The sequence below is a fragment of the Methanococcoides sp. NM1 genome (genome assembly GCF_900774285.1).
GTDB lineage: Archaea > Halobacteriota > Methanosarcinia > Methanosarcinales > Methanosarcinaceae > Methanococcoides > Methanococcoides vulcani.
In genome coordinates this window covers 288,134-382,087 of record NZ_CAAGTW010000001.1, presented here as the reverse complement: position 1 = coordinate 382,087, position 93,954 = coordinate 288,134, and the positions used below count along the sequence as shown (strand labels likewise).

The following is a 93,954-nucleotide window of genomic DNA, read 5'->3' as shown; positions in this document are numbered from 1 at the left end:
ACTAATCCAAAAACAATAACTGTTGCCTGTAAAGGTTAAGAGATGCTTGAGCTGTATGAGGTAAAAGTCTCATGTACAGTTCTTAGGCGAGAAAGAGGGAGTAATCCCTCTGACTTAGCCGACAGATAGGATTCTCTAAGAAGGGTACGTTGCATTATATAAAACGGAATGCTATGAGTGATAACCCGTTTACTCTCAATGCTTATGTGAGGGAGATGTGGGAAGGATAAGGGAAAAGATACTGTATTATATCTCAGATCATAGACTTAGCGAAAATTCTCTACCAGTTTCTTACCAGCTTCAAATGCTTTCTTTAGAACTTCGTCATCTTTTGAAACTGCTCCCCGTTCGAAGTAACCAGTAACAGGGATTTTTTCAATCACCTCATAACCTAGGGCTTCAAGAGGCATTTCCAAAGCTTCAAGTGCAAACCCTATTTCTTCGATTTCTAATTGTTCACATATAGAAAAGACAATTGCCTTGCGACCTTGGTCTGCAAGTTTGCTTGAATACTGTCTAGGGTGATCATTTGTGAAATTATAGTAAGGGTATAACCTATCGATGAAAGATTTCATAGGCGATGTTATGTTGTAGTTGTAGGTGGGAGATCCCAGGATGAGACCTTTTGAAGCTTCAATCTCAGAATAAAGAAGATCCATGCCATCATTAAACTGCGTACAGGTCCCAGCTTTTCTACAGGCTTCACAACCAATGCAGAATTCAATAGAATAATTCCTCAACAAGATTTTTTTAGTATCAGCTCCTGCCGATTCTGCCCCTTTTAAAATATTATCAAGCAGGATGTCGGTATTCCCATTTTTCCGAGGACTTCCTCCAATCCCAAGAATTTTTACTTTGCTCACCTTATAGCCTCATATTTTTTTCAATTTGGTCTTAATTGCAAATCATGAAATAATGAATATGAAGGTTTCAAACTTATATGTGTATTATATTATTTATTGTTCATTCATCAAATTTAATGCTACGCTTGTAATTTTTAGATGGATGCACGGTTGATAAATTTGCCATATCCATCCGTTTAAAGCTCTGGAGTTTACATCACAAATATAATCTTGTTCTAGCAAACTACAAATTTAAATTCGAAAATGTCAGTGTTCAATTATTACAAAAGCACTGCACAATTTGGAAAATTACTATTGCCAAATGATTATGCGTGGCATATTTGAAGATATTCTCAAAGCCATAAAATATATAACATATAGTTTCGTTGGATAGTAACGAAGCTATTACCCATACATTTTAACTAACATTGGAAAAGCTTCCAATAATTTGGAGATTTTAATATCAAGAAGCCAAAAAAGAAAATTGAAGTACGAAATCTAACTAAAATTTTTGGGAAAAAGCCGAAAATGGCTCTTTCTCTCATCGAAAGCGGATCATCAAAACGCGAAATCTTTGAAAAAACTGGTCAGAACGTTGGACTCTACAACGTCAATTTTGATATCTACGAAGGCGAGATCTTTGTGATAATGGGCCTTTCAGGCTCAGGAAAATCTACTCTTTTGCGATGTATTAACCGCCTGATAGAGCCAACTGATGGGCATGTTCTTCTTGATGGTGATGATGTGGCCACTGCAACCTCTGAAGAACTGCGAGAAATGCGCAGGAAAAAGATGGGAATGGTCTTCCAGAATTTTGCACTTATTCCTCACAGATTAGTTCTGGACAACGTTGCATATGGTCTTGAGATACAAGGAATATCAAAGGAAGAACGGTATGCTAAGGCGAAAGAAGCTATCGAGACCGTTGGCCTTAAAGGTTATGAGGAAAGCAAAACCTCCCAGCTTAGCGGAGGAATGCAGCAAAGGGTCGGACTTGCACGAGCAATTGCAACTGACCCCGACATACTTCTGATGGATGAAGCTTTCAGTGCTCTTGACCCTCTTATAAGAAGCGAGATGGAGGATGAATTGCTTGCACTGGAGGACAAGATGCAGAAAACGATCGTTTTCGTATCTCATGATCTTGATGAAGCACTGAAACTGGGTGACCGTATCATGATAATGAATGATGGAAAGATCGCACAGATAGGCACTGCTGAAGATATCCTTACAGAACCTGCAGATGATTATGTCTCTAAGTTCGTAGCAGGTGTTGACAGGACCAAGATATTCACTGCAGAAGCGGTAATGAAACGTGCTGAACCTGTAGTATCAATTAACTCCGGTCCGAAAGTGGCTTTGCAATTGATGAGGGAACATGGTATATCTTCTATTTTTGTCGTTAACAGGGAAAAGCACGTCGAAGGCATCATTACAGTAGACGATGCATTGAAAGGCTCAAAAGAAGGAAAGAGCCTGAGGGACATTATGTCCGATGATGTTACCACCATTCATCCTGACACGCCCTTGAACGAACTGATTCCAGTAATAGAAAACAGTTCTCCACTTGCAGTTACAAGAGATGATGGAAAACTGACTGGAATAATTGTGAGGGGAAGTGTACTTGGTGCACTTGCAATCGAGGAGGTGTGATCCATGACTATAACTAAAATACCGATAGGTGAAGGTGTGGAAACACTGGTCAACTGGATCGAAGGCAATTTTGGATTCGTGCTGGACGTTTTCAGTGATATAACCGATTACATGATATCAGGACTTAACGATGCTCTCCTTTTATTTCCGCCGATACTGTTCACATTAATCATTGCAATTGCTGCATATTTTGTCGGCAATAAGGATAAAAGGCTTGCAATTGGAACCGCTGTTGGTCTGCTCCTGCTCGACAATCTGGGTCTCTGGGAATTGTCAATGGAAACAATAGCACTTGTACTCGCATCAGCTTTCCTTGCATTGGTTATTGCAATACCATTAGGAATTATTTCAGCAAAGAATGAATGGGCATTTCATGTTATCAAGCCTATGCTTGACTTGATGCAGACAATGCCTTCATTTGTGTACTTAATTCCTGCAGTCATATTCTTCGGACTTGGAAATGTCCCTGGACTTGTTGCGACCATTGTATTCGCAATGCCTCCTGCCATCAGGCTTACAAATCTTGGTATAAGACAGGTCCCCAAAGAACTGACCGAGGTAGCCGATGCATTCGGATCTACCCCATGGCAGAAACTTGTCAAGGTGGAGCTGCCAACTGCATTGCCAAGCATAATGGCAGGTGTCAATCAGTGTATCATGCTCTCACTTTCAATGGTAGTGATAGCTGCCATGATTGGTGCAAGAGGACTCGGGTATCAGGTTCTAATAGGTATCCAGAGGGTCGATATTGGCCAGGGGTTCGAAGCAGGACTTGGTATTGTGATCATTGCGATCATACTTGACAGATTCACACAGCATCTTACACCTAAGTAAGATGCTTATTTTTCATAGCGACAAAAAGTCGTATGATGTCTATAAAAATGAATTGGAGAATATTATAAGTTTGTGATACTTTGAATAGGAAAATGAAATCAGTAATATTGATATTAGTATTGATGATGACCCTTGCTGCAGCTGGTTGCGTGCAGCAGGAAGAAGAAACTCCATCTGAAGAAGCAGAACCTGTTATTATTGGTTATCCGCCATGGGATGATGCAAGGGCAAATACCTTTGTGCTAAAGCAGGTACTTGAATCTGAAGGATATGAAGTTGAAACTGTAAACGCTGACCTTGGAGCTGTTTTCCAGGGTGTTGCCCAGGGAGATATCGATATCTACGCCAGTGCATGGTTACCGACAACCCAGGGATTGTACTGGGATAGATATGGAAATGATCTTGATTATGTCAATAACATAAGCACTGGTGCAAAGATAGGTCTAGTTGTTCCAACTTATGTTACTATTGACTCCATAAACGAACTTAATGAAAATAAGGACAAGTTCGAAGGAGTTGTACAGGGAATTGAACCTGGTGCAGGAATAATGGCAACTACTGAAGTTGCAATGGAAGAATACAACCTTGATTATGTACTAAGTGCAAGCAGTACCGTTGGAATGGCAACTGAGTTGCAGGATTCCATCGATAATGAGGAATGGATGGTTGTAACACTTTGGCAGCCACATTGGGCATTTGCACGTATGGACCTGAAATTCCTAGAAGACCCGAAGAATGTCTATGGAGAAGGTGACAATCTTGTTCTCGTGGCAAGAAAAGATCTGTCTGAGGACAGGCCAGATGTCTATGAAATAATTTCAAGATATGAAATGGATATCTCTGATGTAGGATCTATTATGCTAGATCTTGACCAAGGATTGTCTCCTGAAGAGGCAGCTGCAAAATGGATAGAGAACAATCCAGAAAAGGTAAACGAGTGGCTGGGAGAATAATAAAGATTATTTCTCCCTTTTTATTTTTTGGTCTGCAAAAAGTAATCGACTATAAATTTCTAATGACAACGTTACATCTTTTTTATAGTTTAGAATTTCTACAGTTTCTTTTATCAAATATTTGAATTCTAATGCAATTATTAATCGAGATGTAAGTTACGGTACCAAATATTCATGCTTTAATATTACCAGATATGTTGGTATTATTTACAAGCCTGCCACAATATTCATAATTGCATTTTGCAAACACAATGTTCATTCCATAAGAGCTTGCTCTTGCAATTGTAAATGCGGTACTTATACCCATTGCTTTCATCTCTTCTTCCATTTTCATGAGTAAATGTGAAGAAAGACCTTTTCCGCGGAATTCAGGTAATGTTGCAAAATCGGTCATTTCCACAGCGGAATGGTCGTAGTCTATCTCAGCAGAAGAAAGTGCAACTGCTTTTTCATCCTTGAACACACCGAAATATACCACATTGTCTTCCATTGTCTTTAACAGATAATTGGGATCATGTATAGGAAAAGGATATGTCTCAAATGTCTCTTGATACACGTCAGCCATCTGTTTAATGTCCTGCTTATCGCATTTCCTTATAGAATATTCAAATGGAAGGGCAGAACCCAGACCTTTTTCTTTTGAAAAGGCTGTCTTTATTACATCCTCATGCACTTCAGCCAAGTAGTTAGTGCTTCTTTTATCATCAAGGAATTTGCTCATGATAACCGCAGCTTCTTTCCCATCATAAAATCGTGGGATTGATGCTTCACAAAGATAGTTATGATTACAAAGGAGTTCTTTGAAAGATTCTGGGACCTTTGTGAAGATCTTGGAATAATTTTCTTTTTCTGCAAGAGCATCCATTTCATCCAGAAGTGAAGGCATATCTGCTGAATCCAGCTTCATAAGATAGATCCGATCGTTATACCTTCCGTGCTGGATAATGGAGTTGCCTATTTTTTCAATAGAATCCATTAAGCCCTTCTCTCCATTCTCGCATTATCTTCAGGAACAAGACTGGTAGTATCATCATGATCCGCAAGCAGTTTAGCAATACCAATTCCCTTGTATTCTGTAGCATCTTCAAGTTTAAGCTGAAGACAGCAATCATCGCATTTACGGTCACAATATACCTGATTATATGATTCGGGCTCCTTATAGGTGGTAATAACACCTTCATAATTACGAAGGATAACACGATTCGTTGACCATGAGATGATGTAATTTGGCATTACAGGTATCTTTCCCCCTCCATGAGGGGCATCAATGACATAGGTCGGAACCGCAAACCCACTTGTATGACCGATAAGGTTCTCCATGATCTCTATTCCTTTTCCAATTGGAGTCCTGAAATGTGAAAGTCCTTCGGAAAGGTCACATTGATATAAATAGTACGGACGAACGCGGTTCTGAACCAGCTTATGGACCAACTTTTTTATGATCCTCTGGCAGTCATTCACGCCTGCAAGTAGTACCGTCTGGTTTCCAAGAGGGACTCCTGCATCTGCAAGCTTTTGAAGTGCTTTCCTAGAAGATGCTGTGATCTCCCGCGGGTGATTGAAATGTGTGTTTAACCAGACAGGATGATGCTTTTTCAAAACATCCACAAGTTCATCTGTTATACGATATGGAAGTACGACAGGCATTCTGCTGCCAATACGAATCACTTCTACATGAGGAATACTCCTTATTTCAGAAAGGATCCAATCAAGGTACTCATCAGATAGCATCAAAGGATCGCCACCTGAAAGCAACACGTCCCTTATTTGTGGGGTATTCCTGATATATTCGATACCTTTGAGGATTTTCTCCTTTCCTGGTATGCAATCAATGTCTCCAACCTTTCTTTTACGTGTGCAATGGCGGCAATACATCGAACAGACAGGAAGACCATTCAACAGAAATTGTTACTTTGAATTATCAGGATTCTTTACCCCAATAAGGAGCAAATCCATATTGTGAATAAGATCAGTAAGACACTTGCGCTCATTAGTTAGTGGCCAATTGTCTTTATCAAATCCTTCTACTTCTTCAATTAATTCCTTATTGTTTTGATGATTGTTAAAAATTTCGGTATCGATTATATTCTCAAAATTAAGAACAAGATTGATGATTGCCGCTTGGTAAATTATCTAAAACTATATCATCTCTAAATACAAAGATTAGTTTAGATCTCTGGAGGGTATTGATATGGGATCATTTCGTGAACTTGTAAATTTATATGAACAACTGGAAGAAGCCACCTCCCATGAAAGAATAATCGAATTGTTGGCAAACTTTTTCCGACATCTTGGTCCTGAAGATGTGAAAATGACAGCATATCTTGCCATTGGAACCATCGGCCCTAAATTTGAGGATATAGATCTCGGTATAGGTGATCGGAATGCTATAAAAGCGATTGCCCGGGCCTATGAAGTTCCAGAAAAAAAAGTTGAATCAAAATTCGCGGAAATGGGTGATCTTGGAGATGCAGCTTCTTCTTTTAATCAAAGAAAGAGAAGTTCGATTACAATAAGAGATGTTTTTCAGGATCTTACAGAAATAAGGGAAGCTTCCGGAAAAGGAAGTAAGAAACAAAAAATAGATCTGCTTTCAAAAATGCTTTCAATATCTAGGCCATTAGAATCAAAATATATAATTAGAATTGCATGTGGTCGCTTGAGGCTCGGATTTGGTGAAAAGTTCCTGTTGGAAGGATTATCCCTTGCATTTATCGGAAATCGTGATAATATAGACAAAGTGGAAGATACCTATGACATTTGTACCGACATTGGTCAACTTGCGGAGTCGATGGCAAAATACGGCATTAATTCGCTTGGGAAGTTCTCCATCAAACTTGGCAGACCTGTTCAAACGATGCTGGCCAAAAGAGTGCATTCAATAGAAGAACTGAACGAAAAGTTCCCCGGAAAAATAGCAGCTGAGGAAAAGTATGACGGTGAAAGGGTTCAAGTCCATGTGAACGGAAGCAATATCCAGGCATTTTCACGGCGTTTGACTGACATTTCCGAACAGTTCCCGGATATTATTGAGGCCGTCAGGGAAAGTGCACAGGCAGATAAAATGGTGCTTGATGGTGAAATTGTTGCATATAATAACGGAGAATTTCTTCCATTCCAGAAACTTATGCAACGGAGGCGTAAATACCAGGTTGAAGAATATATAGAAAAAATTCCTGTAGCTGTTTTTTTCTTTGATATTATCTATCTGAACGGAACGTCGCTGATGAACAGACCCTACCCAAAAAGAAGAAAAATTCTAGAGGAAAATCTAAAAGAAACGGATCGATCAAAGCTGGCAAATCGTATTGTAAGTGAGGATTTTTCGAAAACCATGGCTTTTTTTGATTCTTGCATAAAAAGGGGTATGGAAGGTATCATCATAAAATCAGTTAAGAAAAAATCCACATATAAACCGGGTATCAGAGGCTGGTTGTGGGTAAAGTGGAAAAAAGAGTATATCAAGGATGTAAGAGAAACCTTTGATCTGGTGATCGTTGGAAGTTATCACGGCAGAGGAAAACGAAAGGGTTCTTTTGGAGCGTTGTTATGTGCCGTTCTGAATAAAGACAAAAATCAATACGAAACCCTCACGAAAGTTGGTACCGGATTCGAAGAAAAGGATTTTGAAGAACTTGAAAAGTTATTGAAAAATAATTCTGTTAAAGAGCAACCCGTTAATGTATCAATTAAGAAAAATATGGAACCTGATAGATACATTGAGCCTTCTGTAGTTATTGAAGTACTTGGTTCTGAAATAACATCAAGTCCGAGTCATACGGCAGGAACAGGGGATTCTAAAAAGGGTTTTGCATTGCGATTCCCCCGTTTTTTTAGGATACGATACGACAAAGCCCCTTCGGACGCCACAACTGTTGAAGAAGTGGAGGAACTTAAATGATCAACCGGGAAATAGTTAAACTCCTATACGAAGTAGCCGATATATTTGAACTTAAGGAAGTTGAGTGGAAACCCCGTGCTTACAGGAAAGCAGCCAGAAAGATAGAGGAAATGAAAGAAGACATTTCAGAAGTATATGCAAAAGAAGGAAAAGGGGGTCTGGAAGATCTTCCGGGTGTTGGTACTAAAATTGCAGATCATATCATTGAATATATTGAGACCGGAAAAGTAGAGAAATTTGAAAAACTTAAAAAAGATGCACCTGCAGGTATAAGTGAACTTATAAATATCAGAGGTTTGGGTCCCAGAAAATCGAAACAATTGGTAGAAGGACTTAATATACAATCGATCTCCGACCTTAAAAAGGGCCTGGCAGAACACGAAGTATGTGAGCTTAAAGGATTCGGGAAAAGAACCGAAGACAATTTGGAAAAAGCCATCCTGCAATATGAAAAAAGCTATGAACGTATGCTTCTTGGAAAAGCAATGAACCTTGCTGAAGAAATAATATCTTACCTGAAAGAAAGCACTGATCTGAAGATGATCGATTATGCCGGTTCATTGCGAAGGATGAAAGAGACGATCGGCGATATTGATGTACTTGTTGTATCAGGTGATTCAAAAATGGTTATGGATAAATTTGTGAAGTTTAAAGATGTCAGGCGAGTTGAATCAAGAGGTAAAACACGATGTACCGTCATTCTTGAAGAAGGAGTTCACATCGATCTGAGGGTGGTTCCTGAAAATAGCTATGGTTCAGCCCTGCAATATTTCACAGGTTCAAAGGATCACAATGTTGCATTGAGGAATATTGCCCTTTCAAAAGGTTACAAACTATCAGAATACGGCCTGTTTGAGAAAAAATCCGAAAAGAAAGTAGAAGGTAAAAAGGAAGAACGTATCTACAAAAGACTTGGATTGAGCTTCATACCACCTGAGTTAAGAGAAAATCGGGGCGAACTGGAAGCGGCTAAAAAAGATGAACTTCCTGAATTGGTAGAGCTCAAGGACATTAAAGGGGATCTGCATATTCATACTACATACAGTGACGGACCTGATGATCTGGAAACGATTGTCCAACGGGCCAAAGACCTGAATTACAAATACATAGCCATAACTGACCACTCCAGATCCCAGAAGATCTCTGGTGGTCTGGAGATCGAAGAAATAAAAGAGCAATGGGATGAAATTACTTCCATTTGTCATAAATGTGGAATAAAAGTTTTAAAGGGAGCTGAAGTTAATATCCTCCCGGATGGAAGTCTGGATTATCCCGAAGAAGTACTCAAAGAACTGGACCTTGTCATTGGAGCCATACATTCCAATTTTGAATCTCCAAAAAAGGAAATGACAGAAAGAATAGTCACCGCTCTTGAAAACAAATATATGCATGTTCTGGGACATCCAACCGGCCGTCAGATCGGTATAAGGGAAGCATATAATGTAGATCTCGATACCATATTCAAAAAAGCAGCAACAAACAACAAAATGCTTGAAATAAACTGCCAGCCAACTAGACTTGATCTGAATGACACTTTGATCATGCAAGCAAAAGAATATGATGTTAAGTTCTGCATCAACACTGACAGCCATTCCAGTGATCAAATGGAATATATGAAGTATGGTGTGGGTCAGGCACGTAGAGGATGGTTAAAAAAGAAAGATGTTGCAAATACGTATTCTTTAAAAAAATTCCAAAAATTGGCTTTGTAGAAATCCTCAACTAAACTAAATACAGAATCTTGACATACCTGTCAAGGTTGTGCATTAAGAGCTTGAACTTCACATCTTTTACTTGGTTTCTATACTTCCTTGCACAAAGACTCTCTCCATATTTCCTTTTCAGAACTGAAAACATCGTTTCAACCAGATTACGTCGATGATATATTTCTTCATCAAATTCGTGTCTCATCTTCCTTCGATATCTTCCCTTGATCCTTATTGATATCAAATATCAATCTGTTCGAATGTCAAGATACCAGATATTCATGCTTTCGATGTTACCTGAAATGTTGGTATTGTTCACAAGTCTCCCACAAAACTCATATCCGCATTTTGCAAACACAATGTTCATTCCATAAGAGCTGGCCCTTGCAATGGTATATGCAGTCCTGATCCCGCTTGCTTTCATCTCTTTGTCCATTTTTCTAAGCAAGTGAGACGATAAACCTTTTCCACGGAATTCAGGTAATGTTGCAAAATCGGTCATTTCTACACTTGAGTGATCATAGTCTATTTCAGCAGAAGAAAGTGCAACCACATTATCATCTTTGAAAACGCCGAAATATACCACATTGTCTTCTATTGTCTTTAACAGATAATCGGGATCATGTATGGGAAAAGGATAGGTATCGAACGTCTTCTGGTATACGTCAGCCATCTGTTCAATATCCCGCTTCTCGCATTTCCTTATGGTAAATTCAGATGGAAGGGTGGAATGCAGACCTTTTTCTTTTGACAGGGCTGTCTTTATGACATCCTCATGCATTTCATTCAGGGAGTTAATGCTTCTCTTGTCATCAAGGAATTTGCTCATGATGACCGCAGCTTCTTTCCCATCATAATATAGTGGGATTGATGCTTCACAAAGATAGTTATGATTACAAAGGAGTTCTTTGAAAGATTCTGGGACCTTTGTGAAGATCTTGGAATATTTTTCCTTTTCTGCAAGAGCATCCATTTCATCCAGAAGTGAAGGCATATCTGCGGGATCCAGCTTCATAAGATAGATCCGATCGTTATACCTTCCGTGCTGGATAATGGAGTTGCCTATTTTCTCAATGGAATCCATTAAGCCCTTCTCTCCATTCTCGCATTATCTTCAGGAACAAGACTTGTGGTATCATCATGATCCGCAAGCAGTTTAGCAATACCAATTCCCTTGTATTCTGTAGCATCGTCAAGTTTAAGCTGAAGACAGCAGTCATCGCATTTACGGTCACAATATACCTGATTATATGATTCAGGCTCCTTGTAGGTGGTAATAACACCTTCATAATTACGAAGGATAACACGGTTCGTTGACCATGAGATGATGTAATTTGGCATTACAGGTATCTTTCCCCCTCCGTGAGGGGCATCAATGACATAGGTCGGAACCGCAAACCCACTTGTATGACCGATAAGGTTCTCCATGATCTCTATTCCTTTCCCAATTGGAGTCCTGAAATGTGAAAGTCCTTCGGAAAGGTCACATTGATATAAATAGTACGGACGAACGCGGTTCTGAACCAGCTTATGGACCAACTTTTTTATGATCCTCTGGCAGTCATTCACGCCTGCAAGTAGTACCGTCTGGTTTCCAAGAGGGACTCCTGCATCTGCAAGCTTTTGAAGTGCTTTCCTAGAAGATGCTGTGATCTCCCGCGGGTGATTGAAATGTGTGTTTAACCAGACAGGATGATGCTTTTTCAAAACATCCACAAGTTCATCTGTTATACGATATGGAAGTACGACAGGCATTCTGCTGCCAATACGAATCACTTCTACATGAGGAATACTCCTTATTTCAGAAAGGATCCAATCAAGGTACTCATCAGATAGCATCAAAGGATCGCCACCTGAAAGCAACACGTCCCTTATTTGTGGGGTATTCCTGATATATTCGATACCTTTGAGGATCTTCTCCTTTCCTGGTATGCAATCAATGTCTCCAACCTTTCTTTTACGTGTGCAATGGCGGCAATACATCGAACAGACATTACTTATGTGGAAAAGTACTCTGTCAGGATATCTGTGAGTTATGCCTTCAACAGGACTATCTGTATCTTCCGAAAGAGGATCTTCAAGTTCCTCATCTGATACAGTTAGTTCTTCGGGTGAAGGAAACGCTTGGAGATAAATAGGATCGTTCCTGAAATCATCGGAATCTATCAGCGATAAATAGTAGGGTGTGATAGACAATGGGAATTTTTCCAGCGTTTCTTCGAGCTTCTCTTTTTCAGATGGATCAAAACTTATTCCGAGTAGTTTCTCGAAAGTTTCAATATCATGAATTGAATGTTTTAACTGCCAATTCCAATCTTTCCACTTATCCAGAAAGTCTTCAGAATCAATCATTGTTGCTATTTCTTTTTGTTGCTTACTGTATTTTTCCATCAAAATACCACGGCTAAGGTTTCGGCTTAAAAACAGTATCTATAATTTGACATCCAAAATTGGCACAAAAAAGCATATTGGACCTTAAATAACAGATACTTTTAGTCAGTTATCTTTGACTGTAGCCTATAAAATAAAATACACCTACACTATATGGTTGTACAGTTCATAACTTGAAGTTAACCTCTAATATATCTTTCCCCACTTTAACTTATACTATTATAGTACAATGGCTACAAGGTTTTTACAAATAAATCGAATTATTTAGAAAAATTTTGAACTGCAGAAGGCATCATTAAAACCGTGGAAGGGTTTTCAACCAGCAAAGTAAAACATCGGAGTTCCATCACTAAAAGCATTAAACAACTGAATCACAACGATTAATGTGAACCCAAATAGAGTTTGTTAAACAATAGGATTAACAATCTAAACAATGGTTCAATTGTTCAATTGTGCAAAAAAGAGTAAAACAAGCCTCGAGCGTGATTTGAACACGCGACCTAGTGATTACAAATCACTCGCTCTGCCGGGCTGAGCCATCGAGGCGCTATTGAAACGTACCCTAACAATGCATAATAACAAATAAATGTTATGGTTGAGTTTAGCATAGTAGAAACATCATGTGGCAGGAAATGGCAAAATACGGGAAAAAGCTGGTCGACCACGGGTTGGTCGAGTCCAATTTTGGGAACATCAGCGTGCGTATCGCGAACAAAATGATAATAACACGAAGTGGGGCAGCACTCGATGAGATCACCGATAACAGTGTAGTGGAAGTTCCGATCGAGGGAACATCGGAACTTGACCTTATTGCATCCACAGAGACCATCGTGCACCGTGCCATTTACAGGAACACGCCTGCGCTTGCTATCCTGCATGCACACTGTCCATATTCAGTGACCCAGACACTTATTGCGGATTCGGACAGCATTGTCCCTATTGACAGTGAAGGTATGCACTTCCTTCATGAGATACCCATTTTCAAGGGAATGATGGGGTCCGCCGAACTGGCAGAAGGGGCGGCAAAAGCATTATCCGACCACATGGGAGCGATCGCATACAGCCATGGCACCTTTGCGGTGGGCAAGACACTTGCTGATGCTTATGTGATCACAACGCAGATAGAACATTCCTGCAGGATCAAATATCTGGTCGATCTTGCAAAGAAGTGAAGAGCAAGGAAAAACCATAACAACTAATAAGAAAGAGCCTAATAAAGGAAAGTCCATGACCATTGATGCATTAAGACCAGCTGCCACAAGGATATTGAACCCGGTAGCCATAGCACTCGCAAACAGGAGAATATCACCAAATTCCCTGTCACTCGCTTCCCTTGGATTCGCAGTACTGGCAGGCATCTGCTTCTACTTCTCGGTCGAAAGGCCATTCTTTGCACTTGTAGCCATCCTTTTTGTCGGCCTCAATTCTTCCTTTGATGCACTGGACGGTGCAGTTGCAAGGTATCTCCGCACAGATAGCAAGAGAGGTGACTTCCTTGACCATGTCATCGACCGTTATTCCGATATATTCATCATCTGCGGAATGTTCTTCGGCGGGCATGTCCAGTGGCAGATCGGCACCATAACCATCATTCTGGTCTTGCTTGTAAGCTATCTCGGAACACAGGCACAAGCACTTGGAATTGGAAGATTCTACGGTGGTATCATGGGCAGGGCTGACAGACTTGTACTTATACTGCTTGCTTCAATAGCCTATTACATCTATAGCGAACCGGTCCTGGGATACACAATGATAGGCTGGTGTATTATCGTCATTGGACTTGGAAGCCATATAACAACGATACAAAGAATGGGCAGCATATGGAAGCGCCTCTAATTGTTTTGACCTTCTGACCCCGATTATTTTTGGAATAGTTTAAAGTAGAGCAAAGACCATTTTAAAAATATGCAGTTTCCTGACCTGAAATACGAATATCTTGAACACACGGCGGATGCAAAGTTCAAGGCCTATGGGAAAACAATGGAAGAGGCTTTTGAGAACGCAGCTGTTGCCATGTTCAACGTAATGATAAATACGTCAAAGGTTGACTGCAAACACACAGAGAATATAAAACTTACAGCGCCTGATATAGACGATCTCCTGGTGGACTGGCTCTCAGAACTTCTGTTCATCTTCGAAGTGGATTTCATAGCCTTCGGGGAGTTCGAAGTGGAGAGCATTACACAGGAAGATGGCGAATACACAATATCAGCATGCGCAAGCGGTGAAGAGATCGATCTTGAAAAACACGAGATCGATACCGAAGTCAAAGCTGTGACCTACAATGACCTGAAGGCAGAGGAAATTCCGGAAGGTTTCATGGTACAGGTAACGGTTGACACATGATCAAATCAGGGACCGTAATAGTTCAACATTACAGTGGGAGGGACACGCATGGAAGATGCAGGCAACATAAAGGAATCACTCAAAAGGATAGACGATAATATATGGGAGATCCCGATCGGATCAAAACCAGGAATGAACGTCCCTGGAAGGATATACCTCTCAGACAAGCTGATCCACAACCTCGAACCGGAAGCACTCGACCAGGTTGCAAACGTGGCAATGCTCCCCGGAATACAGAAATATTCCATGGCGATGCCGGATGTACACCTTGGGTACGGCTTCCCCATAGGAGGCGTTGCCGCCTTTGACGAGGAAGAAGGAGTTATCAGCCCTGGAGGAGTGGGGTTTGATATCAACTGCGGAGTGCGCCTTATTCGGTCTAACCTCACTGTTGAAGACGTCCGCCCGGTGATGAAAGAGCTCACCGAGAAACTTTTCCAGGCCGTGCCTGCAGGCGTAGGTTCCAAGAGCCGCATAAGGGCTTCTGAGAGTGAGCTGGATGATATTTTCCTGCATGGTTCCCGCTGGGCTGTTGAGAATGGATATGGTGTGGAGGCAGATCTCGAACACTGTGAAGGTGGCGGATGCATAAAAGGCGGGGATACAAGGCACATCAGCGCTAAGGCCCGCAAAAGAGGACGACCGCAGGCAGGAACCTTAGGCAGCGGCAATCACTTCCTTGAGGCACAGTATATCGATAAGATATACGACCGGGAAGTTGCTGACAGGTTCGGTCTGGAAGAAGGACAGGTAACCTTCATGATCCACTGCGGTTCACGAGGCACCGGCCACCAGATCTGCACCGATCACCTGCGCACCATCTCACAGGCTGCAAAGAAGTACAAGATCGCACTTCCTGACAAACAACTTGCATGTGCTCCGGCACAGTCCGATGAAGCACAGAACTACTTCAAGTCCATGATATGTGCTGCCAACTATGCATGGAACAACAGGCAGATCATCACCCACTGGACTAGGGAGATCATTTCAGAAGTATTCAGGTCCGACATCGATGAGCTCGGGCTCGACCTTGTCTATGACGTTGCACATAATGTGGCAAAACTGGAAGAACATAACGTGGATGGTAAGAAAAAGAACGTCTACGTCCACAGGAAAGGAGCTACAAGAGCATTCCCACCGGGACATAAGGACGTTCCACAGGCATACCGCGATGTCGGCCAGCCGGTATTGATACCGGGAAGTATGGGAACAGCTTCGTTCGTACTTCACGGAGCGGAAGCTTCAATGGACATATCTTTTGGAAGTGCATGCCATGGAGCGGGCAGGGTAATGAGCCGTGCCCATGCAAAGAAGGAATTCTACGGAGAAGATATCAAGAGCGATCTTGAGAAAAGCGGGATCATAGTCAGGGCTGCACATCCATCCATGATCGCAGAGGAAGCACCTGATGTTTACAAGTCCAGCAGTGATGTCGTCAACGTTGTACATGATCTTGGCATCGCAAGAAAGGTTGCCAGAATGATGCCCCTTGGCGTTGTTAAAGGCTGATCGGAGAGAATATTTATTAAGAATTGATCTGGCAGGATATTAGAACGACATAGCTTTGCTTAGAGTTGTCTAATGTTAAGAGAATTTAAGAGTACATTAAAGAAATGATCAGTAGAATTAAGAGAAGATTAACAGAAAGATATTAAGAAATAGTTATAAGAAAAACTACAAGAGAGTGAGGAAACGGCTTTGTTTGAGGGGATGAATGGTTTGCTTGATTACAGTCATTTACAACACAAACGTTTGCAAGCAATCTGTCCGCTTCCTCAAATAATAGATTGGCATAATAATATTTAAAGATGTTCGATATCATTTAAATATAAAAGAGGTTATGGCGATTTTATTGCACCGCCTTTTTCAATATCCAACCGTCAACCATTTTAAGTTCTATCCTTAATCTTGCGCCCATGGATAAAAAGGCGAAGATGATCAAAAAAGTTCGTATTATGGCTGACTACCAGTTCGGCAGGGGATGCGGAAACATTCTTTTTTCTGATGACGTGACCTTCCAGCTCTCAAGGACAAAACGTATCAGGCAGATCATGATCGATGGAAAGCGTATTGCAACAGCAAGAGCGAGGGATGGAATGCTCACACTTAGCATGGAAGCGGCTACAGCGATCCATGCACATGTCCCTGCACCAGCCTTAAGGGTGGCAGTATGCGATGATGCAGTACCTTTTGTTTCAAAGGGAAAGACCACATTCGCAAAACATGTGACATCCATAGACCCAGGTCTTCGAAGCGGTGATGAGGTCATCATTGTTGATGAGAACGATAAGGCCATTGCTACCGGACAGCTCCTGCTTTCACCCGATGAGGTAGAAGCACTTGATACAGGTGCTGCAGTAGATGTACGTTGCGGATGTGAGCAGTAAATCCTGCAGGTATCCAAAGGATCCTGTGGTAAGTACCTAACGTCAAAATATACATATAGCAACAGGTTAAATAAGCTGTGAACTTATATATCGCCTCAAATTCATCTCGTCGGAGAGTGAAATCATCGCAGAAGAGGAACTCTTTAAAACGTTTGTCATTCCGGACAATACAAAAATGGAAGAGCACAATATCGTGCTGGATGGAGACATCATAGTAGGGAACCATTCAGATGTACGATATGGCCTGATAGCTGATTCTGCGATCCTCGGAGAAAGGGTTGAGGTTTCCGGCGATATCAATGCCAGATCAGACATCAGGATCGACATCTGGTCCCACATTGGCGGAACTGTCAAAACCAAAGAGAACGCCTACATCGGAGAGTTCGTCTCCATTGACGGGAAACTTGTGGTAAAAGGTGACCTTGATATCGGCAACAATGTAAAGATCAGTGACGGATTCGAGGCAAAGGGATGGATCGTTGTAAGGAATCCGGTCCCTGTAATAGCATATCTTTTCCTGTACCTGACCGAACTTTTACGCATGGGCAAGGATGAAGAGGTTGAAAAGGCATTAAGTGAGATGTTCGACGAAGAAGTTGAGACCATCGGCACTGCTGCCATGATCATACCAAACGGCTCCAAGATATCCATCGATTCAATAAGAGTTCCTTCAAATGCTGTTATCGGAAGTGATTGCCGCCTTGTGGGAAATATTCGCGCCACTTCACTTGATCTGGCAAATGGCACTACGCTTTACGGAAGTATACGTACCATGAACACAGTGAACCTTGGTGAGAACAACACCATACACGGTAACATCGTTTCACGTGGAAATGTACACATCAATAAAGGTACACACGTCCTTGGAGAGATCAATGCCAATTCCATAAGGATACATGAAAGCGCACGTGTGGACGGTGTCATGAGAGCATCAGGCGGGATTATCTTCGAGCGTGAAAAAGAGGACGTCCTCAATGAGAAAGAACTGATGACACTCGATATTTGACGAACATAACTAATTCTGAGGTATTCTATGACCAAAGAGACTATCCTATCAAAAGATTACGAATCAATTGTAGAACAGGATGAAAAGTACGTAATGCAGACATACACACGCCAGCCCATCGCACTTGAGAGCGGGAAAGGCTCAGTTGTCCGCGACATCAACGGTAATGAGTTCATCGATTGTGTGGCAGGAATTGCCGTGAACAATGTGGGACACTGCCACCCTCGCGTCGTAGAGGCGATCAGTAAACAGGCGGAGAAGCTCATACACGTATCAAATCTTTATTATACCGATGTGCAGGCAAACCTTGCCGAGGAACTTGTCAGTATTACCGGCATGGGCCGTGCATTCTTCTGTAACTCCGGTACCGAAGCCGTTGAGGCTGCAATGAAACTGGCAAGGGTCACAACAGGAAAGACCGAGTTCATCGCAGCGGAACACTCATTCCACGGCCGAACCATGGGCTCCCTCACAGTAACACACAAATCCATTTACCGGACACCATTTGAACCTCTTATACAGGGGGAAAAGTTCGTTGCCTACAATGATGCACAGGCGATCAGGGATGCAATAACAGAAGACACTGCAGCACTCATTGTCGAACCCATACAAGGAGAAGGTGGTATCAATGTCCCATCTGATGAGTACCTCAAAGAGGTACGTGAGATCTGTGATGAAAACGACATGCTCCTGATATTCGACGAGGTCCAGACCGGTTTTGGCAGGACGGGAAAGTGGTTCTGTAAAGACCATTCAAAGGTAGTTCCTGACATTATGACCATGGCAAAGGCAATAGGTGGAGGATTCCCAATGGGTGCTATTGTGGCACGTGATGGCGTATCCTTTGGAAAGAGCCAGCACGCTGCAACCTTCGGAGGCGGACCACTGGCATGTGCTGCATCTCTTGCATCCATCAATGTGATCAGGGACGAAGGTCTTGTAGAACGCTCGGCACAGATGGGGGAGTACTTCATGAACAAACTCAGGTCACTTGAACTCGACAACATCATGGAAGTTCGCGGACGCGGTCTAATGATCGGCGTGGAGATCAACAAGCCCTGTACAGACATCGTGGATCTCGCAAGGGAAAATGGAGTGCTCCTTAACTGCACATCCGAGAAAGTCATCCGTATCGCACCTCCTCTTGTGATCACCAAAGAACAGATCGACATGGTGGTGGATGTGCTTGCCCAGATATGAACTGATAAAAGAAGAGATTGCATCAATTGCAAAATATGTCCCCGGCAAATCAATTGATGATATTGTAAAAGCATACGGACTGGACCCTGCGTCAATCATCAAACTCGGTTCGAACGAGAACCCACTGGGACCGTCACCAAAAGCAGTGGAAGCACTCGTAAAAGATGCACAGGGGATCAGCGTTTATCCTTCAGCCGATGCACGTGAGCTCGTGGAAGCGATATCCGAATACACCGGCATACCTGCAGATCATATTGTGGCTTCAGGTCCCGGTATGGACGGACTTCTGGACGGACTCACAAGACTTGTCATAAGCCGTGGAGATGAGGTCATTCTTACAACACCGACGTTCTCCTACTACGAGATATCCGCACGTGCAAACGGAGCAGTTCCTGTTTACGTACAGCGTGAAGAGGATTTCTCAGTGGACGTTGAAAAAGTACTCGATGCTATCACACCACGGACAAAGATCATCTTCCTGTGTTCACCCAACAACCCTTCAGGTAATGTAGTACCGGAAGAGGATATACTACGAATCGCAGAAGCCACTGAAGCCCTTGTATTCGTTGATGAAGCATACGTGGAATTTTCTGACAAGAATATCGCACACCTTGTTCCAAAATATGACAACATCATTGTCGGAAGGACATTTTCAAAAGCATTTGGCCTTGCCGGCATGAGGATCGGATACGGCATGCTTCCAATATGGCTCAAGGAAGAATACATGAAGATAGCAACTCCATTCAATGTAAGCTCCGCAGCAGTCGCTGCAGGGGTTGCTGCACTTTCAGATACCGACCACCTCAACAAAAGCATTGAGCTGGCACGTACGGGCAAGAAATATCTTCAGGATAACATCTCGTTCAAAGTATATGACACCCAGGCAAACTTTGTCCTTGTTGACGTAGCTCCGCACAAGGCACGTGATGTTACCACAGAATTGCTCAAAAAAGGGATCATTGTGCGTGACTGTACTTCCTTTGCCAATGCAGGAGATTCACTTATACGTATTACCATTGGAACAGAAGAGCAGAACAAAAAGGTCGTGGAAGGTTTCGCTTCCATCTGACCCCTTTCCCATTAGACTGACTAAAAAAGCGGTCAGTAGACCTTATCTATTTTCATTAACGGGTAATCCAGCTCTTTATTGAACTCCATTGAGACATGAGCTCTTACGGACCCGTATTTTACATCGATCTGGACATTGAGCATACGACCTTCCAATTCACAGTAACCGAACTCATCATTAAGCTTTGAACGTACCATATCCCTGTCGATAGAAACGGTGATCTGCTCCACACAAGGCTGCACGGAGATACTCTGTGCAATAGCAGTCTCAAGACTTTCCACCGTCTTCAGGCTCACAGGAGAGCCGGTGAACTGATGATACAAAGCTCCAAGTTTGATTCCAGCTTCAAAAAATACGTTATCCCTTTCGGTTATTGTGTTTTCGGCCATATGTTACCTACCATGATCATTACTGCAACGAAATTGACCTGAAAATATAAAGCCAATACGGTTACCTGAAACCCATGAAAGCAATAGTTATCCTCAGGCCTTCTTTACAGTCACCCAGAAAACACTTCCTTTTCCTTTAGGGTTGTCCTCAACTCCCACTTCGCCACCATGAAGGTCAATTATCCTTTTGACAATAGCAAGACCCAGACCTGTACCTTTCACAGCAGCCTTAGTAGCACGTTTGAACCTCTCGAACACGAAAGGCTTGTCCTCATCAGCAACTCCTTCTCCAAAATCAGTTACCGTTATCTTCCACTCATCGCCATTATCCAGGATGTCAATAATGACCCTGCTTTCCTCAGGACTGTATTTTATCGCATTTGAAAGCAGGTTCACAAAAACCTCTTCCAACACCGGACTTATCTTTGCATTGTATTTTCCGGCTGCATTGTTCTCAAGAATGATATGTTTACTAGCAAACTGACTATTGAGAACCTGTATTGCAAGCCTCAGAACAGCAGCAACATTCAGTTCTTTGAATTCCAGCTCACTGATAGATTCCAGTCTTGAAAGCTTGGAAGCCGATTCGATCATATCAATAAGCTTTCCATTATTTCTTTTAATGGTACGGAGCTTTTCAGTGGTATCCGGATCGAACTCCCTTTTAAGCAAGATCTCCACAAATCCTTTAACCAGACCTGCAGGATTCAGCAGGTCATGACGTATAATGTCAGTGAAGAGATCTTTAAGCTCATTTGAATGTTCCAGTTCCCGTGCATATTCCTGAAGATTCGATTCTGCCTTCTTTCTAATCGTTATGTCCCGGTAACTGCAGACATGTCCCTTGACTTCACCATCAGTAATAACAGGAAAAAGATGGTACTCAAAGATGCGACCGTCCCTGAAATAAAGGACATCGGAATCATATTCCATCAAAGTCGAAAATCTGCGGACCTTTGAAAGGATATGATCAGCATTTTCCAGTTGAGGTACACCATATTTTACAAATGCATCAACATAGTTCTTCCCAGTGTCTGCATCATCAGGAATATTCCAGATCTCTCTGAATTTGTTGTTCACTACCCGGATAGTCCCGTCGTTATCAAAAAAGGAGATACCATCATCAGTAGATTCCAAGACGTTCCTTAGAAGGGTCTCATTCTCTTTGATCAGGTCCTCTGTACCATGGTGCCCGGCTATTTCTTCCTTGCACCTTTCTTTAAGACAAGATCCCAGCGAATCTACACCAAGCTCATCTTTCACATCAGATTCACCATTTACAGTAATAGAAGGCCTCCCTGAAACCCAATATGAACAATTGTACCCCACAATAATTCAATAGATAATATATAAGCAGGCAATATATAAGGCTACCTAAGGATAAACCAGACAATCGGAGATTATCAAATTAGCTCATAAATCCTCCCATTCTAATTTGATGAGATTTACCTCACACATAATTTGCAAATGAGTTAGTTTCTTTAACCTCATTTTGCAAATTTGTAGCTACAAGCAATTGATATGCAACGAAATTCATAATTGAATACAGTTTCTTACTGCTATTTTTCATTCCTCTGATGTCGAACTTTACAGTCCACTTAATATGATTGTGTACTCGTTCACATTCACTCCTATGCGAATAATCTTCATCGAATCCATCATCTTCGATGTTCTTGTTTCGCAAGTGTATCCCTACCTGTTTTTCTCTTCCATTTTCATAGAGGAAATGAAGTTTTCCTTCATATTTCATATGAATGGATCCACCAAGTTCCCACATTTTATTAACCCAGTGATTAATTCGTTCCATCGTCCCCTCATATTGAACTTTAGAATCAGAAGAGTATGCAATCACTGGTTTTGCATTCAACTTATACCAGATATCTGCATGATTCCTGAATGAATCATAACCTCCATCCAATGCATAAGTGTCAATATCAGCCCTCATTTCTACCAATGCATCAATATGTTTCTTCAATTCAGGAGAATCATGAGAAACTCCTTTTGTATGTGTCATGTAGATTGGAAGTGTTCCAATCATGGTGATGTGAGCTTTGTCCATCTTACAATTATAATACGGATTGTAATCCGCATACTTGTCATATCTTGATGCTTCAAGTGGAGTTGAATCTGTTTTTGCATCTCTTATCTTTGTATTTTTGGAGATATTCTTTCCAATTTTGAACATTACTTCATCGAGTCCAGCTTCTCCAAGCCTGTATTTTACGAAATGATGAAGTGTTGCAGGGGATGGGAGATTCATAATGCCGTTATTGTCTTCAAAAGACAGAAGCTGCGCTTCTTCTTTTGTTAAGGTAGATATTGTTTTCTCAAATGAGAGGTTCCTAAAACATTTCACAACGATGAGCTTTATCATTGACGAAATCTTATACCTAAAGTGCCAGTCCTTATCGGCATAATAGCTACTTTCAACATAAGAAGCAATGTCATCAATATCTAAGAAATACAAAAATTGGCATATTGATACGTTATCTGTGTTCAAATAGTTAGCAATTGAATCTTTGGTACAGATTCCGCCCGAAACATCGCAATAATATTTCATGGGCTGGCACATTTTCTGCCATATAAATGTAATGCATAAGCTATGCTCAGAGTGGTGCCAGTAGTCTTGAAAAAAGAGTTACGCTTTTAAAGCGAAAAGCTAATTTGATGATCTCAATCGAAAATCAAGAAGAAGCTCATCTGCTCCTCAGACCAACCTCATCATCGATCTCTTCTGCGATCTTTTCCAGCTCATCGAATATTCTTTCAGAATCTTTTCTCATTTCACAGACAGCAGTTTTAAGGCTCCCGCCACGAAGATATAGCATTTTTTTCCTTCGATAGACAAGACCCGAACCCATAAGGTTGCGAAGGTGATGATTTACCCTGGATAAACTTATATCCAAGGATCTTGCAAGCATTTCAGAAGTAACTCCTTCATCACGAGCCAGATTTGAAAGCAGGTCCATGACAATCTTTTTGGAAATATCTTCGACATCCCTACCTGAGGAAAGCCCAAAACTATCACAAAACCAATGAATGTCTTTCTCGAGGTCCTTTTCTACAGGTTTTTCGATATTGATAAGGATGATCTGACGAGCCATCAAAAATACATTGTTTTCAAAACATATATACCTTTTTACTTTTGTACATATCATGTCGATAAAATGAATATGAAAACTATAAAATATAGTTTAATTTGCAATTTGTACACAACGTTTAAATACCAAGATAGATAATTTGAAGTGTTAAATCATGCAGTTCACAAATATGACCGGTTGTGACCTGAAAGTACAATTATGCCATCAAGTAAGTAAGGGGGTATGCTTCAAGATGCAATTGGGTCATTGTTGAGTACGCGCATGTAATCCATATATTGATCACATGAAGTAGAACAAACCATTACATGACCATAACATAAGGAGGTTCAAATGGATCTAAACCGTTTTACACAGAAAGCACAGGAAGCCGTCCAGAGATCATTCACTATTTCTGCAAGGTACTACAACCAGCAGACAGATAGTGAGCATCTGTTCCTTGCATTAATGGAACAGGATGACGGCCTTGTTCCTACACTTCTTAATAACATGGGTTCTGACACACAGGCAATTGTCCGAAAGCTCGAGGAGCATTTATCCGGACTACCACAGGTAACAGGCCCGGGAAGCGAGCAGGCTTACGTAAGCCAGTCATACAACAGGATACTCGATACTACTGACAAGGAAGCTCGCTCCATGAACGATGAATATGTCAGTGTTGAGCACCTGCTCATTGCATTACTAAAAGAGAAAGGAAGCCCCAGCTATCGTATACTTGAAGAGGTAGGGGTCACACTTGAAGCTGCTTTACAGGCAATAAAAGAACTAAGGGGGAACCGTCGCATTACAAGTGAAAATCCCGAAGACACCATGGAACCGCTCAAGAAATACGGTATTGACTTTACCGAACTTGCTGCACAGGGAAAACTTGACCCTGTGATCGGAAGGGACCAGGAGATAAGACACACTATCGAGATCCTTTCCAGACGCAGGAAGAACAACCCGGTCCTCATCGGAGAAGCCGGGGTCGGAAAGACCGCAATTGTTGAAGGTCTTGCACTACGTATTGCAAAACGGGATGTTCCCGATGCCATGAAGGATAAGAAGATCATCGCACTGGACATGGGTTCGCTGATCGCAGGAGCAAAGTTCAGGGGAGAGTTCGAGGAACGTCTCAAGGCGGTCCTAAAGGAAGTTGCGGACTCAGAAGGACAGATAATCCTCTTTATCGATGAGCTGCACACCATCGTAGGTGCAGGCGCCACTGAAGGCGCCATGGATGCAGGCAACCTGCTAAAACCGATGCTTGCGAGAGGGGAACTGCACTGTATCGGTGCCACGACCCTTGATGAGTATCGCAAGTACATTGAGAAGGATGCGGCTCTTGAGAGGCGTTTCCTGCCCGTGCGGGTCGACCAGCCGGATGTTGAGAATACGATATCCATCCTTAGAGGATTGAAAGAAAGATATGAGGTCCACCACGGAGTCAGGCTTAAGGATACTGCCCTTGTGGCAGCAGCAGTTCTCAGCGACCGTTACATCTCAGACAGGTTCCTGCCGGACAAGGCTATCGATCTTGTGGATGAAGCCGCTGCAAAGGTCAGGACATCCATAGACAGCAAACCGCCGGAACTGGACGAAGCCGACAGGAAGATCCTGCAACTGGAGATCGAGCGCGAAGCACTCAAAAAAGAGAAGGATGCGGCTTCAAAGGAAAGGCTTGCAGACCTTGAGAAAGAGCTTGCGGACATTCGTGCCGAATCCGATGCCATGCGTGCAAAATGGCAGGGAGAAAAGGACATCATCGCAAACCTGAGTTCCTTGAAGCAGCAGATCGAAGAGATCAAGATCCAGCTTGAGCTGGCAGAGAACAACGGAGACTTCGAACAGGCATCTAAGCTGAAATACGGCACCCTGGCACCTCTTGAACACCAGTATAATGAGGAAGAGGCAAAGCTTCAGGAGCAACAGGAAGATATGCTTCTGAAAGAAGAGGTTGGCGAAGAGGATATCGCACAGGTGGTCAGCCAGTGGACGAACATCCCGATCACGAAGCTCATGGAAGGAGAACGTGAGAAGCTCACCCACCTGGAAGACAAGCTCCATGAGAGGTTGATAGGACAGGATGAAACAGTAAAGGCAGTTTCTGACGCGGTCATCCGCGCCTATGCAGGCATCAAGGACCCCAAGAGACCTATTGGAAGCTTCATCTTCCTCGGACCTACCGGCGTGGGTAAGACAGAGCTTGCCAAGGCACTTGCAACTGAGCTCTTCGATGATGAGAACAACATGATACGCATCGACATGTCCGAGTACATGGAAAAGCACACCGTTTCAAGGCTGATCGGTGCACCACCTGGCTACATCGGTCACGAGGAAGGCGGGCAGCTTACCGAAGCAGTACGCAGGAGACCATATTCCGTAGTCCTGTTCGATGAGATCGAAAAGGCCCACCATGATGTGCTCAATGTCATGCTCCAGATACTCGATGACGGACGCCTGACAGATTCACACGGAAGGACGGTGAACTTCAAGAACACGTTGATCATCATGACATCGAACATCTGCGTGGACTACGCCATCTCAAAGCTTGAGAAGGGTGAAGACTACGCCAGTATGCAGGAGATGGCACAGAACGAGCTGACCAAACACTTCAGACCGGAGTTCATCAACCGTATCGATGAGCTGGCGATCTTCAGGCCACTGACAAAGGACCAGCTTATACAGATCGTGGATATCAAAGTAGCAGACCTTGTACACAGGCTTAAGGACAAGAGGATCGACCTTGAGATCACCGATGGTGCAAAGCATTATCTTGGAGATGCAGGATACAGTGAGTCTTTCGGAGCACGTCCGCTAAAGCGTGTCATTCAGAACGAGGTCGAGACAGCAGTTGCAAAACTGATCGTTGAAGGCAAAGCTCCCGAAGGATGTACGATCATTGTGGATGCGAACGAACGCGGTATAACTGTTGAAGTAGCCATTCAGGCTGAAGAATCAGACATTTAAGGGGGCTGACAACCCCATTTCGATTTTAGCTTCCCACTTAAGCCCCATCAGTCCTCATAATACTTCCTTGGAATCCTCATTATCGGAGATTCAAGATAAAGTAGTAGAAGCAGGAACATTGCTGTTGAGAATATTGGAAGATATGCAGGCAATACAATGTAAGATGCTATGGGTAAAATGAATACGATGGCTACAAAAGCCATTGATTTTGGACCCCTCAACTTAGGATAAGGATACTCACTTACCATAAGGAAAGAGAGCAACAGCATAATTGCAATAACTCCGTAGAACTGGACATACCTGTCTGCCATGAGCAGATAGGAAGCGATCACTACAGCAGATGCGGTTATAGGCAGACCTTCAAAATCAGGGATGGTTTTCTGTTTTGTGTTGAACCTTGCAAGGCGGATTATTCCACAGAACAGATAGAAGCATGCTCCAATGGCCATTATATAAGGATGAGAATACCCATAGATAAAATATAAGGCTGCAGCAGGTGCAACGCCAAAGGAGATAGCATCTGCAAGGGAATCCAGATACTCACCGATAGCACTGTTAGGAAGCCTGCGTGCCAGGAAACCATCCATGCCATCAGCAATAGCTGCGAAAAGAATGAATATAAAAGCAAGGTCAGTATGCCCGGAGCATGCACTGAAGATCGCCATCATGCCGAAAAGAGCATTTCCAAGTGTCACAAGATCCGGGACCCGGAGGGTTTTGAACATCATTGTTATTTCCTCTTGAATCCTTTTTCTTTTGCAATTATGGTTACCCCTGCATACACACGATCACCGACCTTGCATGATATCTCAAAATCAGAAGGAATGGTCACATCGACACGGGAACCGAAGCGTATCATCCCGATCTTTTGTCCGCTAGCCACCTTGTCCCCCACCTGCAAATATGACACAATTCTGCGCACCAGGACACCAGCGATCTGGGTCACTTTCACATCCCCGTGGCTGCTTTCAATAACTGTGATCGTACGCTCGTTCCTTTCGGAATCCTTATTGAAAGCTGGTATATGCCCTCCTTTTTTATGGGTTATGCTACGAATGGTTCCGGAGATAGGGGCACGGTTGACATGAACATTGTGAACGTTCATGAAAACGCAGACCTTGCCATTGCTCACATCTATAACCTTACCATCAGCGGCAGAGAACAGACAATGGTCACATATCTTTGTTGTCCTTTCAGGGTCCCTGAAGAACCAGATCATAAAGACAAATAGAGCAAGACCAAGATATGACAGGTAACGAAGTAATGCGAGACCTGTAAGATAGGATGCTATTGTGCTTGCCAGAGCAAAAAAGCCCAGAACGGCGATCCATGAGGTAGAATCTTTAGCTAACATTTCAGAGGTCCTTAGCTTTTCCGTACTATTTCCCTGATCTGCTTAGTTGTCATTTGCCACAATCCATCGATCATGTCAAGAAGTTCAGGCAATATTCGCATCACAACGTAAGCGATCACAAAGAGTGCAATGGCTGAACCGATCTTTGCGATCACATGATGGGCGATCTCAAAACTTTCAGCACCGAACCACTGGTCACCATAGGCCACTATCACAAAGGCATCCCTTACGATGTTCAGCATATATATTACAGGCACAGAGACCATGAAAGCTGACATGAGCCTTTTGAAAGGCGCATTGATGGAGATGATCAATCCCGTGAATAGGGCAATGCTTTCGATTGCAGTACATGCAAGTATGATCTGTACAGTATAACCGTTATAGGTGATCTTATGCCATGTTGACTCTACATTATAACCCAGGAAGCCAAGCAAACCGGCTGTAGCATTGGTCACATTAGATATGAGCCACTGGTTCAGAGAAGGAATGTTCGCGAAAGGGAAGTAGAACAACGAACCTATTGCCGTTGCGCTCGTAACCATAAGAATAACATTCGTATTCTGGCTCAGTCCGGATGTTGAAGGTTCCCTGTACTCCCGAATCATATTATGTGCCATGAAAAGGCAGAAGGCAGCAATTGCCAGGGTCAGTACTACATTGAAATAGTCATGGATCTCAATATAATGGAGCGGCTGGTATGCCCAATGGAGAGAAAAGAATATCCACCCCACCCCGCCTGAGAGGAACTTTATGCCTCTTGTTGCAGGTATGACCGAGGATAATACCATCAGGGCAACTGCGATCCATATTACGTTTTCTATCATTATCAAACACCTTTATCACAGGTATCATATATAGTATCTTGCTAATTGTATTAAGGTTTTGTTCAAATGACAGTTCCCACCACTCCCCTGCTCACAGTTGATGCCGTAATCATCTTAAATGGTAAGATTATACTGATAAAGAGGAAGAATCCCCCTTTCAAAAACAGATTTGCACTACCAGGTGGTTTCGTGGAGATAGGCGAGACGACCGAAGCTGCGGCAATTCGGGAAGCATATGAAGAGACCGGACTATTTATCGATCTTGTCAAATTGATAGGAGTATATTCAGAGCCTTCGCGCGATCCGAGAGGACATACCGTATCTGTATGTTACCTTGCGATCGGCCACGGCAAACCAAAAGCCGCCACTGACGCAGCTGAAGTAGCCCCGTTCGACCTGAAGGAGCTACCGGACATAGCTTTCGACCACCGAAAAATGATTGACGACGCAGGAGATGATATTAATGGAATTCTGTCCAAAATGTAAGAGCATGATGACCCCTATGGAAGGCTCATTGAAATGTAAAAAATGCGGGTACGTAAAAGAGAAGGAAACAAAACCTGAACTTGTATCAAGATCGAACCGTGAAGAAAGAGAAGTTACGGTACTTGAAGGCGATATTGATGAAGGACTCCCGACAACTACAGCAAGATGCTCTGAATGTGGGAACAACATAGCATACTGGTGGCTAAGACAGCTAAGGTCTGCTGATGAATCCGAGACCAGGTTCTTCAAGTGTACCAAATGCAGCTTCACATGGCGTGAATACGACTGAAGATATGTGCGCGAAGAACAGTGAAAGCATATATACTGTAAATGATATAAAGAAGTTGAAATCGAAACTATTTGGCGGAGAAACAACATGTTCAAGGCGACAATTGATGCATATCTTCTAAAAGATTCAATCGAAACACTATCTGTACTCGTGGATGAAGCAAGATTCAGGATATCACCGGAAGGAATCGCGGTTCGGGCAGTAGACCCTGCAAACGTTGCAATGGTCAGCTTTGACCTGACAACAGATGCATTTGAGGATTTCAGTGGAGACGACTGCGAATTGGGATTGGACCTCTCAAGAGTAACTGACATACTTGCAGTTGCAGACAGGGATGACAAGGTCCACATGGAACTTGATGAAGATGCAAAGAAACTGATGATCCAGATCGGTGGTTTCTCATACACCCTTTCATTACTGGACCCGTCAACTATCCGTGCAGAACCAAGGATCCCACAGCTCGAGCTTCCAGCTGAAATCGTCCTCAACGGCAAGGACCTACAGAAGGCTGTCAAAGCTGCAGAGAAGATAAGTGACCACATGCTACTTGGCGTTGAGGGAGAGAACTTCTTCATGGAAGCCGAAGGCGATACTGACCGTGTGAAACTCACAATGTCACGCGACCAGTTAATCGATATCAAGGCAAATGATACACGTTCACTGTTCTCACTGGACTACCTGTCAGATATAATCAAACCTGCCTCAAAATCCAATGAAGTTACATTACACATTGGAAAAGACTTCCCGATAAAGATCAACTTCTCCATTGCTAACGGAGCCGGTACTATCGGATATCTCCTGGCACCAAGGATCGAATCTGACTAAAATGGACAGTAGATATCTCGCCTTATATCCTTTTGTATCCGAGGCATCCGAATATGTCGGCGGCCTCGGTTTTTCACCAGAGAAACTCCTATTCTCCCGTGCACTTGACTCTGCCCGCCAGAGGGGAAAGGAACGTGTAATACAGTCGCTGACAGGAGAGATCGAAAAGCCGTCACCTTCAGGTTCGGAAGAAGGAAAGATCCTCACCGAACTTTTGTCCTACCCTTTTGCAAGGATACTGGTATCCTGTATCGACGACCAGTTCCTGACAAGAAAATATGCACTTGCAGAAGCAAAAGCTGCATACAGGCTTCTTAAGACGCAGCAACCGGAATTCCTGCAGGAACTTGGTCTTGATTTCCAGATCAATGCCGAGACCTACGAAAATATGGAATCCCACGATATCCTTTTTGACCTTCATTTTACGGATTACATCAAACTTGCAACTACCTTAAAGGACCTGAACTGGAAACTGGTCAACAGGAAAATGAAAGCAGGCCATGTGAGGATCAGCAAGGAAGAGTTCGCCCGCTTGCTGCAGGAAGCCATACGTTCACGCATACAGAATGCCCTTCCACTTTCAGTCCCTGAAGAGATCAGCGAAGCATGCACACCATACCTTGCAGAGATCAATGAGACCCTTGAGGAGAAAAAATCCGATTTTGGCGTTGGAGAGTTCCAGAAAGTGGAAAGTGAACTGTTCCCCCCATGTATCGTGCAGGCTATTGCAAATGTAAGGGCAGGAGTGAACCTTGCCCATTCAATGAGATTTGCAATGACATCGTTCCTGTTGAACATTGGAATGACCGTGGACGAGGTCGTAGCTATGTTCAATGTATCTCCTGACTTTGACGAGGAGAAGACAAGATACCAGATACAGCATATTGCTGGCTCTTCGGGTACCACCTACAAGCCGCCCTCCTGTAACACGATGCGAACATACGGCAACTGCTACAACCCGGATGAGATATGCAAGAACACAAAACATCCTTTAGGTTATTACAGCAGAAGAATGTGGTTAAAGAACAAAATGGAAAAAGAAAAGGAAAAGAAGGCTTGAAGACCTTCCATTTGATCTTTAATTAGTTTCTGCTTATCTTATGCTTTATTTTCGACCATATTTGCGGCACTGTTCCACAAAACTGTCCACAGGGAAAGAACCTGGATGCGCATGCATATAACTTGCCAGTGAATTATGCTCTGTGATACCATCCTTGCCATTCATGATGCCTTTTCCACGTGACATTTCATAGATAAGTCTTGAATCACTGTCACATTCTGTGAGCGAGTAGTGGAACTCATGTCCCCTGACAGGTCCTTTTATGAACTTACCCTTTGCAACACCTTCAGTGTATCCCAGTGCCTGAAGTCTCTTTGTAAGGACCGTCTCTGCAGGGAAAAGGTCTGCCATCCTATAAACAACGTCCTCGATCTCATAGGAACTACAGAGATATTGCAAGCCTCCGCATTCACCGTAGATCGGCATGCCATCCGCTGAGAGGTCTTTGAGCTTCTTGGTCGTCCTGGACTTTTCAAGTTCGGCGATGTTAAGCTCAGGATATCCGCCACCAAAGTACATACCATCAACTTCAGGGAGATCACCATCAAGCGGACTGAAGAACTCGATCTTTGCACCACATTTCATGAACATGTCGAACATTTCTTCATAATAGAAACAAAATGCACTGTCACGGGCAACACCAATGGTCACCTCTGACATATTACCAACACACCTTTCATCTTCGACCTCAGGCTTCTTTGGCTCGGAAGCAAGGGAGAGGATCTCATCGATATCGATATTTTCCTCAATGAACTCTGCAAGCTTGCCAACATCATAATCCTGTTCTGAGGCCATGTGCAGACCAAGATGCCTTGAAGGAACCTTTATATCGTTGTTCCTTGGAACAGTTCCCACAACAGGAATATCCGGAAGCACATCCTTGATCATCTGGGCATGACGAGGGCTACCCACCCTGTTCAGGATAACACCGGCAATGTTCACATCCTTGTCGAACTCGGTGAAGCCTTTGACTATGGCTGCTGCACTTCTGGACATGCCGTGCACGTTCACTACCAGAATAACAGGGATATTAAGGGATTTAGCAACATGGGCTGAACTGGCGATCTCCGTTGAGTTCATACCATCGTAAAGACCCATTACGCCTTCGATGACAGAGATGTCAGCATCCTTATAGCTGTTATCAACAGTTCTGCGAACACCATCAACACCCATCATGAATGTATCCAGATTTCTTGAGGACCTGCCACAGATAGCAGTATGATGAGTAGGATCTATGTAATCAGGACCAACCTTGTAAGGCTGGACTTTCATATTCCTTTTCGTAAGGGCGGCCATAATACCCATGGCAACAGTGGTTTTGCCTACGCCACTATGCGTTCCTGCAATTAGGACCGATCGTTTCATGACACTAATTGTGTTGGTTTTATATATATCCATTACTATTCCTGTTCATAACTTAATCCATTCTAGTGTATACGAACATGAAAACTTCAAATGATCTTCTTACAGACAAGTTCGGCCGAACGGTCAGAAGTCTTCGGATATCACTTACCAACCGTTGCAACCTTGACTGCATCTATTGTCACAGTGAAGGAGATGAAGGCAGCAGAAATGAGATGACGGTTGGAATGATATCCGACATAGTGAACACCGCGGCAAAGTTCGGCGTCAATAAGGTCAAGTTCTCAGGCGGGGAGCCTCTTGTCAGGAAAGATTTCGAGGAGATCCTCAGGGCATTGCCGGAACTTAAGGATGTATCAGTGACAACCAACGGCGTTCTCCTGAAGGACCGGGCCTACAGTCTTAAAGAAGCGGGTTTGGACCGCGTTAATGTCAGTCTTGACACCCTTGATCCTGAGAAATATGCTTATATCACACATGGAAAAACGGAAACCCTGAATGATGTACTTGAGGGAATAAACGCAGCCATAGATGCTGGCCTGACCCCTGTGAAGATCAATATGGTACTTCTCAAAGGCATCAATGAAAATGAGATCGACGATATGCTGGAGTTCGTCAGAGGTCACAAGGGTGACCTTGTGTTACAAATTATACAGGTCATGGACTTCAGGGACGGTGCACAATACAACCTGGATGCTGAAGAGATCGAGAGAAAGCTTGAAAGGCGTGCAGATGAAATTAAGATGCGCAAAATGCATCACCGTAAAAGCTATATTATCGACGGGGCAGAAGTGGAGTTCGTACGACCTATTGACAATGCGGAATTCTGTGCTAATTGCAACAGGCTCAGGATAACTGCGGATGGTAAGTTAAAACCCTGCCTTCTTGTCAATGATAATCTAATAGATTTATCTAATGCTGATCCGGAGGATTTCCCCGAGCTTCTGAGAGCATCTATCGAACGTAGAATACCTTTTTACACGGACTCTAAAGAAAGAACGATCATTGAGAAAAGAACGATCATCGGAGATAAATAAAATGGAAGTAGAGCTTACAGTTGACGGTAATGATATCGAGATCAACCATTTCGTACAGAATATACTTGGAGCAATGGCAAGCTCTTCTGTAGAGACACTTCACGATGTCGATGCGGACTGGAAGGACCTCACCATCAAACTGAAAAAATAAATCTAACAATTTTCATCGGTCAGAGATATCAAACCATCAGACCAGATGTTCTATATCTGAGAACTTTATCGGAGATGTCGCATCCAGCGAGATAGGTGTCACAGATATGTGACCGTTCTCAATGGCGTTGACATCAGTACCCTCTTCTGCTTCATGGATCAGGTCACCTGTGATCCAGTAATATGACGTTCCTCGGGGATCATGCCGCTCTTCCACGTCAGTCTTGAAGAACTTGCGTGCAAGCCTTGTTATTTCCACTTCACAACCATCTTCTGCAAAATGTGGGATGTTAATGTTCAAAAGGTCCACATTCTCAGGAAGCCCTTCCTTCAACACTTTTTTTGCCACCCTGTTCACAAACTTCACACCTACATCGAAGTCATGCTGGAAATCCCTGAGATCATCGAACTTAAGGCCTTCTTCCTTTACCTGGATGGAGGCTGCAATAGCAGGAACACCATAACTTGCACCTTCAAGTGCAGCACCGATAGTGCCCGATGTTGTGATCGTATCAGTGCTTATGTTCTCCCCTATATTGAATCCGGAAAGAATGAGATCCGGCAATTCTTTCATAATTGTAAAAATTCCAAGTATTACGGAATCCGTAGGAGTCCCGCCCACTGCATTTACTTCTATGCCCTCTATAACTGTACGATTAATGCGCAGTGGCTCAAATATGGAGATAGAGCGTCCCACACCACTTTGCTGCATAGCAGGTGCTGAAACTGTGACATCACCCAGATCGGATACACTTCTATAGGCCGCCCTGATACCGGCAGCGTAGACACCGTCATCATTGGTGAGCAGTATTCGTGTTGACATTGGTGCTTTCTTTGTTCTCTGTAGTATTATAGTTAATGGAACAAAAAGAGATTAAAAAGTAAAAAATAGTGATGGAGTGTGGACCTAAGAAAAATGGATCAGGGATCAATACCAACAGATAGATCGTATACAAATGGAAGATTTAACGTGGCAACTGTTCAGATACTCCTTCTGACCTTACCCTGTTATAAGGAACATTAAAGCTGTTACCAAGGGATCCGACAAACTGTCCGCCATTGGCCTCAAGTTCCATTTCAGGAATTGCTCCCTCAACCTCAGGTTCATCGAGTATCGGATCGCAGAGGTATATCTGCAGGTCCCCGGCTGCATCCAGAAAAACGGATGGGCGGACACCGGTACTATCATACTCCTCTACTGCGCCCCTGAAGACCAGTGACATATATTTGGCTGCCTGCATTGTCATCATCTTTCCCTAAGGTATAATACATAGTTTCTATGGACATGCATATATTCAGCGTGTCCATGATATTTGTAGAAAGAACGAAAATGTATACACGTCGGAACACAACCCGATCGAGATGATCGCAAATAACAGGACCTATAGCCACAATCGAAATAGAGGAATGGGAAGAGCACATATTAGCGCTCAAAATGAGAAATTTATTTAAACTATCGAACAATACGTGGTAGAACACATTATACGTACTACATATATTGCATACAGCATGATTACAAAATAACACTTACAGTTGGAATCATTATGCTTAAAGATGAATATCAAATCGATTTTTTCTCTGATAACGGATTTATCAGAAAACAGTGTCCTAAATGTGGAAAATACTTCTGGACACGAGACCAGGATAGGTCAACATGTGGAGATGCACCATGCGACCCCTATTCATTCATAGGCAATCCCGTATTCAAGAAGAAGATGGAACTTGCAGAAATGCGGGAGTTCTACCTTAAATTTTTCGAGGAACAGGACCATACCCGCATCGATAGATACCCGGTCATTGCCAGATGGAGAGACGACATATACTTAACAATTGCATCAATTGCCGACTTCCAGCCATTTGTAACATCCGGGCAGGTACCACCACCAGCAAACCCACTCACAATTTCCCAGCCATGCATCAGGCTTTCTGACCTCGATGCTGTGGGAAGGAGTGGAAGACATCTTACGACTTTTGAAATGATGGCACACCATGCCTTCAACAACAGTAAGAAGGAGATCTACTGGAAGGACCACACACTGGAACTGTGTGACGGACTCCTCGACTCCCTTGGTGCAGACCCGATGGCTGTCACATACAAGGAAGAGCCATGGGCAGGTGGCGGAAATGCCGGACCATGTGTGGAGACACTTATCGGCGGGCTTGAGGTTGCAACGCTTGTGTTCATGGACCTGAAGCAGGACAAGAAGGGAGATATAAACATCAAGGGAGACCAGTATTCCAAGATGGATAATTACATCGTGGATACCGGATACGGACTTGAGAGGTTCGTGTGGGCATCAAAAGGTTCACCCACCATCTATGACGCGATCTTCCCCAGCATTGTGAACGAGCTAATGGGACTTGCAGGTATCGAGCATGAGCTTGAGAACGAAGAGTATACCAATATCCTTTCACAGAATGCACGTCTGGCAGGACTTATGGACGTCAGTGAGAAAGCAAACCTGTTCGAATTGAGGAAACAGGTTGCTTCCAGCATCGGAACTACCGTAGAAAAGCTCAGTTCGATAATGGAACCTGTGGAAAGCGTCTACGCTATCACAGATCACACCAGATGTCTCACATTTATGCTCGGTGACGGTGGCATACCATCAAATGTTAAGGCCGGATACCTTGCAAGGCTTGTCATACGCAGGACGCTCAGGATGATGAAAGACCTTGGCATCAACGTCCCCATATCTGAAATCGTGCGGATGCACATCGACAACCTGCCGGAGTATCCTGAATTCCAGGAGAACTTTGATGTCATCGAGGATATTCTTGTCCATGAGGAGCGCAAGTTCGCGGACACACTTGACCGTGGCAGGAGAATGATGGAGAAATCTGCCAAGCATTATAAGAAGAGTGGAGAAAAGATCCCTCTTGAGACCATCATAGACATGTATGACAGTCAGGGGATCCCACCAGAGATCTCAAAGTCTGTTGCAGCAGAGGTCGGTGTGGAAGTAGACCTTCCTGACAATTTCTATTCATTGGTAGCAGATAAACACAGCAAGTCCGAAGAGAAGGAAGAAAAGGTCATTCCTTTTGCCGACAGGATCGCAAAGTTGCCGAAGACAAAACGCCTGTTCTATGACGAGCCGAACAGGATGGAGTTCGAAGGTGTTGTCCTGGACATATTTGAAAAGCATATTGTACTTGACAATACGCTTTTCTACCCCGAGGGTGGCGGACAGCCAGCTGATTACGGCACATTGACCGTTGAGGACATTGTACTTAATGTGGTGGACACCCAGATCTACAACGGAGTGGTGGTCCATACCATTGATGATATCGAGGATGAACTGCACATAAGAAAAGGTGACCTTGTGGTCGGCAGGGTTGATGAGGAGCGCCGTATGGCACATGCAAGACATCACACTGCGACTCACATCATTAATGATGCTGCAAGGGATGTTCTTGGAAGCCATATCTGGCAGGCAGGTGCCCAGAAGTTCATGGACAGGGCGCGCCTTGACCTTTCCCACTACAAACGTATCACACAGGAAGAACTGGACCAGATAGAGCTGATTGCAAACCGTACTGTCATGGAGAACAAGCGGGTGCTGAGTGACTGGATGGACAGGACAGAGGCCGAACAGAAATACGGATTCCGCCTGTACCAGGGTGGTGTACCCCCAGGAAAGATGATCCGTGTTATGCAGGTAGGCAATGACATCGAGGCATGTGCAGGCACTCACTGTACAAACACAGGCCTTGTAGGTCCGATCAAGATACTGAAAACCGAACGCATACAAGACGGTGTTGAACGTCTGGAATATGCTGCAGGAGAAGCTGCTATCAAAGCAATGCAGGATCTCGAGTCACTTGTGCGCAATTCATCCGAAACACTGCGCGTATCAGCAGAACAGCTGCCATCTACTATCGAGAGGTTCTTTGACGAATGGAAGAACCTCAAGAAAGAGAACACAAAGCTCAAAGATGACCTTGCTCATGTGAGGGTAAGCCAACTGATCACAGATGCTGAGACCATCAACGGCATCAGGCTCATCGCAAAGACGGTACCGCATGCAGACAGTGATGAACTCACAAAGACAGCAGGTGAACTGACACAGGAGAACGATGTCGTCGCTGTGCTGATAAGCGAACTGGATGGTGTTAAGATCGTGGCAGCCGCTGGTGATGAAGCGGTTAAGAACGGCGTCAACGTGGGCCTGATCGTCAAAGAGATGTCCGCAATTGTAGGCGGCGGTGGCGGAGGACGCCCTAACATGGCGCGCGGTGGAGGAACAAATCCATCAAATATGACCGGCGCCCTGGATCGCGGCACTGAGCTGTTAAAAGAACAGCTCGAGTGATCGCGAATTGAACTTAACTAAAAGGAGTTCTTTTGCGACACTGCTGAAAGGAGCACCTTTTAATAATTTTCAAGAGCCGATCTGAGCTTACTATTTGAAGCAGATCTTCTGCTATTCTTTACTTTTTTGCTCTTTTTTTACATTTGTTACCCTACGACCTGACAATTATGCCATAAGATCAGAAAATACATGCATAAACACATCAAAAAATACCATCCTATTTGAAAAGGTTAATATTAGAAAAAAAACAATAGAACGTACTGAAATTGTGAGGTAAGATGTCTGCAGAAGAAACTGATGAGATCATGGGCACGCTTTGTAAGGAACTAGCTACAAAGAATGCATTATTGTTAGCACCGATCAATGTGTTCAGTGAGAGGATGATCTATTTTTACACTTATTCTGCAATGAAGAGTGATCCTTCCCGCAACATTGTATGGCTTTGCCTGAAGACCTCCAGAAAACATGTTCTTGAAAAATTTGAAGAATACGGCCTGGAAGTCGGTGAGCTTATGGAAAGAATTTGGTTCATTGATACAGAGGGGGCTGGCAAGAACGACCCGAATACCCTTTATTGCAATTCTGTGACAGACTACATAAAGATCGGTTCACATGCATCAAAAATATTTGGCCAAAAACCCGGATCGATCCTCGTCCTTGACGACCTTACAGTACTTTCCAAAGACAATCTGCAGATAGTAGAGAATTTTATTAAATTCCTTGAACGAAACGTTCGTGAAAATCAGGGCAGCATCATCTCCATGCTGGGAAAAGGTGCCCTTCCGACTGAGACCGAAGGCCTGATGCGCTCGTTCTTTGACGTAATAATCGATATTACGGAACAGGGCAAATTGCACACAGACATCGGATTGAACATTGTTGATGCCCGTTATACCATCGTTGATGGAAAGATCGACCTGAGCTACAGTCAGAAAAAGATGCAAAAGGAAAGACTGAAGATCCTTGTCGTGGACGACGAACCAGACATTCCTGAACTGATCAGACTCTCACTTGCCACGGAACCCTACGATTTCCTGATAGCATACAGCGGAGAAGAAGCTGTAAAGAAAGCTATCGAGGAAGTTCCCGACCTGATCCTGCTGGACATCATGATGCCGGACATGGATGGATATGAGGTCGTAGAGAAACTCAAACAGAACAGCGATGCGCAGGATATTGCAGTCATAATGGTCTCTGCAAAGACAGAGGTAGAGGACAAGCTCAAAGGTATGCAGCTTGGCATCGATGACTACATCTCAAAACCATTTGACAAAAGGGAGATCAATGCCCGTATCAAGATGGTCATGAAAAGGTTTGGATGGGAACCAAAGGAAACGGATTCCAACTAAGACCTTCTTTTTTAGCTTTTTTTATACGAACTCAAATACAGAGTCATATCATAGTTCCAACCAGATATTTTAAATAATCTAAAACCTCTCAATCTAACAAAATATGCGATAACTGTTTAATTATCATCGGAGTGTTTTAATGGCGATTCCTAAAGAATACGATTCTAATGAAATAGAAGTAAAATGGCAGGACACCTGGGATATGTCTATGTATCATTTTGACTGGAAGGATGAAAGCCGTCCACAGTATATAATCGATACACCACCTCCATATCCTACAGGAAATTTCCACATCGGAAACTCACTCAACTGGTGTTACATCGATTTCGTTGCACGTTATAAGAGAATGCAGGGATTCAATGTAATGTTCCCACAGGGCTGGGACTGTCACGGCCTTCCTACCGAAGTAAAGGTAGAGGAGATCCACGGTATTACCAAGAACCAGATACCACGTACTGAGTTCAGAAAATTGTGTGAGGAGATGACCGTCGGCAACATCGAGAAGATGCGCGCCACAATGCTCCGCCTTGGATTCTCCACGGACTGGAGCAATGAGTTCATCACAATGGACCCCGACTACTATGTCAAAACCCAGAGATCCTTTGTCAAGATGCAGGATATGGGACGTGTATACCAGTCAGAGCATCCTGTAAACTGGTGTCCAAGATGTGAAACAGCTATTGCTTTTGCGGAGGTTGAATACGATGCAAGGGACACAAAGCTCAACTTCCTGCACTTCGACAAGCTGGAAATCGCCACCACAAGGCCGGAACTGCTTGCAGCATGTGTGGCAGTTGCCATCAATCCTGATGATGAAAGATACAATGAGAATATCGGGCAGACCGTTAAGGTACCATTGTTCGGCCACGAGGTAAAGGTCATCGGGGACAAGGATGTAGATCCAGCATTTGGTACAGGGGTTGTCATGATCTGTACCTTTGGGGACAAGCAGGATGTCAGATGGTGGGTAGAGCATGATCTGCCACTGAGAAAGGCCATTGACAAGAACGGTCGCATCACAGAGATCGCAGGCAAGTATGCAGGCATGACAATTCCTGAATGCAAGGAAGCTATTATTGAGGACCTTAAGAAAGAAGGCTACCTCTATGACCAGAAAACACTCGACCAGAACGTTGGAATGTGCTGGAGATGCAAGACCCCTATTGAGATCCTGTCCGAACGCCAGTGGTTCGTGAAGATCGACAATGACGAGATCCTCGAAACAGCCGATGAGATCGAATGGTTGCCTGAGTATATGAAGGTCAGGCTCCAGAACTGGACAGGAACCATGGAATGGGACTGGTGCATCTCTCGCCAGAGGATATTTGCAACACCAATACCTGTATGGTACTGTAAGAAATGTGGAGAGGTCATGGTAGCAGAAGAAGAATGGTTACCAATGGACCCTACACAGGAACAACCACCTGTAGCATGCAAGTGTGGTTCCACTGACTTCGAGCCAGAAGAAGATGTGCTTGACACATGGATGGACTCTTCCCTTACAGCCCTGCACGTAGCAGGCTGGTTAAGCGACAAGGAGATGAGAAACCCAACACAGCTACGTCCACAGGGACACGACATCATACGCACATGGGCATTCTACAGTATACTGCGTTCAAAGGCACTGACCGGCAAGAGGCCATGGGATTCCATACTAGTCAATGGAATGGTGCTCGGAGAGGATGGTCACAAGATGAGCAAGTCACTTGGAAACATCATCTCACCGGAAGAAGTAATTGCAAAATACAGTGCTGATTCATTCAGGCAGTGGGCTGCAGTAGGCGGGTCCACCGGATCAGATGTTATGTTCAGGTGGAAGGACGTTGTATCAGCATCACGATTCTTTACAAAGATGTGGAGTATCTACCGTTTCTCCATGTCACACCTTGAGGATAATCTATCCGACATCGTGAACAACAAGCCGGAAGAGCTTGCGATCATTGACAGGTGGTTGCTGAGCAATCTTAACAGGCTCATCATGTCAGTAACTGAAAGCCTTGATGCATACCAGTTCGATGAAGCTTACAAGTCCATCAGGGGATTTGCATGGGAGACCCTCGCAGACAACTATATCGAACTTGTCAAATCCAGACTGTACGGAGATGACGAAAATGCCCGCAGGACGGCACAATATACGCTTTACCTGGCAATGGATGCCCTCTCACGCATGCTTGCACCTTTCGCACCATTCTTTGCTGAAGAGATGTACTCAAGGATCGGGAAAGGCAGCGTACATGCACAGGGCTGGCCGGAAGCTGACGAGTCGCTCATCAGTGAATCCGTAGAAAAGGACGGAGAGCTCATCAAGGAAATTGCGAGCAATGTCAGAAGATACAAGTCCGAGTCAGGCATGGCACTAAATGCCCCTCTTGAGAAAATAGAGGTATACGGTACACTCGGAGACGCTTCCGACCTTATCGGCGTGACAAACTCAACCGTAGAGATCATCGAAGGCGAACCTGACTTTGAGCATGTTCCTGTGAACATAAAGCCGAACATGGGCATCATTGGTCCAAAGTTCAGGAAGCAGGCAGGAGCTATCATCAAGACACTTACATTAATGGACCCTGTGGAAGTTGCCGACATCGCTTCAAAGGGCAACATCAGCATAACAGTTGATGGCGAGGATATTGAGCTTGAACCTGAAAGTGTTGTCATTGAGAAAGAGGTCATTTCAGCCGGCAGGGCTGTGGATGTTCTTGATGTCAACGGTACTGTTGTAGTGATAGTCCGCTGACCAAAACAGTTATTTTCACCCCCGCTCTAGTTTTATATAACTAAACGCGGGGGTTTTTTATGACTAACAAAGAGTATAACAGGATACTGATAGCAACTGACGGTTCCGAGAACGCAGAGAAAGCTGCAAGATCGGGAGTGAAGATAGCAGCTTTGAGCGGTGCTAAAGTACTTGCACTTTATGTTGTTGAGATGGAGACCGTAGGTGTTACTCCTGAAGCCGTCCACAGGGACTACGTCGCATCAATGGAACTGGCGGTCACCGAACATATGACCAGAGAACAATGGCATGAATTTGCCCGGGTCGCAGATGATATATGGAAGACTGAAAGACAAAAGCATCTCGAAGAGAAAGGGAATGCTGTTACATCCTATGTGGAAAATCTTTGCAAAGAGCTGGGAGCAGAGGTTGAAACACGTGTAGAGGAAGGTCACCCTGCAAACGTTATTCTTGATATTGCAGAGAAAGAGAATGTGGACCTAGTGGTCATCGGCACACTTGGAAAGACAGCGGATGGCAGGTTCAGGCTCGGCAGTGTTGCGGACAAGGTTATCAGGAACTCACCGGCAGAACTTCTGGTCGTCAGATAAAAGATCAAGATGATTTTTAAGATCAAATAAAAGACCAAAAATATTAAAAAAGGAAGAAGGAGACTTTAAGCCTCCAGAACTGCAAGACGGTCTGCGATCTCCAGGGCGATACTTGCAACTTCTATTGCATCCCTTCCGAGAACACGGACCATTGGTTCTTTCCCCACACCGCCCGCATCAGAGATAATGGCGGGAACCCTGCCATAGGAATCAATTGCATAGGTTACACCCCAGTCCATGGTGTGGGTGTGTTCAGGCTCTTCTGCACGGCTAAAAGAGGACATTGTAAGCCCCATATCCTCACAGATGGCCAGCACGTTTCTTGAATAGCTTATGTTGACCGATGCACGAATTTCCTGATCGAACTCCATTGCCGCAAGAACTATCCTTGCAACATGGCTGCTTGCACCAAAACTAACACAACCTACCACCTTTGGCCTGCCCTGAAGCCTGACTATCCTGCCGTTGACAGCAGCAACATCAGAGACCTTCCTTGCGTGCGGCAGGGCCATTGCTATATTACAACCAACCTCTGCAACAAGCTTGGCGAAATTTGGGCTGTCCTCAAGCATCTGAACTGCCTTTTCAGTGTTAGCAAGCACTTCATCCTTTGTTGCCATCATCTGGAGATAGCCCATCTGGTTCACTGGAGATACGCCCTTACCAATATTTCTGCTCAGAAGGATGCCGTATTCAACGAATTCCTTTGCAGCGATAGCAGCATCTACAATAGAATAGCCTCTTGCAAGATAGGCCGTCAATGCGGAGGAATAAGTGCAACCTGAACCATGGGTACCTCCTTCAATGAACCTTCCGGGCACCTCTGCAAAGAGATCACTTTCAGATTCATATACCAGGTCCACAGCATCAGAATGCCCTCCTGTGATCACTACATTCTTGACCCCAAGGGCAGCAATGGCCTTTGCAGCTTCTTTGGCATCCTCACGTGAATTTATGGTGATACCGGAAAGGACCTGTGCCTCACTTATGTTGGGAGTTGTGGCATAGCTAAGAGGCAAAAGCTCTTCTTTCAGGACCGAAACGGCATCTTCCTTCAGAAGGTCACCACCGGCCTCTGCGGCCATTACAGGATCCACGATGATATGAAGATCATATTCTTTCACACTTTTTGCCACTGCCCTGACAATGTCAGCAGATGAAAGCATGCCGGACTTTGCCCATCTGATGTCCATATCGGCGCAGACAGCTTCGATCTGGTCGGATACCACTGACGGCGGCAGGTCATATGCACTCTTTACCCCGGTGGTGTTCTGTGACGTCACTGAGGTTATGGCACATGTCCCATGCACATAAAGTGACCCAAATGTCTTGATGTCGGCCTCTATACCTGCCCCGCCACCTGAATCTGAGCCGGCGATGGTCAATACTACGGGAGTTATATCCATCTCATCCATGTTCCTGCCTTCTATTATCATGAAGTTAAAGATTGAACTTGTTAAATAAAAACCAAGTGGTTACATCGGAATGATCGGGTGAGATCATTAAAGAGATCTTCCAAGATAGACCTATCTTCGACAGGTTTATATAGAGTATTTGCAACAATGGAGATTCTAATCAAGAACTAAATCAAGAACTAAAACCTTATTAAGTTCGAGAGTAACATAGCTTATCAAAATCACATAATGCATTAGGGGCGATTAATAATGGGAAACAGACCTCTGGATATATTGAACGATGCTTTGAACACATCCGTCATTGTCAGGTTAAAAGGTACAAGAGAGTTTAGGGGTATCCTTCAGGGATATGACGTACACATGAACCTTGTACTTGAGGAAGCAGAAGAATTAAGTGAAGGCGAAGTTGTTCGCAAGATCGGTGGCGTTGTTATCAGAGGAGATAACGTTGTCTACGTGTCTCCGTAACCTATAAGAATAATAGGTGCATCAGGGATAAAACCACCAATATAATTACAGCTAACAACAGTTGAGATATACTGGAACATATTACATTATAGATTTACAAAAGGTGATCAAGAGATGTCAAAAGGTACTCCATCAATGGGTAAGAGGCAAAAACGCACACACGCTAAATGCAGACGCTGTGGAAGCGTTTCACTCAATATCCATACAAAACAGTGCACATCATGCGGTTTCGGAAAAACATCACGCATGAGAAGCTACCAGTGGCAGAGAAAGTGCAAATACTAAAAAAGGACTTTTTCTCACTCGGAGTATAAATGAAAGAAGAATGCGGCGTTGTTGGTGTGTTGATGCATGATGCAGATGCACAGGCGAAACCCGCTTCACTTCAGATATACTATGCCCTCTATGCTTTGCAGCATAGGGGACAGGAATCTACCGGAATTACGGTCAAATGTGGAGAGACCGTCAAGTCCATCAAAGGTATGGGGCTTGTTCCGGAAGTTTATTCCAAAGAGGATATTCTGAAACTCAAAGGTAACCTTGGCCTCGGACATGTCCGATACTCCACTACCGGCGATTCAAATATCGAGAACTGTCAGCCACTAATGGTCAATTACAAGAGTGGCACCGTTGCAATTGCACACAACGGTAATCTTGTGAATGGGCGGGAACTTCGGGATGAACTGGAATCCGAAGGGCGCATTTTTATTACTAATTCTGATACAGAGGTCATAGCACATCTTCTTGTCAAGGAGATGCTAAAGCGTGATTATTTAGGATCCATCAAAGCTGTGATGTCAAGACTTAAGGGATCATACTCCCTTGCCTTGATGATCGATGACCGACTATTTGCTGCCCGCGATCCCCTGGGATTCAAACCATTATGCATAGGTGAGATCAGCGGCGGATATGTGGTCGCATCAGAGAGTGTGGCTATTGACACACTCAACGGCGAACTTACAAGGGATGTAAGACCCGGTGAAGTTGTAGAGATCACAAAGAATGGCTTTGAAAGCCACCAGATGTTCAACGAGAAGAACGCTGCACATTGTGTTTTTGAGTACATTTATTTTGCAAGGCCTGATTCCATTATTGACGGACAGCTTGTTTACAAGGTTCGTGAAAAGATCGGGAGGGAACTTGCACGCGAGCATCCGGTAGAAGCCGACATGGTATCCCCGGTACCGGACTCAGGAATCACATCCGCTATCGGGTATTCCGAAGAGTCCGGGATCGATTATCGGGAAGGCCTGATGAAGAACCGTTATATCGGACGCACATTTATCCTGCCCGGACAGGCAATGCGAGAAACAGCGGTACGTCTTAAGATGAACACTATTTCCGAGAACCTCAAGGACAGGAGGGTCATTCTCGTCGATGACAGCATCGTGCGTGGAACCACCTCACGCCGCATCATTGAAATGGTACGCAAAGCAGGTGCCAAAGAGATACACGCAAGGATCGGAAGTCCCGCAATTATCGCCCCGTGTTATCTTGGAATTGATATGGCCACAAGGGACGAGCTTATAGCTGCCAAAAAATCCGTGGACATGGTCAAAGATGCGATAGTTGCAGATTCACTTGGATACCTTAGCATCGACGGTCTTGTCAGGTCGATCGGCATTGACAGGAATGAGCTCTGTCTTGGATGCCTTACTGAACTTTACCCTGTAGAGATACCTGGTGAAAAGTGTCACCGCAAGCAACTCAAACTTGATGAGTTCAAGGACGAGGATTAATCCGAATCCTCTCTTTTTTGTACATATACACTTATACCTGCTTCTATCCTTATACAGAGATAGCCCATAAAGATACCAAGAACAGCACCAGCTATCACGTCTGATGGATAATGAACCCCTGCAAACACACGGCTAACAGCCATCATTAGAGCACCAGTCCACAAAAGATAGCTGTATTTTCCTGCTATCGGGTGCAGGAACATTGCTGCTGCAAATGCCACGCCTGAGTGAATACTCGGCATTGAATATCCTGATGCTTCCACAACAAAACGTACGTCCTCAGGCCTTGGAACCATTAACCAGGATTTCAGGACAGTGGCTGCTACCCACACAGATAATAGCATCAGGCCAAAATACACTGCAGTTCTCTTTGAGCCGGAGAGGTAAAGATAAAATCCTATTAATACCCACAAAAGGCCTTCGCCTACAACAGAAAGGAACACCATAAGAGGATCCAGTGCCGGATATGAGTTCAGCATATGAACTATCTGAACCTCCATGGATGAGAACGACATAAATAATTGTAGGAACTGTATAGGATAAACATTTTTGCAATAGAGGTTCCCCAACATGTCCAAAGGTAAAAAATGGCATTTCTGGATCGACAGAGGTGGCACGTTCACTGATGTTGTCGCAAAGAGACCTGATGGAAGCATCATTACACACAAACTGCTCTCAGAAGATCCTGAACACTATGAGGATGCAGCCATACAGGGCATACGCCGGATACTCGGGCTTTCAAAAGATGATGAACTTCCCACAGAGAAGATCGAGTGCATTAAGATGGGAACCACCGTGGGCACAAATGCGCTTCTGGAAAGGAAAGGTGAGAGATCTGCACTTGTGATAACCAAAGGGTTCAAGGATGCACTGCGGATCGGTTACCAGAACAGGCCGGATATCTTCGCGCTTGAAATTGAACTGCCCGAAGTTCTCTATGAGCAGGTGGTCGAAGTGGAACAAAGACACAGTGCCAGAGGTGAAGAGCTTGTAACACCTGATGAAGAAAAGATCAGAAGGGACCTCGAAGCTGTCTATGCTAAAGGCATACGTTCGCTTGCAGTTGTGCTTATGCACTCATACCGATATCCGGAACATGAACTGGTCATTGAAAGAATAGCAAAGGACATTGGTTTTCAGAACATCTCACTTTCGCACAATGTCAGCCCACTGATCAAGATCGTGGGTCGCGGGGAGACCACCATGGTCGATACTTATCTTTCACCTGTCCTGCAGCGATATGTGAACAGGATACTTGCTGTTCTTAATGCAGATAGCAATGATACAAAGTTACTATTCATGCAATCCAATGGCGGATTGACCGATGCAATGTCTTTCAGGGGGAAGGACAGCATTCTTTCGGGGCCTGCAGGAGGGATCGTAGGAGCTGCCAGGGTATCAGGAATAGCAGGATTTGAGAAAATAATCAGTTTCGACATGGGAGGAACATCCACCGATGTTGCACATTACAAAGGGGAATATGAACGCTCCTTTGAGAACGAGGTCGCAGGGATACACCTCTATTCACCAATGATGAACATCCATACCGTTGCAGCCGGAGGAGGCTCTATATTACATTTTGAGGAAGGAAGATATCAGGTAGGTCCTGATTCTGCAGGCTCTGATCCCGGACCTTCCTGTTACAGACGTGGAGGTCCGCTGACAGTTACAGATTGCAATGTGATGCTGTCCAGGATCATTCCAAAGTTCTTCCCTAATGTTTTCGGGGAATCCGGGACATTGCCAATGGATGCTGATGTGGTACGCTCTCATTTTTCCGGGCTTGCAGAGAAAATATCCACAGACACAGGAGAGAACACCACGCCTGAACAGGTTGCCGAAGGGTCCCTTACCGTTGCCGTGGAGAACATGGCAAATGCGATCAAGAGGATCTCAACGCAAAGAGGCTACGATCTGAAATTATACATTGTGCTGTTTCGGAGGTGCAGGTGCCCAGCATGCATGTCTCGTTGCAGATTCTCTTGGAATTTCGCGTGTATTCATACACCCGTATGCCGGAGTATTATCAGCGTATGGAATGGGGCTGGCAGACCAGAGGATGATCCTTGAGAGGTATGTGGAGGAAGAGCTTACTGACAAAGTGATCCATGAGATTCGAGATTTGTTCGAAAAACTGGAGAGCGATGGCTCTGCTGCTATGAGAGGGCAGGGAGTTCCGGAAGAGGATATTGTACTCGAACACAAGGTCCATGTGAGATATAGCGGCACCGACACATCCCTTGAGGTCGGTTTCGGGAAGATCGGGACCATTGTGGAAAGCTTTTGTGAAGCTCACAGGAAACAGTTTGGTTTTGTGATGGAAGACAGGAACCTTGTAGTTTCCAATATTTCACTGGAGATCATAGGACTAAATGAAATTCCGGAAGATATCATCGGAAACGATGTAGCAGAAGGTGAATGCTCCCATGAGACAACTGTTGAGATGTACACCTGTGGAAAATATCACTGCACACCAGTCTTCATCAGAAAATGCCTGAAACCCGGACATGTTGTGAAAGGGCCTGCACTTGTCATTGCAGATACGACCACAATTGTTGTGGAACCTTTATGGGAAGCAGAGATCACACCGCAGGACCACATTGTACTAACACGCACAGAACCGCCGGCAGAACATGTTGCCATCGGTACGAATGTTGACCCGGTGATGCTTGAAGTATTCAATAATCGTTTCATGTCCATTGCCGAGCAAATGGGATACCGTTTGCAGAACACTGCACATTCGGTCAATATCAAGGAACGCCTGGACTTTTCCTGTGCTATCTTCGACAATGACGGGAACCTGATCGCAAACGCACCCCACATCCCGGTTCACCTCGGGTCCATGGAAGAAGCGGTCAAGGCCATCATCCGATCCACCAAAGGAAACATGAAAGCAGGGGATGCCTACATGCTCAATTCCCCATATGCCGGAGGCACCCATCTTCCGGATATCACTGTGATATCACCTGTGTTTTGCGGGACCGAAGAGGTGAATTTCTATGTGGCATCCCGTGGTCATCATGCGGATATAGGAGGGTTGACACCTGGGTCCATGCCCCCAAAGAGTATGAAGATATACGAAGAGGGGATCCTGATAGAGAATTTCAAACTGATGGACAAGGGAGCATTCAAGGAAGCAGAGACCCTGAAACTACTGATATCGAACGACCACCCATCACGCAATCCTCAACAGAATATTGCAGACCTCAAAGCCCAAGTGGCTGCCAATGAGAAAGGGCTACAACAGCTTGAGAAGATGGTGGAGAAATATTTACTTGAAACTGTCAGTTCATACATGCAGCATGTACAGGACAACGCCGAAGAAGCTGTCAGAAAAGTTATCGAAGTATTGCATGACGGTAGTTTTACTTACACACTTGATGACGGCAGCCAGATATGTGTAAATATTACCATCGATCATGAGAAACGCTCTGCATGCATCGATCTTACCGACACCTCACCACAGCAAGAGAGTAACTTTAATGCACCTGCCTCGATCTGCAGGGCTGCTGTGGTCTATGTTTTCCGCACCCTCGTAAAAGAGAACATCCCGCTGAACGCAGGATGCATGAAACCACTTGAGATCATAATACCACAAGGGTGCCTTTTGAATCCTTCATATCCTGCTGCGGTGGTGGCAGGAAATGTCGAGACCTCACAGTACATCGTCGATTCCCTCTATGCTGCCTTAGGAGTAATGGCAGCATCACAGGGGACAATGAACAATTTCACCTTCGGTAACCACGAATACCAGTATTATGAGACCATCTGCGGAGGTTCGGGAGCAGGAAATGGCTTTAACGGGACCGATGCTGTGCAGACACATATGACCAACTCCCGGATAACCGACCCGGAGGTACTTGAACTGCGTTTTCCCGTATTGCTTGAGGAGTTCTCAATAAGGGAAGGAAGCGGAGGAAAGGGTCGATACAATGGGGGCAACGGCGTGGTCCGCAAGGTACGCTTCCTTGAAAAAATGAAAGCAGCCATCCTTTCCTCACACAGAAAGTACCCTCCTTTCGGAATGAACGGTGGCGAGGGTGGGAAATGTGGCAGGAACAGGGTCATGAGGAAAAACGGAGAGGTGGAACACATAGAAGGTACCGCTGAAGTCGACATGAATGAAGGCGATGTCTTTGTTGTAGAGACACCAGGTGGCGGCGGTTTCGGGCAGCCAGAATATAATGACCAGTGAACAATAAACAGGCGGCGAAGTTACGGTCAACGGAAAAGTTCTTTGAAATACCGCTCCCTTGCATCCAGGAAGTCCTTTGTGATGTTGTAATGGTCCGTATCCTCATACCCAACCTCAGCTATGCGATCACCATCAAAGTCGAGTATCCGGGAGTTCGGATACCCCATGAGTATGGGAGAATGTGTGGCAATGATGAACTGTGCCCTGCCACTTGATTCCATGTCGTGGATTATCTTCAGCAGAGACAGCTGTCTCAACGGTGAGAGTGCGGCTTCGGGTTCGTCCAGAAAATACAATCCATTCCTGAACCGATTGTTGAAAAGGGAAAGGAACGACTCTCCGTGGGACTGCTCATGAAGGGATCTTCCACCATAGGCATCATAGGCCCTGCCGTCAATTTTTTGGAGTTCATCGATATGGGATGCAAAATCATAGAACGTTTCAGACCTCAGGAAAAACCTTCTGTGACCTTTGGCATCCATGAGAAACGGAGATGTTCACCAAAAACAGAAGCAGACCTGTGGACCTCATACAGGTTATTGCGACTTCCTCCGGCAGTATTGAAGCCTGCCTGATGGGCTATGGCTTCCAGCATAGTGGATTTGCCCGAACCGTTCTCGCCAACAAAGAAGGTTACATTGCTTGTTAGTTCAAGCTCCCGAAAGTTCCTGATAACAGGAATTGTGAAAGGATAGCTGCTTTTGTCAACTTCTTCAGAGTTTCTTAGTGAAATAGTCCTTAAGAACATAATTGATTATCCTGTAACCATTTTTTCAAAGAACATTAACCTTATTGTAGGTTTTTTAAAATCTGCAGGTAAGGAATAAAAGTGAAATTATCTGAACTTAAAGAAGACTCCATTGTAAAAAAACTCTTTGACTTAATCAATCCAGCACCTAGTACATGGCAGAGATATTTGTCTGCTTTGATGCATTATTGTAATTATACAGAATTAAACCCTAGTCAAATGATTGAACAAGCAAACAAGGACATTAGAAATGGAAAATTGATGATTGATCGCATGATTTTTGTACAGATTCCTGGATTTTTCAATCAAGAGCCACCTTGCTGCACAATGATTTTATAGAAAATGGATTTTACAGATAATGTAATTATATCTTTTTTAGCACAACATATCATTTACAGTAACACCGTTACTGTAAATTAAGACAGAAAGTATAAATACAGTAACATCATTACTGTAATATGTGACTTGCATAGAAATCAAAGATATAGCAACAATACAAATGGGATATTCATTCAGATCAAAGCTTGAAGCATCTGAAAATGGAAATATAAAAGTTATCCAGATGAAAGACCTGCTCGATGATAACACGGTAGATTGCAATGGATTAATGAAGATAGATATGCAGACTCCAAAAGAGCAACATTTTGCCCGAAAAAGAGATTTGTTATTCAGGTCAAGAGGCCAAATTAACACTTCTGCAGTAATACTTGAAAATCCAGATGATGCTATTGTTGCTTCACCTTTGATAAGGATTAGAATAACAAATCCTGAAACTGTTTTGCCAGAATATTTGAACTGGTACATTAGCCAAACTGATGCTCAGCGTTATCTGACTTCCATGCAGGCAGGAACGTCAGTAAACATGATAAGAAGTAAACAATTGGAACAGATGCCTGTCCACATACCTTCTTTGAGTATCCAAAAAAGTATCGTTGAGCTGACAGCATTGTCCGCCAGGGAACGGACAATATTGAATACACTAGCTGAACTGCGAAATAAGTACATTTCAACATTACTAATACAGCTTGCAAAAGAGGGAGAGAATTATGAAAAAAATTGAACAAAAAGATGTCAATAATGCAGCGTGGGCTGCATGTGACACATTCAGAGGAGTTGTTGACCCGGCACAATACAAGGATTACATCCTTGTTATGTTGTTCCTGAAATACATATCCGATGTGTGGCAGGACCATTATGAGTCATACAAGGAACAGTACGGTGATGATGATGCACGAATCAGACGCAAGCTGGAACGTGAAAGGTTTGTTCTTCCGGTTGTCAGATTAGTCGAAACCGATGAGAAAACAGGAGAAGAAACCTTACTGGATGAATTCCCTGCTACATATTACAGCCTTTATGAACGCAGGGCTGTCGCAAACATTGGTGAATTGATCAATATTGTGCTCGATCATATTGAAGAGTCGAACAAGAGCAAGCTCGATGGGGTTTTCCGTAACATTGACTTTAACAGTGAAGCAAACCTTGGAAAAACAAAGGATAGGAACAGACGCCTGAAGCAACTTCTGGAAGACTTCCACAAACCACAGTTGAACATGAAGCCAAGCCTTGTTTCCGAGGATGTGATCGGAAACACCTACATATACCTGATAGAGCGGTTTGCTTCGGATTCCGGTAAAAAGGCAGGGGAATTCTTTACCCCGTCGAAGGTTACGGAACTGGTTGCCAGGCTTGCCAGACCAAAATCAGGAGACCGCATATGTGACCCTGCATGTGGATCAGGCGGCCTTCTGGTCCAAGCTGCCAGACAGATATCAGATCGTGATTTTGCTCTTTTCGGACAGGAATCGAATGGAAGTACATGGGCATTGTGCCGGATGAATATGTTCCTGCACAGTTTTGACAGTGCTCGGATTGAGTGGTGTGATACACTGAACAGCCCGCTTCTGGTCGAGGACGACCGTTTGATGAAGTTCAACTGTGTTGTCGCAAATCCACCCTTCTCACTGGACAAATGGGGTGCAGAGAATGCGGAAAGTGATCAATACAATCGTTTCTGGCGTGGCGTTCCTCCAAAAAGCAAGGGAGACTGGGCTTTCATCAGCCATATGGTTGAGATCGCACTGGAAAAAGAAGGACGTGTTGCCGTGGTTGTACCTCATGGAGTCCTTTTCAGAGGAGCTAAAGAAGGTCTGATCCGCCGGAAGATTATCGAGGAGAATCTGCTTGATGCAGTTATCGGACTTCCAGGAAACCTGTTCCCCACCACCAATATTCCCGTAGCCATCCTTGTCTTTGACCGCTCACGGGAAAATGGTGGAGCCAGAGAGGACTACGAAGATGTTCTCTTCATTGATGCCAGCAGAGAATTTGTGTCCGGGAAGAACCAGAACACACTTTCGGACGAGCATCTGGCAAGGATCATAGAAGTGTATGATTCCAGGGAGGACGTGGATAAATACGCCCATGTGGCGGATTTTGAGGAAATAAAGGAGAACGATTTCAACCTGAATATCCCCCGATATGTGGATACATTCGAGGAAGAGGAGGAAATAGATATAGATTCTGTCCAGCTGGAAATTGACAATCTGGAAAAGGAGCTGGCAGAGGTTCGGATAAAGATGGCTGAGAAGTTGAAGGAGATTCAGCGATGAGTGAGAGTGGCAAAAAGTTAATCCGTAACAGCACTGCGGAATTTCTCATTTTTACCGGGCAGGCTGGCGAACAGAGTATTGAAGCAAGGTATGAAGATGAGACTATCTGGCTATCCCAGAAAATGATGGCAACTTTGTTTGAAGTGAGTGTCACAACAATAAGCGAACATTTAAAGAATTGTTATACACATTCCGAAATTAATGAAGATGAAACTATTCGGAAATTCCGAATAGTTCAAATTGAGGGATCACGCGAAGTGAACCGGTCGGTCGATTTTTACAATCTTGATGCTATAATTTCTGTAGGATATAGAGTTAATTCGATACGTGCAACACAGTTTCGTCAATGGGCTACCAGAGTTTTACATAACTTTGCTATCAAGGGCTATGTGCTGGACAAAAAGCGTATGGAAAATGGCTCGTTCCTTAATGAGGATTATTTTGAGCATCTTCTTGAGGAAATTCGAGAGATCAGGCTCAGTGAGCGCCGGTTTTACCAGAAGATCACTGATATTTACGCCACCAGCATGGACTACAATAAGGATGCACCTACCACTAAGGCTTTTTTTGCCAGGGTACAGAACAAGTTGCATTTTGCCATACATGGCCACACAGCAGCCGAACTTATTGTGGAACGGGCAGACAGTGCCAAAACTAACATGGGTCTTAGTAACTGGGAAAATGCGCCGAATGGTAAGATCTTGAAAAACGATGTTTCAGTTGCTAAAAATTATCTTGCAAAGGAGGAAATGGAATCATTAGGACGTATCGTTAACGCCTATCTGGATCTAGCGGAGGAAAGGGCACGAAGAAGAATACCAATGACTATGGAAGATTGGGCAAAGCGTCTGGATAAATTCCTTGAGTTTGATGATCGAGACATCCTTCACGACAGTGGGAAAATTAAAGCCAGTGCAGCTAAAGAATATGCTGAGAGCGAATTTCAAAAATACCGCATTGAACAGGATCGGTTGTTTGAATCTGATTTTGACAGAATGATCAAGGATCTGCCAAAGAATCCAAAGTCTGGAGAATAACAGGTACGGATGATTTAATGAAATGGTCTTAATCAAAATCAAGAAAACCGGAATTGGAATCATGAATCTGAATCAAATTAACACGTTAACGAATTATTTTGAAACTATAAATCAAAGAGGCGTATGATGCAGTTTGCCAAATTGTCCCCTGATTTTCAGATTGTCGCTCCACTGGCACGACAATTGAGTTGGCCGCAAATTGCGACCGGTTCAGGAATCAAGAACTCTAATTTCAGATTCCAGAGGACTACGAAAGAGTATCAGGTTTTGAGGTCACAGATTGTGACCTCAAGTTCGGAGCAGGGAAGATGTAGCTACATGCCTTATACATTTACCAAACAGAGAGTGTCAATACTGTCTACAGTATTGAAAAATGAACCTGAACTCAGACCAGAAGAACTCATCCCCAGAAAGAAAAAAGCAGAAGTACGGGAAAAAATAGCAGAAAATCCCAAGGAGATTCAGCGATGAAACTCAAAGTCAATGAAAAATGTTTGGGTGACATCGTCAGCATCGTAGACTGTGAACACAAAACAGCGCCATATGTTGATTCCTCTGAGTATAGAGTTGTGCGAACTAGCAATGTTCGAAATGGAATGCTTGTTGAAGAAGACCTGAAGTCGACAACATCTGATGGATTCAGAGAATGGACACAGAGAGGCATCCCCCAGTATGGTGATGTGTTTTTCACAAGGGAAGCTCCTGCTGGTGAAACATGCATGGTTCCTCTCGGTGAAAAACACTGTATGGGCCAACGAATGGTGCTGTTGAAACCGGACAAAAATTATGTAAACTCACAGTACCTAGCAATATATTTGAACTCGGAAAGATGCAGGTTTTCAATATATAGATATTCGATAGGATCTACTGTAAGTAGAATCAATATTGCAGATATTCATAAAATTCCAATTCTCCTCCCCCCACTCCCGGAACAAAAAGCCATTGCCGACCTGCTCTCCACATGGGATGAGGCCATCGAGAAAATTGAAAGGCTGATTCAGATGAAGGAGAATCGGTTTAGACGGTTGCTGAAAGAATTAATTAGTAAACAACAAATAAGTACAGACAATTATGAATGTGAAAAAGTGATATTAGGAGACATCATCACTATTATAAAAGGGAAAGGGCTTTCAAAAAATTCAGTGTCTAATATAGGCCAAAAAAAATGCGTGCTGTACGGAGAACTATACACAAAATATCCCGAAATTATAACGAACATTGAAAGTTATACAAATTCTACTGATGGAGAACCCTCCAAAGCAGGAGATGTTCTAATTCCATCATCAACTACGACTACGGGAATTGATTTGGCCAAAGCAACAGCACTGCTAGATGATGATGTATTGTTAGGAGGTGACATCAACATTTTACGACCAAAGGTAGCTGAATTTTATGACCCGCTTTTTTTAGCATATTATTTAACCCACATTAAAAAGCATGAAATCGCAAGATATGCTCAAGGAATAACTATTGTTCATCTTTATGGCCGTGATATTTGCAAGGTGAAGCTTGAACTACCGCCACTCGAAGAGCAAAAACAAATCGCAGAAACCATTTCCACTGCACAGCACGAAATTGACCTGCTCAAACAGATGGCAGAGAAATACAAAACCCAGAAACGAGGCCTGATGCAGAAGATGCTTACAGGCGAGTGGCGAGTTAAGGATGAAATCATTAGCAAATATATGGAGAAGTAGTCATTGCTAAAAGCATAATCAGCATCAAGAGATATAAATAGGAGGTTACAAATGCAAATCAATTTTACCAATTATAAACCAAGATTATTAGTTTCGGCCATTGGCATTCTTTGGGCGTTTTCATCATGGGCTCTTTCTAGTATATGGGGGTATGGGTTTCTACAAGGTATAGGACCATCAGCTATTGTGATAGGAATATTAGCACTTTATGACAAGCACCTCTGGAAACTCCCTGTAATGAACTGGATGAATACAACTCCAAATTTGAACGGCACCTACGAAGGTAAAATTATCTACCACTACAATGGACAAAATGGTACCAAAGCATGCAAGTTGCAGATTAAACAAACCTGCTCAATGATTAAAGTAAAAACTATCTTTTCAAAAAATGGAGAGAATGATACACAGTCTGTCAGCACTGAGTCATTCATCAAAACTGATGAAGCCGGTGATCAACACCTCTATTTTTATTACCAGAATCGAGGATCATGCCAAAATGGAGACACCCTTGGTCCACACGATGGAATAAATGTTTTGGAAATCCAGCAAAATGGTGAGGAGATAAAATTAGAAGGATACTACTTCACTAATCGCAATCCTCAAACAAAAGGTCGCATGAATGTCACAAAAATTACTAAAGGAGATAAATAATGAATACACATACCCTATTTTTAAATTTTGACTCCGCTGTCAGGCTTAACGATTCAAAAATCAGCAAGCTTAAATCCAACAGAAAAGCACTCCGGGATAAAGTTAGCAATTATTTCAAAGATAATGGTTGGGACACACCAAATTTCTATTCCCAGGGATCTTTTCCACTTAAGACGAATTTGAATCCAATAAAAAAGATAACAGATGATGGAGACGTGAAAGAAGAATATGATTTGGATGACGGCGTATATTTTATATGCCCAAGATCAGACCGAAAAGAGCCTTCCACATACCACGACCGCATCAAGAAAGCCGTTGATGATCATGCTGAAAGCGTTGTAGATAAAAATACTTGTGTTCGAGTTGTATATGCAGATGGGCATCATATAGATTTACCATCATATTGGGTTGAAAAGAATGGAGATATTCCACAACTTGCACACAAATCAAAGGGATATATAGACAGCGATCCTAAAGCATTCAAGGAATGGGTAGACGATAACATATCAAATGCTAACAGCAATGGGCAGCTACGCCGAGTAATTCGCCATTTAAAAGCATGGAAAAATTACCGAGAAAATAAAAACAGCAGCCTGAAACTACCATCCGGCTTCATTTTGACAATACTGGCCTGCAGGAATTTCTCCAATAATTCTCGTGATGATTTGGCGTTCAAAAATACCATCGAATCCATTAAAAAAGCATTGGATTTGAGTTTTACTTGTTATCGCCCAACAGTGCCCACAAATGAGGAACTTTTGGCTAGCTACTCGAAAGATAGCACTCTTGAAGAACTCAGAAAACTAGTTTCAAATGCCCAGGGAGCTATTGATTCCGATTGCGAAAAAGAGGCCTCTGAATACTGGCGCAGGACGTTTGGCGACCGTTTTCCATTGGGAAAAGAGAACTCTGAGATATCCACGCAGTCAGACAGCTATTCAGCAATTAGAACAAAGGTCAGTTCCCCATGGCTATCGAATTAATAGAACAAGATCAACGAGATTTAGCACTAAATTATCCCAAACTAAATTGTAGTCTGCCACGAAGGGTTATTTGGGGGACTTTGGATATTGGCTGTACTTATGACTACGATATGCAGGAAATTGTTTATGAGAATTCATCAGAATACCATATCAGCGACAATTATGAAATCCGCATCGATTTTAATCAGGCTGATACTTTTGGTTTTCCACAGGTATTTGAAGAATCTGGATTTATTAGGACATTTGCAAAAGAGCACAAAATCAAACCAGAAGACCTGCACATAAACAAAAATGGTACTGGGAACTGTTGTCTAGGAATTTTTCCTGAATATCAGTGGCAAGGAGCTCTACGATATATTCAAGATAAAATTGTCCCCTATTTTTACTGGCAATCTTATCGCCGTATTTATGGAGAAGAACCTTGGAAAGGCTACTCCCATGGAAGAAAAGGGATTGAAGAAGCCATGTGCCTTTCCCCCAGAGAATGTTCAAAAGGAAGTTCTCGCAATATACTTTGTCCTTGTGGAAGCGGTCAAAAATACAAAAAATGTTACAGGGGACGCGATATTATCCTGAAAAAGGAACTGTCTAAATATGGTCAAGGAGGGAAATCTTGAACCTGAATAACTTTGAAACGAACGAAAAATGTCTTTCCCAGATTCCAGCGGTGCAGCTTCTCATAAATCTGGGTTATGAATATTTAAGTCCTGCCGAAGCATTGAAGGAAAGGCAGAAACGCAGCTCCAATGTACTCCTTGAGAACATCCTGCGCAGCCAGCTAAAGAGAATAAACCGGATCCAGTACAGGGGAAATGAGTACCTGTTCAGTGAAGAGAACGTCCAGTCTGCCATCGAGAAGTTGAAAAATATCAGATACGACGGACTGCTGAAAACCAATGAAAGCGTCTACGATCTCCTGACCCTGGGTACTGCAATGGAGCAGACCCTTGAGGGAAACTCAAAGAGCTTTAACCTGAATTATATAGACTGGCGAAATCCTGAAAGAAATAGCTTCCACGTAAGCGTTGAGTACAGTGTCCAACGCTCTCGAAGCACTGAGACCGTACGACCGGATATCGTGCTGTTTGTCAACGGCATTCCATTCTCCGTTATTGAATGCAAAGCTCCACAAGTAGATGTTGATCAGGCAGTATCACAATCCATCAGGAACCAGAACGATGAGCATATTCCAAAACTCTTCACTTATACCCAACTGTTACTTGCCATAAACAAGAACAATGCCAGGTATGCAACAACAGGAAGTGCCACAAAGTTCTGGAGTACATGGAAAGAAAACCAGACTGAATCCGGAACCCCGGAGTTTGAAAAACTACAGGAACTGGTCAACAGGCCGCTGGAAAAAGATATCATTCCCAGAATAGCAACTACTCTTAGTGCTGATCCCGAGATACTGGAAAATGATCGCCTTGTCACCGAACAGGACAGATCGATATATTCACTATGCCGTCCTGAAAGATTGCTGGAGTTGGCATGGAAGTTTACCGTGTTTGATGCTGGCATTAAGAAGATTGCCAGGTATCAACAGTATTTTGTAATTAAATCAACCCTCAGACGCATAAAGCAATTCAACGAGGATGGATCCCGCAAGGGAGGAATCATCTGGCACACACAGGGGTCAGGCAAATCCCTGACAATGGTAATGCTGGCAAGAAACCTAGCTTTGGACACCGATATATTAAATCCCCGGATAGTACTGGTAACAGACAGGGACGATCTGGATAAACAGCTTGGCAACACATTTGCAGCTTGCGGTCTTGAAGCGAATCGCGCCACCTCCGGACGTAATCTTCTGGAGTTGATTACCGAAAAACAGTCAGGCATCATAACAACGCTAATCCACAAATTCGACAAAGCCTATGCGGTTAAGAAATATAAGGATGAATCCCCGGATATCTTTGTCCTGGTCGATGAAAGTCACCGCACCCAATTTGGATCATTCTCCGCACGTATGAGGCAAATGTTCCCCAATGCATGTTATTTTGGATTCACGGGAACCCCATTGATGAAAAAGGAAAAGAACAGCTTCACTAAATTTGGAGGACTGCTTGAACCTTATTATTCCATAACACAAGCAGTAGAAGACGGTGCAGTTGTTCCACTCCTCTATGAGGGAAGACATGTGGAAATGACCCAAAACCAGACGGCTGTTGACCTCTGGTTCGAGCGTCATACTAAAGGACTCACCGACGAGCAAAAAGCAGACCTTAAACGCAAATATGCCCGAGCTGAAATGCTGAACAAAGCAGATCAGGTTATCTACATGAGAGCATTTGATATCAGTGAGCACTATCGTGAGAACTGGCAGGGGACAGGATTCAAAGCCCAGCTTGTAGCTCCCAGTAAACCTGCTGCCCTGAAATATCATGAATACCTGAATGAAATTGGCACAGTTTCATCAGAAGTTGTCATTTCCCCACCGGACATGCGTGAAAGTTACGATGAAACAGATGATGAAGCAACCGATGAAGTTGTCAAATTCTGGCAAAAAATGATGAAACGTTATGGCAATGAAGACGAATACACAAAACAAATTATCAACCAGTTCAAACATGGAAACGATCCGGAAATACTGATAGTAGTAAGCAAACTGATAACAGGATTTGACGCTCCTAAAAATACCGTATTGTATCTCTGCAGAGTTTTACGGGAACACACACTTCTTCAGGCCATTGCAAGAGTTAATCGTATTCATGAAAACAAAGAGTTCGGATTCATCATTGATTACGCAAGTATTCTCGGAGAACTGGACAAAGCCCTGACAATGTACAGCGCATTTGAAGGCTTCGACGAATCTGATATTGCAGGCACACTCAGTTCGATAAACAAAGAAATTGAAAAACTACCGGAAAGATACTCAAACCTCTGGGATCTCTTCAAAACAGTAAAACACGCCTATGATGAAGAAGAATACGAACTTTTGCTGGCTGATGAAGAACTAAGAGACGAATTTTATGCCCGTCTTTCCGAATATTCCAGAAATCTCTCAATTGCCCTGTCTTCAGACCGCTTTTTATCAGAAACGGATGAGGACACATTATCAAGATACAAAGCCGACCTTCGTAAATTCCAATCTCTGAAAAAGTCAGTTAAACTGCGATATGCAGAAGCAATTGATTACAGAGATTACGAACCAAAAATAAAGAAGCTTCTTGATACACACATACAGGCGGATGAAGTAATACAGCTCAACGAACCCGTCAATATCTTCGATAATGAAATGTTCGATCAGGTAAAGGAAGAACATGGTATCTATGATACAAAAAAGACCGCTGCATCCAGAGCTGATACAATAGCACACGCCACCAAGAAAGTGATCATTGATAAAATGGACACTGACCCTGCTTTCTATGAAAAATTCTCAAAGCTTATACAGCAGGCCATTGAAGATTTCAGAGCAAAAAGAATCTCAGATCTGGATTATCTGATAAAAGTCACAGATATCAGAAACAAGATTGTTGGAAAAGTACATGATAAAATACCGGATCAGCTAACTGATAATGAAGACGCTATAGCCTATTACGGAGTTATCAAACCCTTTATAAAAAAGAATGAACTGGACGAAAATGAACTGGATGCCATTATTGCAGATACTGCCATAGCCATCCATGAAATCATTCAGAAACACAACAAAGTCAATTTCTGGGATGATGAGGATGCCCAAAACCAAACCGTGAATGAAATTGATGACTATCTGTACGATGAATTAAAAAACACAAAAGATATCGATCTGTCAACTGAACAAATGGATGAAATTATAGATAAAGTCCTGCAGGTTGCAGAACACAGGAGTTACAAATGACCGTGGCAACAAATTGTGAAAAACGGTCATTTACCTACGGTAAAAAAACCATTGAATACCAGCTCTTTTACTCCAAAAGAAAAACACTGGAAATCGCAGTTCATCCCAACAATACAACAATTGTCAAAGCACCTAATGATTCTGAAATATCACTAATTGAAAAAAAGATACATAAAAGAGCAAGGTGGATCCTAAAACAGCTTGATTATTTCCAGCAATTCACTCCAAAAACACCAGAGAGAATTTACATTAGCGGAGAGACACACCTGTACCTTGGAAAACAATATCGTTTAAAAGTCACACAGGGACAAGAAAATAGCGTAAAACTGTCCAGAGGGATTTTCCAAGTCAGCTGTAGCGATGAACCAAAACCAGAATTAGTAAAAAAACTCATGAAAAAATGGTATATGGATAAGGCAAAAATTCAATTTAATAAAAGTTTTGAGAGATGCTGGCCAAAGTTTAATTCTATGGGCTTTAATAAACCATCCATTTCTGTAAAACGGATGCAAAAAAGATGGGGAAGCCTGTCAGAAAAAGGCACCATGATGCTAAATACAGAAATGATCAAAGCCCCAAAAGAATGCATTGATTATGTGATAATTCATGAACTCTGCCATTTAAAGTATCAGGACCATAGTTCTGAGTACTACAAAATGCTTGATTCATTTATGCCAGATTGGGAAAAGATAAAACATAAACTCGAACTCAGCATGGCTTAAAACCAAAATCCCTATGAAATTACTCAAGACATTTGAGTATATCTTCTGGATCATGGACAGGTGCTACATACCGAGTCCTTCCACGCATGCCTTTGCCTGAAAAGTCAGCATCAATAAGCCTTGAAACATGCATTTTTTCTATAACCTCATAAAATCTTCTTCTTAATTCTACTCCGTATGAAATTTTGCTATGTGGGGCTGAAATATCAACCATAAGGTTAATATTCTTCAAATTAAAAGTTAAGTGCCTCATAAAATAACAGAAAAATACCCTCTCAGAAGAATTCCGCCAGTGTTTTCTGACCCTTGTTTTCCTGAAGATTCCCAACCCGCACACCGATACGCCTGAGATTAAGCCTACTGTTATCCAGCAACTCACCCATTATCTGATAGGATACCTCCCGAAGCATTGCCTTGTCTGCAACAGGATGATTTAACGTGTGGCTTTTGGTTACGGTCTTGAAGTTCGAATAAATAACAGTTACTGTAACAGACCTGAAAGATACACTTCGTGTCTGAACTTTTCCGAACACATCGTCCACAAGCTCATCAAGAAGGGATAACACAAGATCGCTCTTGCGAGTATCATGTGTCAGCGAGGCCATCCTGCCTATCTGGTCAGAAGCAGTCTTCTCTTTCACCGGACTTTCATCAACACCAGATGCAGCCATTTTGAGCCAGGTCCCCCGGGTCTTTCCGAAAGCTCCGATCAGCTCCTGCACATCCCATCCTGCAAGGTCCTTCACGGTCTCAATGCCCATTTCAGCCAGTTTATCTTCTGTGACATTTCCTATACCCCAGAGCTTTGATACAGGCATATCCATCAGGAAACCCTCAACATCTTCAGGCCGAATGAGAGTTATACCATCCGGTTTCTGCCGGGAGGATGCCATCTTGGCAATGATCTTGTTCGGTCCGATACCTACCGAGCAGGTAATACTCTCCAGCTTTTTTACATCCTCTTTGATCTTCTTTGCGATCTGCTCTGCTACATCGAAGTCACCGCCGGATCTTTGCGTGATCTCAATAAAAGCCTCATCGATGCTTATCTTTTCAAAAAGTTCACCATCACCGTCTGCATATGACCTCAGTATCTCCATTATACGATCCGACACCTCAGTATAGAACTCTTTTCGGACCGGCAGATAGACAGCATCCGGCTTTATGGACTTTGCAAGCCTGCATGGCATGGCAGAATGAATACCAGATTCCCTTGCAATATAGTTGCAGGTGCTGACAGCTCCGCCTTCTTCTCCCCTGTTGGAATACATGCAGACAACAACGGCTTTGTCCTTGATGGAAGGGTCCTCGCGCTCTTCGATGGCGGCATAGAAGTAGTCCATATCAACATGGAGGATAATTCGGGACATTGTGAAGAGTTAGTATGTATGAAGTTGATTTTAAGGATTTGGCAAGTGGAGTGAAAGTGAGATTATTAAAATGGTTCACCTCACAATCTAAAGATAAAAAAGATAAGAACTTCCATGAACTGAAAAATGCTCATGGAAGTTCTCAGGAATTATCACTCCACTATCACACTTGCATCCTTATCGAACGGATTTATCCTCATCACCAGTGAGAACAGGAATGGATAATTGGCTTTCTCGTACAGCATATAGATCAACCATTCGCAGGTCAGCAAACCGTAAACTATCTTATGTTCTCAATTTACAGACTTATCAGATATATCACAACTTACAGAAAACCAATTCTCAATCGAGCCTGGAAGGACATAATTCAGCAACCATACATATAATGCACTTTGGCTTCTTCGCATCACAGACCCGACGTCCATGAAGAATAAGGGTCATTGAAAGATCATCCCATTCAGTCTGTTCTGCAAGCTTCATCAGGTCCTGTTCGATCTTCTTCGGGTCAGCATTCCCAGTAAGCCCCAGCTTGCCGGAAACCCTTTTCACATGGGTGTCCACGGCAATGCCTTCAACTTTGCCAAAACCCCTTGCAAGCACGATGTTGGCGGTTTTTCTTGCAACGCCGGGAAGCGATGTCAGTTCCCCCATGGTATCCGGGACCATTCCTCCAAAATCAGAAATTATCAACTGTGATGATCTTTTGATGTTCTTAGATTTTGCACGATAGAATCCGGTGGAATAGATCACCTTTTCCAGATCATTTATATCAGCAGCAGCAAGTGACCCAGCATCAGGATATTTCTGGAATAGCTCAGCTGTAACTTTGTTCACCTGTGCATCCGTGCACTGTGCTGAAAGGATCGTCGCGATCAGAAGCTCGAACTCATTAGTGTAATCCAGCTCAGGTTGTGGATCAGGATATTCATTTTTCAGTATAGACCATATGCGATCAAAGTTTTTGGTATTGTCCATTGTGATCCCATAGGTAATTTGTTAGCACGATACAAAACGTTTTCCTGAAATGAAACCAAATTGAATTAAGCAAAACATCCTGTAATATATCCACAGAAAGCATCATTGAAATAAATATACTTTAAGAGCCTATAGAGAATAATATGGATTTTCTGAACCTGTTTACCGCCGAACCTGATATTCTCAGTGTTCTCAGGACCATTGATAACTTTGTCTGGGGGCCACCGCTTCTGCTATTTCTCGTAGGAACAGGAGTATATCTCACACTCAGCCTCGGTTTTATACAGGTCTTCAGGCTACCCCTGGCATTACGGTATGTTATCAGACCGGACCCATCAGACAATGACAACGCGGGAGATATCTCCAGTTTTGCAGCCCTGACAACGGCCCTTGCGGCCACCATTGGCACCGGCAACATTGTAGGGGTTGCTACTGCCATCAAGACCGGAGGACCGGGGGCTCTTTTCTGGATGTGGCTGGCAGCGTTCTTCGGAATGGCTACCAAATATGCCGAGTGCATGCTGGCGGTCAAGTACAGGACCATCGATGAGAACGGACAGATGGCAGGCGGACCCATGCATTACATAACCAACGGGCTTTCGGATAAGTCATATAGCAAGCCGCTTGCGACCTTCTTCGCTTTTAGTGGAATCTGTGTCGCCTTCTTCGGGATCGGCATCTTCCCACAGGTCAATGCGATCGCTGATTCAGCAGCTATAACATTCAATGTTCCCCCGTATTATACAGCAGTGGTAATTACCGTCCTAGTGGCCATGGTAACGGTCGGCGGCATCAGAAGTATAGCGAAGGTCGCACAGGTGGTAGTTCCTTTCATGGCCATAGCCTATGTGCTGGGATGCGTGCTCATAATAGCCACAAATGTCAGCTCACTGCCCTCAACAGTTTCACTTATCATACGTTCCGCATTCACCCCGACAGCCGCAGCAGGAGGTTTCCTTGGATCCACCATGATCCTTGCGGTCCAGATGGGAATTGCAAGAGGAGTGTTCTCCAATGAGTCAGGACTTGGAAGTGCACCCATCGCAGCAGCAGCAGCCCGGATAAAGGAGCCTGCAAAACAGGGCCTCATTTCCATGACAGGGACATTCTTCGACACGATAATCGTCTGTACAATGACAGGGATCGTACTTGTGATGACAGGGTCCTGGACAAGTGAATACGAAGGTGCTTACATGACCAGCTATGCATTTTCCACAGGTCTGGAAAGTATCGGGATATACATTGTCGGAATAGGACTGATGTTCTTTGCATTCACGACCATACTTGGATGGAATTACTACGGTGAAAGGTGTGTGGAATTCCTTGTCGGTGTCCGGGGGATCTTGCCTTACAGGGTGATCTACATCGCACTGGTAGGAGGCGGAGTGTACCTGACACTTGATACCATATGGGTCCTTGCAGACATCGTTAACGGACTTATGGTGATCCCGAACCTAATAGCTATTCTGGCATTACGCAGGATAATTTCTCATGAGACACGGAAATACTTTGACGGTCTTAAAGAAGAAAACGACAGCTATTGAGCTAATGTTTGAATTGAAGACAATGAGAACAGGAAGCTAAGAACGATAGAAAACAAAAAGAAATGAAAAATAAATGAGTTTCGGGTTTACTGTAACCCGAACTTCACAATGTTCTCGTCAGCGAGTGCCTGTATCTGTTTGATGAACTCGTCCCCGCCTTCCTTTGTGAAAAGGTGCTTGAAACGGCGCTGCATCTTGAGATAATCTTCTACTGGTTTTGGATTCTTGATCTTCTTGACCTTGGTGATCTCACCATCTTCCATTTCATAGAGTGGCCAGAGGCATGTCTCTACTGCCAGCTTTGCGACCTCTACGGTCTTGGAAGTATCGAATCCCCATCCTGTTGTACATGGTGAATGTGCGTGCACGTAGGTAGGACCTTCTACATCGACTGCTGTCTTTACCTTCCTGATCATATCCTTTGGATATCCGATGGAAGTTGTGGCAACGTATGGTGAACCGTGTGCAGCCATAATTGCAGGCATGTTCTTCTTCGGACGGATGTTACCGAAGGATACCTCACCTGATGGACTGGTTGTAGTGGATGCAGCAAATGGTGTTGCACCACTTCTCTGTACACCGGTGTTCATGTATGCTTCGTTGTCGATACAGACGAATGTGAAATCGTGTCCACGCTCGAATGCACCTGATATGGAGCGCATACCGATATCAAGGGTTGCACCGTCACCGCCCATTGCAATGATCTTTGTATTACCCATCTCGCCCTTTGATTTGAGAGCAGCTTCAATTCCTGATGCGACTGCTGCGTTGTTCTCGAAAAGGGAGTGGATAAATGGGACATCCCATGATGATTCAGGGTATGGGGTCGTCATAACTTCAAGGCATCCGGTAGGACTCACAACAATGCAATCCTCGCCAGCTGCCATGAGTGTGAACTTTGCAGCCATTGCGTCACAGCAACCTGCACATCCTCTGTGTCCTGGTGCTAACAGTGATTTCATAACAACTCCTCCTTCAGGTCAGTGAACTGGCTTTCGACAGTGATACCTGAATCCATTACTTTCTTTGCCTCATCGATGATGTTCTCTATAGTACCTGTGGGAATATCACGTCCTCCATGACCGATCATGAATCCGATCACAGGAACATCGATCTTAGTGTTGTACAGGCTTGCCTTGGTCTCGGTGAACAGTGCACCCTCGTTAAGACCGATAGAGATGTTCTTATCAAGTGCAACAACTACCTTTGCATCCTTGACGACATTTCTGATAGCTTCAACCGGGAATGGACGGAAGGACCTGACCTTTAACAGACCGACCTTGACACCTTTTGCCCTGAGCTTGTCAATGGCATCCTTAATTGTACCTACAATTGAACCCATTGCCATGAGAATTATATCAGCATCAGCTGTCTCATATGTGTCAATAAGACCACCGTAGTGCCTGCCAAAGAGGTCATAGAACTCAGCAGCAGCATCTTCGATCTTCTTCAATGCCTTGTCCATTGCCTGCTGCTGCAGGTACCTGAACTCAGTGTAGGAGTTTGGATCTGCGAATGCACCAAAGGTCTTTGGATTCTTCGGGTCGAGCTTGAACTCTGGCTCGAATGGCGGCAGGTATTCTGCCACAATATCATCTTCAAGAAGTATGACTGGCTCATAAACGTGGGATAGGATGAAACCGTCCATACAGGCCATTACCGGAAGCAGGATCTCGGGATCTTCAGCGATCTTGAATGCCTGTGCAGTCATATCGGAAATTTCCTGTGTGTCCTCTGCATAGAGCTGGATCCAGCCTGTGTCCCTCTGGGAGATGGAATCCTGATGATCGTTCCAGATGTTGATTGGTGCACTTACTGCCCTGTTTACAACGGTCATTACAACAGGTAATCTCATACCTGAAACGTTGAACAGTACCTCGTGCATGAGCTCAAGACCCTGGGAGGTTGTTGCAGAGTAGCTTCTTGCGCCTGCTGCGGATGAACCTACCAGTGCGGAAAGGGCAGAGAACTCGGATTCTACGTTGATGTACTCACAATTTGGTATCGCACCGTCAGCCATGAACTGTGAAAGGTCTTCCACAATATGTGTCTGCGGGGTGATCGGATATGCTGAGATCACATTTGGCCTGCATGTTTTTACAGCGCTTGCGACTGCGTATGATCCCTCAACGACTACCATGTTCTTCTTGTCTTTCTCAAAATCGCGCTGCATTATTTCTCCTCCAGAACCATTTCAATAGCGTCCTTTGGACATTCGTTAGCACAAATACCGCATCCTTTGCAGAAGTCATAGTTGAACTCAAAGAAACCATCGTCCCTTGGGTCGACGGACATATCCGGACATAAGAGTTCACAGAGCTTGCATTTGATGCACTTGTCATAATCAAAAACAGGTTTGAATGTTCTCCATCCTCCGGTCTTGTTAACAAGAGTGGAACCTGGAGCACAGACTCCTCCTGGTGGAATTGTCATAACTTAAGCCTCCATTATCATATCGTAGGCTTTCTGGATAGCCTCTGCGTTCTTTTCACCAACCTTTCCGGGGAAGCGCTCCATGACAGCTTCCTTGATGGATGCCGGATCGATAAGACCGGAAGCACCTGCGAAAGCACCTAACAGAACAGTGTTCACAATAGGCCTTCCAATAATATCAAGAGCGATCTTTGTAGCGTTGACGGTCATGACCTTGGCGTTGGTTTCAAGGTCGAAGTGTTCCGGGTCAAAGTCACTGTTGATAAGAATTATTCCGTCGTCCTTTGCACCGCTTGCGATACTGACTACTTCAAGGAGAGTTGGGTCCTGGACGATAACATAGTCCGGCTCATAGACCTGAGCCCTGAGTCTGATAGGATCTTCACTGATCCTTGTAAATGCCTGAACAGGTGCACCACGGCGTTCCACACCAAAAGCCGGGAATGCCTGGCTGAACTTACCATCAGCAAAAGCTGCAACAGCCAGCAGCTCGGCAGCAGTAACAGAACCCTGTCCGCCTCTACCGTGTATTCGTATTTCTTTCATGTGTATTCTCCGTAAGACAATAAGTGTATAATAGTTCGATGATGAACAGCTACCACATTCGTTTTTGGATAAAATCCAACAGGTATTCGGAATGTATCACCAAAAGGCATAAACCTTTAGGACGTAGCTGTTTTCCCACACACATTGACTGCCAAAAATATATATCGCAGTCTAAATGCAATGTTTAATTGTGTACAATCCTGATTACTATTTAGTCTTTCGGTAAATCGATGAAAAAAACCAACCAGAAAATAGAATAATATATTCAAAAAACGATATCAGGAGGCATTTATGATAATTAATGCACATATGTACAAAATGTTATTCTGAATTATTCCCGCACATATTGCGAATGCATTCCACAAGAGAAACGTGGGAATCAGCACTACCCATCTCCATACGCATACGCCTGCTATCTTTTAAACCCCTGGTGAACCACTGGGAATGTGCCTTCATGTTCACATGTGACATCAAGTCGAACTTTTCCAGCAGTTCAATGTACTCAAGCAAATCATCCCTGCGCTGCTCACAACAAGTTCCAATGCCCTCATCGTTCTCAAGGTAACGGGATATCCGATAGAAAACATGAGGGTCACCCATAGCTGCCCTCCCGATCATCAGACCGTCACATCCGGTGTATTCCAGAATACGTTTTGCAGACTCGCCATCCTTTACGTCCCCATTGGCGATAACCGGAATAGATAGTTCCTCTTTGATACGCTTTGCATAACGATGGTCTGCAAACCCCTGATAGCCCTGTTCCCTTGTACGACCATGAACAGTGATCGCACAGACACCAGCTTCTTCCAGCCGGTTCACAATATCAAGGGTGTCATCCATATTTTCAAGGATACGTATCTTTGCAGTTACCGGAGTGTTCACGTTCTCACAAAGATCCCTGAAGATGTCACTCACAATATCAGGTGAGCGAAGTAATGCGGAACCACACCCTGCACTTGTAATGGCAGGGGATGGACATCCCAGGTTCATGTCAATTACCGCGGGCTCGAACATTCCCTCAATAACAAGTGCTGCAGCAGTGATCGTTTCCGGACAGTGACCGAATAGCTGCACTCCAAAAGGGCGCTCTTCCTCACAGGTCATCCCCCGAAGGAAGGTCTTCTCATTACCGTGTACAACTGCATCTGAGCTTATCATCTCAGTAAATGTCAGGGATGCGCCATATCTCTTGCACATCAGCCTGAAGGCCAGATTCGTCACATCCGCCATAGGTGCAAGCAAAAGATTACCAGCAAGATCCACGCCGCCCAGTCTCATATTAAGCTCAACTCACACAAAGACATACTGATATATAAAATCAAAACCTTGATAATCCCGTTCAACATACCTATAATATACACTAATACGTAAACACTATAATTTCAATACATTATTACTTAAACCACAATAGGGTCACAAAATATGAAGATCATAGCTTTTGTAGGAATGCCGGCAGCAGGCAAATCCGTAGCATCAGATGTTGTAAAAGAAGAAAATATCGATGTTGTAAACATGGGAGATGTTATACGCGACGAGGTCAAAGCGAGAGGACTCGACCCCACAGATGGCAACACCGGCGGTGTGGCAAACGACCTGCGGGATAAGGAAGGCATGGATGCTGTTGCAAAGCGTTGTGTTCCAAAGATAGAGGCTTTAGGCAAGGACCTTGTCGTTGTGGACGGGGTACGCGGAATAGCAGAGGTCATCTTTTTCAAGGAACATTTCGGGGAAGATTTTACACTGGTCTTCATCGATGCACCTCTGGAAATACGCTTTGAAAGGGTTTCGAACCGTGGCAGAAGCGATGATATGACCGACATCGAGGCACTGAAGGTAAGAGATGAACGGGAACTTGGATGGGGGCTTGCAGAGGCGATCAAGGTGGCAGACATAACCGTCGAGAACACCGACACCATCGAAGAATTCAGGAACACGATCAACGGAATACTGGTGAACGCATGATCGAAGTAAAGATCAGTTCTACTGTCAATCCCACAGAAGATAAGGAACGTGTGGAGATGGCAGTCATGAACATGTTCCCGCTGATAGAGATAGAAACGGTAACTACCGATGAGGGTAATTTCATCGAAGGTACCGGTGATGTCGAGAGCCTCAGGAACATCCATGACCTGTTCAGGAGAGAACAGATCATTGATACTGCCCGTACACGGCTGGTCGCTGGCAATTATAAGAACCCGGCAAGAACACATTTCCTCATTAACAAACAGGTAGCAACAATAGGGAAATTGAATTTAGCTACCCAAGATGAACCCCTTGGGTCCATACATGTTGACATAAGGACAGATAATGCGGAAGATATGGAGATCCTTATTGAATGGTTAGCACCCCCCACAGAAGAAGGGGTTCCGCTTTTTGAGCCTGAAATGCCCAAGATATAAAACATACGGAAGAGACATAACATGGACATCAGCAGATTAAGTTTCTCATCAAATACAGTCCTTGAGGACCCGCTCCCCTGGGTATATCAACTTGAGGACATTGGTTTCACAGGCTGGGAGATGGTACAGGAAGGTACCCAGTGTCTCAGAGAAGATAATCTGCCAAAGATTCGGGAAGTGGTTGACACCACCAACCTTGTGCTGACCATGCACATGCCATTCTCTGATATGAATCTCGCTGGCCTTAATCCCGGTATACACGGAGAAGTTCTCAGGCAAATGAAGAACTATCTCTACCTGGCTTCCGAACTTGTGGAAGTTGCAGTCGTACACCCCGGATACCTTTCACCATACGGGAAGAAGGTATCTGACCGTGCCTGGGATACGAACATTCGTTCAATACAGGAACTATGCGATACTGCTGAAGAATACGGGATCTCCATTGCTGTGGAGAACATGCCCAATTTCCCGATGATATTTGGCAGGGAACCTGATGAAATGCTCAGGATGCTGGATGATGTTGACCGTGACAATGTTGGAATGACGCTGGATATAGGACATGCGAACACAACAGGACATGTTGAGAGTTTTCTTGAAAAATGCAGTGACAGGATACTACATGTGCACCTGCATGACAACATGGGTAAAAGGGACGAACATCTTCCGGCAGGCAGAGGCACCGTCAACTGGGAAGCTGTGAAAAAAGGATTGTCAAATTACAAAGGCAGGCTCGTCACCGAGATGAGCAGCTTGGAAGAAGGAAGAGAAAGTCTGGATTTCCTGAAGGGACTTTGATCCAAAATTAAGCATAATTACACCATGCTTATTTTAGATCCGTACTTTTTCATCCTCTTTTAGTTTGATCGGCATAAAGCCAATCATAAGAAAATTATAAAGCCATATAATGAGGCTAACCTCAAAACCATATCATACATATCATAAAGCCATCAGGACTTATCCTGCTCAAGCCTTCCGTGACGCCTGTCTATGTTATCCATCATGTCAAGCATTTTGCGAATGGCCGTTCTAATAGCATCGGACTGGCTGACGAACTTCTTATCATTCCCCACATGTTTGTTAAGGTCATCAAGCAGTTCCTGTGGAATATCAACACTTACTTTTGGCATTGTTCTCACCTTAAGATAGTAGATAATATGCAATATTTTACAATAGTATCAGTATGAACGATACATAACCCATACAGGTACAAAAAGGTATAGATTAACAGAAAAGATAGATACAGAAAAAATCACATGAATTGAAAGCGGGCCGGAAGGGATTTGAACCCTCGGCCGATGGATTAAGAGTCCATCGCTCTGCCTGACTAAGCTACCGGCCCAACGCATGTGTGAGTAGTTCCTCCCATACGTAGTACCCATATATATACGTATCGGGAGAGAGGGGACCTAGCCCTCAAATTCATTTTTCAGACGTGCTTTACAACACACTTTGAAAGCCCTATGACCTCTACAACATCGCTGTTATCAGGACTTTGAATTATCATTTGTCCCTTCTTGAGATATGGGATACGCTTTTCGTATTCCTTTTTGACCTTCATTGCACTTATTGCAGCATCATTGGAAAGATTGAGGATCACACGACTATTGACCTGCTTGAACACAGTTTCATCTATATCCTGAGGGTCCTGCGTGATAAGGAACAGACCCAGGCCTTCCTTACGCCCCTGACGGGCTGCATCCGCGAACTTGGAGATGATGCGCTTTGAGTGTTCTCCTGCACCCTTCGAAAGATACCTGTGTGCTTCATCCAGCACAAGGATTATGGGCGTTTCCTTGACCAGTGCATCGCCTGAAGTGTTCAATTTGTTGTCCACAACAACGGTCATAAGGGTCAGTGTGATAAGATCACGTATCCTGGTGTTCGAAATGTACTCGGTAGGGAACACGCAGATCTGCCCCGCTTTGAAGATATCAGCAAGCATTTCGGTGATTGGGGTTGCAGGCTGGTCGAAGACCCTTCTGAAAGCCTGGTTCCTGACCTTCCTTACAATTCCATCATAGGATGCTTCGTGAACCTTACCGTTGTCAACATAAGTCCCCCTCACACCTGCATCATCGATGTGCTCGATAAAACCGTTATACGTATGCGTGCCGGGTCTTTTGAAGTAGTCCTCAAGCAGAAGTTCAAGAGCGATCCCCTGAAGTTCAGTAAGTCCTGCTGCAGCGATCAGCCAGGAATTGCTCCTGACCATCTCGAAAGGTATTGTAAATTCAGCCTGCTCGGCACGTGATCTGCCATTGTAGGTTTGACCATCCACCTTTGCCACAAAGGTCTTTGTTGAAGGGACACCACCAAACCTGACACTTTCGGAGTTCATATCATGTTCATCAGAAGAGATAAGCTCAGGATTATCCTCCAGAAGCTGCGAATACTCGTCCTGAGGGTCCATTATTACAAGACACGGGTTCTTGTTCTTTTTTACACCATCGCCGTTGTCACGCACCTGATATCTGTTATCCTCGCTCATGAACTGGCGCAGGATGTTCTTTGTGAGGAAGGTCTTACCTGTACCGGTACTTCCACAGACCAGCATATGCCTGAATATCAACGGATCGCCCATGGAGTAATCATTCCTCAGGTAATAAGGCACGTTCGGCGGTGATGCATGGGTTCGCACAAGTTCACCGCCCACGCTCAGATGACCAAGGAAGATACCTTCGCGAGGAATGTTCAGGCCGGTCTGGATCTTCAGTTTCTCAGTTACCGGTAATATCGGAGTGTTAGGTCGCGGGATACGGTCTGCCATACGACGCATAAGGGAGGATTCATCCCCGGGTTTCTGTTCATACAGGATGCATATCGGATCAAGGTAGGCAAGGAACTTGTAATCCAGCTCTGCGGTGGTATTGCTCCTGAGCATCCTGCGTGAATGTATCTCGGTAGCATCATCCACTTCGAACTGCTGCTGGTACTGGAGTTTCCAGATACGTGCAAAGAGGTGTTCGTTCTCATAAGGTACTATAACATATGTGCCCAGCCGCACCTGTGACCTGTGATCCGTAGTGATATAGCCTGCGATCCTTGAGCCGGATTCGGTGACCTCGAGGGGATCAAAACCGGTTGTTATGATACCAAAGGCATTCTCTGCACCTCCGGCATTCAGATCGAACGACCCCCCAACATCGTACTCTTCGAATTCGAGTTCCTTTTCAGAACCCGTGTTATCCGACGATCCACGTGTATCATCATCAAAATCGCTGTCTGACGCATAAGCCAATAAGTCTGTATCATTGATCATCTATTGATTCACCCCATCTCACATCATTGTAAATAGTATCGATCTTCTGCCCTTTGAACATACCTTTGATCAGCTTTTTCTCCGAGATCCTTATCTTCGCAAGGGAATCTGCCTTTGAAAGCGTCATCGGGATGCCATTCACAGCAATATCGTGCAGAACTTTCCTCGTGATCATATCCCGCATCTGCTCATCCTTTGTTATCCCATAAGGAGATTCTATCTTGAAAAGAACATCAATGGAAGGAACAAAGATCATGAAAAATGTGATCGCATAGTCCTCTTTGGGAAACTCATGCTTTAGGTCCAGATCCAGCACAAGGGAAGTGCTATCCATGATATTCTCATAGAACTGATTGGGCTGCAGGAACCAGTTGGTGTAGGTTATCCATCTGCTACCTTTTCCTTCGTCCTTTCCCGGCGAGAGCACGTTCTTGAAGAACTGTGAATCCCTCAACCAGGGAAGATCGCCCATAGCATATTTTTTCCGGAGGGTTATCATTGTCTGCATATCCTCCGGATTCTTCACAAAGCCAATGAGAGGTCTTCTGTTAGCAATGTGATGGTCCATGATGTCCACATAGTTCTGCAGGATCCGTTTTGCATTGTCATCATCCCTTATCTGCACATCATCGGATTCCACGACCATCCAGTACATCAATTGTTTTGGATAAATAGGGCCATCCATTATGAAAAAGCCATCTTTATCGAACTTTTCCATGAGCCAGAGTATGTGTTCTGATTCGGACAGGTATAATGCAATGTTATGCACCATCCGGTCAACCCTTTTCTTAAGCAGTCCAGGCCTTATCTTTACAATGGATGCACGACCCTCATTTTCATCAAAGTAATCCCAGCCCCCTGTTGTATCGATGACCATGCCCGTACCGGGAGAGTACGCTGACATTACCATGGTCCATTTTGAATGAAGATCGATATCTGTAGGTGTTGAAGCAATACTGCAGTGGCAAAGGTCAACATACAGACCGCTGTTGAAGGATATCGGATTGGTACTGCCACTATCACAGGAATAGGTCTTCTCAAAGGGGTCTTTTGCAAGAGACATCCGGTCGATGTCCACTTTTGCACGGAATAGTTTCCCGAGTGCCTTGAGAACGACCTTACCGTCATATTCCAGCTCACTGAGAAGTTCAAAAAGCTCAGGTGCCTTTTCCGGATCATCGTCCTCCGATAAACTATCGATACGGGATACCATACTGGAAATGGCTTTAATGTGAACCGGCTCAAGGGTCATGTGAAACAAATGTACAGGAACATAGATATATTTGTTTATTTTTTCTATTCAATTGCTCAATTTGCTGACCTGAAATGATCATGCTTCACACATCATAAGTTCCGTAAACTTTAACTATAAACATTACATCTAAAGGGAACCTATAACATTGTATTTATCAGGTCACAAATATTCACATTTGTGCCAATTACAAATATAATAGATATCAGAGGCCATCAGGGCCTTAAAACTAATATTAACATAAAATCATAACGAGGATTGATAATGGGTAAAACAGGCAGCATTGAATGGGTAAAGGTCAAAGGAAGAAAGGGAAGGGTAATCAAAGTGCAGAAAGCTTTTGCAGCAAAGGCACACCCGGGACCCGCACAGAGATACACCTCCGGCGGCGCAAAGAGGCGTTTCCTTAAGAGATCACCAAAGGCCATTGCCAGCTAAGTATCTCTTTTTCAGGACTGTAAGAACAGTCCTTTATTAAGAAAGGTCTCTTTGAAAGAGACCAGCTATCTTTTTTTGAATTGAATGAAACATCGACACTATTAACCGGATAGCTTGTGCTTTTGGCAGATGGACAGTATTAGGTCACAGGCTTACGCATGTATCACCTGAAATTTGGTCTGGAAAAAACCGGTCATCAGTAAATTATATATAGAACTACAAACATGTAAAAACGACCTGAGACACAGGTAGTTATATTGATCTATGTTTAATATAGGAGGTTAAAATATATGGCAGGACAGATGGCAGGACAGCCTATCTTCATTTTAAGAGAAGGTAGCCAGAGAACTAGAGGCAGGGATGCCCAGAGCAACAACATCATGGCAGCAAAGGCAGTTGCTGAAGCAGTAAGAACAACACTTGGTCCAAAAGGTATGGACAAGATGCTTGTAGACTCCCTTGGAGATGTAGTTATCACCAACGATGGTGCAACCATCCTCAAAGAGATGGACATTGAGCACCCAGCTGCAAAAATGATCGTCGAGGTCGCAAAGACACAGGACGATGAAGTTGGAGATGGTACAACAACTGCAGCTGTCTTTGCAGGTGAACTCCTCAAGAAAGCAGAAGAAATGATCGAGCAGGACGTCCACCCAACGATCATCGCAGCAGGATACAGGATAGCCTCCACAAAAGCAGGAGATATCCTCAAAACACTTGCAAAACCTATCACAAGCGACAACAAAGAGCTCCTTACCAAGATATCTGACACTGCAATGACCGGTAAAGGCGCAGAAGCATCAAAGGAAGTACTTTCCAAGATCGCTGTAGACGCTATCACCAGCATCGTCGACCAGGACGGCGGAAACAAGGTAGAGATCGAGAACGTAAAGATCGAGAAGAAGGTCGGTGGACGTATCGATGACTCTGAGCTCATTGAAGGTATGATCCTTGATAAGGAAAGGGTACACGCCAACATGCCAAAGAAGGTAGAAAGTGCAAAGATCGCACTTCTTAACACTGCTATCGAACTTAAGGAAACAGAGGTCGATGCTGAGATCTCCATCACATCTCCTGACCAGCTCCAGTCATTCCTTGATCAGGAAGAATCAATGCTCAGAAACCTTGTACAGAGCATTACCGACAGTGGTGCAAACGTCGTATTCTGCCAGAAAGGTATCGATGACATGGCACAGCACTTCCTTGCAAAGGCAGGTCTCTTTGCAGTCAGGCGTGTCAAGAAAAGCGACATGGAAAAACTTGTCCGCTCCACAGGTGCAAAACTTGTTACCAACATCGAAGAGATGAACGCAGACGATCTTGGACAGGCAGAACTTGTCGAAGAGAAAAAGATCGGTGGCGACAACATGACCTTCATCACCGGCTGTGTCAATCCAAAGTCCGTTTCAATCCTCCTCCGTGGCGGTACAGAGCACGTTATCGACAACATTGAGAGAGCACTCGTGGATGCACTCCGTGTAGTCGCTGTTGCTATCGAAGATGAACAGCTCGTCGCCGGTGGCGGAGCAACTGAAGTAGAGGTCGCACTCAGACTCAACGAGTACGCAGCAACCTTGAGCGGAAGGGAACAGCTCGCAGTCAAGGCATTTGCAGAAGCACTCGAGATCATCCCAAGGACACTTGCAGAGAACGCAGGTCTTGACCCAATAGACATGCTTGTTGAACTGCGCTCACACCATGAGAAAGGCACAAAGACCGCTGGTCTTAACGTCTACACCGGCACTGTCATCGACATGTGGGAGAACGGCGTTGTTGAGCCACTCAGGATAAAGACCCAGGCAATAAACGCAGCAGCAGAATCATCAGTCATGATCCTCAGGATCGACGACATCATTGCATCCACCAGAGCACCACCAATGCCAGAAGGCGCTGGTATGCCACCAGGAATGGGCGGCGGAATGCCTCCAATGATGTAAATCAAAAAAATACCAAACATAAGGGCGCATCCTGCGCCCAACAATTCTTTTTTATAAGTACAATTTCTCACTTACCATATCTCACAATATAATTCCCTACATCTTTTTGGATAGCAGAAGCTATACAGCCCTCTCTGACTGCCACCAAATATCCCAAAAAATTATTGACCAATATCTAACTCGATCCCGATCGGGCAGTGGTCAGAACCCATAACTTCCGGTAGTATGTAAGCTGAAGTGATCCGATCCCTCAAGCTCTCACTTGCAAAGAAGTAGTCTATCCTCCAACCAACATTGCGATCTCTTGCACGTGTCTTCAGATCCCACCAGGTGTACTTTTCTGCTCCCTGGTCGAACATACGTAAAGTATCAAGATAACCATGATCCAGGAACGTATCTATCCACTCCCTCTCCCGAGGAAGGAAACCGGATGACTTCTCATTCTGTTTGGGTCGTGCAAGATCGATCTCTTTGTGGGCGGTGTTCACATCCCCACATACGATAATATCCTTGCCTTCGTCCCTGAACCCGTCCGCACGTTCCATAAATGCATCATAGAAGTCCATCTTATACTGGAGTCTCTCATCAGAAGCCTTTCCATTGGGGAAATATATGTTGAAAAGAATGAAATCCTCATATTCTGCAATAAGAGTCCTGCCCTCAATGTCAAAACGTTTCTCTCCGAGACCATATTCAACATTTACCGGAGGTAATTTCGTATAGACCGCAACACCGCTGTAACCTTTCCGTTCTGCTGAAAAGAAATAAGGAATGTAGCAATCAATATGTCGCAGATTTGTAGGAAGCTGTCTTTCCTGTGCTTTGGTCTCCTGAAGACAGAGTATATCAGGTTGAGCTTCAGCCACCCATTCCAGAAACCCTTTCTTCACCATGGACCTTAAACCATTCACATTCCATGACATAATGTTGATAGAAGCCATTTAATCATCCTCATTTTTATCCGGTAGCCGGGACGGTTTTGCCAGCATGACCTCAGTGGATTTGATGATGGCAAACAACTCATCCCCTTCCTTTACATCGAGCCTGTCCACAGCTTCTGATGTTACAATGGACGTCAGGACTGCAGGATCCACCTCTATTTTCACTTTAGAGACAATGTCGCCTTTCTCAACCTCCACCACCCTTCCGATCAATTTGTTTCGGGCAGACAGTTTGAAGGCAATATTCTCCCATGACGTGTCATCACCAATCGTTTCATCAATGTAGGTACGACTTGCCTCGTATTCATCGATCAGTTGTTTACCATAATCCGTCAGGAAAGTACCCTGCTCCTTTCCACCCCTGACAGTGTACACGACCTCCTGGTCCCCCCGTTCATTCATTTTCTTCAGGATAAGCCAGGCATGTTTGTAAGACATACCAAGTTTTTTACATGCTTTACTTAAAGAACGTCCTTCATCAATGGCTTTGAGCAAATTTACCTTGCCGGCGCCGATTATATGCTTCCCATCCTCTGTCAGCCATACTTTGGTCCTTGTCTCCAACGTTCTACCCCCTCATTCAAGGCACTTGAGAATATCTTCCGGCTGGTATCTTGGTTTCACGATACGAGTACGACCACGAGTACCTTTGCCGGAAAAATCAGTGCTAACATAGCGTGCATCATTGAGTTTGTTGACCATATCATAGAAACGAGTGTATCCAAGACCTGTCTGTTCATGGAAAAGCTTGTAGAGATCACCGGTCTGACACTCCCTTTGCTTTGCGATAAGCCCTAAAAGTGTTCGCTCATCCGGTGTGAGGGACATAATGCTCCTTCCAAGATGCAGTAAACGGGATCTCTCATATGCACTTTCCACATCTTCAACAGATATTGTCCTACTGGCTCGCCTTTCGGCATTCAGGCCTGAACGTTTCAAAAGATCGATACCAACACGGAGGTCACCGGTCATATCAACGTATTCCACAATAGCATCCTTTACTTCATCTGATACGACATTAGGATAGAATGCAAGATCGATCCTCTTGCCAAGGATATCCTGGAGTTCATCATACGCATACCTTGGGAAAGCGACCTCTTCCGGCAGGAACACCGAGTTCACCTTCGGGTCGAACTGGTAGAGCTTCCCGGTATCACTTACGATAGCGATCACTCCCACCTTTGCTCCCGGGAACTGTTCATGGGCCCTGAGCATGGAATACATGACATCGTCAGCATTTCCTTCATGGTAAAGATAATTGATATCATCAAGGCAGACGACCAGCGTCTTCTCATTCTCAATAAGGAAGTTCATTACCTTTTCAAAAAGTTTCCTGAATGCAACTCCTGATGCAGGAGGAGATACTTTGAAAAGGGCCTTGTAGATCCTTGCAATAACAGCGAACTTCGTGGAGTCCATCTGGCAGTTAACCTTTACGAAAACCACATTTCCCGCGTGTTTTTTCATCTCCCCGAAAACCTTCATGACCGTAGTGGTCTTTCCGGTGCCCGGCGGACCACTGAGAAGGCTGTTGATAGGACGCATCCCCCGAAGAGCAGGGCGTAGACTATACATAAGGGATTGCATCTGTGTTTCACGGTGCGAGAAATGGTCAGGAAGATGATCCAGTTCAAGAACACTACCATCCCTGAACAGGGTCTCGTCCCACATCAGCATGTCCTTATCCATATACAGTGTCTCCTCAATAAATTCTAATATATTAACTGTGAAAATACATAATAGCCTTTTGCTTATTGGACCTCTATTGTTATTTTTTGGAAAACAATGGAGCCGGACATGTAATTAAAAAATCTATTTTAAACACATGGGAATAAATATAAAAGCATTGTGGGAATTGCTTATATATAAGCTAACATATGAGGAGATACGATGTTATGACATGCAGAGGAAGACCAAAAAGCCCCAGAAGGGTAAAATGTAACCCGGAAGGATTCTATTTTAAGCCACGTGGAGTTGCGCTTTCGGAGCTTGAGGTAGTCTCTGTTGCAGTGGAAGAGCTGGAAGCATTAAGGCTTGTGGACTTCGAAGGACTGCAGCAGCAGGAAGCAGCCACACAGATGGGGATCTCAAGACGTGCATTCTGGGAAGACCTTAAGAGTGCAAGAAAGAAGATAGCATTTGCATTGACCACAGGCAAAGCAATAGAGATCAAGGGCGGAAATTATGTCAGCATCAAAGACCAGAAGGGATCGAACTGACCTCTGGTAAACCAACAACAAGATAAAAGGAGATTTAAAATGGCACCCAATATCCAATCAGCGGAAAGTCTGCTTAGCACAAAGCCAGAAGAACCAAAGCTCGTATCCAATCTTAGGGGTATAAAGAAGAAGATCATGGTCATGAGCGGAAAAGGCGGCGTGGGAAAAAGCACAGTCTCCGCCAACCTTGCTGCCACACTTGCAGATCGTGGATACAAAGTCGGTCTTCTTGACAGCGATATACACGGCCCGACCATCCCAACGATGTTCGGTGTGAAAGGCCAGAGGCCAACTGTAGGAGAAAAGGGCATCATTCCTGTAAAGGTCAACGATAACCTGAAAGTGATGTCCGTAGGACTTCTCCTCGATAGCGATGATTCCCCGGTGATCTGGCGCGGTCCTGCAAAGATGGGTGCTATCAAGCAATTCCTGGAAGAAGTTGACTGGGGTGTACTGGACTATCTGATCATCGACCTGCCTCCAGGAACAGGAGATGAACCACTGAGCATTGCACAACTCATTGGAAACCTTGATGGTACTGTCGTGGTCACAACACCGCAGGACGTTGCACTTACAAGTGTCAGGAAGTCGCTCAACTTCGCGAAAATGCTAGAAGTACCTGTAATTGGAATGGTGGAGAACATGAGTGGAATTGTCTGCCCACATTGTAATGAGATGATCCACGTATTCGGTTCAGGCGGAGTCTCAAGGGCAGCAGAGGACTTTGGAGTGGAAGTACTTGGTACATTGCCTATAGAGACAGAAGTTGCAGCCACGAGTGACAGTGGGAAGGTTCACGAGGACATCAAAGGCGATTCCGAGTGGTACAAGACCTTCAATAAGATCGTTGACTCTGTTGAAGAATTCGTAAAATAATAACCTGAAGGAAGGCATTCTTTAGTGATGGTTCTTTGCCATCCAAAACGTGCCTTCTGAAACCTTTTTGCATATTATTTCATCATATTTTATTTTATCAGATCTCATCTTTGTACTTTAATCTGCCTTTTCTTCAGTCCTTCTGAATAGATATTTAAAGCTTGACTTCCAAATATTTAGTCATGGGTGGGAGTACAGGTAAAGATGAGATCAATCGTCTTGATTTTGAAAATACTGATGAACTGATAGATGATGTCCTCTATGACAAGAACTGGCTGATCAGGGAGAACGCAAACACCCGACTTAGCCCTTCTGTCATTGATATGCATATTTCATCACAGCTCAAGAAAAGATACGCACTTGAAAAACTATACTCGAACGATGTTGCCAATGCACACATCAGAGGAACCATACACATACACGACCTGAGTGAACCTTTCAAGCCTTACTGCAATGGTATCGATGGCAGGATATTCCTCATGGACGGACTGAAGTTCCCGGACTCCAGAAGCGCTCCTGCAAAACAGTTCAATGCCGCCATGTTTCATGCGATGTCCTTCATGCTGCATTCCCAGCAGTTCTTTGCAGGAGCGCAGGCTATTGATATGTTCAACTGGCTGCTTGCACCGCATCTTCACTATTCGGACATCGATGAAGAGCAACTTCTCCAGATAGTACAGGGATTCATGTTCCAGATGAACCAATCCAACCGCATCGGTGCACAGAGTGCATTCACCAACATCGGGCTTCGTATCAACTGCCCTTCATCCCTTGCAAATGAGCCTGCGGTCTATGGTGGCAGGTTCATCGACAGGACATACTCGGATTTTGAAAAGGAAGCACGTGCCATCTACGGTGCCTTTATGGAGATCGCAGCAAAAGGTGATGCTGACGGACTTCCATTCACATTCCCGCTGATCACCACCGCCATAACAAAGGACCTCGAGCTTGAAGATCCATTATGGAAAAAAACGATGTATGCCACTTCTTCCACAGGTGCTCCATATTTCCTGAACCTGACCACAGACTATCTTGAAGAGAATACTGTACAGGCCATGTGTTGCCGTCTTCTTGCCAGACATTCCGGAGGTGTATGGACAGCAGGCGGGATGGGAAGCGGTTCCAACAAGATAGTAACGATAAACCTGCCCGGAGTTGCACTTGAAGCAGACGGAATCGATGGATTTTTTGATCACCTGGATGAAGTTCTGGATCTAACAAGGAAAGCCCTGCTCGAAGGACAGGAGATCGTCAGGAGATCGTTGTATGAATGGAAGATACTGCCCTGGCTTTTGCAGAGAACCGAAAATGACCTGCCGTATTTCGATCTTGATTCACGACATCTGACCTTTGGTGTGGTCGGACTTAATGAATGTCTGCTAAACCTTACAGGAGAAGGGCTGATAGAGCAACATGAACTGGGAATGAAGATGATCCGCCACATGCTTGCAAAGATAGAGACATACTCAAAGGAAGACGGAATTGAATACACCTTCGAACAGACCCCTGCAGAGAGTACCGCACACAGGCTTGCAATGCTTGACAGGTCTTCATTCGGTGAAAAAGCACATGTTCAGGGAAGCAGTCGCGATGCATATTATACTAATTCCACACATGTACCCTACAGCTCAAGAATATCCCTTGCAGAGAAGATAAAGATAGAATCCGGGTTCCACCCATATTTTACCGGAGGAACTATCAGTCATATCTGGATGGGAGAAAGTTTCCCTGACCCCGAAGGAATGAGCGAACTGATACAGAAGCTCTCCGAAACGGACCTTGCATACTTCTGCTTCTCACCTGACTTCTCAGTCTGTGAGAACAGGCATGTGACCCGTGGAATGAATCTTGAATGTCCAATTTGCAATAAACCTGCAATAGATCATGTATCAAGGGTCACCGGTTATTTCGGACACGTGAAACAATGGAATCCGGGGAAACAGAAAGAGTACGAAGAAAGGCATCGATACAACCTCCATGGTAAAAACACTAAATAACGATGCCTGCATCATCTATCGCATGGAAGATGCAATCGAAAGAGCATTTACATGGACAGCCCGGCAGGATCCATCCACTGCAAAGGAACTATCACGCCTTATAGGTGCATGTGAACTCTGGAATGTTGAAAATGACTATTCTTCCCGACTGATCAGGCTCAGGATAGGAAACAACTGGAACGGGTCAATAAGAGAAACAGCCAGAGCCTGCTCCGCGCTTGCATCATCAGATATTGATCTTGAAGATAGCTCACGGTGGCTGATCTCAAGGCAGGAAAGCAACGGTTCATGGGAAAATGATGTTTATGACACCACTTACGCATTGATAGCACTGGCAGACATGGATATTCATGACCCTGAAGGTTGCAGGTGGCTTGTTGAGAACTATGATGAGAAATGGGAACACGTGGGAACGACCTCACTTATCATTACTGCCCTGATCGAGCAGGGCCATCTCATTGAAGAAGACCCTTTTACCGATCTCATCAATGAACGTGCCGGATGGGTATTATCAGAGAGGAAGGAAGACGGTGGCTGGAAGTTCATCTCCACAAGCAATCTAGTGATCCAGGCATTATCGCTTGCAGGCTTTAAAGAAGAGCTTGAAGCATCGGAAAACTGGCTCCTATCCAGGCAAAATGCTAACGGTTCATGGGGAAAAGGTGAAGGCGATGTTACAGCAACTGCACTTTCACTTATCACACTGGGAATTTTAAAAAACAATAGACTATATAACAAAAAGACAGATTAATACAGCAACCGATAGGACATATATTGCAGTACGTAGCGATTCGCCTTTAAGATCATGGATGTGGAACATAAATGGATAAATTTGTCAAATACCACGCAGATACAAATACTTACATTGTTCGCAGGAAAGCATTTTTTGAAGATACTGTCAGGATCGATGGCAATATGATCGTTGGTTCAGGTGCGAATTTCTGGAAAGACCTTGAGGTCAGTGGTTCACTTGAACTTGGTAAAGCATCCCTTGTTAAAGGAAATATCAAAGCAGGTGATGCCCTGATAAGCACACGCTGTGAGATAGGAGGCAGTGTTGATGTTGTCCACAACCTTACAATTCTTGACAATGTAAAAGTAACAGGTCATGCAATATGTGGTAATGAAATGTCCATCAGGCCGGGATGTGAGGTCGCTTTTGCAAAAGCAGACACTGCCCTTGAACTTATTGGAAAAGTTGACATAAAAGAGATAGAGTCGGGAACAAAGCTCATTGTTCGTTCCGACATGTAAGATAATAAGATCATATTCTCAGTAAGATCTCATTCTCAGCATCAGTTACGTCTTTCCTCTGCCAGCATCCCAAGAAGGTTATGACGCAATTCGTTTGCTTCAGAACTTGTCCTGTCACGAGGTCGTGGAAGTTCCACATTTATGACCTTTTTGATCTTGCCTGGCCTTGCGGTCATAACAACGATCTTGTCTGCAAGGAATACGGCCTCATCCACACTGTGGGTAACAAATACAATCGTGATCTGATTTTTTGCCCATACATCGAGAAGTTCGTTCTGCAAAGTGTTCCTCGTCTGTGCATCCAGTGCACCGAACGGTTCATCCATGAGAAGTACCTTTGGTTCATTTGCAAGAGCACGTGCAATTGCAACTCTCTGACGCATTCCACCTGAGAGTTCATAAGGATAGCTGTTCCTGAACTGTTCAAGACCAACAAGTTTCAGGTATTTTTCCGCCCTCTCAAGAGACTCGGTTTTGCTCATCCCCTGCATCCGGGGGCCGAATGTGATGTTCTGGATAACCGTACTCCAGGGGAACAATGAATACTCCTGAAATACCATACCTCTCTTGGAATCAGGAACTGTGATCCTTTCGCCGTCAAGGGTGATATCACCTGAATCCGGTGTTTCAAGCCCCGCAATGGTCCTCAGAAGTGTTGTCTTTCCACAGCCGGAAGGTCCGATGAAACAAATGAATTCCTTGTCCTTGATATCAAGGCTTACATTATCCAGTGCAAGAGTGGAGTCACCATTTTCCTTTTCAAATGCCAGTGAAACATCGGATACTTTTACTTCACCCATTATACCACGACCCCTGCACGCCATTTAAGGAGGTGACCATCCACATACCACCTGAATATCCTGTCGATCAAAAGACCTAGGAAACCAAGGATCAGCATGTAAACGAGTACAAAGTCCATCTGGTGCAGGTAATAATGCCACCAGATCTTGTAACCAAGACCACTGCTGCTCACTCCAAACATTTCCGCAGCTACAAGACACATCCATCCAACTCCCATCGCTATGCGAATACCAGACGCAATTGAAGGCAATGCTGAGGGGAAAGCAACATGACGGATAAGAGGGACGCTTTTCATACAACCAAGAACTTTTGCAGCCTCCACATAGATTTTTGGAACGCTTTTAAAGCCATCGAATGTATTGATGATTATCGGGAAAACAGCACCTACAAATACTACAAATCCTGCAGAAATATGTGTAAGTCCGAACCATATGATGGCAAAAGGTATCCATGCAAGAGGCGGAATGGGCCTTATTATTTCAATGATGGGATCAAAAGCACGATTCGCGGTCTTAAACCAGCCCATTGATACACCGATGGGAATTCCTATCACTAAAGCTGAAATGATACCGATCCCAAAATGCAACAGGCTTATAGAAAGATCAGTGAATAATGCTCCGGTCTCAACAATCCTAAAAAAAGCAAACAGAACGTCAGTAAAGCTTGGAAGCAAAAATTTATCAGCAACTATATGAGCTGCTACCAATTGCCAGATAATAATAGCAGTAGCAAGGGAAAGTAGTTCAATGCCCCTACCTGAAAGTCCTTTTGCGCTGTCTTTGCTCATGTTGCCTCCGGACAACTGAGGGGATTATCCCTCAGGTCCGGCACATATACATTCTGTTCATTAATGTATGTTTCTATTTATTCCTCAGATACAGTTTCATAGAAGCTCACATCGAAGATATCCTCTGCTGTAAGCTCTGTTGAGATGTAGCCAAGTTCGTACTGTATGTTTGCATATTCTACTGTTGAATTTACAAGCGGACGTGGATCTGCAGACCAGACACCATCCCATTCTTCAAGGGACTTAAGAACGATCTCTGGATCAGCAGTAAGCTTGGTTCCATATGTTTCAGCAGCTTCTTCGATATTTGCAGAATCATATTCAGCAGCCTTGATGTGTGTCATAACGATCTGTTCGACCATTTCAGGGTTGTTCCTGATAAGGTCACCACTTACCACCAGTACACAGCATGGATGGTCCGGCATGATCTCGCCTGATGCAAGGACAGAACGACCATTTCCTTCTGCTTCAATGAAAGTTGGAGCAGGATGCGGCAGGAATACACCATCTACCTGATCTGCTGCAATAGCTGCTTTGGCATCTCCCGGACCCATAGCCACTATTTCGAGATCATTCTCAGGATCAAGACCGTTCTCAATAAGCCAGTTCTTCAAAAGTGTGTCCTGAATGGTTCCCGGAGGGAATGTTGCGATCTTCAGTCCTTTAAGATCCTCAGGACCCTCATAAGGTACTTCAGGTCTCAGCACAAGGTCGGATCCCTGTGTGTTAACTGCTGCAACGATCTTGGCATCCAGACCGGAAGCCAATGCGGTCATCACAGGAGCTGCACCAACATAAGCTACATCGAGATCACCTGCAAGCATTGCCTGCATCTCAGGAGCACCGGTCGGGAACTCGAACTCGTTCACGGTCTCAATACCAAATGGTGCAAGGTCTTCAGCCCACCAGCCTTTCTCCATAGCTGTCATATGAGCAATCTGGTGTGTGCTTGGCTGATAGCCAATGTTGATCTCTGTCATCGCGGCTTCTTCTTCAGGTGCAGAAGTACATCCGGACAGGAATACCGCTGCAACCAGCATGATAGAAATGAATGTAATTGTTGTGATTTTCACATAAAAACCTCCTGGTTAATCTTAGTATTATTACATTTCGTCCAAATGACCTATTTATATCTTACCACATATGCCCGTATTATGTCCTAAAAGTATTAATACGAAGTGAAAGATATCCTTTATGGAAATCGGAGTGTAGCGGAGGAGTGAATATTAGCGTTGCAAATAAGGTTATTGATGCTGCTTTTGAATCAGATGAGGCTTTTCAGAACACACTTTTGAAAGTCATAAAAGAAGACCTTGAGCTCACAGCAATCGAGTTCTCAGAATATGCAAATATTCCCCCAAGCACCCTTTATAAGCTAATGTCGGGGAACAGGGAACCGAATATGAGAACACTTCGCCAGATAGTGAAGACCATCCGAACGATCGAAGGTTCCGAAAAAGGAGATTTCATTGCTGTCATCGCTGCACGCCCTGTGCTGGACAATATCAGTGAGACAAAGAGAAAGATCTCCGGCACCCTTTGCACGATCAGGGAATACTCCGCTACATCAATGGAAGAAGCCATCATCGCTGCCGTGCGTGCCGAAAGGGAAGGTGCCAAAGCACTTGTGTGTGCACCTATCGTCAGCACAACTATTGAAAAGATAATTCGCATACCTGTTGCAACCATCATGCCAAAGAACAGTCTTGTAGAGGCTATCGAAACAGTTGCACGTAAGATCGAATGAGCGATCTTTCACTATTTCTTATTTTAATTACAGATGGATCGAGAATTTGACCATTCGACCACCCATAGGTCTGTAAATATAGAATAAATACCGCATAGACATAGTAAAAATAAAGTAAAAATTAAAAAAAAGATGCTGCCAGCCAATATTTCTGCCGGCAGCTTACCGGACCACCTGGTCCGAATTCAATTATTCCTTACCTCTTGAGAGCATGTTGGATATCTTCTCAGAAAGTGCAGCCATTGCCTCACTTGCTTTCGGTCCTGCAGTTTCGATCGTCCAGCCACCTGCTGTGAACAGATATGCTGCACCACCAAGAACTGCTACCGCTAAACCGCCAAGCAGGTAAAGTATCGTACTTACGCCTTCAACTACTTCGAGAGTTGCAGTCATTCCTCCAACTTTCACAAGATAGCTACCAGGTTCTCCTGAAGTGTATTCGAACGTGACCTCTGTGGTTTCGTTGACACCAAGAGAGATCTCCTGTGTATCAGTCACGTTGTTGTTAACCATCAGTTCAACTGTGTAACTGCCTTCTGCATTACCGTTGTTCACAGCATTTAACGTGATCTCCACATCCTTGCCGGACCTGACCTCAATAGGATCAAGCACAAGATCACTGAACTCGAACTTTGCCTGCATTTCCTTGACCTCAATGTTCAGTTCAGCATTCAGGAAACCGTCCTTCTCAGCAATTAACTTGTGCATGCCTGTCTCTGTAAGGACATCTGTCACAACACCATCGCTGCCGGTCTGCCCGATGGTCTTACCATCAAGGGAAAGTCTCACATCGTCCATTGGCTCGCCACCGATGGCTTTCACAATGGTGAATGTCACAAGGTTGCCCTCATAGATGACCTCAGGAGATAACTCGATGCTCATCTTCCTGCTCAGGTCATCAGGTGATATTACCTCGAGTTCAGCAGTTCCGGTAGCATAACCGTCTTTTTCAGCAGTTATGGTGTAGGTGCCATCAGAGAAGAACTTGTATTCTACAACTCCTTCCTCATCTGTAGTTCCAAGCACAATGCTTCCTGCTTTGACGGTTGCGTCGTTGATCAGGGAACCACGTGATAGAACAGTTACAGTGATCTCATCGCCTTCAACGACCACCTTAGGATCAACTTCAACATCAAGGGCTTCGGATGGTTCAACTGTTATCTCGACGAATGGGTAGTAGCGGACATCTGAAGAATCTGCGACCTTGAACTGAATATCGCCCATGATCTCGATCTCGTCTCCATCGGAGAGAGTGATGTCATCTTCGTTCTCCATTTCGATCAAGTTAGAATTAATATCAGATACTGTCATTTCATCGAAGTCATCGCCTTCTTCAATTTCAAGATAGTCTTCTGATATCTGGAAAATACCTTCAACAAATACAGCTGTTGACTCCCTTCCACTGAAGATCTCATCGAAATTGATGACAATTATAGGCACATCTTCAGCATCTCCCAGGTCCTTGTCATAAATGTAAGGAGTTCCTGAAGACAGAATCGTAGAGTCTACGCGGTCCCCATCTTTATTGAGTTCCACAAAGACCTTTTCACCATTTATGTCAACCTCAAGGATATCCAGTGCATAACCCTCTTCCAGAATCAAGGATGATCCACCATACACGGACTTCTTGTCATCATCATCGATCAGGACCTTTGAAAGCATTCCCTCAGACATAAGACTAACATCATCAAAGCCAGGTTCAAAGGCATCATCAGGATAACCGGCAAAGTACTTCTCTGCCATAAAACCAATGACTTCGTATTCACCCCAATCACTATATTCAAAAGAAACGTTATCAGGTCTTGTTGTATAAGTCAGATTACCTTCTTCGATCTTGCTTCCGGTAAGACCCAGCACTTCAAGTGATTCGGTACCTATGCCTTCATCGATATTATAATAGAAGCCTTCAAAGTTCAGCGGAGTCCATTTAAAGCCTCCGTTCTCCACAACAGTACCCCTGAGTTCGTAGGTTCCGGGTTCAGACATGTCCACAAACGGTGCAAATCTCAAAGTACCGCTGTCTGCAACAATGATCTTCAATTTACCCATTATGTCAACAATATCGCCTTTGCCAAGGGAAATGTCCCTGTCATTCTCCATTTCAATAGAATCAGGACCAATGTTATCTATTGTCATATCTCCAAAGTCATCGCCTTCATCTATCTCCAGATATTCATCGGAGATCTGGAACATACCTTCAACAAAAACAGCATTAGTTTCAATTCCACTAAAGATCTCTTTAAAGTAAACAGCAATTATAGGGACATCATCAACATCACCAAGATCTTTCTCATAGATGTATGTGGAACCTGAGGAAAGGATACCCTCATCGACCTCATCGCCATCCTTTGATAGCTTGACGTATACTCGATCGCCGTTTATGTCGACTTCTATGATATTCAAAACATATCCATCTTCAAGTACGAGTCCTGCACCTGTATAGACAGATTTCTTGTCATCATCATCGATCAGGACCTTTGAAAGCATTCCTTCAGACATCAGGCTAACACGATCAGTGTTAGTATTAAATGCATCAGCAGGATAACCGGCAAAGTACTTCTCTGCCATGAAACCGATGACCTCATATTTATTCCATCTGTTATTATTCTCAAAATCTGTTTCAAAAGCCTCTGTTAGATATGTGAGATAGCCTTTGTCTATATTCTTGCCTATGTCTTTGATGGTCATTGATTCAGAACCTTCGTCTGTATCAAGGTCATAGTAGAATCCAGAAAAGCTCCGGAAATCCCAAGTATAAGTGGTGGATTGATTTTCATCTTTATCCCAAATACGATCACCTGAAAAATAGGTTAATGATACTGTGCTTGCCTTGTCAGTTTCATCACTACCCTCATTATTGCTGGTATCAACTGTTCTTACTTTGATAGTATATTCAGTCTCAGAATCCAAACCTGTAGCATTATAATATTCTGTACCTTTACTTACATTCGTTTCAAAAACATCATCAATATAAATTTTGACATAATCAAAGTCAGAATCTGCTGGATCAGTCCAAGTCCATTTTATCCATGTTGATCCAATATTTGATTCTGAAGCAGATAGGTCTTCCACTGGACCTGGGCCACTTGAATCTGAAGAAGTTGTTAATGTATAATTAACCCAAGTAGAATTAACGTTACCTGAACTATCTGAGGTTCGAGTACTGATAGTATAAGGTGTACTTGGAGTAAGACCAGTGTCATTGTAAGAATTAGCAGTTGTATTTAATTCAAAGACATCATTGATATAAATTTCAACATGGTCAAAATCAGTTGAGGGATTAGTCCACTCCCAAAGTATCCAGCGATCACTAGGAGTACCATCAAGACCTGTCACACTTTCAGGAGCTTCATTGTCAGCAGGACCATTTGTAGAAACAGACAAGTTCACCCAAGTAGAATTTACATTACCTGAACCATCGGAGGTTCGAGTACTGATAGTATAAGAAGTACTTGGAGTAAGACCTGTGTCATTGTAGGAATTAGCAGTTGTATTTAATTCAAAAACATCATTGACATAGATTTCAACATGGTCAAAATCAGTTGATGGATTAGTCCAACTCCACAAAACCCAATCCTCCCCAATTCCATCAGTCCCAAGACCACTGACACTTTCAGGAGCTTCAGTATCAACCGGACTATTTGTAGTAACAGACAAATTTACCCAAGTAGCATTTACGTTACCTGAAGCATCTGAGGTTCGAGTACTGATTGTATAAAGAGTACTTGGAGTAAGACCTGTGTCATTGTAAGAATTACCAGTTTCATTTAATTCAAAAACATCATTGATATAGATTTCAACATGGTCAAAATCAGTTGATGGATTAGTCCAACTCCACAAAACCCAATCCTCCCCAATTCCATCAGTCCCTAGACCACTGACACTTTCAGGAGCAGCAGCCATCGCCACCCCACAGCTCATCCCAACAATGAGCAAACTCATTAATAATAATTTTAAACCTTTATTCATAGTTAGTTCTCCGAATATTA

General features: G+C 43.9%; 87 protein-coding genes, 2 tRNA genes and 2 pseudogenes. 51 read left to right on the top strand and 40 right to left on the bottom strand.

The window, feature by feature from the left end:
• Positions 1 to 266: 266 nt before the first annotated feature.
• A complete protein-coding gene (locus E7X56_RS01890; RefSeq protein ID WP_135604268.1) occupies positions 267 to 863 on the bottom strand; it encodes a flavodoxin family protein in 597 nt (198 codons plus the stop codon).
• Positions 864 to 1,370: 507 nt separating this feature from the next.
• On the opposite strand from E7X56_RS01890, the gene E7X56_RS01885 reads away from it, so the two are divergent.
• The 3 genes from E7X56_RS01885 (at position 1,371) to E7X56_RS01875 (ending at position 4,282) form a co-directional block, all read left to right on the top strand.
• Positions 1,371 to 2,495 carry a glycine betaine/L-proline ABC transporter ATP-binding protein gene (locus E7X56_RS01885; RefSeq protein WP_135604266.1) on the top strand — a complete coding sequence of 375 codons (1,125 nt, stop codon included), beginning with the start codon at positions 1,371 to 1,373 and terminating at the stop codon, positions 2,493 to 2,495.
• Between the two features lie 3 nt (positions 2,496 to 2,498).
• A complete protein-coding gene (locus E7X56_RS01880) occupies positions 2,499 to 3,329 on the top strand; it encodes a proline/glycine betaine ABC transporter permease (protein WP_135604264.1) in 831 nt (276 codons plus the stop codon).
• A 92-nt stretch (positions 3,330 to 3,421) separates the two neighbouring features.
• Entirely contained in the window at positions 3,422 to 4,282 is an 861-nt protein-coding gene (locus tag E7X56_RS01875) for a glycine betaine ABC transporter substrate-binding protein (RefSeq protein ID WP_135604262.1), read from the top strand.
• A gap of 172 nt (positions 4,283 to 4,454) precedes the next feature.
• Here E7X56_RS01875 and ablB (E7X56_RS01870) read toward each other — a convergent pair whose 3' ends face one another.
• Entirely contained in the window at positions 4,455 to 5,258 is an 804-nt protein-coding gene (gene ablB, locus E7X56_RS01870; protein WP_244603362.1) for a putative beta-lysine N-acetyltransferase, read from the bottom strand.
• A complete protein-coding gene (gene ablA, locus E7X56_RS01865; protein WP_244603361.1) occupies positions 5,258 to 6,181 on the bottom strand; it encodes a lysine 2,3-aminomutase in 924 nt (307 codons plus the stop codon). The genes ablB (E7X56_RS01870) and ablA (E7X56_RS01865) overlap by 1 nt, the downstream gene beginning before the upstream one ends.
• A gap of 292 nt (positions 6,182 to 6,473) precedes the next feature.
• Between ablA (E7X56_RS01865) and E7X56_RS01860 the strand changes: the two genes are divergently transcribed.
• Both E7X56_RS01860 and polX read left to right on the top strand, forming a co-directional pair.
• The gene (locus tag E7X56_RS01860) at positions 6,474 to 8,183 is read left to right on the top strand and encodes an ATP-dependent DNA ligase (RefSeq protein ID WP_135604260.1); all 1,710 of its coding nucleotides are present in this window, start codon (positions 6,474 to 6,476) and stop codon (positions 8,181 to 8,183) included.
• Positions 8,180 to 9,895, top strand: coding sequence for a DNA polymerase/3'-5' exonuclease PolX (gene polX, locus E7X56_RS01855; protein WP_135604258.1), 1,716 nt, complete (start codon positions 8,180 to 8,182; stop codon positions 9,893 to 9,895). The genes E7X56_RS01860 and polX overlap by 4 nt, the downstream gene beginning before the upstream one ends.
• Positions 9,896 to 9,905: 10 nt before the next feature.
• Here the strand turns inward: polX and E7X56_RS01850 are convergent.
• The 4 genes and pseudogenes from E7X56_RS01850 to E7X56_RS01835 form a co-directional block, all read right to left on the bottom strand.
• Positions 9,906 to 10,121, bottom strand: a pseudogene (locus E7X56_RS01850) (transposase); the annotation flags it as partial.
• A 15-nt stretch (positions 10,122 to 10,136) separates the two neighbouring features.
• Positions 10,137 to 10,973: a putative beta-lysine N-acetyltransferase gene (gene ablB, locus E7X56_RS01845; protein WP_135604256.1), complete on the bottom strand. Its 837-nt coding sequence runs from the start codon at positions 10,971 to 10,973 to the stop codon at positions 10,137 to 10,139.
• Positions 10,973 to 12,280 carry a lysine 2,3-aminomutase gene (gene ablA / locus E7X56_RS01840; RefSeq protein WP_135604254.1) on the bottom strand — a complete coding sequence of 436 codons (1,308 nt, stop codon included), beginning with the start codon at positions 12,278 to 12,280 and terminating at the stop codon, positions 10,973 to 10,975. Before ablA (E7X56_RS01840) ends, ablB (E7X56_RS01845) begins: the two co-directional genes overlap by 1 nt.
• Before the next feature lie 472 nt (positions 12,281 to 12,752).
• Positions 12,753 to 12,826 (bottom strand) — tRNA-Thr (locus E7X56_RS01835).
• Between the two features lie 86 nt (positions 12,827 to 12,912).
• Here E7X56_RS01835 and E7X56_RS01830 point away from each other — a divergent pair.
• The 8 genes from E7X56_RS01830 to hisC all read left to right on the top strand — a co-directional run bounded on the left by E7X56_RS01830 (position 12,913) and on the right by hisC (position 20,288).
• Complete coding sequence (locus E7X56_RS01830; protein ID WP_371413334.1) at positions 12,913 to 13,452, top strand: aldolase; 540 nt, start codon at positions 12,913 to 12,915, stop codon at positions 13,450 to 13,452.
• The gene (locus tag E7X56_RS01825; RefSeq protein ID WP_371413333.1) at positions 13,439 to 14,116 is read left to right on the top strand and encodes a CDP-alcohol phosphatidyltransferase family protein; all 678 of its coding nucleotides are present in this window, start codon (positions 13,439 to 13,441) and stop codon (positions 14,114 to 14,116) included. Before E7X56_RS01830 ends, E7X56_RS01825 begins: the two co-directional genes overlap by 14 nt.
• 69 nt (positions 14,117 to 14,185) lie before the next feature.
• Positions 14,186 to 14,626, top strand: coding sequence for an archease (locus E7X56_RS01820; protein WP_135604250.1), 441 nt, complete (start codon positions 14,186 to 14,188; stop codon positions 14,624 to 14,626).
• A gap of 48 nt (positions 14,627 to 14,674) precedes the next feature.
• Positions 14,675 to 16,135: an RtcB family protein gene (locus E7X56_RS01815; RefSeq protein ID WP_135604248.1), complete on the top strand. Its 1,461-nt coding sequence runs from the start codon at positions 14,675 to 14,677 to the stop codon at positions 16,133 to 16,135.
• Between the two features lie 407 nt (positions 16,136 to 16,542).
• On the top strand, positions 16,543 to 17,013 hold the full coding sequence (locus E7X56_RS01810; RefSeq protein ID WP_135604246.1) for a PUA domain-containing protein: 471 nt from the start codon (positions 16,543 to 16,545) through the stop codon (positions 17,011 to 17,013).
• 175 nt (positions 17,014 to 17,188) lie between these two features.
• Positions 17,189 to 18,019, top strand: a complete 831-nt coding sequence (locus E7X56_RS01805) for a polymer-forming cytoskeletal protein (RefSeq protein WP_135604244.1) — start codon at positions 17,189 to 17,191, stop codon at positions 18,017 to 18,019.
• Positions 18,020 to 18,046: 27 nt separating this feature from the next.
• Positions 18,047 to 19,219 carry an acetylornithine transaminase gene (locus E7X56_RS01800; protein ID WP_135604242.1) on the top strand — a complete coding sequence of 391 codons (1,173 nt, stop codon included), beginning with the start codon at positions 18,047 to 18,049 and terminating at the stop codon, positions 19,217 to 19,219.
• Positions 19,206 to 20,288 (top strand): histidinol-phosphate transaminase, encoded by a 1,083-nt coding sequence (gene hisC, locus E7X56_RS01795; RefSeq protein ID WP_135604240.1) that lies wholly within the window; start codon positions 19,206 to 19,208, stop codon positions 20,286 to 20,288. The genes E7X56_RS01800 and hisC overlap by 14 nt, the downstream gene beginning before the upstream one ends.
• 32 nt (positions 20,289 to 20,320) lie before the next feature.
• Here the strand turns inward: hisC and E7X56_RS01790 are convergent, their stop codons facing one another.
• The 4 genes from E7X56_RS01790 to E7X56_RS01775 all read right to left on the bottom strand — a co-directional run bounded on the left by E7X56_RS01790 (position 20,321) and on the right by E7X56_RS01775 (position 23,781).
• Entirely contained in the window at positions 20,321 to 20,677 is a 357-nt protein-coding gene (locus E7X56_RS01790) for a dihydroneopterin aldolase family protein (protein WP_091689567.1), read from the bottom strand.
• Between the two features lie 93 nt (positions 20,678 to 20,770).
• Positions 20,771 to 21,940 (bottom strand): PAS domain-containing sensor histidine kinase, encoded by a 1,170-nt coding sequence (locus tag E7X56_RS01785; RefSeq protein WP_167879249.1) that lies wholly within the window; start codon positions 21,938 to 21,940, stop codon positions 20,771 to 20,773.
• A gap of 187 nt (positions 21,941 to 22,127) precedes the next feature.
• A complete protein-coding gene (locus tag E7X56_RS01780; protein ID WP_135604238.1) occupies positions 22,128 to 23,249 on the bottom strand; it encodes a transposase in 1,122 nt (373 codons plus the stop codon).
• Positions 23,250 to 23,373: 124 nt separating this feature from the next.
• Positions 23,374 to 23,781: a helix-turn-helix domain-containing protein gene (locus tag E7X56_RS01775; RefSeq protein ID WP_091689565.1), complete on the bottom strand. Its 408-nt coding sequence runs from the start codon at positions 23,779 to 23,781 to the stop codon at positions 23,374 to 23,376.
• 327 nt (positions 23,782 to 24,108) lie between these two features.
• On the opposite strand from E7X56_RS01775, the gene clpB reads away from it, so the two are divergent.
• A complete protein-coding gene (clpB, locus tag E7X56_RS01770; protein ID WP_135604236.1) occupies positions 24,109 to 26,724 on the top strand; it encodes an ATP-dependent chaperone ClpB in 2,616 nt (871 codons plus the stop codon).
• Positions 26,725 to 26,771: 47 nt separating this feature from the next.
• Here clpB and E7X56_RS01765 read toward each other — a convergent pair whose 3' ends face one another.
• The 3 genes from E7X56_RS01765 to artA are packed head-to-tail and all read right to left on the bottom strand — an operon-like array spanning position 26,772 to position 28,902.
• On the bottom strand, positions 26,772 to 27,452 hold the full coding sequence (locus E7X56_RS01765) for an archaetidylserine synthase (RefSeq protein WP_135604234.1): 681 nt from the start codon (positions 27,450 to 27,452) through the stop codon (positions 26,772 to 26,774).
• A 2-nt stretch (positions 27,453 to 27,454) separates the two neighbouring features.
• Positions 27,455 to 28,078 (bottom strand): phosphatidylserine decarboxylase, encoded by a 624-nt coding sequence (locus tag E7X56_RS01760; RefSeq protein ID WP_135604232.1) that lies wholly within the window; start codon positions 28,076 to 28,078, stop codon positions 27,455 to 27,457.
• Between the two features lie 11 nt (positions 28,079 to 28,089).
• Complete coding sequence (artA, locus tag E7X56_RS01755) at positions 28,090 to 28,902, bottom strand: archaeosortase A (protein WP_135604229.1); 813 nt, start codon at positions 28,900 to 28,902, stop codon at positions 28,090 to 28,092.
• A gap of 66 nt (positions 28,903 to 28,968) precedes the next feature.
• Here artA and E7X56_RS01750 point away from each other — a divergent pair, with 66 nt between their 5' ends.
• The 4 genes from E7X56_RS01750 (at position 28,969) to priL (ending at position 31,562) form a co-directional block, all read left to right on the top strand.
• A complete protein-coding gene (locus E7X56_RS01750) occupies positions 28,969 to 29,388 on the top strand; it encodes an NUDIX hydrolase (protein WP_135604227.1) in 420 nt (139 codons plus the stop codon).
• Positions 29,366 to 29,677: a transcription factor S gene (locus E7X56_RS01745; RefSeq protein WP_135604225.1), complete on the top strand. Its 312-nt coding sequence runs from the start codon at positions 29,366 to 29,368 to the stop codon at positions 29,675 to 29,677. The genes E7X56_RS01750 and E7X56_RS01745 overlap by 23 nt, the downstream gene beginning before the upstream one ends.
• Before the next feature lie 87 nt (positions 29,678 to 29,764).
• Positions 29,765 to 30,502 carry a DNA polymerase sliding clamp gene (locus tag E7X56_RS01740; protein ID WP_135604223.1) on the top strand — a complete coding sequence of 246 codons (738 nt, stop codon included), beginning with the start codon at positions 29,765 to 29,767 and terminating at the stop codon, positions 30,500 to 30,502.
• A gap of 1 nt (position 30,503) precedes the next feature.
• A complete protein-coding gene (gene priL / locus E7X56_RS01735) occupies positions 30,504 to 31,562 on the top strand; it encodes a DNA primase regulatory subunit PriL (protein ID WP_135604221.1) in 1,059 nt (352 codons plus the stop codon).
• Between the two features lie 45 nt (positions 31,563 to 31,607).
• Here the strand turns inward: priL and E7X56_RS01730 are convergent, their stop codons facing one another.
• A complete protein-coding gene (locus E7X56_RS01730) occupies positions 31,608 to 32,927 on the bottom strand; it encodes a cobyrinate a,c-diamide synthase (protein WP_135604219.1) in 1,320 nt (439 codons plus the stop codon).
• A 77-nt stretch (positions 32,928 to 33,004) separates the two neighbouring features.
• Between E7X56_RS01730 and moaA the strand changes: the two genes are divergently transcribed.
• The gene (gene moaA, locus E7X56_RS01725) at positions 33,005 to 33,961 is read left to right on the top strand and encodes a GTP 3',8-cyclase MoaA (protein ID WP_135604217.1); all 957 of its coding nucleotides are present in this window, start codon (positions 33,005 to 33,007) and stop codon (positions 33,959 to 33,961) included.
• A 1-nt stretch (position 33,962) separates the two neighbouring features.
• Entirely contained in the window at positions 33,963 to 34,112 is a 150-nt protein-coding gene (locus E7X56_RS11685; RefSeq protein WP_167879421.1) for a hypothetical protein, read from the top strand.
• Positions 34,113 to 34,148: 36 nt separating this feature from the next.
• Here E7X56_RS11685 and surE read toward each other — a convergent pair whose 3' ends face one another.
• Together surE and E7X56_RS01715 are read right to left on the bottom strand one after the other, a co-directional pair.
• The gene (gene surE / locus E7X56_RS01720; RefSeq protein ID WP_135604215.1) at positions 34,149 to 34,934 is read right to left on the bottom strand and encodes a 5'/3'-nucleotidase SurE; all 786 of its coding nucleotides are present in this window, start codon (positions 34,932 to 34,934) and stop codon (positions 34,149 to 34,151) included.
• 142 nt (positions 34,935 to 35,076) lie between these two features.
• Positions 35,077 to 35,358: a hypothetical protein gene (locus E7X56_RS01715; RefSeq protein WP_244603360.1), complete on the bottom strand. Its 282-nt coding sequence runs from the start codon at positions 35,356 to 35,358 to the stop codon at positions 35,077 to 35,079.
• A 297-nt stretch (positions 35,359 to 35,655) separates the two neighbouring features.
• On the opposite strand from E7X56_RS01715, the gene alaS reads away from it, so the two are divergent.
• From alaS to E7X56_RS01695, 4 genes are all read left to right on the top strand, one after another.
• The gene (gene alaS / locus E7X56_RS01710; protein WP_135604213.1) at positions 35,656 to 38,427 is read left to right on the top strand and encodes an alanine--tRNA ligase; all 2,772 of its coding nucleotides are present in this window, start codon (positions 35,656 to 35,658) and stop codon (positions 38,425 to 38,427) included.
• A 278-nt stretch (positions 38,428 to 38,705) separates the two neighbouring features.
• Complete coding sequence (locus E7X56_RS01705; RefSeq protein ID WP_135604211.1) at positions 38,706 to 39,776, top strand: response regulator transcription factor; 1,071 nt, start codon at positions 38,706 to 38,708, stop codon at positions 39,774 to 39,776.
• Positions 39,777 to 39,915: 139 nt separating this feature from the next.
• Complete coding sequence (locus tag E7X56_RS01700) at positions 39,916 to 42,513, top strand: valine--tRNA ligase (protein WP_135604209.1); 2,598 nt, start codon at positions 39,916 to 39,918, stop codon at positions 42,511 to 42,513.
• Between the two features lie 59 nt (positions 42,514 to 42,572).
• A complete protein-coding gene (locus tag E7X56_RS01695; RefSeq protein WP_135604207.1) occupies positions 42,573 to 43,103 on the top strand; it encodes a universal stress protein in 531 nt (176 codons plus the stop codon).
• A 65-nt stretch (positions 43,104 to 43,168) separates the two neighbouring features.
• Here E7X56_RS01695 and thiD read toward each other — a convergent pair whose 3' ends face one another.
• Positions 43,169 to 44,539: a bifunctional hydroxymethylpyrimidine kinase/phosphomethylpyrimidine kinase gene (gene thiD, locus E7X56_RS01690; RefSeq protein WP_135604204.1), complete on the bottom strand. Its 1,371-nt coding sequence runs from the start codon at positions 44,537 to 44,539 to the stop codon at positions 43,169 to 43,171.
• A gap of 228 nt (positions 44,540 to 44,767) precedes the next feature.
• Here thiD and E7X56_RS01685 point away from each other — a divergent pair, with 228 nt between their 5' ends.
• The 3 genes from E7X56_RS01685 to purF all read left to right on the top strand — a co-directional run bounded on the left by E7X56_RS01685 (position 44,768) and on the right by purF (position 46,725).
• The gene (locus E7X56_RS01685; protein ID WP_091689548.1) at positions 44,768 to 44,986 is read left to right on the top strand and encodes an LSM domain-containing protein; all 219 of its coding nucleotides are present in this window, start codon (positions 44,768 to 44,770) and stop codon (positions 44,984 to 44,986) included.
• Between the two features lie 114 nt (positions 44,987 to 45,100).
• On the top strand, positions 45,101 to 45,271 hold the full coding sequence (locus E7X56_RS01680) for a 50S ribosomal protein L37e (RefSeq protein WP_081955726.1): 171 nt from the start codon (positions 45,101 to 45,103) through the stop codon (positions 45,269 to 45,271).
• A gap of 29 nt (positions 45,272 to 45,300) precedes the next feature.
• Entirely contained in the window at positions 45,301 to 46,725 is a 1,425-nt protein-coding gene (purF, locus tag E7X56_RS01675) for an amidophosphoribosyltransferase (protein WP_135604202.1), read from the top strand.
• Here purF and E7X56_RS01670 read toward each other — a convergent pair.
• Complete coding sequence (locus tag E7X56_RS01670; RefSeq protein WP_167879420.1) at positions 46,722 to 47,240, bottom strand: phosphatase PAP2 family protein; 519 nt, start codon at positions 47,238 to 47,240, stop codon at positions 46,722 to 46,724. The two genes, purF and E7X56_RS01670, sit on opposite strands and share 4 nt — an antisense overlap.
• A 55-nt stretch (positions 47,241 to 47,295) precedes the next feature.
• Between E7X56_RS01670 and E7X56_RS12260 the strand changes: the two are divergent.
• Both E7X56_RS12260 and E7X56_RS12255 read left to right on the top strand, forming a co-directional pair.
• A pseudogene (locus E7X56_RS12260) lies at positions 47,296 to 49,380 on the top strand (hydantoinase/oxoprolinase family protein); the annotation flags it as partial.
• 10 nt (positions 49,381 to 49,390) lie between these two features.
• Positions 49,391 to 50,920, top strand: coding sequence for a hydantoinase B/oxoprolinase family protein (locus tag E7X56_RS12255; protein WP_371413336.1), 1,530 nt, complete (start codon positions 49,391 to 49,393; stop codon positions 50,918 to 50,920).
• Between the two features lie 26 nt (positions 50,921 to 50,946).
• On the opposite strand, the gene E7X56_RS11925 is transcribed toward E7X56_RS12255, so the two are convergent.
• Both E7X56_RS11925 and E7X56_RS11920 read right to left on the bottom strand, forming a co-directional pair.
• Positions 50,947 to 51,402: an AAA family ATPase gene (locus E7X56_RS11925; RefSeq protein ID WP_210409222.1), complete on the bottom strand. Its 456-nt coding sequence runs from the start codon at positions 51,400 to 51,402 to the stop codon at positions 50,947 to 50,949.
• The gene (locus E7X56_RS11920) at positions 51,369 to 51,668 is read right to left on the bottom strand and encodes an AAA family ATPase (protein ID WP_210409221.1); all 300 of its coding nucleotides are present in this window, start codon (positions 51,666 to 51,668) and stop codon (positions 51,369 to 51,371) included. Before E7X56_RS11920 ends, E7X56_RS11925 begins: the two co-directional genes overlap by 34 nt.
• 460 nt (positions 51,669 to 52,128) lie before the next feature.
• Between E7X56_RS11920 and E7X56_RS01655 the strand changes: the two genes are divergently transcribed.
• The 10 genes from E7X56_RS01655 (at position 52,129) to E7X56_RS01610 (ending at position 63,190) form a co-directional block, all read left to right on the top strand.
• Positions 52,129 to 52,728, top strand: a complete 600-nt coding sequence (locus tag E7X56_RS01655; protein WP_244603359.1) for a restriction endonuclease subunit S — start codon at positions 52,129 to 52,131, stop codon at positions 52,726 to 52,728.
• Positions 52,715 to 54,280, top strand: a complete 1,566-nt coding sequence (locus tag E7X56_RS01650) for a type I restriction-modification system subunit M (RefSeq protein ID WP_210409220.1) — start codon at positions 52,715 to 52,717, stop codon at positions 54,278 to 54,280. The genes E7X56_RS01655 and E7X56_RS01650 overlap by 14 nt, the downstream gene beginning before the upstream one ends.
• Positions 54,277 to 55,317 (top strand): virulence RhuM family protein, encoded by a 1,041-nt coding sequence (locus E7X56_RS01645; protein WP_135604198.1) that lies wholly within the window; start codon positions 54,277 to 54,279, stop codon positions 55,315 to 55,317. Before E7X56_RS01650 ends, E7X56_RS01645 begins: the two co-directional genes overlap by 4 nt.
• Positions 55,318 to 55,599: 282 nt before the next feature.
• Positions 55,600 to 55,788, top strand: a complete 189-nt coding sequence (locus E7X56_RS01640; RefSeq protein ID WP_135604196.1) for a hypothetical protein — start codon at positions 55,600 to 55,602, stop codon at positions 55,786 to 55,788.
• Complete coding sequence (locus E7X56_RS01635; protein WP_135604194.1) at positions 55,785 to 57,014, top strand: restriction endonuclease subunit S; 1,230 nt, start codon at positions 55,785 to 55,787, stop codon at positions 57,012 to 57,014. Before E7X56_RS01640 ends, E7X56_RS01635 begins: the two co-directional genes overlap by 4 nt.
• Positions 57,015 to 57,065: 51 nt before the next feature.
• Entirely contained in the window at positions 57,066 to 57,665 is a 600-nt protein-coding gene (locus E7X56_RS01630) for a hypothetical protein (protein ID WP_135604192.1), read from the top strand.
• Positions 57,665 to 58,648 (top strand): cyclic GMP-AMP synthase DncV-like nucleotidyltransferase, encoded by a 984-nt coding sequence (locus E7X56_RS01625; protein WP_135604190.1) that lies wholly within the window; start codon positions 57,665 to 57,667, stop codon positions 58,646 to 58,648. The genes E7X56_RS01630 and E7X56_RS01625 overlap by 1 nt, the downstream gene beginning before the upstream one ends.
• Positions 58,633 to 59,265 (top strand): SEC-C metal-binding domain-containing protein, encoded by a 633-nt coding sequence (locus tag E7X56_RS01620; RefSeq protein WP_135604188.1) that lies wholly within the window; start codon positions 58,633 to 58,635, stop codon positions 59,263 to 59,265. Before E7X56_RS01625 ends, E7X56_RS01620 begins: the two co-directional genes overlap by 16 nt.
• Positions 59,262 to 62,468, top strand: a complete 3,207-nt coding sequence (locus tag E7X56_RS01615) for a type I restriction endonuclease subunit R (protein ID WP_244603358.1) — start codon at positions 59,262 to 59,264, stop codon at positions 62,466 to 62,468. The genes E7X56_RS01620 and E7X56_RS01615 overlap by 4 nt, the downstream gene beginning before the upstream one ends.
• Positions 62,465 to 63,190, top strand: coding sequence for a M48 family metallopeptidase (locus tag E7X56_RS01610; protein ID WP_135604184.1), 726 nt, complete (start codon positions 62,465 to 62,467; stop codon positions 63,188 to 63,190). The genes E7X56_RS01615 and E7X56_RS01610 overlap by 4 nt, the downstream gene beginning before the upstream one ends.
• A 19-nt stretch (positions 63,191 to 63,209) precedes the next feature.
• Here E7X56_RS01610 and E7X56_RS01605 read toward each other — a convergent pair whose 3' ends face one another.
• The 3 genes from E7X56_RS01605 to nth all read right to left on the bottom strand — a co-directional run bounded on the left by E7X56_RS01605 (position 63,210) and on the right by nth (position 65,535).
• Positions 63,210 to 63,404 (bottom strand): hypothetical protein, encoded by a 195-nt coding sequence (locus E7X56_RS01605; RefSeq protein WP_135604182.1) that lies wholly within the window; start codon positions 63,402 to 63,404, stop codon positions 63,210 to 63,212.
• 61 nt (positions 63,405 to 63,465) lie between these two features.
• Entirely contained in the window at positions 63,466 to 64,560 is a 1,095-nt protein-coding gene (dinB, locus tag E7X56_RS01600; RefSeq protein ID WP_135604180.1) for a DNA polymerase IV, read from the bottom strand.
• A gap of 342 nt (positions 64,561 to 64,902) precedes the next feature.
• Positions 64,903 to 65,535, bottom strand: coding sequence for an endonuclease III (gene nth / locus E7X56_RS01595; RefSeq protein ID WP_135604178.1), 633 nt, complete (start codon positions 65,533 to 65,535; stop codon positions 64,903 to 64,905).
• A gap of 143 nt (positions 65,536 to 65,678) precedes the next feature.
• Between nth and E7X56_RS01590 the strand changes: the two genes are divergently transcribed.
• On the top strand, positions 65,679 to 67,079 hold the full coding sequence (locus tag E7X56_RS01590) for a sodium:alanine symporter family protein (RefSeq protein WP_135604176.1): 1,401 nt from the start codon (positions 65,679 to 65,681) through the stop codon (positions 67,077 to 67,079).
• An 86-nt stretch (positions 67,080 to 67,165) separates the two neighbouring features.
• Here the strand turns inward: E7X56_RS01590 and porB are convergent, their stop codons facing one another.
• From porB to E7X56_RS01565, 5 genes are all read right to left on the bottom strand, one after another.
• A complete protein-coding gene (porB, locus tag E7X56_RS01585) occupies positions 67,166 to 68,041 on the bottom strand; it encodes a pyruvate synthase subunit PorB (RefSeq protein WP_135604174.1) in 876 nt (291 codons plus the stop codon).
• A complete protein-coding gene (gene porA / locus E7X56_RS01580; RefSeq protein WP_135604172.1) occupies positions 68,038 to 69,252 on the bottom strand; it encodes a pyruvate synthase subunit PorA in 1,215 nt (404 codons plus the stop codon). Before porA ends, porB begins: the two co-directional genes overlap by 4 nt.
• A complete protein-coding gene (gene porD, locus E7X56_RS01575) occupies positions 69,252 to 69,512 on the bottom strand; it encodes a pyruvate synthase subunit PorD (protein WP_135604170.1) in 261 nt (86 codons plus the stop codon). The genes porA and porD overlap by 1 nt, the downstream gene beginning before the upstream one ends.
• A 3-nt stretch (positions 69,513 to 69,515) precedes the next feature.
• Complete coding sequence (locus E7X56_RS01570) at positions 69,516 to 70,058, bottom strand: pyruvate ferredoxin oxidoreductase subunit gamma (RefSeq protein WP_135604168.1); 543 nt, start codon at positions 70,056 to 70,058, stop codon at positions 69,516 to 69,518.
• 321 nt (positions 70,059 to 70,379) lie between these two features.
• Positions 70,380 to 71,336 carry a tRNA-dihydrouridine synthase gene (locus E7X56_RS01565; RefSeq protein WP_135604166.1) on the bottom strand — a complete coding sequence of 319 codons (957 nt, stop codon included), beginning with the start codon at positions 71,334 to 71,336 and terminating at the stop codon, positions 70,380 to 70,382.
• Positions 71,337 to 71,480: 144 nt separating this feature from the next.
• Here E7X56_RS01565 and E7X56_RS01560 point away from each other — a divergent pair, with 144 nt between their 5' ends.
• The 3 genes from E7X56_RS01560 to E7X56_RS01550 are packed head-to-tail and all read left to right on the top strand — an operon-like array spanning position 71,481 to position 73,252.
• Positions 71,481 to 72,020: a dephospho-CoA kinase gene (locus tag E7X56_RS01560; protein ID WP_167879419.1), complete on the top strand. Its 540-nt coding sequence runs from the start codon at positions 71,481 to 71,483 to the stop codon at positions 72,018 to 72,020.
• A complete protein-coding gene (locus E7X56_RS01555; protein WP_167879418.1) occupies positions 72,017 to 72,457 on the top strand; it encodes an RNA-binding domain-containing protein in 441 nt (146 codons plus the stop codon). The genes E7X56_RS01560 and E7X56_RS01555 overlap by 4 nt, the downstream gene beginning before the upstream one ends.
• Before the next feature lie 21 nt (positions 72,458 to 72,478).
• Complete coding sequence (locus E7X56_RS01550; RefSeq protein ID WP_135604162.1) at positions 72,479 to 73,252, top strand: sugar phosphate isomerase/epimerase; 774 nt, start codon at positions 72,479 to 72,481, stop codon at positions 73,250 to 73,252.
• A 152-nt stretch (positions 73,253 to 73,404) separates the two neighbouring features.
• On the opposite strand, the gene E7X56_RS01545 is transcribed toward E7X56_RS01550, so the two are convergent.
• From E7X56_RS01545 to E7X56_RS01530, 4 genes are all read right to left on the bottom strand, one after another.
• Positions 73,405 to 73,584, bottom strand: a complete 180-nt coding sequence (locus E7X56_RS01545; protein WP_135604160.1) for a type II toxin-antitoxin system ParD family antitoxin — start codon at positions 73,582 to 73,584, stop codon at positions 73,405 to 73,407.
• A 138-nt stretch (positions 73,585 to 73,722) separates the two neighbouring features.
• Positions 73,723 to 73,796, bottom strand: a tRNA-Lys gene (locus E7X56_RS01540).
• A gap of 87 nt (positions 73,797 to 73,883) precedes the next feature.
• The gene (locus E7X56_RS01535; RefSeq protein ID WP_135604158.1) at positions 73,884 to 75,716 is read right to left on the bottom strand and encodes an ATP-binding protein; all 1,833 of its coding nucleotides are present in this window, start codon (positions 75,714 to 75,716) and stop codon (positions 73,884 to 73,886) included.
• Positions 75,706 to 76,968 (bottom strand): DNA double-strand break repair nuclease NurA, encoded by a 1,263-nt coding sequence (locus E7X56_RS01530; RefSeq protein ID WP_135604156.1) that lies wholly within the window; start codon positions 76,966 to 76,968, stop codon positions 75,706 to 75,708. The genes E7X56_RS01535 and E7X56_RS01530 overlap by 11 nt, the downstream gene beginning before the upstream one ends.
• A gap of 264 nt (positions 76,969 to 77,232) precedes the next feature.
• On the opposite strand from E7X56_RS01530, the gene E7X56_RS11680 reads away from it, so the two are divergent.
• Together E7X56_RS11680 and thsA are read left to right on the top strand one after the other, a co-directional pair.
• Positions 77,233 to 77,406 carry a DUF5350 domain-containing protein gene (locus E7X56_RS11680; RefSeq protein ID WP_167879417.1) on the top strand — a complete coding sequence of 58 codons (174 nt, stop codon included), beginning with the start codon at positions 77,233 to 77,235 and terminating at the stop codon, positions 77,404 to 77,406.
• A 290-nt stretch (positions 77,407 to 77,696) separates the two neighbouring features.
• Positions 77,697 to 79,343 (top strand): thermosome subunit alpha, encoded by a 1,647-nt coding sequence (gene thsA, locus E7X56_RS01525; protein WP_210409219.1) that lies wholly within the window; start codon positions 77,697 to 77,699, stop codon positions 79,341 to 79,343.
• Between the two features lie 161 nt (positions 79,344 to 79,504).
• Here thsA and E7X56_RS01520 read toward each other — a convergent pair whose 3' ends face one another.
• Genes E7X56_RS01520 through E7X56_RS01510 form a run of 3 tightly spaced genes read right to left on the bottom strand, consistent with a single transcriptional unit; the run spans position 79,505 to position 81,973 of the window.
• On the bottom strand, positions 79,505 to 80,284 hold the full coding sequence (locus E7X56_RS01520; protein WP_135604154.1) for an exodeoxyribonuclease III: 780 nt from the start codon (positions 80,282 to 80,284) through the stop codon (positions 79,505 to 79,507).
• The gene (locus E7X56_RS01515; RefSeq protein ID WP_135604152.1) at positions 80,285 to 80,848 is read right to left on the bottom strand and encodes a molybdenum-dependent transcriptional regulator; all 564 of its coding nucleotides are present in this window, start codon (positions 80,846 to 80,848) and stop codon (positions 80,285 to 80,287) included. It abuts the gene before it with no gap.
• A 12-nt stretch (positions 80,849 to 80,860) separates the two neighbouring features.
• Positions 80,861 to 81,973 carry an ORC1-type DNA replication protein gene (locus tag E7X56_RS01510; protein ID WP_135604150.1) on the bottom strand — a complete coding sequence of 371 codons (1,113 nt, stop codon included), beginning with the start codon at positions 81,971 to 81,973 and terminating at the stop codon, positions 80,861 to 80,863.
• Positions 81,974 to 82,179: 206 nt separating this feature from the next.
• Between E7X56_RS01510 and E7X56_RS01505 the strand changes: the two genes are divergently transcribed.
• The 5 genes from E7X56_RS01505 (at position 82,180) to E7X56_RS01485 (ending at position 86,630) form a co-directional block, all read left to right on the top strand.
• Complete coding sequence (locus tag E7X56_RS01505; protein ID WP_371413332.1) at positions 82,180 to 82,503, top strand: DUF134 domain-containing protein; 324 nt, start codon at positions 82,180 to 82,182, stop codon at positions 82,501 to 82,503.
• Positions 82,504 to 82,542: 39 nt separating this feature from the next.
• On the top strand, positions 82,543 to 83,379 hold the full coding sequence (locus E7X56_RS01500) for an Mrp/NBP35 family ATP-binding protein (protein ID WP_135604148.1): 837 nt from the start codon (positions 82,543 to 82,545) through the stop codon (positions 83,377 to 83,379).
• Between the two features lie 182 nt (positions 83,380 to 83,561).
• Positions 83,562 to 85,376 carry an anaerobic ribonucleoside-triphosphate reductase gene (nrdD, locus tag E7X56_RS01495; RefSeq protein WP_135604146.1) on the top strand — a complete coding sequence of 605 codons (1,815 nt, stop codon included), beginning with the start codon at positions 83,562 to 83,564 and terminating at the stop codon, positions 85,374 to 85,376.
• On the top strand, positions 85,357 to 86,127 hold the full coding sequence (locus E7X56_RS01490; protein WP_244603357.1) for a prenyltransferase/squalene oxidase repeat-containing protein: 771 nt from the start codon (positions 85,357 to 85,359) through the stop codon (positions 86,125 to 86,127). Before nrdD ends, E7X56_RS01490 begins: the two co-directional genes overlap by 20 nt.
• Positions 86,128 to 86,198: 71 nt before the next feature.
• Complete coding sequence (locus E7X56_RS01485; RefSeq protein ID WP_135604143.1) at positions 86,199 to 86,630, top strand: polymer-forming cytoskeletal protein; 432 nt, start codon at positions 86,199 to 86,201, stop codon at positions 86,628 to 86,630.
• Positions 86,631 to 86,671: 41 nt separating this feature from the next.
• Here E7X56_RS01485 and E7X56_RS01480 read toward each other — a convergent pair whose 3' ends face one another.
• From E7X56_RS01480 to E7X56_RS01470, 3 genes are all read right to left on the bottom strand, one after another.
• Complete coding sequence (locus E7X56_RS01480) at positions 86,672 to 87,430, bottom strand: ABC transporter ATP-binding protein (protein ID WP_135604141.1); 759 nt, start codon at positions 87,428 to 87,430, stop codon at positions 86,672 to 86,674.
• The gene (locus tag E7X56_RS01475) at positions 87,430 to 88,218 is read right to left on the bottom strand and encodes an ABC transporter permease (protein WP_135604139.1); all 789 of its coding nucleotides are present in this window, start codon (positions 88,216 to 88,218) and stop codon (positions 87,430 to 87,432) included. Before E7X56_RS01475 ends, E7X56_RS01480 begins: the two co-directional genes overlap by 1 nt.
• Positions 88,219 to 88,295: 77 nt before the next feature.
• Positions 88,296 to 89,291, bottom strand: coding sequence for an ABC transporter substrate-binding protein (locus tag E7X56_RS01470; protein WP_244603356.1), 996 nt, complete (start codon positions 89,289 to 89,291; stop codon positions 88,296 to 88,298).
• A 152-nt stretch (positions 89,292 to 89,443) separates the two neighbouring features.
• Here E7X56_RS01470 and E7X56_RS01465 point away from each other — a divergent pair, with 152 nt between their 5' ends.
• Entirely contained in the window at positions 89,444 to 89,965 is a 522-nt protein-coding gene (locus E7X56_RS01465) for a helix-turn-helix domain-containing protein (protein WP_135604328.1), read from the top strand.
• Positions 89,966 to 90,154: 189 nt separating this feature from the next.
• Here E7X56_RS01465 and E7X56_RS01460 read toward each other — a convergent pair whose 3' ends face one another.
• Positions 90,155 to 93,934 (bottom strand): S-layer protein domain-containing protein, encoded by a 3,780-nt coding sequence (locus tag E7X56_RS01460; protein WP_135604137.1) that lies wholly within the window; start codon positions 93,932 to 93,934, stop codon positions 90,155 to 90,157.
• Positions 93,935 to 93,954: the final 20 nt, after the last annotated feature.

Coding starts and splice junctions, on each gene's coding strand:
- E7X56_RS01625 (WP_135604190.1), top strand. CDS start 57,665: ATGAATACACATACCCTATTTTTAAATTTTGACTCCGCTGTCAGGCTT.
- E7X56_RS01780 (WP_135604238.1), bottom strand. CDS start 23,249: ATGTGCCAGCCCATGAAATATTATTGCGATGTTTCGGGCGGAATCTGT.
- E7X56_RS01760 (WP_135604232.1), bottom strand. CDS start 28,078: ATGTTAGCTAAAGATTCTACCTCATGGATCGCCGTTCTGGGCTTTTTT.
- E7X56_RS01705 (WP_135604211.1), top strand. CDS start 38,706: ATGTCTGCAGAAGAAACTGATGAGATCATGGGCACGCTTTGTAAGGAA.
- E7X56_RS01815 (WP_135604248.1), top strand. CDS start 14,675: ATGGAAGATGCAGGCAACATAAAGGAATCACTCAAAAGGATAGACGAT.
- E7X56_RS01555 (WP_167879418.1), top strand. CDS start 72,017: ATGATCGAAGTAAAGATCAGTTCTACTGTCAATCCCACAGAAGATAAG.
- E7X56_RS01505 (WP_371413332.1), top strand. CDS start 82,180: ATGACATGCAGAGGAAGACCAAAAAGCCCCAGAAGGGTAAAATGTAAC.
- dinB (WP_135604180.1), bottom strand. CDS start 64,560: ATGTCCCGAATTATCCTCCATGTTGATATGGACTACTTCTATGCCGCC.
- clpB (WP_135604236.1), top strand. CDS start 24,109: ATGGATCTAAACCGTTTTACACAGAAAGCACAGGAAGCCGTCCAGAGA.
- E7X56_RS01545 (WP_135604160.1), bottom strand. CDS start 73,584: ATGCCAAAAGTAAGTGTTGATATTCCACAGGAACTGCTTGATGACCTT.
- E7X56_RS01565 (WP_135604166.1), bottom strand. CDS start 71,336: ATGAGACTGGGCGGCGTGGATCTTGCTGGTAATCTTTTGCTTGCACCT.
- ablA (WP_135604254.1), bottom strand. CDS start 12,280: ATGGAAAAATACAGTAAGCAACAAAAAGAAATAGCAACAATGATTGAT.
- E7X56_RS01605 (WP_135604182.1), bottom strand. CDS start 63,404: ATGGTTGATATTTCAGCCCCACATAGCAAAATTTCATACGGAGTAGAA.
- thiD (WP_135604204.1), bottom strand. CDS start 44,539: ATGATAATAGAAGGCAGGAACATGGATGAGATGGATATAACTCCCGTA.
- E7X56_RS01645 (WP_135604198.1), top strand. CDS start 54,277: ATGAGTGAGAGTGGCAAAAAGTTAATCCGTAACAGCACTGCGGAATTT.
- ablB (WP_244603362.1), bottom strand. CDS start 5,258: ATGGATTCTATTGAAAAAATAGGCAACTCCATTATCCAGCACGGAAGG.
- E7X56_RS01810 (WP_135604246.1), top strand. CDS start 16,543: ATGGATAAAAAGGCGAAGATGATCAAAAAAGTTCGTATTATGGCTGAC.
- E7X56_RS01530 (WP_135604156.1), bottom strand. CDS start 76,968: ATGACCCTTGAGCCGGTTCACATTAAAGCCATTTCCAGTATGGTATCC.
- E7X56_RS11685 (WP_167879421.1), top strand. CDS start 33,963: ATGGAAGTAGAGCTTACAGTTGACGGTAATGATATCGAGATCAACCAT.
- E7X56_RS01740 (WP_135604223.1), top strand. CDS start 29,765: ATGTTCAAGGCGACAATTGATGCATATCTTCTAAAAGATTCAATCGAA.
- E7X56_RS01765 (WP_135604234.1), bottom strand. CDS start 27,452: ATGATGTTCAAAACCCTCCGGGTCCCGGATCTTGTGACACTTGGAAAT.
- E7X56_RS01750 (WP_135604227.1), top strand. CDS start 28,969: ATGACAGTTCCCACCACTCCCCTGCTCACAGTTGATGCCGTAATCATC.
- E7X56_RS12255 (WP_371413336.1), top strand. CDS start 49,391: ATGCTTGAAGTATTCAATAATCGTTTCATGTCCATTGCCGAGCAAATG.
- porA (WP_135604172.1), bottom strand. CDS start 69,252: ATGCAGCGCGATTTTGAGAAAGACAAGAAGAACATGGTAGTCGTTGAG.
- E7X56_RS01875 (WP_135604262.1), top strand. CDS start 3,422: ATGAAATCAGTAATATTGATATTAGTATTGATGATGACCCTTGCTGCA.
- E7X56_RS01500 (WP_135604148.1), top strand. CDS start 82,543: ATGGCACCCAATATCCAATCAGCGGAAAGTCTGCTTAGCACAAAGCCA.
- E7X56_RS01715 (WP_244603360.1), bottom strand. CDS start 35,358: ATGACAATGCAGGCAGCCAAATATATGTCACTGGTCTTCAGGGGCGCA.
- E7X56_RS01560 (WP_167879419.1), top strand. CDS start 71,481: ATGAAGATCATAGCTTTTGTAGGAATGCCGGCAGCAGGCAAATCCGTA.
- E7X56_RS01635 (WP_135604194.1), top strand. CDS start 55,785: ATGAAACTCAAAGTCAATGAAAAATGTTTGGGTGACATCGTCAGCATC.
- E7X56_RS01695 (WP_135604207.1), top strand. CDS start 42,573: ATGACTAACAAAGAGTATAACAGGATACTGATAGCAACTGACGGTTCC.
- E7X56_RS01535 (WP_135604158.1), bottom strand. CDS start 75,716: ATGATCAATGATACAGACTTATTGGCTTATGCGTCAGACAGCGATTTT.
- E7X56_RS01805 (WP_135604244.1), top strand. CDS start 17,189: ATGGAAGAGCACAATATCGTGCTGGATGGAGACATCATAGTAGGGAAC.
- E7X56_RS01485 (WP_135604143.1), top strand. CDS start 86,199: ATGGATAAATTTGTCAAATACCACGCAGATACAAATACTTACATTGTT.
- E7X56_RS11925 (WP_210409222.1), bottom strand. CDS start 51,402: ATGGATGCCAAAGGTCACAGAAGGTTTTTCCTGAGGTCTGAAACGTTC.
- E7X56_RS01630 (WP_135604192.1), top strand. CDS start 57,066: ATGCAAATCAATTTTACCAATTATAAACCAAGATTATTAGTTTCGGCC.
- E7X56_RS01650 (WP_210409220.1), top strand. CDS start 52,715: ATGAAAAAAATTGAACAAAAAGATGTCAATAATGCAGCGTGGGCTGCA.
- E7X56_RS11920 (WP_210409221.1), bottom strand. CDS start 51,668: ATGTTCTTAAGGACTATTTCACTAAGAAACTCTGAAGAAGTTGACAAA.
- E7X56_RS01520 (WP_135604154.1), bottom strand. CDS start 80,284: ATGGCTTCTATCAACATTATGTCATGGAATGTGAATGGTTTAAGGTCC.
- alaS (WP_135604213.1), top strand. CDS start 35,656: ATGCTTAAAGATGAATATCAAATCGATTTTTTCTCTGATAACGGATTT.
- E7X56_RS01490 (WP_244603357.1), top strand. CDS start 85,357: ATGGTAAAAACACTAAATAACGATGCCTGCATCATCTATCGCATGGAA.
- E7X56_RS01880 (WP_135604264.1), top strand. CDS start 2,499: ATGACTATAACTAAAATACCGATAGGTGAAGGTGTGGAAACACTGGTC.
- E7X56_RS01610 (WP_135604184.1), top strand. CDS start 62,465: ATGACCGTGGCAACAAATTGTGAAAAACGGTCATTTACCTACGGTAAA.
- polX (WP_135604258.1), top strand. CDS start 8,180: ATGATCAACCGGGAAATAGTTAAACTCCTATACGAAGTAGCCGATATA.
- nth (WP_135604178.1), bottom strand. CDS start 65,535: ATGGACAATACCAAAAACTTTGATCGCATATGGTCTATACTGAAAAAT.
- E7X56_RS01800 (WP_135604242.1), top strand. CDS start 18,047: ATGACCAAAGAGACTATCCTATCAAAAGATTACGAATCAATTGTAGAA.
- E7X56_RS01620 (WP_135604188.1), top strand. CDS start 58,633: ATGGCTATCGAATTAATAGAACAAGATCAACGAGATTTAGCACTAAAT.
- E7X56_RS01830 (WP_371413334.1), top strand. CDS start 12,913: ATGGCAAAATACGGGAAAAAGCTGGTCGACCACGGGTTGGTCGAGTCC.
- artA (WP_135604229.1), bottom strand. CDS start 28,902: ATGATAGAAAACGTAATATGGATCGCAGTTGCCCTGATGGTATTATCC.
- E7X56_RS01550 (WP_135604162.1), top strand. CDS start 72,479: ATGGACATCAGCAGATTAAGTTTCTCATCAAATACAGTCCTTGAGGAC.
- priL (WP_135604221.1), top strand. CDS start 30,504: ATGGACAGTAGATATCTCGCCTTATATCCTTTTGTATCCGAGGCATCC.
- E7X56_RS01745 (WP_135604225.1), top strand. CDS start 29,366: ATGGAATTCTGTCCAAAATGTAAGAGCATGATGACCCCTATGGAAGGC.
- E7X56_RS01885 (WP_135604266.1), top strand. CDS start 1,371: ATGGCTCTTTCTCTCATCGAAAGCGGATCATCAAAACGCGAAATCTTT.
- surE (WP_135604215.1), bottom strand. CDS start 34,934: ATGTCAACACGAATACTGCTCACCAATGATGACGGTGTCTACGCTGCC.
- E7X56_RS11680 (WP_167879417.1), top strand. CDS start 77,233: ATGGGTAAAACAGGCAGCATTGAATGGGTAAAGGTCAAAGGAAGAAAG.
- porB (WP_135604174.1), bottom strand. CDS start 68,041: ATGAAATCACTGTTAGCACCAGGACACAGAGGATGTGCAGGTTGCTGT.
- E7X56_RS01480 (WP_135604141.1), bottom strand. CDS start 87,430: ATGGGTGAAGTAAAAGTATCCGATGTTTCACTGGCATTTGAAAAGGAA.
- purF (WP_135604202.1), top strand. CDS start 45,301: ATGAAAGAAGAATGCGGCGTTGTTGGTGTGTTGATGCATGATGCAGAT.
- E7X56_RS01680 (WP_081955726.1), top strand. CDS start 45,101: ATGTCAAAAGGTACTCCATCAATGGGTAAGAGGCAAAAACGCACACAC.
- E7X56_RS01775 (WP_091689565.1), bottom strand. CDS start 23,781: ATGGCTCGTCAGATCATCCTTATCAATATCGAAAAACCTGTAGAAAAG.
- E7X56_RS01685 (WP_091689548.1), top strand. CDS start 44,768: ATGGGAAACAGACCTCTGGATATATTGAACGATGCTTTGAACACATCC.
- E7X56_RS01670 (WP_167879420.1), bottom strand. CDS start 47,240: ATGTCGTTCTCATCCATGGAGGTTCAGATAGTTCATATGCTGAACTCA.
- E7X56_RS01730 (WP_135604219.1), bottom strand. CDS start 32,927: ATGAAACGATCGGTCCTAATTGCAGGAACGCATAGTGGCGTAGGCAAA.
- E7X56_RS01820 (WP_135604250.1), top strand. CDS start 14,186: ATGCAGTTTCCTGACCTGAAATACGAATATCTTGAACACACGGCGGAT.
- moaA (WP_135604217.1), top strand. CDS start 33,005: ATGAAAACTTCAAATGATCTTCTTACAGACAAGTTCGGCCGAACGGTC.
- thsA (WP_210409219.1), top strand. CDS start 77,697: ATGGCAGGACAGATGGCAGGACAGCCTATCTTCATTTTAAGAGAAGGT.
- nrdD (WP_135604146.1), top strand. CDS start 83,562: ATGGGTGGGAGTACAGGTAAAGATGAGATCAATCGTCTTGATTTTGAA.
- ablB (WP_135604256.1), bottom strand. CDS start 10,973: ATGGATTCCATTGAGAAAATAGGCAACTCCATTATCCAGCACGGAAGG.
- E7X56_RS01700 (WP_135604209.1), top strand. CDS start 39,916: ATGGCGATTCCTAAAGAATACGATTCTAATGAAATAGAAGTAAAATGG.
- E7X56_RS01475 (WP_135604139.1), bottom strand. CDS start 88,218: ATGAGCAAAGACAGCGCAAAAGGACTTTCAGGTAGGGGCATTGAACTA.
- E7X56_RS01460 (WP_135604137.1), bottom strand. CDS start 93,934: ATGAATAAAGGTTTAAAATTATTATTAATGAGTTTGCTCATTGTTGGG.
- porD (WP_135604170.1), bottom strand. CDS start 69,512: ATGACAATTCCACCAGGAGGAGTCTGTGCTCCAGGTTCCACTCTTGTT.
- E7X56_RS01570 (WP_135604168.1), bottom strand. CDS start 70,058: ATGAAAGAAATACGAATACACGGTAGAGGCGGACAGGGTTCTGTTACT.
- E7X56_RS01790 (WP_091689567.1), bottom strand. CDS start 20,677: ATGGCCGAAAACACAATAACCGAAAGGGATAACGTATTTTTTGAAGCT.
- E7X56_RS01510 (WP_135604150.1), bottom strand. CDS start 81,973: ATGGATAAGGACATGCTGATGTGGGACGAGACCCTGTTCAGGGATGGT.
- E7X56_RS01590 (WP_135604176.1), top strand. CDS start 65,679: ATGGATTTTCTGAACCTGTTTACCGCCGAACCTGATATTCTCAGTGTT.
- E7X56_RS01860 (WP_135604260.1), top strand. CDS start 6,474: ATGGGATCATTTCGTGAACTTGTAAATTTATATGAACAACTGGAAGAA.